General features: G+C 67.8%; 100 protein-coding genes, 2 tRNA genes, 2 pseudogenes and 1 riboswitch (1 of these 105 only partly in view). Of the genes and pseudogenes, 63 read left to right on the top strand and 41 right to left on the bottom strand.

The window, feature by feature from the left end; genetic code table 11:
* Positions 1-332, top strand: partial view of a protein-L-isoaspartate(D-aspartate) O-methyltransferase gene (locus VHS75_RS05755; protein ID WP_329637651.1) — the 3' portion only. Its footprint begins 328 nt before the window's first position; only the last 332 of its 660 coding nucleotides appear in the window; its start codon lies off the left edge, out of view; it ends in the stop codon at positions 330-332.
* 112 nt (positions 333-444) lie between these two features.
* Positions 445-1,959 (top strand): LysM peptidoglycan-binding domain-containing protein, encoded by a 1,515-nt coding sequence (locus VHS75_RS05750; protein ID WP_329637650.1) that lies wholly within the window; start codon positions 445-447, stop codon positions 1,957-1,959.
* Here VHS75_RS05750 and VHS75_RS05745 read toward each other — a convergent pair.
* Entirely contained in the window at positions 1,956-2,795 is an 840-nt protein-coding gene (locus VHS75_RS05745; protein WP_329637649.1) for an ATP-binding protein, read from the bottom strand. The two genes, VHS75_RS05750 and VHS75_RS05745, sit on opposite strands and share 4 nt — an antisense overlap.
* A gap of 126 nt (positions 2,796-2,921) precedes the next feature.
* Here VHS75_RS05745 and yajC point away from each other — a divergent pair, with 126 nt between their 5' ends.
* The 7 genes from yajC (at position 2,922) to VHS75_RS05710 (ending at position 9,434) form a co-directional block, all read left to right on the top strand.
* Positions 2,922-3,278, top strand: a complete 357-nt coding sequence (gene yajC / locus VHS75_RS05740; protein WP_329637648.1) for a preprotein translocase subunit YajC — start codon at positions 2,922-2,924, stop codon at positions 3,276-3,278.
* A gap of 16 nt (positions 3,279-3,294) precedes the next feature.
* Entirely contained in the window at positions 3,295-4,902 is a 1,608-nt protein-coding gene (gene secD / locus VHS75_RS05735; RefSeq protein WP_329637647.1) for a protein translocase subunit SecD, read from the top strand.
* Between the two features lie 12 nt (positions 4,903-4,914).
* Entirely contained in the window at positions 4,915-5,886 is a 972-nt protein-coding gene (secF, locus tag VHS75_RS05730) for a protein translocase subunit SecF (RefSeq protein WP_329637646.1), read from the top strand.
* 13 nt (positions 5,887-5,899) lie between these two features.
* On the top strand, positions 5,900-6,259 hold the full coding sequence (locus VHS75_RS05725) for an Mth938-like domain-containing protein (RefSeq protein ID WP_329637645.1): 360 nt from the start codon (positions 5,900-5,902) through the stop codon (positions 6,257-6,259).
* 68 nt (positions 6,260-6,327) lie between these two features.
* Positions 6,328-6,942, top strand: coding sequence for a urate hydroxylase PuuD (locus tag VHS75_RS05720; RefSeq protein WP_329637644.1), 615 nt, complete (start codon positions 6,328-6,330; stop codon positions 6,940-6,942).
* Between the two features lie 68 nt (positions 6,943-7,010).
* Positions 7,011-7,712: a squalene/phytoene synthase family protein gene (locus tag VHS75_RS05715; RefSeq protein ID WP_329637643.1), complete on the top strand. Its 702-nt coding sequence runs from the start codon at positions 7,011-7,013 to the stop codon at positions 7,710-7,712.
* A 111-nt stretch (positions 7,713-7,823) separates the two neighbouring features.
* Complete coding sequence (locus VHS75_RS05710; RefSeq protein ID WP_329637642.1) at positions 7,824-9,434, top strand: L-lactate permease; 1,611 nt, start codon at positions 7,824-7,826, stop codon at positions 9,432-9,434.
* Between the two features lie 13 nt (positions 9,435-9,447).
* Here VHS75_RS05710 and trmFO read toward each other — a convergent pair whose 3' ends face one another.
* The gene (gene trmFO / locus VHS75_RS05705; protein ID WP_329637641.1) at positions 9,448-10,860 is read right to left on the bottom strand and encodes a methylenetetrahydrofolate--tRNA-(uracil(54)-C(5))-methyltransferase (FADH(2)-oxidizing) TrmFO; all 1,413 of its coding nucleotides are present in this window, start codon (positions 10,858-10,860) and stop codon (positions 9,448-9,450) included.
* A gap of 216 nt (positions 10,861-11,076) precedes the next feature.
* On the opposite strand from trmFO, the gene VHS75_RS05700 reads away from it, so the two are divergent.
* On the top strand, positions 11,077-11,922 hold the full coding sequence (locus VHS75_RS05700) for a hypothetical protein (protein WP_329637640.1): 846 nt from the start codon (positions 11,077-11,079) through the stop codon (positions 11,920-11,922).
* 11 nt (positions 11,923-11,933) lie between these two features.
* On the top strand, positions 11,934-12,761 hold the full coding sequence (locus VHS75_RS05695) for a hypothetical protein (protein WP_329637639.1): 828 nt from the start codon (positions 11,934-11,936) through the stop codon (positions 12,759-12,761).
* Here the strand turns inward: VHS75_RS05695 and VHS75_RS05690 are convergent.
* The 14 genes from VHS75_RS05690 to VHS75_RS05625 all read right to left on the bottom strand — a co-directional run bounded on the left by VHS75_RS05690 (position 12,758) and on the right by VHS75_RS05625 (position 25,475).
* Positions 12,758-13,369, bottom strand: a complete 612-nt coding sequence (locus VHS75_RS05690) for a glutathione S-transferase family protein (RefSeq protein ID WP_329637638.1) — start codon at positions 13,367-13,369, stop codon at positions 12,758-12,760. The two genes, VHS75_RS05695 and VHS75_RS05690, sit on opposite strands and share 4 nt — an antisense overlap.
* 97 nt (positions 13,370-13,466) lie before the next feature.
* The gene (locus tag VHS75_RS05685; protein WP_329637637.1) at positions 13,467-13,856 is read right to left on the bottom strand and encodes an endonuclease domain-containing protein; all 390 of its coding nucleotides are present in this window, start codon (positions 13,854-13,856) and stop codon (positions 13,467-13,469) included.
* Between the two features lie 41 nt (positions 13,857-13,897).
* Positions 13,898-14,998, bottom strand: coding sequence for an ISAs1 family transposase (locus tag VHS75_RS05680; protein WP_329637636.1), 1,101 nt, complete (start codon positions 14,996-14,998; stop codon positions 13,898-13,900).
* 106 nt (positions 14,999-15,104) lie between these two features.
* Entirely contained in the window at positions 15,105-18,029 is a 2,925-nt protein-coding gene (gene uvrA / locus VHS75_RS05675; protein ID WP_329637635.1) for an excinuclease ABC subunit UvrA, read from the bottom strand.
* Between the two features lie 241 nt (positions 18,030-18,270).
* Complete coding sequence (locus VHS75_RS05670) at positions 18,271-19,485, bottom strand: dipeptidase (protein WP_329637634.1); 1,215 nt, start codon at positions 19,483-19,485, stop codon at positions 18,271-18,273.
* 126 nt (positions 19,486-19,611) lie between these two features.
* Complete coding sequence (locus VHS75_RS05665) at positions 19,612-20,082, bottom strand: DUF1203 domain-containing protein (RefSeq protein WP_329637633.1); 471 nt, start codon at positions 20,080-20,082, stop codon at positions 19,612-19,614.
* An 87-nt stretch (positions 20,083-20,169) separates the two neighbouring features.
* Positions 20,170-21,072: a LysR substrate-binding domain-containing protein gene (locus tag VHS75_RS05660; RefSeq protein ID WP_329637632.1), complete on the bottom strand. Its 903-nt coding sequence runs from the start codon at positions 21,070-21,072 to the stop codon at positions 20,170-20,172.
* A 107-nt stretch (positions 21,073-21,179) separates the two neighbouring features.
* The gene (locus tag VHS75_RS05655; protein ID WP_329637631.1) at positions 21,180-21,581 is read right to left on the bottom strand and encodes a hypothetical protein; all 402 of its coding nucleotides are present in this window, start codon (positions 21,579-21,581) and stop codon (positions 21,180-21,182) included.
* Positions 21,582-21,658: 77 nt separating this feature from the next.
* Positions 21,659-22,099, bottom strand: coding sequence for a PaaI family thioesterase (locus VHS75_RS05650; RefSeq protein WP_329637630.1), 441 nt, complete (start codon positions 22,097-22,099; stop codon positions 21,659-21,661).
* 9 nt (positions 22,100-22,108) lie between these two features.
* Entirely contained in the window at positions 22,109-22,621 is a 513-nt protein-coding gene (locus VHS75_RS05645; protein ID WP_329637629.1) for a 6,7-dimethyl-8-ribityllumazine synthase, read from the bottom strand.
* Positions 22,622-22,708: 87 nt separating this feature from the next.
* A riboswitch (FMN riboswitch) is annotated at positions 22,709-22,869 on the bottom strand.
* 95 nt (positions 22,870-22,964) lie between these two features.
* Positions 22,965-23,495 (bottom strand): YybH family protein, encoded by a 531-nt coding sequence (locus VHS75_RS05640; RefSeq protein ID WP_329637628.1) that lies wholly within the window; start codon positions 23,493-23,495, stop codon positions 22,965-22,967.
* Between the two features lie 92 nt (positions 23,496-23,587).
* On the bottom strand, positions 23,588-24,031 hold the full coding sequence (locus VHS75_RS05635) for a flagellar basal body protein (RefSeq protein WP_329637627.1): 444 nt from the start codon (positions 24,029-24,031) through the stop codon (positions 23,588-23,590).
* Entirely contained in the window at positions 24,031-24,354 is a 324-nt protein-coding gene (locus VHS75_RS05630) for a rod-binding protein (RefSeq protein ID WP_329637626.1), read from the bottom strand. The genes VHS75_RS05635 and VHS75_RS05630 overlap by 1 nt, the downstream gene beginning before the upstream one ends.
* Positions 24,354-25,475 (bottom strand): flagellar basal body P-ring protein FlgI, encoded by a 1,122-nt coding sequence (locus VHS75_RS05625; RefSeq protein ID WP_329637625.1) that lies wholly within the window; start codon positions 25,473-25,475, stop codon positions 24,354-24,356. The genes VHS75_RS05630 and VHS75_RS05625 overlap by 1 nt, the downstream gene beginning before the upstream one ends.
* A gap of 214 nt (positions 25,476-25,689) precedes the next feature.
* Here VHS75_RS05625 and VHS75_RS05620 point away from each other — a divergent pair, with 214 nt between their 5' ends.
* The 3 genes from VHS75_RS05620 to VHS75_RS05610 all read left to right on the top strand — a co-directional run bounded on the left by VHS75_RS05620 (position 25,690) and on the right by VHS75_RS05610 (position 28,815).
* Positions 25,690-26,121, top strand: a complete 432-nt coding sequence (locus VHS75_RS05620; RefSeq protein ID WP_329637624.1) for a flagellar assembly protein FliX — start codon at positions 25,690-25,692, stop codon at positions 26,119-26,121.
* 93 nt (positions 26,122-26,214) lie between these two features.
* Positions 26,215-26,643: an RNA polymerase-binding protein DksA gene (dksA, locus tag VHS75_RS05615; RefSeq protein ID WP_293372079.1), complete on the top strand. Its 429-nt coding sequence runs from the start codon at positions 26,215-26,217 to the stop codon at positions 26,641-26,643.
* Between the two features lie 126 nt (positions 26,644-26,769).
* Positions 26,770-28,815, top strand: coding sequence for an NAD(+) synthase (locus VHS75_RS05610; RefSeq protein ID WP_329637623.1), 2,046 nt, complete (start codon positions 26,770-26,772; stop codon positions 28,813-28,815).
* Here the strand turns inward: VHS75_RS05610 and VHS75_RS05605 are convergent.
* Positions 28,812-29,408: a TIGR00730 family Rossman fold protein gene (locus VHS75_RS05605; RefSeq protein ID WP_329637622.1), complete on the bottom strand. Its 597-nt coding sequence runs from the start codon at positions 29,406-29,408 to the stop codon at positions 28,812-28,814. The genes VHS75_RS05610 and VHS75_RS05605 overlap by 4 nt on opposite strands.
* A gap of 92 nt (positions 29,409-29,500) precedes the next feature.
* Between VHS75_RS05605 and VHS75_RS05600 the strand changes: the two genes are divergently transcribed.
* The 3 genes from VHS75_RS05600 (at position 29,501) to VHS75_RS05590 (ending at position 32,717) form a co-directional block, all read left to right on the top strand.
* A complete protein-coding gene (locus tag VHS75_RS05600; RefSeq protein ID WP_329637621.1) occupies positions 29,501-30,289 on the top strand; it encodes a carboxypeptidase-like regulatory domain-containing protein in 789 nt (262 codons plus the stop codon).
* A gap of 32 nt (positions 30,290-30,321) precedes the next feature.
* Positions 30,322-32,142 carry an ABC transporter ATP-binding protein/permease gene (locus VHS75_RS05595; RefSeq protein WP_329637667.1) on the top strand — a complete coding sequence of 607 codons (1,821 nt, stop codon included), beginning with the start codon at positions 30,322-30,324 and terminating at the stop codon, positions 32,140-32,142.
* 209 nt (positions 32,143-32,351) lie between these two features.
* Positions 32,352-32,717: a UrcA family protein gene (locus tag VHS75_RS05590; RefSeq protein WP_329637620.1), complete on the top strand. Its 366-nt coding sequence runs from the start codon at positions 32,352-32,354 to the stop codon at positions 32,715-32,717.
* 2 nt (positions 32,718-32,719) lie between these two features.
* Here VHS75_RS05590 and VHS75_RS05585 read toward each other — a convergent pair whose 3' ends face one another.
* Genes VHS75_RS05585 through VHS75_RS05575 form a run of 3 tightly spaced genes read right to left on the bottom strand, consistent with a single transcriptional unit; the run spans position 32,720 to position 37,643 of the window.
* The gene (locus tag VHS75_RS05585) at positions 32,720-33,304 is read right to left on the bottom strand and encodes a GNAT family N-acetyltransferase (RefSeq protein ID WP_329637619.1); all 585 of its coding nucleotides are present in this window, start codon (positions 33,302-33,304) and stop codon (positions 32,720-32,722) included.
* Between the two features lie 4 nt (positions 33,305-33,308).
* Positions 33,309-36,539 carry an efflux RND transporter permease subunit gene (locus tag VHS75_RS05580; protein ID WP_329637618.1) on the bottom strand — a complete coding sequence of 1,077 codons (3,231 nt, stop codon included), beginning with the start codon at positions 36,537-36,539 and terminating at the stop codon, positions 33,309-33,311.
* A gap of 24 nt (positions 36,540-36,563) precedes the next feature.
* Positions 36,564-37,643, bottom strand: coding sequence for an efflux RND transporter periplasmic adaptor subunit (locus VHS75_RS05575; protein ID WP_329637617.1), 1,080 nt, complete (start codon positions 37,641-37,643; stop codon positions 36,564-36,566).
* Between the two features lie 245 nt (positions 37,644-37,888).
* On the opposite strand from VHS75_RS05575, the gene VHS75_RS05570 reads away from it, so the two are divergent.
* The 16 genes from VHS75_RS05570 (at position 37,889) to VHS75_RS05495 (ending at position 54,054) form a co-directional block, all read left to right on the top strand.
* Positions 37,889-38,329: a VOC family protein gene (locus VHS75_RS05570; RefSeq protein WP_329637616.1), complete on the top strand. Its 441-nt coding sequence runs from the start codon at positions 37,889-37,891 to the stop codon at positions 38,327-38,329.
* A 94-nt stretch (positions 38,330-38,423) separates the two neighbouring features.
* Entirely contained in the window at positions 38,424-39,527 is a 1,104-nt protein-coding gene (locus VHS75_RS05565) for a redoxin domain-containing protein (RefSeq protein WP_329637615.1), read from the top strand.
* Between the two features lie 32 nt (positions 39,528-39,559).
* A complete protein-coding gene (locus VHS75_RS05560) occupies positions 39,560-40,318 on the top strand; it encodes a hypothetical protein (RefSeq protein ID WP_329637614.1) in 759 nt (252 codons plus the stop codon).
* Between the two features lie 332 nt (positions 40,319-40,650).
* The gene (locus tag VHS75_RS05555) at positions 40,651-40,983 is read left to right on the top strand and encodes a hypothetical protein (protein WP_329637613.1); all 333 of its coding nucleotides are present in this window, start codon (positions 40,651-40,653) and stop codon (positions 40,981-40,983) included.
* Entirely contained in the window at positions 40,976-41,245 is a 270-nt protein-coding gene (locus VHS75_RS05550; RefSeq protein ID WP_329637612.1) for a hypothetical protein, read from the top strand. Before VHS75_RS05555 ends, VHS75_RS05550 begins: the two co-directional genes overlap by 8 nt.
* 182 nt (positions 41,246-41,427) lie before the next feature.
* Positions 41,428-42,669 carry a thiamine pyrophosphate-dependent enzyme gene (locus VHS75_RS05545; protein WP_329637611.1) on the top strand — a complete coding sequence of 414 codons (1,242 nt, stop codon included), beginning with the start codon at positions 41,428-41,430 and terminating at the stop codon, positions 42,667-42,669.
* A gap of 2 nt (positions 42,670-42,671) precedes the next feature.
* Entirely contained in the window at positions 42,672-43,739 is a 1,068-nt protein-coding gene (locus VHS75_RS05540) for an alpha-ketoacid dehydrogenase subunit beta (RefSeq protein WP_329637610.1), read from the top strand.
* Positions 43,740-43,744: 5 nt separating this feature from the next.
* Positions 43,745-45,034: a dihydrolipoamide acetyltransferase family protein gene (locus VHS75_RS05535; protein ID WP_329637609.1), complete on the top strand. Its 1,290-nt coding sequence runs from the start codon at positions 43,745-43,747 to the stop codon at positions 45,032-45,034.
* A 4-nt stretch (positions 45,035-45,038) separates the two neighbouring features.
* Complete coding sequence (gene lpdA / locus VHS75_RS05530; protein WP_329637608.1) at positions 45,039-46,436, top strand: dihydrolipoyl dehydrogenase; 1,398 nt, start codon at positions 45,039-45,041, stop codon at positions 46,434-46,436.
* Positions 46,437-46,475: 39 nt separating this feature from the next.
* Entirely contained in the window at positions 46,476-47,573 is a 1,098-nt protein-coding gene (locus VHS75_RS05525) for a branched-chain amino acid aminotransferase (protein ID WP_329637607.1), read from the top strand.
* 123 nt (positions 47,574-47,696) lie between these two features.
* On the top strand, positions 47,697-48,152 hold the full coding sequence (locus VHS75_RS05520) for a (2Fe-2S)-binding protein (protein WP_329637606.1): 456 nt from the start codon (positions 47,697-47,699) through the stop codon (positions 48,150-48,152).
* Between the two features lie 12 nt (positions 48,153-48,164).
* Positions 48,165-50,351: a xanthine dehydrogenase family protein molybdopterin-binding subunit gene (locus VHS75_RS05515; RefSeq protein WP_329637605.1), complete on the top strand. Its 2,187-nt coding sequence runs from the start codon at positions 48,165-48,167 to the stop codon at positions 50,349-50,351.
* Complete coding sequence (locus tag VHS75_RS05510) at positions 50,348-51,694, top strand: cytochrome c (RefSeq protein WP_329637604.1); 1,347 nt, start codon at positions 50,348-50,350, stop codon at positions 51,692-51,694. The genes VHS75_RS05515 and VHS75_RS05510 overlap by 4 nt, the downstream gene beginning before the upstream one ends.
* Positions 51,695-52,069: 375 nt before the next feature.
* Positions 52,070-52,348 carry a hypothetical protein gene (locus tag VHS75_RS05505; protein ID WP_329637603.1) on the top strand — a complete coding sequence of 93 codons (279 nt, stop codon included), beginning with the start codon at positions 52,070-52,072 and terminating at the stop codon, positions 52,346-52,348.
* Positions 52,349-52,530: 182 nt separating this feature from the next.
* Positions 52,531-53,040: a helix-turn-helix domain-containing protein gene (locus VHS75_RS05500; RefSeq protein WP_329637602.1), complete on the top strand. Its 510-nt coding sequence runs from the start codon at positions 52,531-52,533 to the stop codon at positions 53,038-53,040.
* Between the two features lie 27 nt (positions 53,041-53,067).
* Positions 53,068-54,054 (top strand): ester cyclase, encoded by a 987-nt coding sequence (locus tag VHS75_RS05495; RefSeq protein ID WP_329637601.1) that lies wholly within the window; start codon positions 53,068-53,070, stop codon positions 54,052-54,054.
* Between the two features lie 175 nt (positions 54,055-54,229).
* Here VHS75_RS05495 and VHS75_RS05490 read toward each other — a convergent pair whose 3' ends face one another.
* Positions 54,230-54,970: a MerR family transcriptional regulator gene (locus tag VHS75_RS05490; RefSeq protein WP_329637600.1), complete on the bottom strand. Its 741-nt coding sequence runs from the start codon at positions 54,968-54,970 to the stop codon at positions 54,230-54,232.
* Between the two features lie 111 nt (positions 54,971-55,081).
* Here VHS75_RS05490 and VHS75_RS05485 point away from each other — a divergent pair, with 111 nt between their 5' ends.
* The 3 genes from VHS75_RS05485 to VHS75_RS05475 all read left to right on the top strand — a co-directional run bounded on the left by VHS75_RS05485 (position 55,082) and on the right by VHS75_RS05475 (position 56,978).
* Positions 55,082-55,225: a hypothetical protein gene (locus VHS75_RS05485; protein ID WP_329637599.1), complete on the top strand. Its 144-nt coding sequence runs from the start codon at positions 55,082-55,084 to the stop codon at positions 55,223-55,225.
* Positions 55,226-55,527: 302 nt separating this feature from the next.
* A complete protein-coding gene (locus tag VHS75_RS05480) occupies positions 55,528-56,343 on the top strand; it encodes an aminoglycoside phosphotransferase family protein (protein ID WP_329637598.1) in 816 nt (271 codons plus the stop codon).
* 356 nt (positions 56,344-56,699) lie between these two features.
* Positions 56,700-56,978: a helix-turn-helix transcriptional regulator gene (locus VHS75_RS05475; RefSeq protein ID WP_329637597.1), complete on the top strand. Its 279-nt coding sequence runs from the start codon at positions 56,700-56,702 to the stop codon at positions 56,976-56,978.
* Between the two features lie 473 nt (positions 56,979-57,451).
* Here the strand turns inward: VHS75_RS05475 and VHS75_RS05470 are convergent, their stop codons facing one another.
* The 4 genes from VHS75_RS05470 to poxB all read right to left on the bottom strand — a co-directional run bounded on the left by VHS75_RS05470 (position 57,452) and on the right by poxB (position 64,210).
* Positions 57,452-58,315 (bottom strand): alpha/beta hydrolase, encoded by an 864-nt coding sequence (locus VHS75_RS05470; protein ID WP_329637596.1) that lies wholly within the window; start codon positions 58,313-58,315, stop codon positions 57,452-57,454.
* 186 nt (positions 58,316-58,501) lie between these two features.
* A complete protein-coding gene (locus VHS75_RS05465) occupies positions 58,502-61,453 on the bottom strand; it encodes an FAD-binding and (Fe-S)-binding domain-containing protein (RefSeq protein WP_329637595.1) in 2,952 nt (983 codons plus the stop codon).
* 105 nt (positions 61,454-61,558) lie between these two features.
* Positions 61,559-62,458, bottom strand: coding sequence for a fumarylacetoacetate hydrolase family protein (locus VHS75_RS05460; RefSeq protein WP_329637594.1), 900 nt, complete (start codon positions 62,456-62,458; stop codon positions 61,559-61,561).
* An 18-nt stretch (positions 62,459-62,476) separates the two neighbouring features.
* Positions 62,477-64,210 carry a ubiquinone-dependent pyruvate dehydrogenase gene (poxB, locus tag VHS75_RS05455; protein WP_329637593.1) on the bottom strand — a complete coding sequence of 578 codons (1,734 nt, stop codon included), beginning with the start codon at positions 64,208-64,210 and terminating at the stop codon, positions 62,477-62,479.
* A 477-nt stretch (positions 64,211-64,687) separates the two neighbouring features.
* Between poxB and cyoA the strand changes: the two genes are divergently transcribed.
* The 5 genes from cyoA to VHS75_RS05430 all read left to right on the top strand — a co-directional run bounded on the left by cyoA (position 64,688) and on the right by VHS75_RS05430 (position 69,396).
* The gene (gene cyoA, locus VHS75_RS05450; protein WP_329637592.1) at positions 64,688-65,611 is read left to right on the top strand and encodes a ubiquinol oxidase subunit II; all 924 of its coding nucleotides are present in this window, start codon (positions 64,688-64,690) and stop codon (positions 65,609-65,611) included.
* Positions 65,611-67,617: a cytochrome o ubiquinol oxidase subunit I gene (cyoB, locus tag VHS75_RS05445; RefSeq protein ID WP_414694244.1), complete on the top strand. Its 2,007-nt coding sequence runs from the start codon at positions 65,611-65,613 to the stop codon at positions 67,615-67,617. The genes cyoA and cyoB overlap by 1 nt, the downstream gene beginning before the upstream one ends.
* Complete coding sequence (gene cyoC, locus VHS75_RS05440; RefSeq protein WP_329637591.1) at positions 67,614-68,273, top strand: cytochrome o ubiquinol oxidase subunit III; 660 nt, start codon at positions 67,614-67,616, stop codon at positions 68,271-68,273. The genes cyoB and cyoC overlap by 4 nt, the downstream gene beginning before the upstream one ends.
* Positions 68,270-68,671 (top strand): cytochrome o ubiquinol oxidase subunit IV, encoded by a 402-nt coding sequence (cyoD, locus tag VHS75_RS05435; RefSeq protein ID WP_329637590.1) that lies wholly within the window; start codon positions 68,270-68,272, stop codon positions 68,669-68,671. The genes cyoC and cyoD overlap by 4 nt, the downstream gene beginning before the upstream one ends.
* A gap of 92 nt (positions 68,672-68,763) precedes the next feature.
* Positions 68,764-69,396, top strand: coding sequence for a TetR/AcrR family transcriptional regulator (locus VHS75_RS05430; RefSeq protein ID WP_329637589.1), 633 nt, complete (start codon positions 68,764-68,766; stop codon positions 69,394-69,396).
* Positions 69,397-69,784: 388 nt separating this feature from the next.
* On the opposite strand, the gene VHS75_RS05425 is transcribed toward VHS75_RS05430, so the two are convergent.
* Complete coding sequence (locus VHS75_RS05425) at positions 69,785-70,600, bottom strand: sensor histidine kinase (protein ID WP_329637588.1); 816 nt, start codon at positions 70,598-70,600, stop codon at positions 69,785-69,787.
* A gap of 318 nt (positions 70,601-70,918) precedes the next feature.
* On the opposite strand from VHS75_RS05425, the gene VHS75_RS05420 reads away from it, so the two are divergent.
* From VHS75_RS05420 to VHS75_RS05405, 4 genes are all read left to right on the top strand, one after another.
* Positions 70,919-71,602, top strand: coding sequence for a type 1 glutamine amidotransferase domain-containing protein (locus VHS75_RS05420; RefSeq protein ID WP_329637587.1), 684 nt, complete (start codon positions 70,919-70,921; stop codon positions 71,600-71,602).
* 162 nt (positions 71,603-71,764) lie between these two features.
* Complete coding sequence (locus tag VHS75_RS05415) at positions 71,765-73,411, top strand: MFS transporter (RefSeq protein ID WP_329637586.1); 1,647 nt, start codon at positions 71,765-71,767, stop codon at positions 73,409-73,411.
* Positions 73,412-73,509: 98 nt separating this feature from the next.
* A complete protein-coding gene (locus VHS75_RS05410) occupies positions 73,510-74,493 on the top strand; it encodes an HlyD family secretion protein (protein ID WP_329637585.1) in 984 nt (327 codons plus the stop codon).
* Positions 74,490-75,899 carry an efflux transporter outer membrane subunit gene (locus tag VHS75_RS05405; RefSeq protein WP_329637584.1) on the top strand — a complete coding sequence of 470 codons (1,410 nt, stop codon included), beginning with the start codon at positions 74,490-74,492 and terminating at the stop codon, positions 75,897-75,899. Before VHS75_RS05410 ends, VHS75_RS05405 begins: the two co-directional genes overlap by 4 nt.
* 59 nt (positions 75,900-75,958) lie before the next feature.
* Here VHS75_RS05405 and VHS75_RS05400 read toward each other — a convergent pair whose 3' ends face one another.
* Positions 75,959-76,504, bottom strand: coding sequence for a hypothetical protein (locus VHS75_RS05400; RefSeq protein WP_329637583.1), 546 nt, complete (start codon positions 76,502-76,504; stop codon positions 75,959-75,961).
* A gap of 395 nt (positions 76,505-76,899) precedes the next feature.
* Here VHS75_RS05400 and VHS75_RS05395 point away from each other — a divergent pair, with 395 nt between their 5' ends.
* The gene (locus VHS75_RS05395; RefSeq protein WP_329637582.1) at positions 76,900-77,214 is read left to right on the top strand and encodes a helix-turn-helix transcriptional regulator; all 315 of its coding nucleotides are present in this window, start codon (positions 76,900-76,902) and stop codon (positions 77,212-77,214) included.
* Between the two features lie 203 nt (positions 77,215-77,417).
* Positions 77,418-77,921 (top strand): annotated as a pseudogene (locus tag VHS75_RS23045) (ATP-binding protein); the annotation flags it as partial.
* A gap of 171 nt (positions 77,922-78,092) precedes the next feature.
* On the opposite strand, the gene VHS75_RS05390 reads toward VHS75_RS23045, so the two are convergent.
* The gene (locus tag VHS75_RS05390; protein ID WP_329637581.1) at positions 78,093-83,378 is read right to left on the bottom strand and encodes an ATP-binding protein; all 5,286 of its coding nucleotides are present in this window, start codon (positions 83,376-83,378) and stop codon (positions 78,093-78,095) included.
* Positions 83,379-83,654: 276 nt separating this feature from the next.
* Here VHS75_RS05390 and VHS75_RS05385 point away from each other — a divergent pair, with 276 nt between their 5' ends.
* Positions 83,655-86,192, top strand: a complete 2,538-nt coding sequence (locus tag VHS75_RS05385) for an ATP-binding protein (protein ID WP_329637580.1) — start codon at positions 83,655-83,657, stop codon at positions 86,190-86,192.
* 133 nt (positions 86,193-86,325) lie between these two features.
* Here the strand turns inward: VHS75_RS05385 and katG are convergent.
* Both katG and VHS75_RS05375 read right to left on the bottom strand, forming a co-directional pair.
* Positions 86,326-88,493: pseudogene (katG, locus tag VHS75_RS05380) on the bottom strand (catalase/peroxidase HPI).
* A gap of 141 nt (positions 88,494-88,634) precedes the next feature.
* Complete coding sequence (locus VHS75_RS05375; RefSeq protein ID WP_329637579.1) at positions 88,635-88,898, bottom strand: catalase; 264 nt, start codon at positions 88,896-88,898, stop codon at positions 88,635-88,637.
* A 386-nt stretch (positions 88,899-89,284) separates the two neighbouring features.
* On the opposite strand from VHS75_RS05375, the gene VHS75_RS05370 reads away from it, so the two are divergent.
* Entirely contained in the window at positions 89,285-90,118 is an 834-nt protein-coding gene (locus VHS75_RS05370; RefSeq protein WP_414694246.1) for an alpha/beta fold hydrolase, read from the top strand.
* A 69-nt stretch (positions 90,119-90,187) separates the two neighbouring features.
* Here the strand turns inward: VHS75_RS05370 and VHS75_RS05365 are convergent, their stop codons facing one another.
* The 3 genes from VHS75_RS05365 to VHS75_RS05355 form a co-directional block, all read right to left on the bottom strand.
* Entirely contained in the window at positions 90,188-91,237 is a 1,050-nt protein-coding gene (locus VHS75_RS05365; protein WP_329637577.1) for an AraC family transcriptional regulator, read from the bottom strand.
* Between the two features lie 156 nt (positions 91,238-91,393).
* The gene (locus VHS75_RS05360) at positions 91,394-92,083 is read right to left on the bottom strand and encodes a response regulator (RefSeq protein ID WP_329637576.1); all 690 of its coding nucleotides are present in this window, start codon (positions 92,081-92,083) and stop codon (positions 91,394-91,396) included.
* Positions 92,084-92,215: 132 nt separating this feature from the next.
* Positions 92,216-92,291: transfer RNA gene (locus tag VHS75_RS05355), tRNA-Asn, on the bottom strand.
* A gap of 313 nt (positions 92,292-92,604) precedes the next feature.
* Between VHS75_RS05355 and VHS75_RS05350 the strand changes: the two genes are divergently transcribed.
* Positions 92,605-94,032: a Mur ligase family protein gene (locus tag VHS75_RS05350; protein WP_329637575.1), complete on the top strand. Its 1,428-nt coding sequence runs from the start codon at positions 92,605-92,607 to the stop codon at positions 94,030-94,032.
* On the opposite strand, the gene VHS75_RS05345 is transcribed toward VHS75_RS05350, so the two are convergent.
* Complete coding sequence (locus tag VHS75_RS05345; protein WP_329637574.1) at positions 94,029-94,364, bottom strand: gamma-glutamylcyclotransferase family protein; 336 nt, start codon at positions 94,362-94,364, stop codon at positions 94,029-94,031. The genes VHS75_RS05350 and VHS75_RS05345 overlap by 4 nt on opposite strands.
* A gap of 5 nt (positions 94,365-94,369) precedes the next feature.
* Entirely contained in the window at positions 94,370-95,674 is a 1,305-nt protein-coding gene (locus tag VHS75_RS05340; protein ID WP_329637573.1) for an acyl-CoA dehydrogenase family protein, read from the bottom strand.
* Between the two features lie 117 nt (positions 95,675-95,791).
* Between VHS75_RS05340 and VHS75_RS05335 the strand changes: the two genes are divergently transcribed.
* Positions 95,792-96,790 (top strand): phosphotransferase family protein, encoded by a 999-nt coding sequence (locus VHS75_RS05335; RefSeq protein WP_329637572.1) that lies wholly within the window; start codon positions 95,792-95,794, stop codon positions 96,788-96,790.
* Complete coding sequence (locus tag VHS75_RS05330; RefSeq protein ID WP_329637571.1) at positions 96,787-97,158, top strand: DUF6285 domain-containing protein; 372 nt, start codon at positions 96,787-96,789, stop codon at positions 97,156-97,158. Before VHS75_RS05335 ends, VHS75_RS05330 begins: the two co-directional genes overlap by 4 nt.
* Positions 97,159-97,295: 137 nt before the next feature.
* On the opposite strand, the gene VHS75_RS05325 is transcribed toward VHS75_RS05330, so the two are convergent.
* The gene (locus VHS75_RS05325; RefSeq protein ID WP_329637570.1) at positions 97,296-97,580 is read right to left on the bottom strand and encodes a hypothetical protein; all 285 of its coding nucleotides are present in this window, start codon (positions 97,578-97,580) and stop codon (positions 97,296-97,298) included.
* Between the two features lie 75 nt (positions 97,581-97,655).
* On the opposite strand from VHS75_RS05325, the gene VHS75_RS05320 reads away from it, so the two are divergent.
* The 4 genes from VHS75_RS05320 to VHS75_RS05305 all read left to right on the top strand — a co-directional run bounded on the left by VHS75_RS05320 (position 97,656) and on the right by VHS75_RS05305 (position 100,153).
* A complete protein-coding gene (locus tag VHS75_RS05320) occupies positions 97,656-98,651 on the top strand; it encodes a helix-turn-helix transcriptional regulator (protein WP_329637569.1) in 996 nt (331 codons plus the stop codon).
* Between the two features lie 29 nt (positions 98,652-98,680).
* Entirely contained in the window at positions 98,681-98,833 is a 153-nt protein-coding gene (locus tag VHS75_RS05315) for a hypothetical protein (RefSeq protein WP_329637568.1), read from the top strand.
* 172 nt (positions 98,834-99,005) lie between these two features.
* The gene (locus VHS75_RS05310) at positions 99,006-99,440 is read left to right on the top strand and encodes a response regulator (RefSeq protein WP_329637567.1); all 435 of its coding nucleotides are present in this window, start codon (positions 99,006-99,008) and stop codon (positions 99,438-99,440) included.
* 11 nt (positions 99,441-99,451) lie between these two features.
* Positions 99,452-100,153, top strand: a complete 702-nt coding sequence (locus VHS75_RS05305; protein WP_329637566.1) for a response regulator transcription factor — start codon at positions 99,452-99,454, stop codon at positions 100,151-100,153.
* 211 nt (positions 100,154-100,364) lie between these two features.
* Here VHS75_RS05305 and VHS75_RS05300 read toward each other — a convergent pair whose 3' ends face one another.
* The 3 genes from VHS75_RS05300 to VHS75_RS05290 form a co-directional block, all read right to left on the bottom strand.
* Positions 100,365-101,156 (bottom strand): ATP-binding protein, encoded by a 792-nt coding sequence (locus tag VHS75_RS05300; RefSeq protein WP_329637565.1) that lies wholly within the window; start codon positions 101,154-101,156, stop codon positions 100,365-100,367.
* A gap of 87 nt (positions 101,157-101,243) precedes the next feature.
* The gene (locus VHS75_RS05295) at positions 101,244-101,792 is read right to left on the bottom strand and encodes a response regulator transcription factor (protein ID WP_329637564.1); all 549 of its coding nucleotides are present in this window, start codon (positions 101,790-101,792) and stop codon (positions 101,244-101,246) included.
* A gap of 28 nt (positions 101,793-101,820) precedes the next feature.
* On the bottom strand, positions 101,821-102,636 hold the full coding sequence (locus VHS75_RS05290) for a sensor histidine kinase (RefSeq protein ID WP_329637563.1): 816 nt from the start codon (positions 102,634-102,636) through the stop codon (positions 101,821-101,823).
* A gap of 193 nt (positions 102,637-102,829) precedes the next feature.
* Between VHS75_RS05290 and VHS75_RS05285 the strand changes: the two genes are divergently transcribed.
* Entirely contained in the window at positions 102,830-104,899 is a 2,070-nt protein-coding gene (locus tag VHS75_RS05285) for a prolyl oligopeptidase family serine peptidase (protein ID WP_414694245.1), read from the top strand.
* 18 nt (positions 104,900-104,917) lie between these two features.
* On the opposite strand, the gene VHS75_RS05280 is transcribed toward VHS75_RS05285, so the two are convergent.
* Positions 104,918-104,991: transfer RNA gene (locus tag VHS75_RS05280), tRNA-Cys, on the bottom strand.
* 123 nt (positions 104,992-105,114) lie between these two features.
* Here VHS75_RS05280 and VHS75_RS05275 point away from each other — a divergent pair.
* The 4 genes from VHS75_RS05275 (at position 105,115) to VHS75_RS05260 (ending at position 110,946) form a co-directional block, all read left to right on the top strand.
* Positions 105,115-105,687 carry a protein-L-isoaspartate O-methyltransferase gene (locus VHS75_RS05275; RefSeq protein ID WP_329637561.1) on the top strand — a complete coding sequence of 191 codons (573 nt, stop codon included), beginning with the start codon at positions 105,115-105,117 and terminating at the stop codon, positions 105,685-105,687.
* 144 nt (positions 105,688-105,831) lie between these two features.
* Positions 105,832-107,391, top strand: a complete 1,560-nt coding sequence (locus VHS75_RS05270) for a TolC family outer membrane protein (RefSeq protein WP_329637560.1) — start codon at positions 105,832-105,834, stop codon at positions 107,389-107,391.
* An 86-nt stretch (positions 107,392-107,477) separates the two neighbouring features.
* Positions 107,478-108,020 (top strand): DUF2497 domain-containing protein, encoded by a 543-nt coding sequence (locus VHS75_RS05265; RefSeq protein ID WP_329637559.1) that lies wholly within the window; start codon positions 107,478-107,480, stop codon positions 108,018-108,020.
* 244 nt (positions 108,021-108,264) lie between these two features.
* Positions 108,265-110,946: a valine--tRNA ligase gene (locus VHS75_RS05260; RefSeq protein ID WP_329637558.1), complete on the top strand. Its 2,682-nt coding sequence runs from the start codon at positions 108,265-108,267 to the stop codon at positions 110,944-110,946.
* Between the two features lie 23 nt (positions 110,947-110,969).
* Here VHS75_RS05260 and VHS75_RS05255 read toward each other — a convergent pair whose 3' ends face one another.
* Positions 110,970-111,407: a DUF2141 domain-containing protein gene (locus tag VHS75_RS05255; protein WP_329637557.1), complete on the bottom strand. Its 438-nt coding sequence runs from the start codon at positions 111,405-111,407 to the stop codon at positions 110,970-110,972.
* 257 nt (positions 111,408-111,664) lie between these two features.
* On the opposite strand from VHS75_RS05255, the gene VHS75_RS05250 reads away from it, so the two are divergent.
* Together VHS75_RS05250 and VHS75_RS05245 are read left to right on the top strand one after the other, a co-directional pair.
* On the top strand, positions 111,665-113,197 hold the full coding sequence (locus tag VHS75_RS05250) for a S10 family peptidase (protein ID WP_329637556.1): 1,533 nt from the start codon (positions 111,665-111,667) through the stop codon (positions 113,195-113,197).
* A 799-nt stretch (positions 113,198-113,996) separates the two neighbouring features.
* On the top strand, positions 113,997-114,440 hold the full coding sequence (locus VHS75_RS05245) for a hypothetical protein (protein ID WP_329637555.1): 444 nt from the start codon (positions 113,997-113,999) through the stop codon (positions 114,438-114,440).
* Positions 114,441-114,594: the final 154 nt, after the last annotated feature.

Genomic DNA, 114,594 nt, shown 5'->3' with positions numbered 1-114,594 from the left:
TGGAGCGCTATCGGACGCTGATGCGCGAGGCGGAGGCGCGGTTCAAGGCGCTGGGCCTGACCAACGTGATCACCCGCTTCGGCGATGGCGGCGAGGGCTGGCCCGAGCAGGCGCCGTTCGACCGCATTATGGTCACAGCCGCCGCGTCTGATGAGCCGACGGCCTTGCTGGCCCAATTGAAACCCAATGGCATATTGGTAGCGCCGATCGGCAAGGGGCCGGTGCAGAGCCTCAAGCGCTATACAGGCGACGGAAAAGGGGGGTTCACCATCGAGGCGCTGACCGACGTACGGTTCGTGCCCCTGCTCGACGGGGTGGCGAAAGAACTTTGACCAAGACAAGCAAGAGGCTTGCGGCGGCTTTGCGGGTTGGCGCGGTGGGGCCGGTTAACCCATCATCAACCGTGACGCCCCGACTCATGCCCAAATACAATCCGGAGCGGCGATGACGCATTTCCTGCAGCGATCGACCCTGATCCTTCTGGCCACGACCGTGCTTTGCACGGGGCCGGCGCTTGCCAAGACGGCGCATAAGGCCGCGGCGGACGCCGCGCCGACGGCGGCCAACGGCAAGATCGTGACGCTCAAGGGCGAACGAGGCGCCTATGTGGTCAAGAAGGGCGATACGCTCGAGAAGATCGCCGACAAGCTCGACACCACCGTCGCCGAGCTGATGAGCGCCAATGGCCTGAAGAAGACCTCGGTCCTGCAACCGGGCGACGTCGTCAAGGGCCCGCCCGTCACCAAGAAGGCCTATGTGGTGGCCAAGGGCGACACGGTCTTCTCGATCGCCAAGCGCTTCCACGTCAGCGTCGACGAGCTGCGTCAGGAAAACGACCTCACGGCCAAGACCTCGATCCGGCCGGGCCAGCAGATCCGCCTCCCGGCGGACTACAAGGCGCCCGCCGTCGAGGCCGCCGACGACCAGCCGGACGACAAGGCCGCCGACGCTACGGCCTCCAAGGGCGCCAAGGGCCGTAAGGGCAAAGGCGCCGCCGAGCCGGCGGAGAGCAGCGGCGCCGCGCCGGACCGCTCCGCCCAGGGCACGGTAGTCACTCGCGAAGCCAAGGGTGAGAGCTACAAGGTCAAGAAGGGCGACACGATCGCCAAGGCCGCCGACAAGCTCGACACCGATGTCGGGACGCTGAAGCGCCTGAACCATCTGAAAGGCAATGCGGTGCACGCCGGACAGGTGCTGCGCGGCCCGAGCTTCGCCGAGCATTTCTACACCGCCCAGCCCGGCGATACGCTCGCCAGTATCGCCCAGCGGTTCGGGGTCAGCGTCGCCAGCCTGCGCGCCGAGAACGAGCTCTCCAAGCGAGTGCTGTCGGTGAAGTCGGGTCAGAAGGTCTTCCTGCCGGACGGCTATCACGATCGGAACGCCCCGGCCGAATTGCGCCCGTCGATCCGCTATCCGCAGCCCTATGTCCCTGGCGGCCGCGAAGAGCCGACCCTGCCGGCCCATCCGATTCCCTACGCGCCGCCCGGCGGCCAGGCTCCGCCCTCGGTGACGCCCTCAACGCCCGGGCCGACGGACGCGCAGATCTCGCAGATGGGCAAGGGGCGCTTTACCTGGCCGATCACCGGGGCGATCCTCTCGGACTTCGGCCCCAAGACCGGCGGCCAGCGCAACGACGGCATCAACATCCAGGCCGAGGCCGGCGCGCCGGTGCGCGCCTCCGCCGACGGCGACGTGGTCTATGCCGGCGATCAGGTCCCGGGCTTCGGCAACCTGGTGCTGATCAAGCACGCCGACGGCTGGGCCACGGTCTATGCGCACCTCTCGCGCATCGACGTGAAGAACCAGCAGAAGGTCACTCAGGGCCAGCAGGTCGGCCAAGCCGGCAATACGGGCGGCGTGCCGGAGCCGCAGGTCCACTTCGAAGTGCGCTACACTCCAAGCCCGACGGACCGCGCCCGCTCGATCGACCCGAAGCTGGTCCTGCCGCCGAAGAACTAGAGCGGCAGGGGTTTCCCGAGCTCGCCCGCCAGGTCGCGGATGAACTGCCAGGCGACGCGGCCTGACCGCGCGCCGCGCAGCTGCGCCCACTGGAGCGCGCGGCGGTCCAGATCGGCCGCCTTCAGGCCATAGCGCTTTGCATAGCCCTGCACGGCGGCCAGGTAGGTCGCCTGGTCCATGGGCGGGAAGCCGATCCACAGGCCGAAGCGGTCGGAGACGCTGACCTCCTCCTCGGCGTCCTCGGCGGCGGCGACCAGGCCGCGGTCCTCTTGGTGACCGCGCGGCATCAGGTGGCGGCGGTTGGAGGTGGCGGCGAACAGCACATTGGCCGGCGGCCCGCTGACGCCGCCTTCCAGCGCTGACTTCAAGGCCTTGGCGGCGTCCGCGCCCTCCTCGAAGGATAGGTCGTCACAGAGCACCACGAACCGTTCGGACCGCGCGCGCAGGACGTCGAACAGGGCGGGGAGCTGCGTGACCTGATCGCGGTCCACCTCGACCAGCTTCAGATCGGCGGACTTGGTCGACACATCCATGAAGGCCGCCTTGGCGAGTGAGCTCTTGCCCGTACCGCGTACGCCCCAGAGCAGGGCGTGGTTGTAGGGCAGCCCTGCGGCGAAGCGCTGCAGGTTCTCGACGAACCGTTCCTTCTGCCGGTCGACGCCCACCAGGGCGGCCAAGGGCAGGGGATAGTCCGGCGCGGCGTGGAAGCCGCCGGTCACAGGGTCGTGGCGGAAGAGGCGCGCGGTCGCGAACGCCGGCTCAGCCGCCTTTGTGGGCGCCAGGCGGTCCAGGGCGTCGGCGATCCGCGCCAGCACGGGGTCCAACTCATGTGTCATCGTTGCGACGCTTAACCCGGCCTCCGGCGGCGTTCCATTGCAAATCGGAGGCGCAGCGCATAGCTTCCGCCGACTTCGAGCGGGGGTCTCCAAAAGACCGCCGCCGCACTGTTTTCCGGAGAGTCCATGTTCGCGACCCCAGCCTATGCTCAAGCCCTCGGCGGCGGCGCCCTTGGTGGCGGCGGTCCTATGGACATGCTGGTCCAGTTCCTGCCGCTCGTCGGCCTGGTTGTCCTCTTCTACTTCCTGATGATCCGTCCGCAGCAGCAGCGCATGAAGAAGCACCAGGAGATGCTGGGCGGCCTGAAGCGCGGCGACAATGTGATCCTGTCGTCGGGCGTGCATGGCAAGATCGTGCGCGTCGAAGACGCCGACGTGGGCGTCGAGATCGCGACCGGCGTCACCGTCAAGGTGCGCAAGGGGATGATCTCCGAGGTGCAGGCGCGCGGAACGCCGGCCCCGGCTAACGACGCCAAGACCTGAAGAGCGTCTTCCCCTCATGATGAACCTTGCCCGCTGGAAGGTGATCGTCGTCGTCCTGGCGACGGTGTTCGGCCTCCTGTTCACCCTGCCGAACCTGCTGCCCGCCAAGGTCCGCGACAGTCTGCCGGCCTTCATGCCGCACTCGACGCTGCACCTGGGCCTGGACCTGCAGGGCGGTTCGGACCTGCTCTATTCGGTGGATAGCGCCGCGCTGCGGACCGAGCGCCTCACGAACATGGCCGAGGACATCCGCACCACTTTCCGCGACAAGAATATCGCCTTCACCGACTTGGCGGTCACCAATGGCGAGATCGGGGTTCGCGTCACCGATCCGGCCCAGGTCACCGCCGCGGCCAACGCCTTGCGCGGCACCATCGGCGCGCCTCTCGCCGGCACCACGGGCGGACGAGACGTCACCGTCTCCACCCTGGCCGACCAGCGCATCCGGGTCGCCTTCGTGCCGGAGGCCTTCGATGCGGAGGTCTCCCGCGCCGTGGAGCAGAACATCGAGGTGATCCGTCGCCGGATCGACCAGATGGGCACCAAGGAGCCGGACATCTCCCGTCGCGGCAAGGACCGCATCGACATCCAGGCGGCCGGCGAGAACGACCCCGAGCGGCTGAAGAACGTGATCGGCCAGACTGCGAAGCTCACCTTCCAGATGGTCGATGAGCAGGCCTCGCCGGAAGACCTCGCCGCCGGCCGCATCCCGCCGGGCGACGAAGTGATCCCGTCCACCGATGGCATCCAGCCGCAGTACCTGGTCAAGAAGCGCGCCCCGATCACCGGCGAGATGCTGACCAACGCGCAGCCCGGCTTCGATCAGCAGGGCGGGCTCGGCGCCCTGGTTCAATTCCGGATGAACTCGGTGGGCTCGACCCGCTTCGCCGACATCACCCGCAACAACATCGGCAAGCGCTTCGCCATCGTCCTCGACAAGAAGGTGATCTCGGCCCCGGTCATCAATGGGGTGATCCCGAGCGGATCGGGCCAGATCACCGGCCACTTCACCACCGAAAGCGCCAACGACCTGTCCGTCCTGCTGCGCGCCGGCGCGCTGCCGGCGCCGATGAAGGTCGAGGAGCAGCGGACGGTGGGCGCTGAACTGGGGGCCGACGCCGTCAAGGCCGGCACCACCTCCGCTGTCGTCGGCCTGGTCGCCACCATGGTCTTCATGTTGCTGATCTACGGCGGCCTGTTCGGCGGCATCTCGCTGATCGCGCTGGCGGTCAACGCCCTGATGATCATCGGGGTGATGAGTTTCACCCAAGCGACCCTGACGCTGCCCGGCATCGCAGGCCTGATCCTGACGCTGGCCGTGGCCGTCGACGCCAATGTGCTGATCTATGAGCGGATGCGCGACGAACTGCGCGCCGGGCGCAGCCTGATCGCCTCGATGGAGGCGGGCTTCGCCCGCGCCTGGGGCACCATCTTCGACGCCAACATGACCCACATGTTCTCGGCGGCGATCATGTTCAACATCGGCTCGGGCCCGGTGAAGGGCTTTGCCTGGACACTCTCCATCGGCGTGCTCACCACGGTGTTCTCCGCCGTACTCGTCACCCAAGTTCTTCTGGCCTGGTGGTTCAAAGCCACCCGTCCGAAGACCCTGCCGATCGCTTAGGAGGCCTGGAAAATGAGCTTCTGGCCCCTGATCAAGGTCCTTCCCGTCCGCACCCACTTCCGGTTTGTGCGGTTGGCCCGCGTGTTCGCCACCCTCTCGGTGCTGGCGATCATCGGCTCGCTGTTCCTGACCCTCTATCCGTTCAAGCCGCCGTGCGGCGGCCTCGCCTGCGGCATCGACTTCAAGGGCGGCACGGTGATGGAGATCTCCTCCGCGCCGACCGCCATCGATCCCGCCAAGGTCCACGCGGCCCTGGAGGGGATGGGCGTCACCGACATCAGCGTCCAGACCCTGGGCGCGCCGTCCTCGGCCATGGTCCGTTTCCAGGCCGCGCCGGGCGCGGACATCAGCGCCACGGTCACCCAGGTTCAGAACAAGCTCACCGCCACGCTCGGCAAGGTGAAGTTCGTCTCCACCGATGTGGTCGGCCCGAAGGTCTCCGGCGAGCTGCTCTCGTCGGGCCTGCTGGGTCTTGGCCTCGCGATCCTGGCGATGCTGCTCTACATCTGGTTCCGGTTCGAACTGCAGTTCGGCCTGGGCGCGGTCGCGGCGCTGTTCCACGACGTCTTCCTGACCTTCGGGATGATCGCGGTCCTGCGGATCGAGTTCGACCTGCGCTCGGTGGCCGCCATCCTGACGATCATCGGCTATTCGATGAACGACACGGTCGTGGTGTTCGACCGGTTCCGCGAGAACCTGCGCAAGTACAAGTCCATGCCGCTGGGCGAGGTGATCGACATGTCGATCAACGAGATGCTGACCCGGACAATCATCACCAGCATGACCGCGGTCCTGGCCCTGGTGGCGCTGGCCCTGTTCGGCGGGCCGACGCTCTATGGGCTTTCGGTGATCATGTTGTTCGGCATCGCCATCGGCACCTATTCGTCGATCTACATCGCCGCCCCCGTGATCATGCTCTGGGGCGTCAAGCGCGGCGGCGCCGACGAGCCGGCCGAGCCGCTGAAGCCGCAGACCGTCCGCTAGGGGCGCAGCGCCCGTGGCCCGCGACGCGCCCTCCATCGACGCCTATGGCGACGGCGGCTTCCGCCTGTCCGGCGAGCGGCACGAGGGATCGCTGCTGATCGTCGGTGACAAGGCGCAGGCCTGGCCGGTGAGGAGCCTCGCCGAGCTCACCCTGGAGTCGCTCGCGCCGGTGTTCGAGGCCGGCCGCGCCGAGGTGGAATTCCTGCTGCTCGGCGTGGGCGCGCGCAACGCCCAGCCGCCGCGGGCGATCCGCGAGGCGCTGCTGGCCGCCGGCATGGGCCTGGAGTTCATGGACACGCCCGCCGCCGCCAAACTCTACAATGTGCTGACCTCGGAAGGCCGGCGACTGGCGCTCGCGCTGATCGCCGTCTGATCCGGTTTCCGCCTGCGTCAAAACGCCCTATACCTGACCGTCAGGGTAGGAATCGCGAGGGCTCACCAATGGCTGGACTACTTTCCAACTTCCGCAACACCTTCATTGTCGGCTTCCTGCTGGCGGTGGTGATGATCGTCGCCTACGCCACGGGGCCTCAAGGCGCCGGGCCGGCCTTCATCCAAGCCGTCATGCGCTGGATGCACGTGTTCTTCGGCATCCTTTGGATCGGGCTCTTGTACTATTTCAACTTCGTCCAGATCCGCGTGATGCCGCAGGTCCCCGCCGAGCTGAAGCCCGGCGTCTCCAAATACATCGCGCCTGAGGCGCTGTTCTGGTTCCGCTGGTCGGCGCTGGCGACGGTGATCATGGGCCTGGCGATCGCCGGGAGCCGCGGCTACATCGTCCAGACGCTGAGCTTTGGCCTGGTCGGGACCAGCGATCCCTCTAGCCACAAGCAGTACGCCCTGCTGGGCCTGGGCATGTGGCTGGGCATCATCATGATGCTGAACGTGTGGGGCATCATCTGGCCGAACCAGAAGCGCGCCCTGGGCCTCGTCGAGGCGGACGCCGACACCAAGGCCAAGGCGGCGCGGATGGCCATGCTGGGCTCGCGCACCAACCTAATGCTGTCGCTGCCGATGCTGGTGGCCATGACTATGTCGCAGACCGTCTTCGGCTGACGGCGGCGATTTCTGACGTCGGGAAGGCCCGCCTTAACCGGCGGGCCTTTTCAATAGGGGCCATGTCGATGACCCAGATGAGCGAACCGGAAGCTCCGAGCGCCGAGGCCGGCGATCTCGACGCCATGATCCGCCGCGTCGATCCCGACCGCTGGCTGTCCAGCCGGTTCATCGGCGGCGTCGAGGTCCGCGCGGACGTGGTGGCCATCTACGCCTTCGACAACGAACTGGCCCGCGCGCCGAAGGTGGCGTCCAACGCCCTGCTGGGCGAGATGCGCCTGACCTGGTGGCGCGAGGCGCTGGAGGAGATCTTCGAGGGCCGCCCGGTGCGGCATCACCCCGCCGTCCAGGCGCTGGCGCGGGCGGTGGAGCGCCGCGGCCTGGTGCGGGCGGACCTTGAGACCCTGATCGACGCGCGCTACCGCGAACTCGACCCCGAGCCGATGAACGAGGCCGACGTCCTCGACTGGGCCCGCGACACCGGAGGCATGACGGCCCAGTTGGCCGCCCAGGTCCTGGACCCGAAGACCGAGGCCAAGATGGCGCTGGCCGGCGGCTCGGCCTGGGCGCTGGGCAAGCGGCTCGCCGTGAGTCCGGAACTGCGTCCCACGTTCCTGAAGGTGATCCACGCCGCGCGCAGCGCCTCTCGCGCGCTCAGCGTCGCGGCCTTCCCGGCGATCGCCCACGCCGCCCTGGCCGGTCGGCCCTCGACCAACGACTTCGCCCGCAGGCTGCGCCTGACCATCGCCGTGGCTCGGGGGCGGATCTAGCCAGCCGTCACGCGGCCGGCGAGATGCCGCTTGCCAATCGGCGACCGTCCGCCAAGCTTCGCCGACGAGGCAGCCCGTCGAGAGGCCGCCCTCAGGGATGGGAGGCTTCGCGTGTTCAAGCAGCTTCTGACGCCGGTCGGCGACAGCTTGCCGTTGTCGTTCCTGGTCGCGGCCCTGCCGATCCTCACGGTCCTGTTGCTGCTGGGCGTCCTTCGCCGACCCGCCTGGCAGGCGTCACTGGGCGGGCTCGCCGTGGGACTGGTGACCGCGATCATGGTCTGGAAGTTGCCCGCGACCCTGGCGCTGAGCGCGGTCGCCAACGGGGCGGTGTTCGCCCTCTGGCCGGTGATGTGGATCGTTCTGGCCGCCCTACTGGTCTACAACATCGCAGTGGTCTCGGGGCGCTTTGACGCCTTCCGATCCTGGCTGCTGACCAACGTGCCGAACGACCGGCGGATCGTGCTGATCGTGATCGGCTTCTGCTTCGGCGCGCTGCTGGAGGGCGTGGCCGGCTTCGGGACGCCGGTGGCGATCACCGGGTCGCTGCTGATCCTTGTTGGATTTCCGGCGATGGATGCTCTGGTCCTGGTGCTGATCTTCGACACCGCTCCGGTCGCCTTCGGCGCCTTGGGAGCGCCCGTGACCGTGCTGGGCTCGGTGACCGGCCTGCCGGTCCACGCGCTCGCCGCGATGATCGGCCGGCAGTTGCCCGTGATGGCGGCGATCCTGCCGTTCTACGTCATGGGGCTCTATGGCGGCTGGCGCTCAATCCGGGCGCTATGGCCTGTGCTGCTGGTGGCGGGCTTAAGCTTCGCGGCAGGCCAGTTCGCGGCCTCCAACTACATCGACTACACGCTCACCGACGTGCTTGCGTCACTGTTTTCGCTGCTGGTGACCCTGGCCTTCCTGCGGGTCTGGCGCCCGGCGCCCGACCCAGCCTTTGCGATCCAGGACGAGGCGGCGCTGGAAGCTCGGCCGGCCGGTGCGCCGCCGGCCTGGCAGGGCTGGCTGCCCTGGGCGATCATCTCGGCGACGGTGGTGCTGTGGACCATCTTCAAGGTCGCCAATTTCGGCCAGCAGAACATCCACTGGCCTGCGCTGGACAAGGCGATTTCGATCACCCTCTACCATGATAAGCCCTACGCCGCCGTCTGGACGTTCCAACCCCTGGCCACGGGCACCGCGATCCTGCTGGCGGCGATCCTCACCGCCGCGGCGGTTAGGCTTTCGCCGGCCGCCTTCTTCGGCTGCGCCGTGCAAACGGTGCGGCAGGCGTGGAAAGCGGTGGTGACGGTGATGCTGATCGTGGGCCTGGCCTATCTGATGAACTACTCGGGCCTGGCCTACACGCTCGGCCTGGGCGCGGCGTCCACGGGACATGCCTTCGTGCTGCTGTCGCCGTTCCTCGGTTGGGTGGCGGTGATGCTCTCGGGCAGCGACACGTCAGGCAACGCGCTCTTCGGCAATCTGCAGGTCGTCGCCGCCAATCAGCTGCACCTGAGCCCGGTGCTGTTCGCCGCTACCAATTCTTCAGGCGGGGTAATGGGCAAGATGATTTCGCCGCAGAATATCGCCACTGGCGTCTCGGTGACCGGCCTGACCGGGCAAGAGGGCCGGATCTTCGCACGCACCTTCCCGCACAGCATCGTGCTGACGGTGATCCTGGGCGCCTTGGTGGCCGCCCAGCAGTTCCTGATCCCCTGGATCATCCCGGCGCACTAGGGCGCGGTTGCGGCTACTCCGCCGCCAGGGCCGGCGCGCCAGCGATCCAGCCGTCCAGGTCCACCAGCGCCCGCTCACCCACCAGCCGCTTCTTGGCCCGGCCACGTTCCTTGTGCGGCAGGCGTTTGCCGTCGGCGCCGTGCTTGGGGCCCTCCAGGGGCGGCAGCAGGCCATAGTTGATATTCATCGGCTGGAACGAGCCCGCGCGCCCATTCTGCGGACCTTCCAGGTGCCCGCCGGTGATGTGGCCGATCAGCGCCCCCAGAGCCGTCGTGGCCGGCGGCGGCGTGACGGCGTGGCCCAGGCGCTCGGCGGCGGCGAAACGGCCGGCCAGCAGGCCCACCGCGGCGCTTTCCACATAGCCCTCGACGCCGGTCACCTGGCCGGCGAAGCGCAGGCGCGGGGCGGCCTTGAGGCGCAGGCTCCCATCGAGCAGCCGCGGCGAGTTCAGGAACGTGTTGCGGTGCAGGCCGCCCAGGCGCGCGAACACCGCCTTCTCGAGGCCCGGGATCGTCCGGAAGACCTCGGTCTGGGCGCTGTGCTTCAGCTTGGTCTGGAAACCCACCATGTTCCACAGCGTGCCCAGCGCATTGTCCTGCCGCAGCTGGACGATGGCCCAGGCCTTCTCGGTGGGCTTGTGGGCGTTGGTCAGGCCCACCGGCTTCATCGGCCCGTGGCGCAGGGTCTCGCGGCCGCGCTCGGCCATCACCTCAATGGGCAGGCAGCCGTCGAAGTAAGGGACGTGCTCCCAGTCCTTGAACTCCGACTTCGGCCCGGCCAGCAGGGCGTCGATGAAGGCCTCGTACTGGTCGCGATCCATCGGGCAGTTGATATAGGCGGCCGCGTCGCCGCCGGGGCCTTCCTTGTCGTAGCGCGACTGGCGCCAGACCACGTCGAAGTCGATGCTCTCCAAGTATACGATGGGCGCGATGGCGTCGAAGAACGACAGTTCACCCTCGCCGGTCAGGTCGAGGATGGCCGCCGACAGGGCGGGCGAGGTGAGGGGCCCGGTCGCCACGATCACGCTGTCCCAGTCGGCGGGCGGCAGGCCGGCGACCTCCTCGCGGGCGATGGTCACCAGCGGATGAGCCTCCAGACGCGCCGTCACCGCCTCGGCGAAGCCGTCGCGGTCGACGGCGAGCGCGCCGCCGGCCGGCACCTGGTGGGCGTCGCCACAGCTGAGGATAATTGAGCCCAGCCGGCGCATCTCGGCGTGCAGCAGCCCGACCGCATTTCCGGTCCAGTCATCGGCGCGGAAGGAGTTGGAGCAGACCAGCTCCGCGAGCCGGTCGGTCTGGTGCGCGTCGGTGCCGCGCACCGGGCGCATCTCGTGCAGCACCACGGGCACGCCCGCCTCAGCGATCTGCCAGGCGGCCTCCGAGCCCGCCAGGCCGCCGCCCACCACATGTACAGGCTCTGGTTTCATGCGTGGCTAACTAGCAACGATCCGCGCGGATCGCGAGCGGGGCCTTGCAGGTGGGGGTCGTCAGCCCCAACCTTGCATCTAAAGGGGGGCCGACTCGTTTTCCTACGTTGTGGGGTCGGGCCTGTAGGGACGAGGATGGCGGGCTTTTCAGCCTCAGACGCTGCGCTAGAGGGATTTCGGGTCACGCGGGAGAATCCACGGGCGTTCGGCGCGTGGGTGATCGTTTCGTTCGTGGTGAGCGTGATCGCGTCGATCAGCACGGTGTTCATGCCGGCCAACGTCCGGCATGGCCTCGAGACCATGAGCGCCAGCGACACACCCACGGCGGGGCAGTTTCTCGACGCCCTGATCGTCGTGGCTCCGATCCTGTTCCTGGGGCTCGCGGTGCAGTGCATCATGGCCGCGGCGGTCTATCGGCTGATCTTCCGCCATGATGACACCCGCTTCGGCTACATTCGGCTGGGCGCCGACGAACTGCGGCTCATGGGGCTGACGCTGATCTATGTCGGCCTGACGATCTGCCTGGTGGTCGGTCTGACCATCGCCTCGGCCATCATCACGGCCCTGGCCTCCGTCGCCGGGGCCACGGTCGCGGACTTCGTGGGCGCGGCGACCTCGCTGTTCTCCTTCGGCCTGGTGATCTTCGTGCTGGTTCGGCTGTCGCTGGCGCCGGTGGCGACCTTCGCCGAGCGACGCCTGGCGATCTTCGAGTCCTGGCGACTCACCCACGGGCAGTTCTGGCGTCTGCTGGGCGCCTATGTCCTGGCGATCGCCTGCATCGCGGTGATCGGCCTGCTGTTGATCGTGGTCTTCACCGGCGTGGCCGGCGTGGTCGTCCTGCTGACCGGCGGCCAGCTCTCGGACATCCGCGGCATCTTCAACGCGGATGAGACCTCGCTGCGCAGCTATCTGAGCATCGGCGTGATCGCCTACACCGTGGTCTCCAGCGTGTTCAGCGCGCTCTACAACGCCGTGATCGCCGCGCCGGGCGCGGTGGCCTATCAGCACCTGCACGGTTGGCCCCCGGCCCAACCGCTGACCGCCCAGCCCGAGGCGGGCTGAGCGTCCCGACCGTGACCCGCTTTTCCGCCAGCGACGCGGCCCTGGAGGGGTTCCAGGTGATCCGCAACCACTGGCGCGTGGTCCTGGGCTGGGCCGGCTTCAACCTGCTGGCCATCTTCGCCGTGGTGATCGTCTTCATCCTGGTGGGCGTGACCGCGGTGACGGTGGTCGGCGGCGACCCCGGGCAGATCGGCCAGACCGTCGGCGGACCGATCGTCGGGATCGCGACCCTCGTCGTCCAGCTGATGATCGGCACGGCGCTGTTCCGCGCGATCTTCCGGCCGGAGGAGCGGGGCTTCCTCTATCTGCGGTTCGGCCCGGATGAACTGCGCGCCGTCGGCGCGAGCCTGGTCCTGGGACTGGGCGTCGGCGCCCTGGCGCTGGCGGCCGTGGCTCTGGCGCGGGCCGTTCGACCGGTCGGCAGCGCCGGGCCGGTCGTCGTCGGCCTGGCGGCGATCTGCGTAGGGGTCTGGCTCGGCCTGCGCCTGGGCTTCGTCCTGCCGATCTGCGTCGCCGAGCGTCGGATCGACTTTGCGCGATCTTGGCGGCTGACGCGCGGGCAGGGCTGGGCCCTGCTCGGCATGACGGCGCTGTGCGGGTGCCTGGGGCTGCTGGTGAGCGTCCTGGTCTGGGGCCTGTTCTTCCTGCTGACCCTGGCCGTGGTCGGTTTCCGGGAACTCGGCGATCTGGCCGGACCGGAGGGTTTCCGCAACCATCCCGGCCTCTTCCTACTGCAGGCGATCGCGCCCTTCGTGTTCGGCCCCTTCGCGATCGCCATCGGCTGGACGCCCTGGGCCGCGGCCTACAAGGCCCTGACCGCCGAGGCTCCCGCGGCTTAAGCGGTGGCGCTGGGCCGGGCCGAGGCGCGGCCGTGCCAGGCCTTCAGGTGCTCGTACTCGTCCTCCAGCGGCAGGCCGATCCAGCCGGCGAAATCGACGGTGGTCAGCAGGCAGATGTCGGCCATCGAGAAACGCTCGCCCGTGAGCCAGGTCTTCCCCTCCAGCTCGCGGTTGAGATAGCGCTGGGCGCCCTTGTAGGTCTCCTTGTTGCTTTCCCCGAAGTCCTTGAACTGGGTCAGCAGGGCGGCCGTGCGCGGGTGGGCGTGGCGCCAGAAATTGCCCACCGGCATCATCACCGTGAACTCGGTGCGGCGCACCCACATGTCGACCAGGGCCATCTCCACAGGCGTTGTCCCGAACATCGGCGGGTCCGGCTGGGTCTCGTCGAAGTAGCGGCAGATGGCGACGGTCTCGGCGATGCAGGTCCCGTCGTCCAGCTCCAGCGCCGGCAGCTGGCCCATGGAGTTCTTGGCCCGGAACTCCGGCGACTTGTGCTCGCGCTTCATCATGTCAACGCGGGTTTCGGGCAGTTCGATGCCCTTTTCCGCCAGGAAGATGCGCACCCGGCGCGGATTGGGGGCCGGATTCGGCGCGCCGTAGAGGATCATGAATTGGTGCTCCCTAGGATTGAATCCCTCCTCTTTAGGGGAGGGTGGATGGCGCGCAGCGCCGGACGGGTGGGGGTCTCGCGTTCAAGCGCGACGTTCAGTCACTAGGCTTTCCTCTTACCGAAGGCCGAGCTTCCAACGCCAGCACGATCGCGTCCATCACGCTGTCGATGTCCGTCCGAACAGCCGAGTTCGAGAATCGCATCACCAGATAGCCGGCGCGCTTCAGCACCACATCGCGGACGCCATCGTGCTCTGCTTGCAGGGGATCGTTGTGCTGCCCGCCGTCCACCTCGACCACAAGCAAGTGATCGATACAGACGAAGTCGAGATAGTAGCCGTGGAAGGGGCGCTGCCGGCGGAAGTGGAATCCTTGCGCGTGCAGGCGCTTGAGCCGGGCCCGCAGCCAGACTTCGGGTTCGGTCATGTTGTTGCGAAGGCGGCGCGCTCTCGCGGTTGGCGTTGTGACCAGTCGTGATTCCCCCACCCTGGCCGCTTCGCGGCCTATCCCTCCCCTAAAGAGCAGGGCTATCGCATGTGAGTCATGAGCCGCATGAGTTCTTGATCGTCCCACCTGGCTTTGAGTCGTTTGTGGGAGAGGGGGATCTTGGCGGGGTCGGCTCTGAGGACATTGAGGGCCATTCGTCTGAGGGCGGCGAGGGTGGCGGGGGCGTTGTCCTTGCGGCTGCGGGTTTGGTCTTCAGCCATCAGGACGTCGAGCTGCCAGTGCAGGCTGTTCTCGATCTGCCAGTGGGTCCTGGCCGCGCGCAGGGCCTCGGCCGGGGTGATGCGCCGGGAGAGGGCGTAGGCGCACACCTCATGGGTGGTGTTGGCGCCGACGGTGCGCCAGCGCTCGATGCGGGCGACGGCGACGAGGTCCACCAGGGCGTTCTTGCCGGGGCTCTGGCGGAACGGGATGACGAAGCAGCGTCGCACCTCGTCGCGGTCGTGATCCTCGTCGTGGGTCTCGGCGATGGCGGTCCTGGGGTTGGCGGCGGCCTTGTCGAGGGCGGCGCGGGCCTCGGCGGCCAGCTTGGACTGGTTGCCCTTGATGGCCAGGAGGTAATGGCCGCCCCGCTCGCGTACGGTCTGGGTCAGCCTGCGATGGCAGTGCAAGGCGTCGCCGCTGACCAGCCGGCCATCGAGGGACAGCAGTTGCAGCGCCGCGATCGCCGCCTCGGCCTCGCCGCCGGCGCCGGCCACCGCCTGGGCGAGGCTCAGGAAGCTCTCGCAGTCGAACACCGTGACCACCAGCGGGGGCATGTGGGCGCGGCCCTTCTCATAGGCCCGCCGCAGGCTCTTGCCGTCGATAGCCAGCTGGCCGGCGCTATCCTGGCGCGCTTGCAGCCCGAAGGCCGCCATCAGGCGCTGGAACGCGGTGTTGAACGCCGCCGGGTCCAAGGCGCGGAACACCCGGCTGAAGGTGTCATGGCTGGGCGCGCCCTCCTTCAGCGGAACGAACTGACGCAAAAGCTCAAGCCGCGCCTCGGCGAAGATCGCCATCTCCGTGCAATGCGTCGCTCCGCACAGCATCGCCGCAAAGGCGACGAACAAAATGTCCGTCAGATCATGCTGGGCGTTGTAACGGCGCGGGTCGGGTATCTCACCCAGGATCTCAACAACCGGCATCCGGGCTCCACATCTCTGCAAAGCCCACAAAGAATCCAACACGATCCCAGCCGCAACACCTTCAGCTACTCACATGCGATTCCCCTGCCCTAAAGAGGAGGGATGTTTACGCGCTGACCGCCGTCTTCGCCGGCTTCGACTTCGCCGCCTGGGCGCGCCGGCGTCCGGCCTGGCGTTCCAGCAGTTCGGCCAGGTAGCGGCCGGTCCAGCTCTTGGTGTTTCCGGCCACCTGCTCGGGCGTGCCGGTGGCGACGATCTCGCCGCCGCCGTCGCCGCCTTCGGGGCCGAAGTCGACGATCCAGTCGGCGGTCTTCACGACGTCGAGGTTGTGCTCGATGACGACCACCGTATTGCCCTGGTCGACCAGCTCATGGAGCACCTCCAGGAGCTTCTTGGTGTCCTCGAAGTGCAGGCCGGTGGTCGGTTCGTCGAGGATGTAGAGGGTCTTGCCGGTGGCCCGGCGCGATAGTTCCTTCGAGAGCTTCACCCGCTGCGCCTCGCCGCCGGATAGCGTGGTCGAGGACTGGCCGACCTTGACGTAGCCGAGACCCACACGTTTCAGCGTCTGCATCTTCTCGCGCAGCACCGGCACGGCCTTGAAGAACTCCGCCGCCTCATCGACCGTCATATCAAGAACATCGGATATGCTCTTGCCCTTGAAGAGGATTTCCAGAGTCTCGCGGTTGTAGCGCCGGCCGTGGCAGACGTCGCAAGTGACATAGACGTCGGGCAGGAAGTGCATCTCGATCTTGATCAGGCCATCGCCCTGGCAGGCCTCGCAGCGGCCGCCCTTGACGTTGAAGCTGAACCGGCCGGGGCCGTAGCCGCGGGCCTTGGCCTCCGGCAGGCCCGCGAACCAGTCGCGGATCGGCTGGAAGGCGCCGGTATAGGTCGCCGGGTTCGACCGCGGGGTGCGCCCGATCGGCGACTGGTCGATGTCGATGACCTTGTCGAACAGCTCCAGCCCCTCGATCCGCTCATAGGGCGCGGGCGCGTCGGAGGCGTTGTGCAGTCTTCGCGCGGCGGCCTTGTAGAGGGTCTCGACGGTGAAGGTCGATTTGCCGCCGCCGGAGACGCCGGTGATGCAGGTGAAGGTGCCTTGCGGGATCTCGGCGGTGACTTTCTTCAGATTGTTGCCGGTGGCGCCGATGACACGCAGGACGTTCTTCTTGGAGATCGGCCGCCGTTCCGCCGGCACCTCGATCTCGCGCGCGCCGGAAAGATACTGACCGGTAATGCTCCTGGGCTCGGCCATGATGTCTTCGGCCGTGCCCTCGGCGATGATCTCGCCGCCGTGGACGCCGGCGGCCGGCCCCATGTCGATCACGTGGTCGGCGGTGAGGATCGCCTCCTCGTCGTGCTCCACCACCAGCACCGAATTGCCGAGATCGCGCAGGCCCTTGAGGCTGACCAGCAGGCGCGCGTTGTCGCGCTGGTGCAGGCCGATGGAGGGCTCGTCCAGCACGTAGAGCACGCCGGTCAGGCCTGAACCGATCTGGCTGGCCAGCCGGATGCGCTGGCTCTCGCCACCGCTCAGCGTGCCCGAGGCTCGCGACAGGTCGAGGTAGTCCAGCCCGACATTGACCAGGAACCGCAGCCGGTCGGTGATCTCCTTCAGGATCCGCCGGGCGATCTCCATCTGCTTGTCGGTGAGTTGGGTTTCGAGACCCTCGAACCACTCGTGAGCGTGCTTGATGGAAAGCTGGCTGACCTCGCCCACGTGCTTGCCGGCGATCTTCACCGCCAGGGCTTCGGGCTTCAGTCGATAGCCGTGGCAGGCTTCGCAGGGCGTCTCCGCCTGATAGCGGCCCAGTTCCTCTCGCACCCACGACGAGTCGGTCTCGCGCCAGCGGCGCTCCAGGTTCGGCAGCACGCCTTCGAAGGTCTTGTTGACCTCGTATTTGCGGGCGTTGTCGTCGTAGATGAAGCGGATCTTCTCCGCGCCGGAGCCGTGCAGGATCACCTGCTTGGCCTGGTCCGGCAGCTTCCAGAACGGGACGTCCATCGAGAAGTCGTAGTGCCGCGCCAGCGCCTGCAGCGTCTGGGTGTAGAGCGGCGAGGGGCCCTTGGCCCAGGGCGAGATCGCGCCCTTGTGCAGGGTCTTGTCCTTGTCCGGAACCACCAGGTCGGCGTCGAAGGCCAGCTTCATGCCCAGGCCGTCGCAGACCGGGCAGGCGCCGTAGGGGTTGTTGAACGAGAACAGTCGGGGCTCGATCTCGCTGATCGTGAAACCGGAAACCGGGCAGGCGAACTTCTCGGAGAAGATCAGGCGACGCGGCGGGTCGTCTTCCGAGCCCGGCGGCTGGTCGGCCCATTCGACGATGGCGATACCGTCGGCCAGGCGCAGCGCCTGCTCGATCGAGTCGGCATAGCGGGTTTCCTGGCCGCCCTTGGCGACCAGCCGGTCCACCACCACGTCGATGTCGTGCTTGAACTTCTTGTCGAGGGCGGGCGCGTCCTCGATCGGGTAGAATTCCCCGTCGATCTTCAGGCGCTGGAAGCCGGCGCGCTGCCACTCGGAGATCTCCTTGCGGTACTCGCCCTTGCGGCCGCGGACCACGGGGGCCAGCAGGTAGATGCGGGTCCCCTCGTCGAGCGCCGTCAGCTTGTCGACCATCTGGCTGACCGTCTGGCTCTCGATGGGCAGGCCGGTGGCCGGGGAATAGGGCACGCCGACGCGGGCCCATAAGAGGCGCATGTAGTCGTGGATCTCGGTCACCGTGCCCACGGTGGAGCGCGGATTGCGGCTGGTGGTCTTCTGCTCGATGGAGATCGCGGGCGACAGGCCCTCGATCAGGTCCACATCCGGCTTGCTCATCAGCTCCAGGAACTGGCGGGCATAGGACGACAGGCTCTCGACGTAGCGGCGCTGGCCCTCGGCGTAGATGGTGTCGAAAGCGAGTGAGCTCTTGCCGGAACCCGACAGCCCGGTCAGCACGACGAGCTCGCCGCGTGGAATGTCCAGGCTGACGTTCTTCAGGTTGTGCTCACGCGCCCCGCGAACGCGTATGAAATTCAGCTGTTCGGCCATGCTGTCCCGGAAACACGAAAACGCCCGCGGAAGGTCCTGTCGAGCGCCGATCCAATGTAGGTCCGCGAGTCACAGATATCATGTGAACAGAAGCGGAACAAATGCCCAGCGACGAGGCGCCGCGCCCCGTCTGCTGACACCACGCTGTCAGCAGGGTTCGCGCGCTTGGTCTATTGTCGTGCCATGAGCCGCGCCGCCATCCGCCGGCCTCACCCCCATTCGCCGCAGAATTCGCCGGGTGTCAGGGCTTCTCCGCCAGCGCCAGCGCCTGCGCCTCGCGCATGACCCGCAGCGCGTTGCCGCTCCACACCTTGGCGATGTCGTCCTTGGAATAGCCGGCCTTCAGCAGGGCCGCGGTGATCTTCGGATAGGCGGTGACGTCGTCCAGGCCCTCCAGCCCGCCGCCGCCGTCGAAGTCGCCGCTGACGCCCACATGGTCGATGCCGGCCACCTGGATCGCGTGCAGCATGTGCTTCATGTAGTCGTCGAAGTTGGCCCGCTTCACCGGCCACTTCCTGTCGATCTCGGCCCGCGCGGCGATCAGGGCCACAGTCTGAGCCTCGGTCCTTTTTCCAGGTGAGGTGAGCTTTTGCATCAAGGCGCCCATGGCCGCGTCCCGCTCGGGGATGTGCGGCTGGTCGATCATGTAGCTGGAGAAGGCGTTGATCTGGATCACCCCGCCGTGGGCGGCCAGCGCCTTCAGGTGGGCGTCATCGACGTTGCGCGGGTGGTTGTAGATCGCCCGCACGCCGGAATGCGACAGGATGATCGGCGCCTTGGAGAGCGCCAGCATATCGTCCAGCACGGTGTCGGAGGAATGGGAGGCGTCGAGCAGGATGCCCATCCGGTTGGCCCGGGCGACAAACTCCTTGCCGAGCGGCGAGAGGCCGCCCCATTCCTTCTTGTCGGTCGCGCTGTCGCCCAGCTGGTTGTCCAGGAAGTGCACCGGCCCCATCACCCGGACGCCGAAGTCGTAGAAGGTCTTCATCAGGCTGAGGTCTTGGCCGAACGGGTTGCCGTTCTCCATGCTGATGAACACGAAGCGCTTGTGGCGTCTGGCGATGTCCAGCGCCTGATCAGGGGTCAGTGCGATCTCGAACTGCTTGGGGTTGGCCGCCACCATCTCGTGGATCTCGAGGCCGCGGACCAGGGCCGCGTCGCGCGCCTTCAGGTCGCCCTCGGGCGTGCGCGCGCCCTGTGGGGTGTAGATCGCGAAGAAGCCGCCATCGACCCCGCCGGCCACCATCCGCGGATAGTCCACCTGCGAGCCGTCCACCTTCACGTCGTGGCGGTCCATAATGTTCCAGCCGTCGCGGCTGAAGTTGGCCGGGGTGTCGAAGTGGGTGTCCAGCACGACCAGGCTCTCGTGCAGGGCCCGCTCGGCGGCGGTCTGGGCGAGGGCCGGCGCGGCGGTGGAGACCAGGAGAGCGGCGATCAGGCAGATGCGACGGGACAAGGCGAAACTCCGGTGGCGGACGACCATCTAGCGTGGGCGCGGACGCGCCGTCGCGTGCCAATACCGGCTACGGCGGCGCTTGCCTCAGGTTGAACGGTTTGCCGGCGCCGAATCCGCCATCCGTGGCTAGGCCCGGTCGATCCGCGCCGCGTAGCAGCCGCGCCCGGCGTTGTGGGCGTGGATGTAGGCGACCTGATCCTGCGCGAACATCCGGGCGATGACCGGCTCCAGCGCATCGCCCGAGACGATCTCGGCGTCGACCATCATGCCGCGCTCGTCGAAGGCGCGCAGCGACAGCGCCTTGCGCACCTTTAGGGCATTGGGAATCTCATCCACGGCGCGGTGGGTTTCCCGCGCCTGCTCGCTGACGAAGATGGCGTGCCGTGAGCGGTAGGGCGTATCGGCGCTCTGATGCTCGTAGTTCAACAGCAGGACCGTCTCGCCGACCCGCGCGTCCTCCAGGGTGACGCGGCAGGGAAAGCCGACGTCGGCGTCGACCGCGCAGCGGATCGCGCCATGCTCGGCCAAGGCCTCGTCCGAAAGGCCGAAGAGGGGACGGAAGGGCTCCAGCGGAAGCCCGGAAACGATGTAGGACATGAAGGTCTCCTTTGCGGGCCGGAACATCGGGGCGGGAGGCCTCGCAGCCAATCTGGCGAAATCAACACATGTCCGAAAGCCGCCAGTCTAGATGCCGACGACTGCGAAGACCGGCGGCGCAGGGGCCGTCGCGGCCTCCTCGATCAGCCACTCGCGGAAGGCCTTCAGGCCGCGCTTGGGCGGCTGGCCCGGCAGGACCAGGTGGAACTTCGCCGGCGTCGGGGTGAAGCCGAAGGGCGCGGCCAGCCGTCCGGCGGCGATGTCGTTGGCGACGTAGATCCAGGGCGACAGGCCCACGCCCAGGCCCGCCACCGCGGCCTCCAGCATGTAGAACAGATGCTCGTACTCGCGGTTCTCCGGCGCTTCGGGGACCGGCACACCGGCGTGCTCCGACCACTCGCTCCAGGCCTGGCGGTGTGGCCGCGTGTGCAGCCTGGGCGTACGCGCCAGGTCGAGGCCGCCGCGGGTCAGCTCCGGGGCCACCACGGGTCCGTGGAAATTGTCCAGGAAGGGGGTCGCCGTCAGGCCCTCGCCGGTGACGCTCTCGGTCAGGCGGATCGCGGCGTCGAAGGGCTCGCGGGTGAAATCCACCGGCCCGTAGGCCTCGGTGACCCGGATCGACAGCTCCGGATGGCGTGCGTGGAAGCCGGACAGCCGCGGGATCAGCCACTTCATGGCCAGGGTGCCGACGCAGGAGACGTGCAGCTCGCGGTCGGCGGCGGCCTTCACCTCACGGAACGAGGCCTCCAGCTCGTCGAAGGTGCGGCCGAGCGATCGGGCCATCCGCTCGCCCGCGTCGGTCAGCTTGAGCGCATTGCGTGGCCCTTGGGTCAGCTTCACACCGCACAGGGCTTCAAGGCTGCGGACCTGGCGGCTGACCGCGCCGTGGGTGACGCAGAGCTCATCGGCGGCCAGGCTCATCTTGCCTAGTCGGGCAAAGGCCTCGAACGCTCGAAGGGCCGTCAGTGGGAGTTGGCTGCGCTTGGCCATGTGACCTCAGCTCACAAGCTTCAGCCTGGATATAACGGCAGTCGACGAAGCGCCCAAACGACATCTCGGCGATGGGTTCGTGATCTCAGATCACAGAGCGCCGCGCCTTAGAAGGGCGTCGTAAGCTCCAACCCCTTGCCGCCGAAGTGGATGCCATCCTCCGTCAGCCATTCGGCCTTGGGTGCGGCGGGGGCGATGGGCGGCGCGTAGGCCGCCGCGGCCTTATCGGCGGCGCGCTGGGCGGCGGCGGGCTTGGCGAAGACGGCGGTCGCCAGGGTGCGGGTCTCACGCTGCTGCGTCAGGGTCGCCGCCGTCGTTGTCGTCGCGTCGAGGCTGGAGGTGGCGTGCGGCGGTATCGGATCCTGAGCCGGCGCGTGCCAGGGCTCGACGTTGTCGGAGGCCCGCCGCTGCTCCTGCGCGTGGGCGATGGGCCCCGCGCTCAGGAACACCGCTGTGGCCGCGAAAGCGACTTGGCGGAACCGCACGGACATCGACTGGGTCATGATCACGAAACACCCCCTTACTGGGTTGGTTTCAGTCTCCAGAAGGTAGTCACGTCAGCCCGGCTCCGCCAGGGCTTCACGGCTCAGCTGTCAGGTTTTCTGCGATTTGTCTCCACCACCCGGAAGACGGCGTTGGCGCGTGCGCAGGGCTGGCCGTCAGCGGTGACGAAGGCCTGGGCGAAGCAGAGCGTGCGCCCGGGCTTCACATATTCCGTACGGAACTCCAGCCACTGGCCCTGCTGGGCCATCCCCAGGAAATCGACGTTGAGGTTGACCGTCACCAGCCCGCCCGCCTGGTCCAGGGCGGCGGCGCAGGAGAGCCCCATGGCGTTGTCGGCCAGGGCCCCGATCAGGCCGCCGTGGACAAAGCCGCGGCTGTTGGTGTGGGCCGGCCCGGCATGCAGGCCGAGCACTACGGCCGAACCGGTCCGGCGGCTATAGAGCGGCTCCCAGGGCTCGGTCAGCGGGCTCTTGCGGTCATGCCGCGCGAACCCCGCCGGCGGGATATCGAGAAGGGCTTCCATGGCCGCGCCTCACGCCGCCGCCGAGAGGCGTGCGAAGCTCTGCAGCGTGCCGACGCAGGCTCGCGCCGCCTCGCGCCCCTTCACCCGGAAGTGCTCGTGGAAGAACCGCCGATGGACCTCGTGCTCATGGAAGTTGTGCGGGGTCAGCACCACCGAGAAGACGGGCGTCTCGGTGGCCAGCTGCACCTGCATCAGGGCCTGGACCACGGTCTGGGCGACGAAGTCGTGGCGATAGACGCCGCCATCGACCACCAGGGCCGCGCCGACGATGGCGGCGTAGCGGCCGGTGCGGGCCAGGGTCTGGGCGTGCAGCGGGATCTCGAAGGCGCCGGGCGTCTCGAACCGCTCGACGGTCTCGGCGGGGAAGCCGAGCACGGCCGTCTCCTCCAGGAAGCCGGCGTAGGCTTCCTCGACGATCTCGCGATGCCATAGCGAGTGGACGAAGGCGATCCGCGCGGCGCGGAAGGCGCCGTTGGCGGTGGGGAACTCGGCCGCCGGCTGGGCGGCTGTGGCTTGGGTCATGGTCTTCTCCCTGACGGGTTCGAGGAACCACGACTCAGGGAGACGCCGGCCACGCACGAACGGTCCGAAGGCCGCTCACACGCGTTCAGCGGTTCTCATAACCGGACTCTAACCGTCGGCCCCGGGATCCCACCGGTGTCTGCTTGTCCCCGCAGCCTTGGAGGGCCACGGGCGCCCGCGGGCTCGTCCCCCTCTTGCGAAGGGACATTACCGCCGGTGGGGACTTTCACCCCGCCCTGAGAACGTAGATCGCCGGAAACGCTCCGACGACGCGCTGAGGCTAACGCCGCCCGCCTGCGTGCGTCAAACGTTTGTTTGAATCGCGCAGGGGCCGGCGCAGGAGCTACTTCTTCTCGGCGGCCGGCGCCGCGGTCGCCGAGGCGGCGGGCGTGTCGGCGACGACGCTCAAGGCCATTTTCCAGGACCCGTCCGCCTGCGGCTTGTACTGGACCACCCAGTTGCCGAGTTCGGTCATCGGCTTCTTGGTCTTCGGGTCGGTCAGGGTGGCGGTGTAGCTTGCACGGTAGATGGCCATGTCGCCGCCTGAGGCGACGTCGACGTTCTCGTTGCTGATCGTGAGGTGGAAAGCCGGATCGGCGAGTTGCTGTTTGGTGCTGGCCAGGTCCTCGGCAGGGCCGCTGAGGTTTGGAGCGCCGTGGAACATGCCGATGATACTTGGCGCGTCATGGCTGACCGCCTTATCGGCGTCGTGGGCGTTAAGCGCCGCGACCGCGGCTTGCGCGTCGGCCTTCACGGCGTCGGCGATCTTGGAGGTGTCTGCGGCGGGCTTGGCGGGCTCCATCTTGGCGCAGGCGGTCAAGGATGCGGCCATCAGGATCGGCGCCGCCCAGGACATAGTCTTGGATTTGATCATTGGAATTCCCCCGTTCGCCGAACGTGGCGACGCGAGACGAAGCGCCCGAAAGCCGAGCCTGTCCACCTATCCCAAATTGTGGGCCGTGAGCTCTAAGCGCGCTTGTTCAGGGTGATGGCGGTCGCCGCGGCCGTGGGGCTCTGGGTTCCGTCGGCGCCGTAGCTGACGCCCCTGTGCCGCTGGGTGGCGACTTCCTCGGCGATGGCGCGGACCAGGCCCTCGGTGACGGTCTTGGCGGCGTTCACGGCGCGGCTCTGGCGGGCCAGCACGGCGTCGAAGGCTTCGGTGGCGCGGATCAGGCGCATCCGTTGCTCGCGGGGCGCGCTGTCGACCAAGGCCGGGTTGGCGCGGATGCGGGCCGACTCGTGGCGGTAGATGTTGGCGAGGCGCTGGGTCTCTTCGACATAGGTCGCGGCCTCGTGCGGGCGGCGGGCCTCGAAGGCCTTGGCCTGGCCGGCCACCAGGGACGTCAGCCGGTCGGTGAGCAGGATCAGCTGTTCGACGCGTTCGAGAGCGTCTTCGGCGGACACGATCATCAGTGCAATCCCTGCATCTTGAGCATCTCGCGCTGGACCGAGGCGGCCAGGCCGACGCCGCCGTTGGCGACCATCTTCTTGGCGATCCCGTCGGCCAGGAACGACTTGAACATCTCGGCGCCCTGGCCGCCGCTGAAGGCCTTGTCGACGCTTTCGTCCTCCTGCCCGAGCATCTGGCCGATCATCACCGACATGAACGCGGCCTCGAACTTCTGAGAGGTGTCCTTGATCTGGCCGCGCTTGGCCATTTCCGCGGCGCTGGGCGCGGCGGCGGCCGGGGTGAGCAGGTTGGCGGTCAGGGAAGAGGCGGTCAGGTCGGTCATTATTGCACCTGGATCTCGGCTTGCAGAGCGCCGGCGGTCTTGATGCTCTGCAGAATGGAAATCATGTCCCGCGGCGTGACGCCGAGCGCGTTCAGCCCGGACACCATGGAGGAGAGCGAGGCGCCGTTCTTGAGCGTGATGAACTTCTTGCCCTTCTCCTCGTCCACCGAGATGTCGCTCTGCGGCACGATGGCGGTGGTCCCGCCCTTGGAGAAGGCGGTGGGCTGGCTGACCTGCGAGCTCTCGCGCACCGTGATGGTCAGGTTGCCCTGCTGGATGGCGACGGTGGAGACCCGCACGTTCTCGCCCATGACGATGACGCCAGCGACCTCGTCGATCACCACCTTGGCCGGCGAATCCGGCTCGACGGACAGGTTCTCCACCTGGCTGACGAAGCTGACCATGTTCTCGCCGGCGGGCGGGCGGATGGCGACGATGGTCGGGTTCTGCATCTGGGCGCAGCCCGGGAAGCGCGCGTTGATCACCTCGGCGATCCGCTGGGCGGTGGTGAAGTCGGGATTGCGCAGGGTCAGCCGCAGGACGCTCATGCTGACGAGCTGGAAGGTGGTGTCCAGTTCCACGCTGGCCCCGCCGGCGATGCGGCCCGCGGTGGGGACGCCCTTGGAGACCGTTGAACCGGAGGCGCCGGAGGCGCTGACCGAACCGGTCTGCACCGTGCCTTGGGCCACGGCGTAGACCTGGCCGTCAGGGCCGGAGAGCGGGGCCATCACCAATGTGCCGCCCAGCAGGCTCTTGGCGTCGCCGATCGCCGAGACCGTCACGTCGATCTTCGAGCCGGGCGCCGAGAACGGCGGCAGCTCGGCGGTGACCATCACCGCAGCCACGTCCTTGGTGTTGGGGGTCGCGGCGCGGGTGTTGACGCCCAGCCGCTCGAGCGCCGACTGCAGGCTCTGCTGGGTGAAGGGGGCGTTGCGCAGGGCGTCGCCGGTGCCGGCAAGGCCCACGACGAGGCTGTAGCCGACCAGGTGGTTGCCGCGCACGCCCTCGAACTCGACGATGTCCTTGATGCGGGACTTGGCCGCCGCCGGCCCGGCGCAAAGCCCTACGGCCAGGCTCACGGCGAGAAGGAGGGCGGGGACGGCGCGGAGGGAAAGACGCATGTTTAACCGGTTGAAGCTGCTTCGCGCCTCCCTATGCGATCTGCATGCCAATCCGGGGTGTTTAGAAAACCTAATGAAATCAGCTCGGCGCGGCGCGCTGACATGGCGCGATCGGCGCCGGCGGCAGATTTTGCCCGGCATTAACCATGCTGCAAGCTTGGCGGCCGACAACAGGGCCTAGAGTTGGGGTCACCAGGGATTTGAAGCGCGTAGCATGAAGGTCACCGGCCCAAGCGGGATCGGATCGTCCTCCGGCGCTCGCCCGGCGCGTGGCGCCGACGGCGAAGGCTTCCGCATCATCACCCCCGACGCCGCCGGCGGCGCCGGCCAGGCCTCATCGGTCTCAGGCCCGCGCGGTGTCATGGGCGTCGAATCGCTGCTGGCCCTGCAGGACGTGGGCGGGCCGCTGGAGCGCAAACGCCGCGCCGTGCGCCGCGCCGGCCGCATCCTCGACGTGTTGGACGACATCAAGGTGGGCTTGCTCGAAGGCGGGCTCTCGGCGGGCGACCTGGACCGCCTGCGCCGCGCCATCCGTGACGAGCGCGAGCGTACCGAAGATCCGAATTTGGAAGCGGTGCTGGACGATATCGAACTGCGTGCGGCGGTCGAGATGGCGAAGCTTGAACAAGCCTCTCGTGCGGCGTAAACGCCCCTCCACACTCGTTCAGATTGAAACCACTGTTTTGTTTGCTATAAGCCCCCCGCGTGTCTCGGGCGGCTTAGGGGGCTCGGAGTGTCCATGAAGGCATCTGCCGTGTTGGCTGATCGTCCTGGTTATCGTCCTTCCGAGGACGAGGAGTTCATGAATGAGCGTCAGCTTGAGTATTTCAGGCAGAAGCTGATTGATTGGAAAGAGGATATCCTCCGCGAATCTGGAGAGACCCTCAAACATCTGCAGAGCGAGACTGAAAATCATCCTGACCTGGCCGATCGCGCCTCGTCGGAGACCGATCGATCTCTTGAGCTCCGCACCCGCGACCGGCAACGCAAGCTGATCTCCAAGATCGACGAAGCGCTGCGCCGAATCGAGGATGGCAGCTACGGCTACTGCGAAGAGACCGGCGAGCCGATCGGCGTCGCCCGACTCGACGCCCGGCCGATCGCCACGCTCAGCCTGGAAGCCCAGGAACGCCACGAGCGCCGCGAACGGGTTCATCGGGACGACTGATCCGCCTTTTCGAGGGATGGCGTCTTTGCCATTCCTGAACGCTCCGCCTATATATGCTCAAAATGAGCATTTCTCCTGGGCGTCAAATCAGGCGCTAGTTGCGGGAGGATGAGAGGCGGCCCGCCCGTGACGAAACCGTTCCACGCGATCCACAGCCACGGCTTCGTGCGCGTGGCCTCGTGCACGCCGGCGCTGGCGGTCGGCGACCCGGGGTTCAACGCCGCCCAGACCCTGGAGCTGGCCAAGGCCGGCCACGCCCGCGGCTGCGACCTGATGCTGTTCCCGGAGCTGGGGCTGTCGGCCTACGCCATCGACGACCTCTTCCTGCAGGACGCCCTGCTGCGTCGCGTGGAGGCGGAGATCGAGAGCCTGGCCGCGGCCAGCAAGGACCTCACGCCGGTGCTGATCGTCGGCGCGCCGGTCGAGCATTCGGGCGCGCTCTACAACTGCGCGGTGGTGCTTTCGCGCGGCAAAATCCTCGGAGTCGTGCCCAAAAGTTTCCTGCCCAACTATCGGGAATTCTATGAGAATCGCTGGTTCGCGCCGGGCGCGGGGGTCACCGGCCTGACGACCCGGCTGGCCGGCCAGAGCGTCCCCTTCGGGACCGACCTGGTGTTCCAGGCCGCCGACCTGGCCGACTTCAGCTTCGCCGCGGAGATCTGCGAGGACTTCTGGTCGCCGACGCCGCCTTCGACGCAAGCCGCGTTGGCCGGCGCGCTGATCCTCTGCAACCTCTCGGCCTCCAACATCGTGGTTGGCAAGGCTGACGAGCGCGAGCTGCTGTGCGCCTCGCAGTCGATGCGCTGCATGGCCGCCTACCTCTATTCGGCGGCCGGGCCGGGCGAGAGCACCACCGACCTGGCCTGGGACGGTCAGGCCACGGTCCACGAGCTGGGCAAGCTGATGGCCCAGACCGACCGGTTCCCGACCCACGCCCAGATGGCGGTGGCCGACATCGACGTCGAGCGCCTGCGCCTGGAGCGGCTGCGCACGCCCACCTTCAACAACGCCGCGGTCGCCGCCGGCCGGCCGGAAAAAGCCTTCCGCAGGATCGCCTTCGACCACCAGCCGACCTTCGACGACATCGGCCTGGAGCGCCGTCTCGATCGTTTCCCCTTCGTGCCGCACGACCCGGCGCGGCTGGACCAGGACTGCTACGAGGCGTTCAACATCCAGGTGCAGGGCCTGACGCAGCGCCTGCGCGCCACCAAGTCCAAGCACCTGATCATCGGCATTTCCGGCGGGCTGGATTCGACGCACGCCCTGCTGGTGGCGTGCCGGGCCTTCGACCTGCTGGGTAAGCCCCGCGCCGACATCCTGGGCTTCACCATGCCGGGGTTCGCCACCAGCGAGGGGACCAAGGCGAACGCCTGGGCCCTGATGACGGCGCTCGGCGTCACCGGCCAGGAGATCGATATCAAACCGGCGGCCCGCCAGATGCTGGCCGACATGGACCACCCCTTCGCCAAGGGCGACCCAGTCTATGACATCACCTTCGAGAACGTGCAGGCGGGCCTGCGCACCGACTACCTGTTCCGCCTGGCCAACCGCCATTCCGGTTTCGTGCTGGGGACCGGCGACCTGTCGGAGATCGCGCTGGGTTGGAACACCTACGGCGTCGGCGACCAGATGAGCCACTACAACGTCAACGGGTCACTGGCGAAGACCCTGATCCAGCACCTGATCCGCTGGGTGGTGAAGACGGGGCAGCTGGAGGCCGCGGCGTCCAAAACTCTGATGGCGGTCCTCGACACCGAGATCTCGCCGGAACTGGTGCCGGCCGACGCCTCTGGGGCGATCCAGTCGACCCAGGCCAAGGTGGGGCCCTACGAGCTGCAGGATTTCAGCCTCTATCACATCACCCGTTTCGGCCTGCGGCCCTCGAAGGTGGCGTTCCTGGCCTGGCACGCCTGGCGCGATGCGAGCGCGGGCGACTGGCCGCCCAACTTCCCCGAAGGGACGCGCAACGCCTACGACCTGGCGACGATCAAGACGTGGCTCAGCGTCTTCCTGTTCCGCTTCTTCGAGATCAGCCAATTCAAGCGCTCGGCCATGCCCAACGGGCCCAAGGTGATCTCCGGCGGCGCGCTCTCGCCCCGCGGCGACTGGCGCGCGCCGTCGGACGGCACGGCCAGGGTCTGGCTGGACGAGCTGGAGGCGAACGTCCCTTAGGTCACGCTGCTCAGCATCGACGACGATCCCGCCTTCGGGCCCGCGAGCAGGGCCGGCACGATGTCCTCGATCTTATCGACCACGGTCCAGGCGCCCATGAAGGCCGGCGGCGTCAGCTTGGCGTCGACGGTGTGCTGGAAGAGAGCGAACAGCGGCCCCCAGAAATTGTCGGGATTGTAGAAGACCACCGGCATGGTGTGCAGGTCGAGCCGGCGCCACGACAGGAGCTCGATCACCTCTTCCAAGGTGCCGATGCCGCCGGGCAGGATGACGAAGCCGTCCGACTCCTCGAAGAACATCTGCTTGCGCTGATGCATCGACTTGACGACCACGTGCTCGACCGTCTCCAGGGCGCGCTCCTTGCCGACCAGGAAGTCCGGGATGATCCCCAGCACCTTGCCGCCGGCGTCGTGCGCCGCGCGCGCGGTCGCGCCCATCAGGCCCACGCCGCCGCCGCCGTAAACCAGCCGCAGGTCCGCCTGCGCCAGGGCCCTGCCCAGATCGCCCGCCGCGCGCAGATAGGCCGGGTCGGCCCCGTCGGACGAGCCGCAGAACACGCACACGGACTTCAGGCTGTGGGGCTTGGCGCCCATCGATCGATACTCCGGGGAAATTCGCAGGCCTTGTCGGCGCGCGATCTAAGCCTGATTAGCTAGGCTCAGGGTTAAGGAGTTTCAACCAAGCCGTGGCGCCCGCAAAATCCATCGTTGTCGTAGCGTTCGCGCTCGCCGCGGGCCTGGGCCTGAGCGGCTGCGGCGCGCGCCCACCCGCCGCGGGCGCCGAGGGCGACGCTGCCGCCCAGGAGGTCAGCAACCTGGCGCCGCCGCGGGTGGACTCGGTGCGTCTGCAGAACGGAGGGGTGGTCCTCGCCGGGGCCGCGCCGGCCGGTGGTTTGATACGGTTGGCGACGCCGGCGGGCGAGGCCACGGGTGCGACCGCGGACGCCCATGGCCGCTGGACGATCTACCTGCCGGCGTCGGTCGAACCCCGCATCTTCGGTCTCTCCGTCAGCGAGCATGGCCGCCAAGTGCAGGCGGAGGGCTATGTGCTGGTGACGCCGCAAGGCCAGGCGGCCCTGCTGCGGGCCGGGACCGGCGCGCTGCGTATCGACCCGTCCATGACGCCAGCCCTTCGGGCCATCGACTTCGACCGCGGCGGCGGCATGGAGGTTTCCGCCCAGGTCGCGCCGGGGGCGACGGTCATCGTCCACCTGGACGGCCGCCAGGCCGCGGAGGGGCGGGCGGACGCGGCGGGACGCTACGTGGCGAGCCTGGGCTCCCAGACCGCGATCCGACCCGGCGCGCATCAGGTGCAGGTCTCGGGCGACGGCTTCAGCGACCGGGTAACCGCCCAGGTCTCGCCGGCGGCGCCCCTTGCGCAGGGCCCCGCGCGTAGCCAGCTCACCCCTGCTGGCCTGCGGGTCGACTGGATGACGCCGGGCGGTGGCGTGCAATCCACCCTTCTTGTGCACTGACGGAGCAACGGTTGGCCTTCGCCCACCCTGGAATGACCCGCCGCTTTGGCGGTGAGATCGCGCCGACCGAGGCGAAGTTCAGCTTCTGGGGCTCGCTGGGCGACCTGGGCGCGCTGGTGATGCGTTCGGGCGCGCCGCAGTTGCGCCTGCGGATCGGTGTCGCGCTGGCGCTGGTCTTCGTCGGCAAGGGCGCGGGCGTCATCGCGCCGGTGATGCTGGGCGATGCGATCAACACGCTTCGCCCCGTCGTCGAAGGGGGCGAGCTCATCGGGCCGGCCTTCGTCCTCCTGGCCGTGGCGTTCGCCGCCTTGCGGACCGCGGCGGCGTGCGCGCCCTTCGCCCGCGACGCCATCTTCACCCGGGTTTCCCAGTCGACCATGGCCAAGGCGGCGGTGGAGACCTTCGCCCATGCGCTGGGCCTGTCGCTCGATTTCCACCAGAGCAAACAGACCGGGACCCTGACCCGCATCATCGACCGCGGATCGCGTTCCACCGACTTCCTGATCCGCAGCCTGATCTTCAACCTCGGCCCGACGATGGTCGAGCTGGTCATGGCCATGGTGGTGATGGTCGTGCGGCTGAACTGGGAGTTCGCCGCCACGGCGCTGGCGACCATGGCGCTCTATGTCGTCGTGACGTTCCGGATCACCAACTGGCGGCTGTCGCACCGGCGCGAGCTGAACGAGACGGACAACCGCGTGGCGGGCCTCTCCGGCGACGCCCTGATCAACTACGAGACGCTGAAGACCTTCGGGGCCGAGAATCGCATCGTCGAGACCTACGAGAAGGCGATGGGCGACTATGTGAACGCCAGCGCCCGGGCGAACGCCTCGCTCAATCTGCTGAACGCGGCGCAGTCGGTGATCCTGAACGTCGGCCTGGGCGCGATGACCGTCATGGCCGGCTACCTTGTCGCCGGCGGCGCCCTGAAGATCGGCGACATCACCATGGCGATCCTGCTGCTGAGCGGGCTCTACGCGCCCTTGGGAATGCTGGGCTTCCAGTACCGCGAGATCCGCCAGGCGTTCATCGACATGGAGCAGATGATCTCGTTGCGCGACGTTGCGCCGGAGATCGTTGACGCGCCCGACGCCGTCGACCTGCCGCCGGCCAGCGGGCAGGGGGCCTCGATCGCCTTCGACCGCGTGAACTTCCAGCACGACGCCCGCTCGGTCGGCCTGCGTGATGTCAGCTTTTCCGCGCCGCCCGGAACCACTACGGCGCTGGTGGGGCCGTCCGGGGCGGGCAAAACTACCGCCGTACGCTTGGCCATGCGCCTGCTCGATCCCAATTCCGGGCGGGTGATGATCGACGGCCTGGACATGCGCCAGGTGAAGCAGGCCTCGCTGCGCCAAGCGGTCGCCCTGGTGCCGCAGGACGTGGCCCTGTTCAACGAGAGCCTCTACGCCAACATCGCCTTCGCCCGACCTGGCGCGGGCAATGACGAGGTCCGCGCGGCCGCGGAGGCCGCCGAGCTCGGCCCGTTCATCGACAGCCTGCCCAACGGCATGTCGACGATGGTCGGCGAGCGGGGCCTGAAGCTTTCCGGCGGCGAGCGCCAGCGGGTGGGCATCGCCCGCGCCCTGCTGGCCAACCCGCGCGTCTTGATCCTCGATGAGGCCACCAGCGCCCTGGACGGCCCCACCGAGGCGGCGATCCAGGAGACCCTGCGCAAGGTGAAGGCCGGGCGCACCACGCTGGTGATCGCCCATCGCCTGTCGACCATCGTCGACGCCGACCAGATCCTGGTCCTGCGGCGCGGCAAGATCGTCGAGCGCGGGACCCACACCGAGCTCCTGGCCAAGACTGGAGAGTACGCCGCGCTCTGGCGCCGGCAGACGCGTGAAGCCTAGGACGCCGCCGCGATCCTACGAATTGAACGTCAAGTTGTTCGCAGAAATTCGCGCTTGGATTTTTATACTTCGCTGACTCTTTACGCAGACCTCCTCCAATTTCGCTCGATATCGCCCATATTGCCAGCATCGCGCCGACTTCAGCCCGCGATGGAGAGACCCGACTCATCAGAAGTCGGGTCCATGGAAACGCTTTTGGGAGTGAGAGCATGAACAACAGAATCCTCGTCGCCCTCGGTTGCGCCTTCGCCCTGGCGGGCGCGGTTTCGGCCCGGGCCGCTGTCGTGAGCGAAGCCGATGCGGCGCGTGAGATCGAGAACCTGCCGACGCAGGTCGCAATCAAGTTCGGCGATCTCGATCTCGCCAGCCAGCAGGGGTCGGCGGCAATGTTGCAGCGGATCAGCCACGCGGCCCTGGAGGCCTGCGGCGCGTCCGGCTTCAGCGTGCCGGACTACCGCTGGGCGACGAAGCACTCGAGTTGTTACCGCAGCAGCATGGATCGGGCCGTGGCCGACCTGGCGGCGCCGACCGTGACGCGCCTCTATGAGCAGCGCCGGGAGTACGCGTCGAACTGACGTCAATCGGGACCTGATGACCCCGCGGCTCGCGCGCGTGATGCCGAGGATCGGGAGGGAATGACCTTTCCCATCCGCGCCAGCGGCACCGGCTCGCCGCCGCGGTCGTCGAGGATCTCTTCGATCACTGTGTAGCCGGCGCTGAGGTAGAGCGGTTGGCCGGACAGGGTGCCCATCAGCTCCAGTCGGGTGAAGCCCTCGGCGCGGGCGGCGTCCTCGCAGAGCGCCAGGATCAGCCGCCCGACGCCGCGGCGGGCGAAGGACGGATGCGTATACATCGCCCGGACCCGGGCGGCGTCCCTGGCGGGGTCGAGGAGGGCGGCGTCGCGGCCCGGGGAATGGTCGCCGCCGTAGAGGGTCGCGCGCCGGCTCCAGCCGCCGCACCCGGCGATGCGGCCGCCGTCTTCGACGATGAAATAGGTGCGATCGGCGACCAGTTGCCGGTCGAGGCCCATGATGGTGCGGCTGGCGGCGATCTGGGCAGGGCTGAGGAAGCCTTTCTGCAGCTCGGCGATCGAGGCCGCCATCACCGCCTCCAGCGCCGGCAGGTCGGCTTCCCCCGCGATGCGGGACGTCAGGCCGGCCATCGGCCTATTCGGCCGCGCGCGGGATGTCGTAGGGCTTCACCGGCGCAGGCTTGGGGGTGAATCCAAGCTGCCGCTGGCCCCACCGCCAGTAGCCGGCGAAGCGGGCCGAGGCGATCTTCGGCGCGGCCAGCAGCACCGGAGTCAGCACCAGGGTCAGCAGGGTCGCGAAGGAGAGCCCCCAGACCACCGCTCCGGACAGCTGGACCCACCATTCGGAGCCGGGGGCCTTCAGCTCGATGTGGCCGGTGTCGAAGTTCGGGTGGATCTGGAACATCATCGGCAGCAGGCCCACGACCGTCACGACGGTGGTTAGCATCACCGGCCGGAAGCGCTGGGCGGCGGCGCGCACGGCGGCCTCGTCGGCGGGGAAGCCCTGGCGGCGGAGCTGATAGAAGGTGTCCACCAGCACGATGTTGTGGCCCACCACGACGCCCGCCAGCGAAACCACGCCGGTGCCCACCAGGATCACCGAGATGTAATCGAAGGTGTGCAGGAGGTTGATCTCGATGCCCAGGAGCACGCCGATGGTCGAAAGGGCCACCGCCGACAGCGTCACCAGCACGCCGTAGAAGCTGTTGAACTGCCAGAGCAGGATCACGCTCATCAGGAACAGCGACACCCCCATGGCCACGATGAAGAAGGTCGCGGCGTTCGCGCCTTCTTCGTCGGCGCCGGTGAACTTGACGTGCACCTCCGGATCGATGGCGGCCTTGGCGAGCCAGGGTTTGAGCTGGGCGATCTTCTGGTTGGCGGCGATGCCCTTGACGGTGTTGGCCTGGATCAAGACCAGCCGCTGTCCTTCACGCCGCTGGATCAGGCTCACCTGCTGGGTCGGCAGGCGCTTGACGAAGTAGCTGGCCGGCACCGGGCCTGAGGGCGTGGTGATCTTCAGCTGATCGAAGGCCGCGACGGTCCGCGCGTCGGTCGGGAAGCGCATGCGGATGTCGAGCTCGTCCTGCACGTCGTCAGGACGGAACCGGCCCACCAGGACCCCATCGGTGAGGAACTGGATCGCCTGGCCGACCGCCAGCACGTCGACGCCATAGCGGCCGGCGGCCACGCGGTCGACGGTCATGTTGTACTGGATGCCGGGCGAGGTTCGATTGTCCTCCAGATCGACGAGCTGGGGGTCGGCGGCGAGCTTGGCCTTCACCAGGTCGGCGGCCTGGCCGAGGACGACGGGGTCGTGGCTGCTGAGCTGCACCTGCACCGACTTGCCGATCGGCGGGCCGCTTTCGGGCTCGCGCACCTCGACGGACATTCCGGGCAGGTCGGTGACGCGCTTGCGGATCTCGCTGGCGACGTCCTCGCCGCGGATGCCGAGCGCCTTGCGCTGTTCGTACTTCAAGAACTGCACCTGGATACGGCCGATGGTGTCGTTGGGCGGCGAGTTGGGGCCGCCGAAGGAGACCACGCTGCCGGCGCGGACGTACATGGAGTCCACGCCCTTGATGTCCAGCAGGCGGTTTTCGACCTGGCGGGTCAGGGCATCCTGCGCGTCGGGCGACAGGTTGCCGCGCGCCTTCAGATAGACGGTCACCGACTCCGGGTCCTGGTTGAGGAAGAACTCCGTGCGGTGCGGCGTCACGCCGAACCAGACGATGATGGCCAACACCACCGCCAGGGTCCCGGCGACGGTGCGCCCCGGGTGATCGCCCAGATAGGACAGGGTGCGCGCGTACCAGCCCATGAAGCCGGACATCTCGCGCGGATCGCCATGCTCCGACTTCTCGATCTCGGCCAGATGCTCGGCGTCGACGGCCGTCGCGCGGCCGAAGATCGAGCCCACGGCCGGCGTGAAGATCAGGGCCACGAAGATCGAGGCGCCGAGGACGAAGAACAGGGTGAGCGGCAGGAAGCTCATGAACTTGCCGCTGATCGAGTTCCAGAACATGAACGGCAGGAAGGCGCAGAGCGTCGTCAGGGTGCCGTTGACCACCGGCCAGAACATGCGCTTGGCCGCCGCGGCGAAGGCCTGCTCCTTGGGCATGCCTTCGGCCATCTTCCGGTCGGCGTATTCCACCACCACGATGCCGCCGTCGACCAGGATGCCGACCGCTAGCAGCAGGCCGAACATGACCATCTGGTTGAGGGTTACGCCCATGCCGTGGATCATCATGAAGGTGATCAGGAAACAGACGGGGATCGCCAGGCCCACGATGAGGCCCTGGCGGATTCCCAGGCTCGCCACCACGATCAGCATGACCAGCAGACTGGCCATCAGGATGCCGCCGACCAGTATGGTCAGTGTGCGGCCGATCAGGTCGGAGGTGTCGTAGGTGTAGTCGACCTTGACGGTCGCCGGCCAATGTTTGGACTCGTCCTCGACCACCTTGCGGACGGTCTTGACGGTGTCGAGCACGTTGGCGCCGCTGCGCTTGGAGACGTCCAGCGCCACCGCCGGCTGACCGTTGAACCGGGTGACGAAGTCGGCTTCCTTGAAGGTGCGGCGCACGCTGCCGATGTCGCCGATGGTGACGATCCGGTCGCCGCTCTTCTTGACCGGCAGGGCCAGGATGTCGGCGGGATTCTGCACGACGCCCGGAATCTTCATGGCGAAGAGGCCGGCGCCTGAGCGCAGGTTGCCGGCGGGCACGAGCTGGTTGTTGCGCGCGATCACCGCCGACAGGTCAGACGCGGTGACGTTGTAGGCCTCCATGCGCAGGGGATCGATGTCGACCTCCAGCACCTGGTCGCGGGCGCCGCTCTCAAAGGCCTGCTGCACGCCGGGCGCGCTTTCCAGGCGTTCCTTCAGGTCGCGGGAGATGCGCGCCAGCTCCCGCTCCGGCGCCTGGCCGTGCAGGATGATGCCGATGATTGGCTGGTCGGCGAAATTCTGCTCCTCGATGTCCGGCGGCTCGGCGTCGGGCGGGAAACGGCCGCGCGCCAGGTCGACCTTGGACCGCACGTCGTCCAGCGCCTTCTGCTTGGAGAAGTCGGGCTCGAACTCGAGGGTCACCACCGCCGCGCTTTCCTCGGCGACGGCGTTCATGTGCTTGACGCCCTGGATGGTCTGGAGCTGAACCTCCAGCGGCTTGACCAGTAGGCGCTCGGCGTCCTCCGGGCTGACGCCCGGGAACGGCACCACCACGGTGATGTAGGGCAGGTCGATGTCGGGATTGGCCTCCCGCGGCATCGAATTGTAGGCGAAGATACCGAACAGGCAGGCGACGACGGTGACGCCCAGCACCACCTTCTTGCGCTTGATGGCTCCGTCGATCAGGGCGCCGATCATGATCTTCCTCCTATCGCTTTGGCGCTATTGCGCCGCGGCGACACGAACCTTCTGGCCGTCGGCGACATAGGACTGGCCGACGGTGATCAACTGCACGGGGCCGGAGAGGCCGGTCACCCAGACGCCGTCATGCGTCTCCTCCAGGACCCCGATCGGGGCGAAGGCCACGCGGCCGTCGCCGACGACGTAGCGCACGCCTTGCCGGCCGGCTGAGTCCAGCACGAGGGCCGAGACCGGCACCAGGTGTGCGGGGCCCGCGCCGGCGCCGATGTGCATCTCCGCCGAGAGGCCCGAGCGGACGTCGAGCCTGGGGTTCGGGAGCGTCATCTCCAGATGGTAGGTGCGGGTCTGCGGATCGGCGTCGTGGCTGACGTAGCGGATGCGGCCGGTCAGCGTCTGGCCGGAGACAAGCCTGGCGGTGGCCGCGGCGCCGACCTTCATCCTGGCGGCCTCGGTTTCCGGCACGTCGCCGACCACCAGCAGGGGATCGATCTCGATCACCGTGCCGCAGGGCTGGCCGGGGCTGAGATAGGTCCCGACCTCCGCGACACGCTGATCGAAGACGCCGGTGAAGGGCGCCTTGATGTCCACCTGCCCGATGGCGATCTCTGCGGCCCGCACGGCGGCCCTGGCGGCGTCGAGGTTGGCCTGGCCCTGCAGCACCTGGGTCGGCGAGCGGAAGCCCTTCTTGGCCAGCTCGGCGTTCTGCTGCTGGGAGAGTTCCATGGATTTCTCCGCCGCATGCGCCTGATCCAGCGCCGCCTGCCGTGCGTCGACGGCAAGGCGGCAGAGAACCTGGCCCCGCTTCACAAAGGTGCCCTGCAGCACGGGAGCCTGCGCCACCACGCCTGCGGTCTCCGACCGCACGATCACCGAGCGGGTGGCCTGGGTGCGGCCGCGCACCACCACCTCGTAAGGCCGTACGACCTCTGGGATCAGTTTGGCCTGTACGCTGGCCGGCCCGGCGGCCGGCCCCGCGGACGTCGCGGCCTTGGCGTGGGCCGTAGCCGGCGCGCCGAGGCTCAGCAGGCTGCGCGCGATGAAATAGAACGCGACCGCGCCGACGATGGCGACAACGAAAAGGTACTGTGGCTTCAACCGCATCAAGCTGCCCCTGAGCCCCCTACAGCTCTCCGCGAATCAGCGACGCCTCGATCCGCGGGTCCGCATCTTAGGCGGTTCCCTGGCTTGTGATGCCACCGTTACGCGAGCGCAAATGAAATCGCGGACAGGATGGCGCCACGGCGTTTATGACTGGTGCGCGGCTTTCCCCATTGCACCACGCGGGCGCGGCGGATGCCGCGTGACCTCGTGTCGCAGAATCTTACTTTGTAAAAGGACAATCGCCTGTGAAGTACCTGCACACAATGGTCCGGGTCACGGACCTGGACGCTTCGCTGGAATTCTATTGCGACAAGCTGGGCCTGGTGGAGGCCTCGCGAACGGAGAATCCCGGCGGCCGCTTCACCCTGGTCTTCCTCTGCGCACCGGGCGACGAGGCCGCCGCCAAGGCCAACAAGGCCCCGATGGTCGAACTCACCTACAACTGGGATCCCGAGGCCTATGAGGGCGGCCGCAACTTCGGCCACCTGGCCTACGCCGTGGACGACATCTATGCGACCTGCCAGCGGTTGAAGGACAAGGGCGTGGTCATCAACCGCCCGCCGCGCGACGGGCGTATGGCCTTCGTGCGGTCTCCCGACAACATCTCTATCGAACTCCTGCAGGCGGGTCCGGCGCTGGCGCCGGCCGAGCCCTGGGCGTCCATGCCCAATGTGGGCGCCTGGTAGGTTTCGGGCCTGAGACGCGCGCGACATCGCCCTAACCGCGCGCTAAGCGATGCTCGCTAAGGCGGCTCCCTTGAGTCGCCAATGGAGGCCCGCCATGGGCAAGATCCCGCAGGTCGGCGAACCCGCGCCGTTCTTCGCCGCCGCCACAGACGGCGTCGAGCGCTACAGCCTGGACGTCGTGGCCGGCCGCTGGATCGTGCTGATGTTCTTCGGGACCATGGGCCAGGCCGCGCCGGCGGAGGGCCTGGCGCTGGCCCTGGAGCGCCGCCAGCTGTTCAACGGCGCGGACGCGGCTTTCTTCGGCGTCAGCATCGACCCGGCCGACCGCGAGCAGCGCGGTCTGGCCAATTCCGATCCCGGCGTGCGATTCTTCTGGGATTTCGACCTGGCGGTGAGCCGCCTCTACGGCGCCGTCGACGAGGTGAACCTGCGGCCCTGCCTGTTCCTCATCGACCCGGCTTTCCGTATCGCCATGAGCGCGCCCATCGAGGCGACGGGCCTGGTGCTGGACCGGCTGGCGCAGGAACTGGCCGATGCGCCGGCGCAGGCCCAGGCGCAATACGCCCCGGTGCTGACCCTGCCGCGCATCCTGGAGCCGGAGATCTGCGAGGCCCTGATCGCCTACTATCGCGTCGGCGGCGCCACGGCGTCCGGCTTCGCCCAGGACGTCGGCGGCCAGACCGTACAGCACATCGATACCTTCATGAAGCGCCGTAGCGACGTGACGATCGAGGACGAAACGGTGCTGGAGGCGATCACGACGCGCCTGAAGGACCGGCTGTTCCCGTTGGTGCGGCGGGCCCTCGGCTGGCAGGCGCAGCACATCGAGCGCTATCTGATCTGCCGCTATGGCGAGGAGGAATTGGGCTTCTTCTCCCGCCACCGCGATGACGCCACCGCCGGCACGGCGCACCGCAAGTTCGCGGTCTCCCTGAACCTCAACGACGGCTACGAGGGCGGCGAGCTGTGCTTCCCGGAGTTCGGCCCGCGCACCTATCGGCCGCCGGTTGGCGGGGCGACGGTGTTCGCCTGTGGCCTGCTGCACGAGGCGACGCCGGTGACCAAGGGTGAGCGGTTCGTCTTCGTGCCGTTCCTCTACGACGAGGAGGGCGCGCGCATCCGCCGGCAGAACATGTCCAAGGTCTCGGTGGACCTGCGTGAGAGCCGGAGAGACCGTCGGGCGAAGGGCAAGCGTTAGACGGGAACGACCGAACACCAGCGGAGGGATGCATGGCGTCACGAGGCAGAAGCGCGGGCTACGCGCTGTGGGCGATGATCGCCATGGCGGCGGGTCTGTGCGGCCTGGGCGCGCTGTCGCTGATCTACCAGGACACCACGCTGCAGTGGGAGCCGGTCCCGGCGTCGTGGCCACGGCACGCCGCCTTGGGCGCGGGCTCGGGCCTCATCCTGCTGGCCAGCGGCGTGATGATGGCCATGCGCCGCACGCGCGCGCTCGGCGCCGGGATCGCCGGCGCCTTCATCGGCCTGTGGGTCCTGGGCCTGCATCTGCCGCATGCCTTCGCCAAGCCGACCGACGTGGCGGTCTGGCAGGCCGTGGCCGAGTCCACGGCTATGGCGCTGGGCGGTTTCCTCGCGCGGCGCGAGCTCCTGGCGGGGCCTGGCCGGTTGACGGATATCGAGGTGCGCCTGTTCGGCCTCTGCTGTCTGGTCTTCGGGGTCTCGCACCTCGTCTATGCGAAGTTCACCGCCTCCATGGTCCCGGCCTGGCTGCCCATGCGCCTGGACCTCGCCTACCTGACCGGCGCGATCCACGCCCTGACCGGCCTGGCGATGCTCGCAGGCTTCCGCCGGCGGTGGGCCGCCATGATCGAGGCCCTGATGATGACGTCGTTCGTCGCCCTGGTGCACCTGCCGCGCGTGGCCGCCAAGCCGGGCGACCGGTTGGAGCTGACCCTGCTGTTCGTGGCGATCACCCTCAGCGCCGCTGCCTGGATCGTGGCGACCTCGCGCACGGCCGCCCGGCGCTAGACCCGACACGCGGCGATCGCGGCGTTCGGCGCCAAACGCCGCAGGTGGTTGCCTGGCGACGGCGCAAGGGCTAGACCGTCCCGTCAACAGGATCTCTCATCGTCCATGCGCAGCTGCGCCAAACGTTTCGCCATCGCCGCCGCCGGTTCGTCCGCGGTTGCGGGCGCGCGCGCGATGATGATGGCCATGATTATTACCCCCACCTCTGAAGCGGGACGAACGCGCGCGAGTTAAAACCTCCGGCGGATCGCAAGATCAGAACCCCGCTTCCGAAAGGCAGCGGGGTTTTTTGATGTGCGCTTCGCCGGTCCATTCCACCCAAGGACCGACCGATGACCACTCCGATTTCCGACCTCAACACCGCGCAGATCCGCCGCGCAGCCCGGCAGTTCGCCGGGGCGCTCGCGGCCGAAGCCCTGCTCCACGCCACCGCTCGGGTGGAGGCGCGGCTGAACGCCGATGATGCGGGTTCGCTGTTTGCGGTCGACGAAGCCCTCTCGTCAGCCTGGCCGCCGGATGGGGCCTCGCCGCCGCGCCATGAGGTGATCTGGGCGGCGGGTGGCGCGCAGGACCTGCGGCTCAGCGCCTTCGACGCGGCCGGCCGGGTGCTGCTGCGCCGCAGCTACGCCGCCGGGACCCGGCGAAAAGGCGACGGCGATGTCTGACGCCGGCCGCCGCTACGCCTTCGTGATCGAGGCGGCCGACGCCCCCGATGCGCTGGTCCGCGTCCTGACGCTATTCGCCGTGCAGCCCGTGGCGCTGGCGAGCGTGAGCATGTCTCAGGCCGGCGGCCGCGCGTCCATCCGCATCGAGGCTCATGGGCTTGACGCTCAGCGGGCCGAGACCTTGCTGCGACGCCTCGACGGCCTGCCGATCGTCCGCAGCGTCGGCCTGGGGTGGCGCGATGCGTTGCGGGCCGTCGCCTAGGGTCCAGAAAGATGGCGGCCGTCCCCGCGGAACAGAGCCAGGCCATCACCTCGGCCATCCAGACCCCGTTCTGACGGACGTTTCAGGGGGATATGTCAAAGCAACGCTCTTGCCGGTCGAGGCATTATTCCGGGTGATGGCGTCTCGCCAGGGGCGCAATAGCGCACTAGGGTTGCCTGGATATGGCCTCGTTGAAGAACAGTCGCCCCCTCAGTCTGCGCATTCCGGAGCCTCGCTTCCGGCCAGGCGAGCATGCTGATTTTTCCGGCCTGAAGATCCCGGAGCCCGGCGAAACCCCTCGCCCCGACGTCGATACGGCTCCAAAGGACATGCGCGAGCTGGCCTATGGCCTGGTGCGGGTGCTGACCAACGACGGTCACGCCGTGGGGCCGTGGAACCCCAAGCTCGACGTCGACACCCTGAAGCGCGGTCTTCGGACCATGATGCTGACCCGTGTCTATGACGACCGGATGTATCGCGCCCAGCGGCAGGGCAAGACCAGCTTCTACATGAAGTGCACCGGCGAGGAGGCGGTCTCGATCGCCCAGGCCATGGTCCTGAACCACGACGACATGTGCTTCCCGACCTATCGCCAGCAGGGGATCCTGCTGGCCCGCGGCTACCCGATCGTCGAGATGATGAACCAGGTCTATTCCAACGGCCTCGACCCGATGAAGGGCCGCCAGCTGCCGGTGATGTATTCCTCCAAGGCGCATGGCTTCTTCACGATATCGGGCAATCTCGGCACGCAGTTCACCCAAGGCGTCGGCTGGGCCATGGCCTCGGCCTACAAAGGCGACGACCGGATCGCCTCGGCCTACATCGGCGACGGATCCACGGCCGAGGGCGACTTCCACCACGCGCTGACCTTCGCCTCGGTCTACCGCGCGCCGGTGATCCTCAACATCGTCAACAACCAGTGGGCCATCTCGTCCTTCCAGGGGATCGCCGGCGGCGAGGACGCGCCCTTCGCGTCGCGCGCCATCGGCTACAACCTTCCCTCGCTTCGGGTCGACGGGAACGACTTCCTGGCGGTCTATGCGGCGACCCAGTGGGCGGCCGAGCGCGCGCGCTCCAACCTGGGCGCGACGGTGATCGAGCACTTCACCTACCGCGCGGAAGGCCACTCCACCTCGGACGACCCGACCCGTTACCGGCCCTCCGACGAGGCCCGGCTCTGGCCGCTGGGCGATCCTATCGAGCGGCTGAAGGAACACCTGATCCAACTCGGGGAATGGTCCGACGAGGCGCAGCAGGCGCTGCATGAAGAATTGGTCGAAGTGGTGCGCGCCGCCGGCAAAGAGTCCGAGGCCCACGGCACCCTGCACGCCGGCGACCGCCCGAGCGTCAAGACCATGTTCGAGGACGTCTACAAGGAGATGGACTGGCGCCTGATCCGGCAGCGGCAGGAACTGGGGATCTGACGATGAACAAGCCGGTCACCGCGCCCGCGGCCGCCGAACACGCTGCCTCGCCGCAGACGACGAAGATGAACATGATCCAGGCCATCAACTCGGCCATGGATGTGATGCTGGGCCGCGATCCCGACGTGCTGATCTTCGGGGAGGACGTCGGCTATTTCGGCGGGGTGTTCCGCGCCACGGAGGGCCTGCAGAAGAAGTACGGCCTGAACCGCTGCTTCGACACGCCGATCACCGAGGCCGGCCTGATCGGCACGGCGGTCGGGATGGCGGCCTATGGCTTAAGGCCCTGCGTCGAGATTCAGTTCGCCGACTACATCTACCCCGGCTACGATCAGATCGTCTCGGAGGCGGCGCGCCTGCGCTATCGCTCAGCCGGCGACTTCTGGTGCCCCCTGACCATCCGCAGTCCCTATGGCGGTGGCATCTTCGGCGGCCAGACCCACAGCCAGAGCCCCGAGGCGCTGTTCACCCATATCGCGGGCATGAAGACGGTGATCCCGGCCACGCCCTATGACGCCAAGGGCCTGCTGATCGCGGCCATCGAGGACGACGATCCCGTGGTGATCTTCGAGCCGAAGCGGCTCTACAACGGGCCCTTCGACGGCAACCCGGACGCTCCTGTGACGCCGTGGCAGAAGATCGCTGACAACAATGTTCCGGTCGGCCACTACACGGTCCCCCTGGGCCAGGCCCGCATGGCCCGCGCGGGCGCCGAGGTCACGGTGCTCGCCTACGGCACCATGGTGCACGTGGCGGTGGCCGCCGCCGAACAGGCGGGGATCGACGCCGAGGTCCTGGACCTGCGCACTCTGGTTCCGGTGGACATCGAGGCGATCACCGCCTCGGTCAGGAAGACCGGCCGCTGCGTGATCGCGCACGAAGCGACCCGCACGTCCGGGTTCGGGGCCGAGCTCTCGGCCCTCGTCCAGGAGGCCTGCTTCTACCACCTGGAAGCGCCCATCGAGCGGGTCACCGGCTGGGACACGCCCTATCCGCACGCCTTTGAATGGGAATATTTCCCGGGTCAGAAACGGGTCGGCGCGGCTCTCAAGCGCGTCATGGAGGCGTAAGGTCTGTGGGACGCTTCGTCTTCAAGCTGCCCGACCTCGGCGAAGGCACCGCCGAGGCTGAGATCGTCGCCTGGCACGTCAAGGTGGGCGACGTCGTCGACGAGGACGCGCCGCTCGTGGACATGCTGACCGACAAGGCCACGGTGGAAATGACCTCGCCGGTGGCCGGTAAGCTGATCGAGGTCAATGGCGCGCCCGGCGACATGGCCGCGGTGGGCGGGCCGATCGCCGTGTTCGAGGTCGAAGGCGCCGGCAACGCCAAGGCGCAGGACAAGGCGCCGCCGACGGCCCCAGCGACACCTGCGCCAGAGCCACAGGTCGCGGAAGCGCCTGTGGCGGCGCCCCAGCCGGCGCCCGTGGCCGAAGCCGCGCCGCGTGCGCCGGTCGCGGCCGCGCCCCGCGCCATCCCCGGCCGCGTCGAGGGCGAGAAGCCGCTGGCCTCGCCGGCCGTGCGCCGCCGCGCCGAAGACCTGGGGATCAAGCTGGGACACGTCCCGGCGACGGGCCCGGCCGGCCGCATCACCCACGAGGATCTCGACGCCTTCATCGCCTCGGAGGGCGCCGGCGTGGCGCCGGCCTCGACGCTGGCCAAACGCACCGCCGTCGAGGAGATGAAGGTCATCGGCATGCGCCGCGCCATCGCGCGGCAGATGCAGGAGTCCAAGCGCCGCATTCCCCACTTCGCCTATGTCGAGGAAGTCGACGTGACGGAACTGGAGGAACTGCGCGTCCACCTCAACGCGACCAGGCGCGCCGATCAGCCGAAGCTGACCCTGCTGCCCTTCCTGATGCGCGCCCTGGTGCGGGTGCTGCCGGCCTATCCGCAGATCAACGCCCGCTTCGACGACGAGGCAGGCGTGGTCCACCGCTATGGCGGCGTCCACATCGGCATCGCCACCCAGACCGCCAACGGCCTCGTGGTTCCGGTGGTGCAGCACGCCGAGGCGCTGGACGTCTGGGCCGCCGCCGCCGAGGTGGCGCGCGTCGCCGAGCTCGCCCGCTCCGGCAAGGGCTCGAAGGACGACCTCTCCGGCTCGACGATCACGATCACCTCGCTGGGCCCGCTGGGCGGCATCGCCACCACGCCGGTGATCAACCATCCGGAAGTCGCCATCATCGGGCCCAACAAGATCGTCGACCGGCCGGTGGTGCGCCACGGCCAGATCGCCGTGCGCAAGATGATGAACCTGTCGTCGTCCTTCGATCACCGGGTCGTGGACGGCTACGACGCCGCGGCGTTCATCCAGCAGATCAAAGCCATGCTGGAACACCCCGCCACCCTGTTCATGGACTGATCCTGTGGCCGAGACGATCACCACCCGTCTCCTGATCCTCGGCGGCGGCCCCGGCGGCTATGTGGCGGCGATCCGCGCCGGCCAGCTCGGGATCGAGACCGTGCTGGTGGAGGGCGACCGGCTGGGCGGGACCTGCCTGATCCGCGGCTGCATCCCGTCCAAGGCCCTGATCCACGTGGCTTCGAAGTTCGAAGGCATGATCGAGGCGGTCGGTGGCGCGAGGGACGGCATCTCACTGGGCGCCGCGCCGGTTCTCGACATGGCCAAGACCGTGGCCTGGAAGGAGACGGTGGTCGACAAGCTGAACGGCGGCGTCACGGCGCTCCTGAAGCGCGCCAAGACCCGGGTCATCGCCGGAAGGGGGACCTTCAGCGACGCCAAGACCTGCCACGTGGAGACGAAGGACGGCCCTGTCATCATCAAGGCCGAGACTGTGATTCTGGCGGCCGGCTCGATCGCCACCGCCCTGCCGCACATTCCGTTCGGCGGCGACGTGATCTCGTCGACCGAGGCGCTGGCTCTGGACGCGCTGCCCAAGCGTCTGGTGGTGATCGGCGCGGGTTACATCGGGCTTGAGCTTGGCTCGGCGTTCCGCAAGTTCGGCTGCGAGGTGACCGTGGTGGAGACGCAGGACCGCATCCTGCCGCTCTATGACGACGCGCTCACCAAGCCGGTGAAGGCCTGGCTGGAGAAGGCCGGCGTCACCCTGCACCTTTCGGCCAAGGCGACCGGCTGGAAAAAGGGCGAACTCATCGTCGACAAGGGCGGCGAGACCCTGCGGCTCCCCGCCGACAAACTGCTGGTCACCGTCGGGCGGCGTTCCAACACCGAGGGCTGGGGCCTGGAGCAGATGGGCGTCGACATGGCCGGGGCCTTCGTGCGGGTCAACGACCGGATGCAGACCTCCATGAGCGGCGTCTACGCCGTCGGCGACCTGGTGGGCGAGCCCATGCTGGAGCACAAGGCCGTCGCCCAGGCGCACGTCGCGGTCGAGGTGATCGCCGGCCAGAACCGCAGGTTCGACCCTGCGACGATCGCCGCGGTCTGCTTCACCGAGCCGGAGATCGTCTCGGCGGGCCTCTCGCCGAAGGAGGCCGACGCCGCCGGCCACGACCCGGTCAGCGCCGTCTTCCCCTTCCAGGCCAATGGCCGTGCGCTCTCCATGGAGGCCGGCGACACCGGCGGCTTCGTCCGCGTTGTGGCGCGCAAGGCCGACCACCGGGTGGTGGGCCTGCAGGCGGTCGGCGCCCATGTGTCGGAGCTGTCCGGCGAGTTCGCCATGTCCATCGAGATGGGCGCGCGGCTGGAGGACCTGGGTGGGACCATCCACGTCCACCCGACCTTGTCGGAAGCCGTCCACGAGGCGGCGCTGCGGGCGCTGGGCCATGCCATTCACATCTGAGACCGGCCCGTTACAAGGGAAGCTTTCGGAGGCACCATATTGAACGACGCCACGCCCATCGCGCTGAAACCCCACGCTTCGCCGACGCCCGCCGCGGCCCGCGCCGCGCAGCTTGAGGACCCCGGCTTCGGCAAGGTCTTCACCGACCACATGGTCACCGTGCGCTGGACCGCGGCGCAGGGGTGGCATGACGCCCAACTCCGCGCGAGAGCCGCGCTGTCCCTCGATCCGGCGGCGGCGGTGCTGCACTATGCGCAGGAGATCTTCGAGGGGATGAAGGCCTACAAGCTCGCCGACGGCGGGATCGGCCTCTTCCGCCCGAACGAGAACGCCGCCCGCTTTGCGCGCTCGGCGCAGCGGATGGCGATGCCGCCGGTTCCGGAGGATCTTTTTCTCCAGTCGATCGAGGCGCTGGTGCGCGTTGACGCGGATTGGATCCCGTCCGGCGAGGGGAGCCTCTATCTGCGTCCCTTCATGTTCGCCACAGAGGCGTTCCTCGGCGTCCGGCCGGCGGCGGAATACACCTTCTGCGTCATAGCCTGCGCGGTGGGCGCCTACTTCAAGGGCGGCGCCAAGCCGGTCACCGTCTGGGTCTCGGACGACTACAGCCGGGCCGCCGACGGCGGGACCGGCGCGGCCAAATGCGGCGGCAACTACGCGGCCAGCCTGCTGGCCCAGGCCGAAGCTATCGCGCAGGGGTGCGACCAGGTGGTGTTCCTCGACGCCGCCGAGCATCGGTGGGTCGAGGAACTCGGCGGCATGAACATCTTCTTCGTGCTTGATGACGGGGTGCTGATCACACCGCCGCTCGGCGGGACGATCCTGCCCGGCATCACCCGCGACTCGGTGATCGCCCTGGCGCGCGACATGGAGGTGGAGGTGCAGGAGCGCCCCTATTCCTTCGACGAATGGCGCGCGGACACCGCAAGCGGTCGGGTGCGCGAGACCTTCGCGTGCGGCACGGCGGCGGTCATCGCGGCGATTGGGGAGGTGCGCCACCGCAAGGGGGCCTTCAAGGTCGGCGACGGATCCGAAGGTCCTGTCACCCGCCGCCTTCGAGATCATCTGGTGGCGGTCCAGCGTGGCGTCGCGGCGGACGCCCGATCCTGGATCCACAGGATTTCGCGCGGCGACTGACCTGATCCTCTTGCGGCTCACCGCCTCGAACTTGGCGCTGAGGCTCCGAATACAGTTTCCGCGATAGCGTGAGGGAACCCTTTTGGGGCGCGCGTGTTCCCGACTCCGGGAGGCCATGGGCGGATGTCGCAACTGACGGTCAACGGCGTGGTCCACGAAGTGGACGCTCCGCCGGACATGCCCTTGCTCTGGGTGCTGCGAGACCTTCTGAAACTCACCGGGACGAAGTTCGGTTGCGGCATCGCCCAGTGCGGCGCCTGCACAGTGCATGTGGACGGCACGCCGCTGCGGTCCTGCATGCTGCCGATCGGCGCGCTCGGAAGCCGCGCCGTCACCACCATCGAGGCGGTCGGCAAGATGCCGGCTGGGCGCAAGGTCCAGCAGGCGTGGCTGGATCTGGAGGTGATCCAGTGCGGCTACTGCCAGTCGGGCCAGATCATGTCCGCCGCCGCCCTGCTCGCGGCGACGCCGGACCCGGACGACGCCGACATCAACGCCGCCATGGCCGGCAACATCTGCCGCTGCGGCACCTATGTGCGCATCCGCGAGGCCATCAAGCGCGCGGCGAAGGCCGTCTGAGGAGGATCGCTCTTGGCCCTCTTCGACAGGCCGCCCGCCGACGCCCAAACCCGCCCGTCCCGCCGCGCCCTTCTGCAAGTGGCCGCGGCCGCCGGCGGCGGCCTGCTGGTCGGCTTCCTCGCGCCCATGGGCGCGGCGGCGGGAAAGAGCGGGGATGCGCCCGCCCGCGGCTTCGCCCCCAACGCCTTCATCCGCATCGATCCGGCGGGAAACGTCACCCTGGTCATGCCCCAGGTGGAGATGGGCCAGGGCGTCTACACCTCGATCTCGATGATCCTGGCCGAGGAACTCGACGCGCCCTGGGATAAGGTGACGTTCGAGCACGCCCCGCCCAGCGACGCCCTCTACGGCAACCCGGCATTCGGCCTGCAGGCGACGGGCAACTCCAATTCCATCCGCGCCTGGTGGAAGCCATTGCGCAAGGCCGGCGCCGGCACACGGGCGATCCTAGTGCAAGCCGCCGCCTCCGGCTGGGGCGTCGATCCGGCGTCGTGCCGCACCGAAGCCGGGGAGGTGATCCACGACGCCGGCGGCCGCCGGATCGGCTATGGCGGCCTGACCGGCCGCGCCGCCGGGCTGAAGCCGCCGACCGATCCGCCGCTCAAGGACCCCAAGACCTTCCGCCTGATCGGCAAGCCGCTGAAGCGGCTGGATACGCCAGAGAAGGTCAACGGCCAGGCCCAGTACGGTATCGACGCCATGCCGCCGGGCGTGAAGTTCGCCACCCTGGCCCACTCGCCGGTGTTCGGCGGCAAGGTCGCCCATGTGGACGACAGCCAGGCCAAGCTCCTGCCCGGCGTCCGCCAGGTCGTGGTGCTGGACGACCTGGTGGCCGTGGTCGGCGATCATATGTGGGCCGCCAAGCAGGGGCTGGCGGCGCTCAACATCACCTGGGACGAGGGCCCCAACGCCAACGTCAACACCGCCATGGTCCGCGAGCGGCTCGTGGCCGCCAGCTCCCGGCCGGGCGTGGTGGCCAAGTCCGTGGGCGACGTGGCCAAGTCGCTGAGCCAGGACGCCGTCGAAGTGACCTACGACGTGCCGTTCCTGGCGCACGCTCCGATGGAGCCGATGAACTGCACGGCGCATGTGACGCCGGCGAGCTGTGAGGTCTGGGTGGGCATCCAGGTGATGAGCCGCGCCCAGGCCGCGGCCGCCCAGGTCACCGGCCTGCCGCCCGACAAGGTCACCGTCCACAACCACCTGCTGGGCGGCGGGTTCGGCCGGCGGCTGGAGGTCGACATGGTCGCCAAGGCCGTGCGCATCGCCCAGCACGTGGACGGGCCGGTGAAGGTCGTCTGGACCCGCGAGGAAGACATCCAGCACGACGTCTATCGCCCCGCCTGGCACGACCGCCTCTCGGCCCGGCTGGACAGCGGCAAGATCGTCGGCTGGAAGCACGTCATCACCGGTTCGTCGGTGCTGGCGCGCTGGCTTCCGCCCGCCTTCGTCGACGGCAAGGATTTCGACGCCGTCGATAGCGCCGCCGACATGCCCTACGACATCCCGAACTTCCACGTGGAGCACGTCCGCGAGGAGCCGCCGGGGGTGCCGACCGGCTTCTGGCGCGGTGTGGGGCCGGCGCACAACGTCTTCGTCATCGAGAGCTTCATCGACGAGCTGGCGCATAAGGCCGGCAAGGACCCCGTCCAGTTCCGGCTCGACAATCTGGACAAGCAGCCGCGCCTGCAGGCCGCGCTGAAGCTGGCCGCCGACAAGGCCGGCTGGGGCTCGCCCCTGCCGCCCCGCTGCGGCCGCGGGGTCTCCGTCCAACCCTCGTTCACCAGCTGGATCGCCACTGTGGTCGAGGCCGGGGTGGACGCCGACGGCGCCGTGACCCTGCGCCGCGTGGTCTGCGCCGTGGACACCGGCATCGCCGTCAACCCGGACACCATCGCCGCCCAGCTTCAGGGCGGGATCATCTTCGGCCTGACCGCCGCCCTCTATGGCGAGATCACGGTGGCGCAGGGCCGCGTCCTGCAGAGCAACTTCCACGACTACCGCATGCTGCGCATCGACGAGACGCCGCCGATCGAGGTCCACGTGATCGCGAGCGGCGAGGCGCCCGGCGGCATCGGCGAGACGGGCGTGGTGGCCGCCATGCCGGCGCTGGCCAACGCGATCTTCGCCGCGACCGGCAAACGGCTTCGCCGCCTGCCCATCGACCGGGACGTCCTGGCGGGGAGGAAGGAGGCATGAGACTCCTGCGCCTTCTGCTGATCGTCGTCGGCGTGGTCGCCGTCATCGGCCTGGGGGTGCTGGGCTGGTTCGTCAGCGGGTCGCGGCCGTTGGCCTTCGCCGGCGGGCAGGGGGTGAGCCTCGCCGACTACAAGGGGCCGTCTCCGACCGGCGTTCCGGCCGATTTCGCCTCGACAGACCCCCTCGCCCGCGGCCAGTACCTGGTCCGCGCCGCCGATTGCCAAGCTTGCCATACCGCCAGGGGCGGCGCGCCGTTCGCGGGCGGCCTGGCGTTCAACCTGCCCTTTGGCTCAATCTGGTCGCCGAATATCACGCCTGACAAGGACACCGGCATCGGCGGGTGGACCGACGCCCAGTTCCTGGGCGCGCTGCATAGGGGCGTCGACGACGCGGGACAGCCGCTCTATCCGGCCATGCCCTACGCGGCCTTCGCCCAGATGACCGACGCCGACGCGCTGGCGATCAAGGCCTATCTGTTCAGCCTGACGCCCGTCCATCGGCCGAACAGGGACAACACCTTCCCCTTCCCCTTCAACCAGCGCTGGCTGATGGCGGTCTGGAGCCGGCTGTTCAATCCCGACCAGCGCTTCCAGCCGCACGCCGAGCGCAGCCCGCAGTGGAACCGGGGCGCCTATCTCGCCGAGGCCATGGCCCACTGCGGCGACTGCCACACGCCGCGAAACCTGGCCCAGGCCTTGGACAACCGCCGCAAATACGCCGGCGCGGTGGCCGCCGGCTGGAAGGCCTACAACATCACCGGCCACCGGCTCTATGGCATCGGCGCCTGGAGCGACGCCGAACTCGCCCAGTACCTTTCCACCGGCCACGCCGCCGGCCGCGGCGCCGCAGCCGGGCCGATGGCGGAGGCGGTGGACCTGAGCCTCAGCCACCTGACGCCGTCGGACATCGCGGCGCTTGTGGTCTATCTGCGCAGCATCCCGCCGGTCGCCACCCCGGACCAGCCGCCGCCCGCGTTGCGCTCCGCGCCCGCCGTCGCCAAGCAGGGCCTGGCTATCGACTACGACCCCAAGGGCAAGCGCATCTTCGAGGGCGCCTGTGTGAGCTGCCACAGCTGGAATGGGCAGGGCTCGCTCAACGAATGGGCCACGCTCACCGGCGGGCGGGCGGTCAACGACCCCACGGCCACCAACGTCGCCCAGGTGGTTATTTCTGGCGCGAACCGGCGCACGGCGGGTGGCCTGACCTTCATGCCCGCCTTTGGCCACGCCTACACCGACGACGAGATCGCCGCCGTCGCTAACTACGTCACGGCCCGCTTCGGCGCCAAACCCTCGAACGTCACGCCAAGCCAAGTGGCGGCGCTGCGCAAGGCGGCCAGTTAGCGGCTATCCGCGGTAGCCCGAGAGAAACTTCGAACGCCGGCGCCGCACGTCGCGCTCTGGCGTGGAAAAGACGGTGGCTCGCCGGGGTCGGCAATCTGCCGAACTATGTCCACGCGATCCCGCTACCCGCAAGGCCGCCAACGCGGCGAAAAGCTCGCGCGGATGCGAAAGCGCGCGATAGGGCACTGCGCCCGGCGGCACCATCGCTTCGGGACAGGGCGGTTTTGTTGGCGCGTCAAAAGGGAGTTGTGACCACTTTGGAGCTTCAAAAAGCGGGCGTTCACCGATGCTACCTCTCTCCTATGTCCGCTCTGTGGTGCCGCGCCGGAGTATCATCAGAAGACCTCCGATTGCGAAGGCAATGTAGATGCAGTCGTGGCGGCAGCCCGGGCGGAAATTGGCAAGATCGAACTGCGCCACGCGGAACTCGACAACACGCTGGCGACCCTGCGGGCCGAGGCAGTCCACTTCGAGCGGCGATTGCCGCGCCTGGAAGCCCAGGCCGGCGATCTCTCGGGGCAGATCGAGCAGATCGTCGCGCCCAATCTCAATCTTACGCGCTCGAACCGCATCGAGCGCGGCAATGATTTAGCCGGGTCTGTATCTGTGCCATACACAAGCTTCATGCGTCCGTCGCGCCGTGCAAGCCTGTGATCGCAAACGGCCCTCACGCCTGGGCGCCGAGCGCGGTGATGTTCGCGCGTTTCCGGCCTGCGCCAGGGCGGGTGACCATGCCGGACGTTTGCTGCGACCTAGTCTGGGTTCGGGAATGTCTGTTCCTCGCAGGGCCACAGTCGCGCGCGCAAGTCTCGGCTCATCCCGGCGAGGAGATCCAGTTGCTCAATCTGGATCCGCTGGTGGCGCGCGCCTGGCTGGGCGTGCCGATCGCGCACCTCACCGACCGCAAGATCCTTTTGGAAGACATAGACCGCGAGCGCGCCGGTCGGCTTTCGGAGCTGTTCGCCGAGGGACGGGCGATTGAGCTTCTGCGCCCGCCCGGCGGGGGCGGGTGCGCTGCAAAGGCGGCGACCACGATAAAGGTGACCGGAAGCGTCAAGGGCGCCGCTCTTGCGGCGGAGCTATCCGTCCGCCAGTTGGAGCGTCTGTTTGGCGACCGTTTCGGCCTCTCGCCGCGGCGCTACGGGCGCATCCTGCGCCTTCGCCGGGCGATCGGTCTGATCGCGCATGAAGGCGACAGCCTGGCGGGCGCCGCCGCTATGGCCGGCTACGCCGACCAGCCTCATTTCACCCGAGAGGTGCGCGAGCTGACGGGGCGCAGCCCCCGGTTCCTTCTGCCTCATGTCGCGAACCTTCAAGACGTCCAGGCCCATACGCGCGACGACTGACGACGTGTCGCGACGAGGACGGGAAACATGGATCAGCAGGACAGCAACTTGGCTGCGATCAAGGCGTTCAACGCCGCCTTGAACCAACACGACATGGCCGCGGCGCTCGCCTTCATCGCGCCGGACGCCGCAAACCGCGGCCGGCCTGTGGGGCGCGAGGGCTATGCCCGGGTCCACGAGGACATCAGCACGCGGTTCCCGGACAGGCAGATGGACATTGCCGAGATGCTGGCCGCGGACGACCAGGTGATCGTCCGTCTCATCTATTCCGGCACGCACCTTGGGGTCGGACGACTTCCCGTCGATGGCGTCCAGATGATCGGTGTGGCGCCCACCGGCCGGCATTTCGTCGTCCAGCATATCCATTGGTACACGATGAAGGCGGGTCTCATCGTCGATCATCAGGCCGCTCGCGACGACGTCAGCATGCTGATGCAGCTCGGCCTGTTGCCGGACATACCGCTTGTCTCCAGGCCCGCGAGGATTCCTGACGCCGCGTCGATCGGTCCGAATATCAGCGGAACGGCGGAGCAGGCGCGCAACCTCGAGGTGATGAGGAACTGGTTCGAAGCCTTCACCCAGGGCGATGTGGACCGCGTCCTGGCCCTTTCCGCGCCGGACGCGCGCAACCACGGCCGAAGCGGCGGCCGCGAAGAATTCCAATTGATCGTCAACGATGGCCAGCGCACCTACACGCGGCTCACGAGCGGCCTGGGCATCGAGGCCATCGTCGCCGTCGACGACTCCGTCGTGGCCCGATTTTCGGGGACAATGCGACACACGGGCGTGAGCCAGACCCCGATGGACGGCGGTGTGCTGATGGGCAAGCCGGCCACGGGCAAGACCTTCCAGATGCACCATATCCACTGGCTCAAGTTCAAGGACGGTCTGATCACGGGACACCGCGCTTGCCGGGACGACATCGGCATGGCGGTTCAACTCGGCGTTCTGCCAGCCCTTCAGGCCTTTTCACCTTCCTCAGTGGCGGCAGGCAGGTCGAAAGCCATGCCATGACAAGCGTGGACCGGGCATTGAAGGGACACCAACCGTACCGGCGACAGCGGTTAATGCTCCCGAGGGATCATCCGAGCCGGCCGAACTCGCCAAGTAGCCTTTGTTAGGCCCGCAACAGGTCGAACTCGGCCGGTGGCTCACGCCCTGAAGTCGACGTCCAGGGATTGCGTCGCCTTCAATCCGCCCAGGCCTCGGGGGGCATATTCATCGGCCCCTTGAAAGTCGTCGGATCGATCGAGAAGCCGACCAGGGCTCGGTAGCCCTGGTGACGTTCATGGTGGAGGATCCCGCGCGGGAAATCGATGCGGCTGCCGGGTCCGCAGGCGAGCGTCTCGCCGCTTTCGGCCTCGATAACCACCAGTTCTCCCTCGAGAATGAAGATGATCGAGTCGAAGTCGTGCCAGTGGTTCTCGTTGGTTTCTGGCGGGATTTCCACCACCAGTGGGTGGAAGCCGGCGGCCTCGATCACCGCCATCGCTTCGCCTTCAATTGCGAAGGCGTCGTGTGTTTTGCTGATGCCCATTACGGTATCCCTCGTCAGGTGGATCAGGTCGTCGACCGACAGGGTCTCGCCGTCAGCCAGCCGCCGCCGCACAGACGCCAACAGCTCGAGCCGCCGCCTGTCGCCGGCGATCCGCGAGCGGAACGCGGCCTCCTGGAGACGCAGGATGGCGTCCAGGTCGGCGAGACGATCGTCCAGCAGTTCGGCGATACGCTTCAGCGGCACGCCCAGCGACTTCAAGGCGAGCATCTGATGCAGGCGCGCCATCTGGCCGGGCCCATAGGTCCGCCAGCCGGTGTGCGTGCGCAACGGCTCGACCAGCCCCAGCGTCTCGTAGAGTCGCAGGGCCTTGGTGCTTACGTTGAGCCGCCGGGCGGTCTCGGCCGGGCTGAAGAAGCGGGGGTGGTCGTTCACGAGCAGTACCTGTCTTCGACGACGGCCAAATGCAGGTCTGCCCCAGGGACAAGGTCAAGCACGATTTGCGGATTATTGTAGGGCCGGGGCCACAAGGGAGATCGGGTCGCCGTGCGCATTCCCGTCATCGACAAGTCCGGCCGGAACGACGGAGCTTTCGCCTGCAGTGACTTCAGCTGCGATCCCGCCGCCACCGCCCAGAACCTGCGCAAACTCGCCAAGCTGATCCCGCTACCGAGCCCAGCAACGGACTGAGGAGGCGATGGGGGCCAGCGCGCGGTGCGCATCGAGCGGGCTACGGACCGACGTCTTCGACGGCATTGGTGGGAAGCAGCCATAGCGCCGATGCCCGAGACCGGACCTTCGCCCCACCCGCCACGCCGGGACTGAGCGCTCGGCGCCGGGGATGGCTGTCGCCTTGAATGGCGCCTGTCTCGGATGAAGTCGTAGGGCGCGAGCGCGCCAGCGCGACAAGGCCACTACAAACCAACTTAACTTGCGTTGCAAGCATCCAGGGGCCTGGCGAGTTTCCGCGATCGACAGTTGCGGAGGGAGCGATGCTGGGAATTCTGGGGGAGAAGATCGGCGAGGGTGCCTTTTCGGACGTCCACGCATGGGCGCCCGGCCAGGTCGTGAAACTGTTCAAACCGGCAGTGCGGCGACGCACCGCCAGGTATGAGGCGCACATGACCCGCGCCGTCTTCGCCGCCGGCGGCCCGGCGCAGGAGGTGCTGGACGAGGTGACGGTCGATGGGCGCTTGGGCATCGTCCTGCCGCGGCTCGAGGGGCCCACCCTGCTTCAGCTCCTGAAGACAGATGCGATCACGCTCGAAGCCGCTGCCGAAGTTCTCGCAAGCCTTGCCCTGTGTGTCCACCAGACGCCAACACCGACAGACGCACTGCCCGTCCGCGCCTACATGGAGGCTTTGCTGCAGCAGTCGGACGGGAGCATTCCGGATCACATCTCAGCGGGTGTGATCGCGCTGATCGATCGCCTCCCGACCGACGACCGGCTCAGCCATTGCGACCTTCACCCCGGCAACGTGATCATGACGGCGGGCGGTCCGAGGCTCATCGACTGGACCGGGGTGAAGCGTGGGGGCGCCCCACTCGACCTTGCGTGCTGTCACTTCCTGCGAACCGAACTGGTCGTGGAAAGCTTGGGCTCGCCGGCGCGACAGCGCGCTCTCGATGTCGCCGTGCAGTCCGAATACGCGCGCCTCGCCGGTATCTCCGCTCCGGCGTTAAGGTCGGCCGTCGAAGCTCACCTGCCCATCGTCCGCCTCTTCTTCCTCCTCGGTGCGGTGGCGCGGCCCGCTAGCTGGGCGCAGCTGCTGCAGCGCCTTGACGCGGACGTAGAGGAGGCGAATTGACCGCCCGCAACGGGTCGGATCTCACCATTGGTTTCCAGCCGACAACCCGCCGCTGTTGCGTCCCCGGGGCCGGCACGCTTGAACGGCGAGTTTCTGGCATTGCCCCGACTTCCGCTCGTGGCACCTCGCCGACATTGAACGCCTGCGACGAAATGGCTGAGGTCGCGCTGGAGTCGTGGCATAGGCTTTGCGCAACCGGAGGGAACCTATCCCGTTTCAGATCGGCGCTAGACCATGACCCAGACCCTCGCCCGCACCGGCCCGGACACACTCGACATCGCCATCGGCGCGGCCATCCGCCTTGCGCCGCAAGCAGCTGAAAATCTCCCAAGACATGCTGGCGGAGCGCTGCGGGGGTGACCTTCCAACAGGTGCAGAAGTACGAGAACGGCGCCAACCGGGTCTCCTTCTCGCGCCTCGTGCAGATCGCCCATGCGCTGGGCCTGCGTGTGTCGGATCTCGTGGGTGACATCGATCAGGCCGCCGGCTTTTCACGTGCGGAGACGGCCTTGCTGACAAACCTGGGGGTCTCGGGCGCGACCGAGCTTGTCGAGGACTTCGCGCGGCTCAGCCCCCAGCTTCGCCACCGCGTCCGTGACCTCGTGCGCGACATGGCCAACAGCTGCGGCGGATAGGCCTGCCAAAGCCGACGATCGCCCAGGGTACTCGAAGAAAGGCGCCCTTGCTGGTCGCGGTCGCGCCTGTTCGACTTCGAAGATGACGCTGGCGATTCCCGAGACTTGAAGTCATGCGCGTGCGGTTCGCCGAGGCGGTAAGGCAGGCGTGGCCGGCGCGCGGCTGGATCGTGAAGCCCGCCGCCGCGCCGCCGGGATACACCCCCAACACCGTCCTCACCGAGTGGCTGACCTTGAGTTGTACTGGCGCGTGGGCCAGCCAGGGGCAGGGTGACCGTCTGGAGGTCCTGCTTTGCGCGGGACGAAGATGCGGAACGCGCGCGTTCCCATTTCCGTGCGCTGAACCTCTGGCTGGCCACGCTCAGGTAGGGCGCGCGAGGATTGTGGGCGGTGTCATACAGTCATCGGCGCTGGGTCCGTCGGGTCTGGCGCTGCGGCCGCTCTCAGGTCCGCCGCCAATGCCTCCGGCCTATTCAGCCCCGCCAGGGCTCAAGAAACGCCTGAAGGGCTGCGTTGACGTCTGTGGGCCGTTCTTCGTGCGGCAGATGCCCCGCTAACGCGATCGGCGCGGTCGTGAGATCGTCGGCAAGGCTTCGCCAGATGGCGGCCATGTCCACCATCTTTGCCGCCTCGAATTCGGCGCCCCACAGCGCGAGCGTCGGGCAACTGAGCTTGACCTCCTTGTCGACCTCATCCTGCGCCAGGTCCTCGCGCCAGGCGCCGTAGTCCGAAAACGGCCCCCGCAAGCCGCCCGGCTGCGCATAGGCCTGGACGTAGGCTGCGATGTCGGCGTCGCTCAGCGCCCCCGGATCATAGGTCCAACTCGACAGCAGGTAGCGCAGCCAGAGTTCCTCGCGGCCCTGAATCAGCGCCTCGGGCAGGTCGCGGACGGCCTGGAACATGAAGAACCAGCTGGCGTTGGCCACACTGGCGTTCATGGTGCCGAACAGCAGTCGTGTCGGGATGTTGTCCAAGGCGGCGAACCGCGCCACCGCGTCAGGGTGGTCCTTGCAGAACCGCAAGCCCACGCGCGCGCCGCGATCATGGCCGACAATCGCGGCCTTCTCGATGCCGAGGTTGGTCATCAGACCGCGAATGTCGTTCGCCATTGAGCGCTTGTCGTAGCCGGCCGCGGGCTTCTCGGTCGCGCCATAACCCCTCAAGTCCGGGACGATCAGCCGATACTGCTTGGCGAGGACGGGGATCTGGTGGCGCCAAGCGTACCAGCTCTCCGGAAAGCCGTGGATCAACACGACCGGAGGGCCCTCGCCAGCCTCCGCGTAGTGCATCTTGATGCCATTCGCCACGGTGCGGTGGTGAGCTACGCTGTGGGTCATCTTGAGCCCTTCGTGACGCTTGGCGAAAACCGCAGGGCGGAATGCCGGCCGCAGTGTCGCGGCGATGAAATCCTGACAGGGCCGACGCCATCGCCGTATCCCCTGAATGGGGGACGATGCAGCGGAAAGGCCTATACGCAGCGCCTCGGGGCGCTTTGGATTTACCCGGCCTGGAGGTGGCGGGGGCTATCTTGTCGGGGAGCTCGCCTCGGGACGACTCAGTTCCTCAAGCAGGAAGATGAACGACTCATACGGCCGTCCGGTCGCGTGCCGCAGGCCCATTTCGCAGGTTCGGTTGGCGGAGACATAGGCGTCGGCCGGCCAGGCGTCGAGGCCGGCCTTTTCCTCTCGCGTAGCCGACCGCACGAGCTCCGGATGCAGCAGGCCCCGGTCTCCGGCCGTGCCGCAGCAGGTCGTGCCGATCGGAGTATGGACCTCGGTCGCCAGGTATTCGGCGATCTCATGGAGCTCTTGGTTGACGCCGAGATGGGTCATCGAACAGGTGGGATGTACCGCTATCCGGCCGACCTTCCGCGGCGGCGGCAAGTCCGCCAACAACTGGCGGCACCATTGGATGGAGTCGAGGATGGTCAGCTTCTCGTGGCGGGCCTTCCGGTCCGGATCGAGATAGCGAGCCACGTCCTCGGCGATCCCGAGCGTGCAGGAGGCCGCGTCGATCACCAGCGGCAGCCGGCCCTCGTCGCTCCAACGCCAGAAGGCGTCGGCGATGGCGTCGGCCATGTGCTGGTGCGCCGCCTTGAATCCCTTGGAGCTGAACGGGGTCGAGCAGCAGAATCCGGCCACGTCATCCGGGATCCACAACGGCCGGCCGGCGCGGGCGGATAGCGCGACCAAAGCCTCCTGCAGGGACGGGCCCTCCGGCGCGTCCGGGTCGCGGCCGAACATCCGGTTGATGCACGCCGGGAAATAGACCGCCGCGGCCGTCTCCTCGTCGGTCGCGGGCATCCTCTTGCGGGCCGGCTTCGGCATCGCGCCAGGGACGGCCGGCATCAGGTCCTCGCTGATCATGGCGCGCGCCGCCGAGGTCAGGCCCTTCAGGGCGCCCACGCCTACCGTCTTGGAGACCAGCTCCGCGCCGCCCAGGCTGAAACGGGCCATCGCCTCCACATTGGCCCAGCGCTTGGCGATCGAGAGCGCCACCGCCTCGGCCTGCGGCCCGTGCTCGGCCTTGCGGAACTCGCGCATCAGGGCCCCAGTGTTGATCCCGATCGGGCAGGGGATCGCGCAGGTGCCGTCGCCGGCGCAGGTCTCGATGCCGTCGTATTCGAATTCCGCGCGCAACTGCCGCAGCACCGGAGACTCCTCCGGTTGCCGCGCCATCTCCCGCCGCAGCACGATCCGCTGGCGCGGTGTGGTGGTGACATTGCGGCTGGGGCACATCGGCTCGCAGAAACCGCACTCGATGCAGTGGGTCGAGCCGGTCACATCCTCGATGGTCGGCACCGATTTCAGCGCCTTCAGGTGCACCTGGTCGTCCCGCGTCAGGATGACGTTGGGCGCGAGCACCCGGAAGGGATCGCAGAGCGCCTTGATCTCCCACATGATCTCGGCGGCGCGGTCGCCCCACTCGGCGCGGACGAAGGGCGCCATGTTGATGCCGGTGCCGTGCTCGGCCTTCAACGACCCGTCGTGGGTGTTGACCACCAGGTCGACGAGCTCCTCCATGAAAGCCGAGTAGCGGGCGCGGCTCTCCGGCTCGTCCAGCTTGGCGACCAGGGTGAAGTGCAGGTTGCCGTGAGCAGCGTGTCCAGCAACGCCCGGGATGAAGCCGTGCTTGGCCAGCAGCGCCTGCAGGTCGTGGGCGCCCTGGGCCAGCCGCTCACGCGGGAAGCAGACGTCCTCCGTGATCAGCATCGCGCCCGCGGGACGTTGCTTGCCCACCAGGCCCAGAAGGCCCTCTCGGACGTGCCAGGCGAGTTCCACCGCTTCGGTCACACTCGTGAAGCTGAGCGGGCTGAGCAAGGGCAAGGGCGCGACCAGGTCGGCGACCTTGGCCTGCAGGGCGTCGAGCGCGGCCGGGGACTCGGCCCCGAACTCCACGAGCAGTGCCGCCGCCTTCGGGTCGAGGGACCGCCAATAGGCCGGCGTCCCGGGGAAGGCTTCGCCGGCGGCGCTCAGGGCGGGCGCCACCATCAGCTCGACGGCCGCCGCCCCGAGGCCGACCAGGGCCGGGACCAGCTCGACTGCGGCGTCGATCGACGGGAGCGGAATCCAGGCCACGGAGGTGACCGCCGGGAGCGGCACGGTCTCGATCACCGCCTCCGCGATGAACCCGAGGATGCCTTCCGATCCCACGAGCAGCCTCCGGAAGATCTGCAACGGGGTCTCGCCGTCGAGGAACGCCAGCAGGCGCAGCCCGTGGGTGTTGCGGATCGAATACTTGCGTCGGATCCGAGCGGCGAGCGCCTCGTCGGCGAGGATCTCCTCCCGTATCGCCATCAGACCGCTCGCCAGCTCGGGTTCGGCGGCCGCGAAAGCGGCCTCGGCGCCGGGCGCGGCGGTGTCGACGACGGTGCCCGACGGCAGCACCACGGTGAGGGCCGAGACCGTGTGGTAGGCATCCTGGGGGATGGTGCAGCGCATGCCGCCTGAGTTGTTGGCGATGACCCCGCCCAGGGCGCAGGCGTGCCCGCTCGCCGGGTCGGGTCCAAGCTTGCGGCCATAGCGCTGCAGCATGGCATTGGCGTGCGCCAGGATCAGGCCCGGGCGAACGCGCAGCCGCTGGCCGTCGGCCTCGACCTTGCCGCCGGACCAGTTGCGGCGGACGTCGATCAGGATGTCGTCGGACTGCGACTGTCCGTTCAGGCTGGTGCCGGCCGCTCGGAAGGTCGCGTGCCTGCCGTTTCGCCGGCAGTAGGCCAGCACCTTGGCGACATCCTCGACGGTGCGGGGCAGGACCACCACCTGCGGCGTCAGGCGGTAGGGGCTGGCGTCGGAGGCGTAGCGGACCAGGTCGAGGAGCCGGGTCTTCACCTGAGCCGGTCCAAGCAGGCCGACCATGTCCCGCTTCAGCGCTTCAGGCGTGCCGTGCAGCAGGCTGTCGGGCACGGCGTCAGCATAGGCGGGGCCGGGCGGACGGCCGATTTTCTGGGGGTCTGGCGCCAGGAGCTTGGGCATTGGACATCCTGCTTGTGCGGGGTTGACGCGCCGATCTTGGAACGCCCGGCGCCAGGCGGCTTTGAGACGCGGAGGTCCCCGCACCGGCCCAGATCAAGTTGCCGCTCATTCACCGTTTCCGCGGGCGTCGGCGGGAGCGGAGTTGGTCACGTCTGTGTCGTCCACGATCGGGTTCGAGAGCGTGCCGATCTGTTCGATTTCCACTTCAAAGACGTCGCCGGGCTTCATGAAGAGCTTGGGGTTGCGCGCCCAGCCGATGCCGCCAGGCGTGCCGGTGATGATGACGTCGCCCGGCTCGAGTGTGAGGGTTGTGCTCAGCGACGCGATGAGGGTTGCGACGTCGAAGATCAGCAGGTCGGTGTTGGAGTCCTGCAGCGTCTGCCCGTTCAGCCGCCCCTGGATGCGTAGACCCTTGGCGCCCGGGGGCAGTTCGTCGGGGGTGACCAGCCAGGGCCCGAAGGCGCCAGTTCGGTCGAAGTTCTTGCCCATCGTCCATTGCGGCGTCCGGCCCTGAAAATCCCGCAGCGTGGCGTCGTTGAAGATCGAGTAGCCGGCGACGTGCTCAAGCGCCCGATCCTTGGCGATCCGCCGCCCGCCCCGACCGATCACCACCGCCAATTCCGCCTCGTAGTCGAGCATATTGGATTCCGGCGGGCGCAGGATGGCCGCGCCGTGGCCAAGCAAGCTGGTTGCGAAGCGGGCGAACACCTCCGGGTATTCGGGCTTCTTCAGTCCGGACTCGGCGAGATGGTCGTCGTAGTTGAGCCCAAGGCAAAGGATCTTCGAGGGCCGCGGGATGGGCGGGCGCAGCGTCACGGCGCGTTCGTCCACCCGAGGACCCCGGCTCAGCCATCTGCCGACCTCCGCAAGGTCCGCATTCGACCTGATGAGGTCCGACAGGGTGCCTGGGTATCCCGGCTCATCCCGCGTCAGACCGTGGAAGCCCTGGCCGGTATCGGCCGCAACGCCGACCCGTTCGTCCGCTTCGAAATTGATGAACCGCAAAGGCCGGTCTCCTGTGACTCAGCGAATGAGATTGGTGCGGGCGAGGTCGAGGATCTCAGCGCCGCGGCCGTCGAGGACCGCCTTGGCGGTCCACAGGCCGAAGCCCTTCACCTGCGCCGCTTCGATGTGGGGCGGCATCGAAAGCTCCTGCCGCGCACACACGGCGTCGAGCAGCGCGGGACCGTCATGCTCCAGCACCGCAATCAGGGCCTCGACGAGGTCCGCGGGATCCTCGACGCGTTGGGCGAAGAGCCCGGCGGCTTGCGCGAGCGCCGCGAAGTCTGGGTTGGTCAGGTCGACCCCGGTGTCGAGAATCCCCGACGCCTTCATCTCCATCTCGACGAAGCCCAGGGTCCCGTTGTTCAGCACGACGATCTTCACCGGCAGCCGCTCCTGGACGAGCGTCAGGAGGTCGCCCATCAGCATGGCGAAGCCGCCGTCGCCGGAGAAGGAGATCACCTGGCGGTCGGGAAACGCCGACTGTGCGCCGATCGCCTGCGCCAGGGCATTGGCCATTGAGCCATGGTTCAGCGAACTGACCAGCCGGCGGCGGCCATTCATCTTCACATAGCGGGCGGTCCAGATCGCCGGGGTTCCCACGTCATAGGTGATGACGGCGTCGTCGGCCGCCAGGTCGCTCATGGTCTTGGCGAGGAACTGCGGGTGGAGCGGTCCCCGACCGGCGCGCCCGGTAGCCAGCGCGTCGAGGTCCTTCCGGGCCTTCTGGTAGTGCGCGAGACTGTCGTCGAGGAAGTCGCGACGCGCCTTCGTCTGCAGCCGCGGCAACAGCGCGTCGATCGTTGCGCCGACATCGCCGACGACGCCGAGGTCGAGCAGGCAGCGGCGGCCGAGGTTGGCGCCCCGAAGGTCGATCTGGAGGATCGGGACCTCCGTGGGATAGAACTGGCGATAGGGAAAGTCCGTGCCAAGCATCAGCAGGGCGTCGCAGTCCATCATGGCGTGATAGCCGGAGGGGAATCCGATGAACCCCGTCATCCCGACATCAAAGGGATTGTCGTACTCGATGAATTCCTTGCCCCCGAGCGCGTGCACGATGGGCGCTTTGAGGACCTCCGCCAGCGCGAGAACTTGCTCGCGCGAATACTGGCATCCGCGTCCGCAGAGCAGAGTCACCCGCTCGGCTCCGTTCAGGCGGTCGGCAAGTGTGTCGAGTTCCGAGTCCGGCGGCCGCACGATCGGCGCGGCGGGGATCAGGGACGTCGAGGGCTCGACATGGGACGGCATGGCGGCGAACGCCACGTCGCCGGGCAGCACCACCACGGACACGCCGCGCTCGGCGACCGCGGCGCGGATTGCGCTCTCGAACACGCCCGGCAACTGCCCCGGATTAGAGACGAGTTCGCAGTAGTGACTGCACTCCCGGAATAGGTCCTGCGGATGAGTCTCCTGGAAATATCCACGACCGACCTCCGTGCTCGGGATGTGGGCCGCAATCGCCAGCACCGGCACCCGCGAGCGATGGCAGTCGAAGAGTCCGTTGATGAGGTGAAGATTGCCCGGTCCGCAGCTGCCGGCGCACACCGCGAGGCGTCCGGTCAGGTGCGCTTCCGCACCGGCGGCGAAGGCGGCGGCTTCTTCATTCCGCGTATGCACCCAACCAATGCCGCCGTGGGCATGCAGCGCTTCCGTGGCGGCGTTCAGGCTGTCGCCGACGATGCCGTAGATCCGTTGGACGCCGGCGGACGCGAGGGTGGCGACGAGGAGTTCGGCGACGTTTCTCTTGGGCGTCATGGCTGCTCCGCTCACCGGCTCGCACTCCAAAAAACGCAGCCCGTCCGCGCCCGCCGGGAGGCGGATCGTGCCGCGTCGTGCTGCGTGGCTTGAGTGTCCGAGGCGGACGCGCCGAGGCAGACGGCCGCCATCTATAGGTTTTCGTTAGGGGGCCGCGGCATCCCCTAAATGGGGGGCTCGACCCTCCATGACCGCCGAGTTCAGGGCGCCCATTCCCGTCCGCCCAAGGCGCGGGCGAGAGGACTTCGCGCGAACCGGCGCGGTCAGCGTCCCCTTTCTGGGGGATGCCGATCACGATCATCCGGCGGGTACAGTTTTCGAATGTTGGCTCGTTGTATCAACTGCCCGCGGGATCGGCTTGCTGTCGTCCGCAGGCTCGCAAGGAGCCAATCGCCGGTCCGCGAGACCGTCCCGTCCCGCCTGAGGGTTTCGGGCTCATCTGTTCAACGCGGCGCCCGGCGGCTGGAGGCCAACCTGGTGGCCACGGGCTCGCCTCGACCTGCCGTGCTGCGCGAGCGCGTCGCCGGCCTCATGGCCGGAACCCTGACGCTTCCCTTGGGCGGATGCCGTGCGGCTCTGTTGGATCCCCAAGGACCGGTCGGCGCGGCCGAAAAGACCATCCTGCTCAACGCGCTGGCCATCATGCTGGCGATCGTCGTTCCGACCATCCTGGCGACCCTCGGGTTTGCCTGGTGGTTCCGTGCGTCGAACACGCGCGCGCGATACCGGCCGCAGTGGGTCTATTCGGGCCGGGTCGAGCTGGTGACCTGGTCAATCCCCATCCTGGTCATCCTCTTTCTGGGCGGGCTCACCTGGGTCGGCTCGCACGACCTCGACCCAGCCAGGCCGCTGAAATCCACCCAGCCCGCGGTGACCGTCGAGGTGGTCTCGTTGGATTGGAAATGGCTCTTCATCTACCCCGATCAGGGCGTCGCCAGCGTGAACCAGCTCGTTGTGCCGGCCGGTGCTCCGCTGCGCCTGAAGTTGACCTCGGCCAGCGTGATGAACACCTTCTTCGTCCCCCAGCTGGGCAGCATGATCTACACGATGAACGGCATGTCCGGGCAGCTCTACCTGCAGGCGGACAAGCCGGGCGTCTACGCGGGCCAGTCATCCCATTTCAGTGGAGACGGTTTCTCGGGGATGCAGTTCGACGTCAGAGCTGTGCCGGCGACGGACTTCAAGACCTGGATCGATCGGACGAAAGCGGCGGGCCCGGCGCTCGATGAGCAGGCGTACGGCGCGCTCTCCAAGCAGAGCACAGACGTCGCGCCGTACACCTACCGCGCCGTCAGCCCCGGCCTTTACGAGGACATCGTCCAGCAGCATCTGCCCCCGGCGCCCGGCCCCGTGGCAGCCCAACCGGCTTCGCAGGTCGCCCCAGTGAAAAAGGCATCGTGATGCTCGGTAAGCTCAGTTGGGCGGCGATCCCATTTGATCAGCCGATCCCCATGGCGGCCTCGGCGATGATGATCGCCGTGATCGCCGGCGTGGTCCTGCTCATCGTGCTCAAGGGCTGGCTGCCCTACCTGTGGCGCGAGTGGATCACATCCGTCGACCACAAGCGCATCGGCGTCATGTACTGCCTGCTCGCCCTGGTCATGCTGCTCCGCGGTTTCGCCGACGCCATCATGATGCGCTCGCAGCAGGCGCTGGCCTTCCATTCCGCAGGCTACCTGCCGCCGGAGCACTACAACCAGGTCTTCTCGGCGCACGGCACGATTATGATCTTCTTCGTCGGCATGACCTTCATGGTCGGGCTGATGAACTTCGCCGTGCCGCTCCAGCTCGGCATCCGCGACGTCGCCTTCCCGACGCTCAACTCGGTGAGCTTCTGGCTGACCGCGACCGGCGTCCTGCTCACCAACGTCTCGCTGGTGGTCGGCGAATTCGCGCGTACCGGCTGGATCCCCTATCCGCCCTTGTCGGAGCTCGCCTACTCGCCCGGGGTGGGCGTCGACTACTGGCTATGGGCGCTGACCATCTCCGGGATCGGCACACTGCTGTCCGGCATCAATCTGGTCGTGACGATCCTGAAGATGCGCGCGCCGGGCATGACCTATCTGCGCATGCCGATGTTCTGCTGGACGGCCCTGGCGTCCAATCTGCTGATCGTCGCGGCCTTCCCGATCCTGACGGCGACCTCGGCCATGCTGCTCCTGGATCGCTACCTCGGCTTCCACTTCTTCACCAACGAGGCCGGCGGCAACGTGATGATGTTCATGAACCTCATCTGGGCCTGGGGACATCCGGAGGTCTACATCCTGATCCTGCCGGCCTTCGGCGTCTTCTCCGAAGTGATCTCAACCTTCTCCGGCAAGCCGCTGTTCGGCTACCGCTCGATGGTCATGGCCACTATGGCGATCTGCATCCTGGCCTTCATGGTCTGGCTGCATCACTTCTTCACCATGGGGGCCGGCGGCAACGTCAACGCGGTCTTCGGCATCATGACGATGATCATCGCGGTGCCGACCGGGGTGAAGGTGTTCAACTGGCTGTTCACGCTCTTCGGCGGGCGGATCCGCTACAGCACGCCTGTCCTCTGGTCGATCGGCTTCATGGTCACCTTCGTGATCGGCGGGATGACCGGCGTGCTGATGGCCATCCCGCCGGCCGACTTCGTCCTGCACAATAGTCTCTTCCTGGTCGCCCACTTCCACAATGTGGTCATCGGCGGCGTGCTGTTCGGAGCCTTTGCCGGCTACACCTACTGGTTCCCCAAGGCCTTCGGCTTTCGTCTGGACGAGCGCTGGGGGACAGCGGCCTTCTGGTTCTGGCTGGTCGGCTTCTACGTCGCCTTCATGCCGCTCTACTATCTCGGCCTCCTGGGGATGACCCGGCGGCTGCAGCACTACGACGTGGCGGCCTGGCGGCCCTGGCTGCTTGTCGCGGCGGCCGGCGCGGGGCTGATCGCGATCGGCATCCTGTGCCAGGTCATGCAACTCATCGTGTCGATCCGACATCGCCGACCCCTGCGCGACCGGACGGGCGATCCTTGGAACGGGCGCTCGCTGGAATGGGCGACGGCCTCGCCGCCGCCAGCGTTCAACTTCGCTCTGTTGCCTGACGTGACGGGCGAGGAGCCCTACTGGTCGATGAAGCAGACCGCGATCGAACGGCAGCAGCTGCGTCCCGAACCCGCCTACGAAGCCATCGAGGCGCCGCGCAACACCCCGACCGGCTTCGTCTGCGCCTTCTTCGCCACGGCCACCGGGTTTGCGCTCATCTGGTACATCTGGTGGATGGTCGCCCTGGGCCTGCTCGGGGCCTTCGCCACCTTCGTGGCTTTCGCCTGGCGGGACCGCGCAGACTACGTGATTTCCTCCGCCGAGGTCGCTGAGCTGGACCGCGCCAACCGCGCCGCGCGCCGCGTCGCCCTTGTCGACCTTCCGGAGGGGTTCCAGTGACCACGACCGAGATCGGCGCCGTCCCCTACGATCCCTACAATCTGGGCCGTGGCCAGCCGGACCTGTCCCCCGGACACGGCGCTGGCGGGCCGGCGTCCAAGCGGGTGATCGTGGCCTATGGGTTCTGGATTTTCTTGCTCAGCGACATCATCCTCTTCTCGGCCTTTTTCGCCAGCTACGCGGTGCTGTCTGGCCAGACCGCCGGCGGCCCCTCCGGCCGCGAGATTTTCGACCTGAGGAACGTCGGCGTCGAGACCGCCTGCCTGCTGCTCTCCAGCTTCACCTGCGGAATGTCCGCCCTGGCGGCGGGGGCGCGAAACAAGCCGGCGTTCCATGCGGCGCTGCTTGTCACCTTCGCGCTGGGCGCTGTCTTCCTCACCTTAGAACTGCGCGAGTTCGCGGGCCTCGTCGCGGCGGGGAACGGCCCGCAACGGAGCGCCTTCCTTAGCGCCTTCTTCGCCCTGGTCGGCTGCCACGGCCTGCACGTCACCGCGGGGATGCTTTGGCTGCTCACCATGATCGCCCAGGTGTTCGCCAAGGGCTTCCGCGCCGACATGCTGCGCCGGGTCCTGTGCTTCAACCTGTTCTGGCACGCCCTCGACATCATCTGGGTGGCCGTCTTCACAGTGGTCTATCTGTTAGGGGCCGGGCCATGACCGAAACCTTCACCGACGATCATGCGGGCCGCGGCGACAGCGCGCCGGGCGACGAGCGCCTGGATGGGAGCGGCGTGGCCCAGGGCGTCCTGGGTTATCTGCTGGGCCTGATCCTGGCCGCCGGACTGACCGCCGCGTCGTTCTATGTCGCCGCCAGCCATCTCATCTGGCATCCCGGTATTCCGGCGGCGCTCGTGGCGCTGGCGGTCGCCCAGATGGGCGTCCACCTGGTGTTCTTCCTGCACATCACCACCGGGCCGGAAAGCACCAACAATGTGCTCGCCCTGGCGTTCGGCGTGCTGATCGTCTTCCTGCTTCTCGCAGGGACAATGTTCATCATGTCGTCCCTGACCCACACCACGATGCCGCTCGACCAAGTCATGTCGATGCAGCGGTGAGCTTACGCTCGTCAGGGCCCTTCGCCGTGCGTGACGATCTGCAAGGTACGCGCAGGAATCAGGCGCAATCCAAGCGCCCGGGGAAGTCAAACATGGGCCCTCGTGAGGTCGATCCTTCCCCAACAGGGCCGTACCACCACGGGGATCTGAAGATCGCCCTGATCCAGGCAGCCCGTCGGATCATCGCCGGCGGCGGCGTCGCGCGGCTGTCCCTGCGCGAAACGGCCCGCGACGTCGGCGTCAGCGCCGGTGCGCCCTATCACCACTTCAAATCCAAGGCGGCCCTTGTCGACGCGGTCGCCACCTCCGGCTGGATGGAGCTGCTGGCCACGGTGGCCGCATCGCGGCGGGCCGCCGCGACCCCGTCGGACGGCCTGCTTGAAGCCGGCGCGGCCTACGTGCGCTACGCCCAGAGCCACCCGCAGATCTATCGCGTGATGGTCGCCCAGATGGAGAGCGCAGTCGGGACGAGTGGGGCGGCGACCACGTTCCCTGTCACAGTGCTGGAGACGATCGAGGCGGCGGGGATGTTCGAGGCCGAGTCCGACCGGCTGTCGCTGATTGCGCTCTGGTGCGTCGCGCATGGTTTCATGAGCGTGGGTAGCTACCCAGCTGTTCGGCAGTTTGCAGAGGCGGGGAAGGGGACCGAGGACTTGGCGCATAGACTATTCGAGATCGTGCTCGCGGGCCTCACCGCATCCGGCGCAGCGCTTCGGCCCGAATGAGCCAGCTCTGCTGGCTGGCGTGCAAGGCGGCGGCTCCCAGGAACTTGCGAACCCTTTCGGCGGCGAAGGGGCAGGGCGCAACACGGGTCGTGCGGGTGGTGGTCAACGTGGCCTCACACTCGGCCCGTCTGATGGTGGCCGGCGCTTGGCCCAGCACTCCCGCCTATACCCTTGAAGACTTCAGGACACCGCAAGGCGCGCGGGTCTGGCTCGCTTGTGTCGCGCTCGATCGCGACAGCGTATGCGACGTGTATCGACGCCCGAATGGCGTTGCCAACGGCGTCCCCGGCTGTTGCAAGCAGCGGCTGAGCCGTCTTTGTCCGGGGGACTGAGCTGGAGCCACCCTGGCTTGGCGACCGGTGCGCGGGCCGCGGTCGCGGTCGCGGTCTCAGTCATTGGCGGGGCCCCGCGTGTTCGCGAAGGCGCTCTCGTCGCCGGCGAGAGGCAAAATCATCGTAAACACCGCACCGCGCCGGTCCTTCCGGTTGCCGGCTGCAATGGTGCCGCCCATGGCCTCGACAAGGCCCTGGCAGACCGCCAGGCCGAGGCCCGTGCCGGCACGCTGGCGGTCGCTGGGTCGCGCCCGATAAAACCTGTCGAAGACACGATCGAGGTCGGCCGGCGCGATTCCGCAACCCTCATCGGATATGGCGAGGCGAACTCGGTCTTCGTCGCGCCAGGCCCGAATCCGAATTTCCGAACCGGCGGGCGCGTACATCGCGGCGTTGTCGAGGATGTTGAACAGCAACTGTTCGAACAGGACGGGATCGAGGCCGACCCGCACGAGCCTCGGGGGCACCTGCAGGACGACGTGGTGGTCGACGAGCGTCCTGGACGCACGGTCCACCGTGTCGGCGACCAGGCAAGCAAGGTCGACCGGGCGCAGCCGGGGTTCGATCACGCCCGCGTCCAGGCGCGTCATGTCCAGCAGATTGCCGAGGAACCGGTTGAGGCGCTCAGCCTCTTCCCGAATGACCCGCACGAGGTCGCTGTGCGCCTCCCGGTCGAGAACCTCGCCGAAGTCGTCGAGGGTGGTGGCGGACCCCAAAATGCAGGCCAAAGGCGTACGCAGGTCATGAGAGAGCGAAATCAACAACGCCGACTGCAACCCGGTGGGGCTGGCAATGACAAACGCCGCCTTAGGCGCCTTGCCCAGCCCGATCCGCGCGATCGTCTCAGCGGCGTGATCGCGCGCTCTCGCCATCCAGGTTCGGGCGAGGGTGGCTAGGGTCGCAGGGCGCACGAGTCCCTATCCGTCGGCTGTTCGGAAATGGTCATGCGCCACGTCGCCGTCGATCTGGCTGAAGCCGGACATCCGAACCTAGGCTGTGGCGGTGGGGACGCGACATCCCCTGAACGGGTGAGGCCGGTCAATGCGGCGCCGATCGCATCGATAGACCACCCCCGTTTGGGGGACGCGACACAGTCAAAGGAGCAGCCGAACATGCCGACCGGTCGTCGTCGCGCCGTCCGTTGACGGGGCGCGGAGCCGGCCGCTGAGGGCGCTGCAGTGGGGCGGTCCGTGTACAGGATCCTGATGATCTTCAGTTCGCACGAAGCGCTCGGGGGGCCCGGGCGCACCTCCGAGGTGCAGCTTGAAGGGTTCACGACCGCCTACTATGCCTTCGAGGACGGGGGGGCCGGGCTCACCCTTGCGTCCCCCCGGGGCGGAGAACCACCGCTTGGGCGCGCCCGCAGATCGGCGGCCGACTCCCTCGCAGGCGTTGCGCGCTTCAAGAACGACCCCGTCGCGCGAACGCTGTTCGCCGACACCATCCGCCTCGACCAGGTCTACGCCGACGATTTCGACGCAATCTACGTGGCGGGGGGCTGCGGCGCATGGTGGGACCTGGCGGCAGATGACTGTGCCGCAGCTTTGGCTTCCGCATTCTGGTGTGCGGAGAAACCCATGGCTTTCGTGGGCAGCGGACCGGTGGTTCTGCTTCAAGCGATGGACTCGGCCGCCCGCCCGATAATGGCTGGAAAGGCGGTCACGGGACTGTCCGACGCTGAGGTCCGGGCGTCGAGCCTCGCCGGTGCGCCGCCGTTTTCTCTGGAGGCGGCCTTGCGGGCGGGAGGGGGGCTTTACCGGCGGGGCCCCGACGGTGACCCTCTTGTGGTGCAGGACGGACGATTGATCACCGGCCAGAACCCAGCTTCGGCGGCGGCAACCGCCCAAGCCCTGCTCGCCACCCTCGGGCCCTGAGCGCTCTGCCGGCCACGGGCCTTCCGGTCCCCCGTTCGGGGGATGCCGCGGGCGCCGACCGGGACCTAGCATCAGCGATGAAGTTTCGTAGCTCAAGCGCCGGTCAGGGTCGGTCTCAACGCGCCGGCGCGCCCCACCCTTCGGATCGGCATGGGATCGCAGATGTCCGGCAGCCTGCCGCCGAAGGGCGGAGACTATGAGTTCTCGCCCGAGGAACAGCCCTTCGCGCCGGGCTCCCCTTATTCGCCAAGGCATCCGGCCCTACGTCGGGCGACCTATGTGGCCTTGGCGCTGCTCGCTGGGATCGGCTCGACCTTCCCAAGCGCTCTAACGACCGTCAACGTCGGTTCGATTTCCGGGTCCCTTGGCGTCTATGCGGTGGAAGCCAGCTGGCTTCCTGCGATCTACTTCGCCGCCAATGCGAGCGCCAATCTCACACTGGTGAAAGCCCGGGCCCAGTTCGGCATTCCGGCGGTGACCCAGACATTCTTGATCGCATCCGCGGCGAGCGCTCTGCTTGAACTACTGCATCCGACCCTGGCCACGGCCGCCCTGGCGCGAGCCTTTAACGGCATGGCCGCCGCCGGCTTAGTCACGCTCACGGTCTACTATCTGCTGCAGGTCTTTCCCCCAAAGCTCAGACCCCTGGCGCTGGTGATAGGTCTGGGCCTGCCGCAGCTCGGAACGCCCTTGGCGCGGTTGGTTCCAGTGGAGCTGTTGGCCTCTGACCGCTGGTTCGGCATGCACCTCTTGGAACTGGCGGTTCCTTTGGGTCTGCTGGCCGCGACGGTGGCGGCCCCGCTTCCGCCCAGTGATCGCAGTCGGGCGTTCGGGCCCCTCGACTTTGTGACGATCGGCCTTGCAGTTCCGGCCATTTTCCTGATCTGCGGCGTGTTGGGCCTCGGGCGCGTCGTCTGGTGGACAGATGCGCCATGGCTGGGCTGGATGCTCGCCGCGGCGGTCCCGTTGTTCACCCTGGCCTGGCTGGTGGAGACGAACCGCGCGCGTCCCCTCATCCAGTTTGGGTGGCTCGGGACCCGGGACATTCTGCGCTTCGCCGCGGTCGCGCTGCTCGTCCGCCTGGCGCTCGCCGAGCAGACCTTCGGAGCCGTCGGACTCCTCACCGCGGGCGGGCTAACGAACGATCAGCTCCAGACGCTGTTCGCCTGGGTTCTGGTCGCCATGTCGGCGGGCATCGCGGCGGCGGCGCTCACCCTTTCGGAACGGCGGCTGCCCTGGCAGGTGATGACCGCCGCGTTGATCATTGCGCTTGGCGCCTGGCTGGACTCGGGCGCCAACAACCTGACGCGGCCTTCCCAGCTCTATCTGAGTCAGGCCCTTATCGGCTTCGGGACAACGCTGTTCATTGGCCCAGCCCTGCTCTTCGGCGTGATCCGCATGCTGAAGCGCGGCCCGGACTACCTGGTGACCATCGTGGTCCTCTTCAGCCTCACTCAGAATGTCGGCGCCCTGCTGGGATCGGCAATCCTCGGCAGCTATCAGACCATCCAGGCGCGTGCTCATGCCGTCGCCTTGTCGGCGCACCTGTCGGGGGCCGACCCTGCGGTCGCAACCCGACTTGCGGCTGGCGCCGGGTCGCTCGCCGGGACCCTGGCTGATCCTGCGCAACGCGCCGGGCAGGGGGCAGCCTTGCTGGGGCGGGCGATGACACAGGAAGCCAACATACTGGCCTTCGACGATGTCTTCCGGGCTGTCGCCCTCATGGCCCTGGCGACCGCCGTCTACATCGCAAGTCTCATCCTGGTTTCCACCCTCCGAGGTAAGCAGGCCATGGGAAGACCCGCGTGACTGAGACCCCTCCCGCACCGCCGCCGGCCCCGACATGGCGACCAAAGCCACACCGTCCGCTGGCCATCGCCGGCGTGATCGTCCTTGGGCTAGCGGTCGTGTTGGCGATCCTGGCGACCTGGCGACTCCCACCATTTGGGCTGCGTATCGAGACGACCGAAAACGCCTATGTGCATGGCCGCACAACGGTCATCGCCCCACAGGTAAGCGGCTATATCACGCGGGTGCTGGCGAAGGACTACGCGCAGGTCGCCGCAGGCGAGGTGCTGGCGACTGTCGACGATCGCGTCTACCGCGCACGGGTCGAACAGGCGCAGGCTAACCTGGCCGCCGCACAGGCGAGCCTGGCCAACAGCGCCCAGGCCCACGCCTCGCGGACCGCCGGAATTGCCGGACAGCAGGCTAACGTCGCGAACACCCAAGCTCAGCTTCTGCGAGCGAAGTCCGACATGGCGCGAGCCGGCGACCTGGTCGCCGATGGCTCAATCTCGATCCGGGAACGCGACCAAACCTTGGCGGCCCTGCGCCAGGCTGAAGCGCAGGTGCGTCAGGCGAAAGCCGCGCAGGACATCGCCCGCCAGGACTTGCGCACGGTCGACGTCGGCCGGCGTGGCTTGGAGGCGCAGGTCGCGGCCGCGCAAGCGCAGCTCCACGCCGCCAGCGTGGATCTCGAAAATACGGTGATCCGCGCCCCCGAAGCCGGCCAGCTGGGCCAAATCGGCGTCCGTCTTGGCCAGTACGTGACCAACGGTACGCAACTGATGTCGCTTGTGCCCCCGGACAAGTGGGTGATCGCCGACTACAAGGAGGCCCAGACAGCCCGCATCGCGCCGGGACAACGCGCGACCTTCGCCGTTGACGGCCTTGGCGGCGTCCGCCTGACCGGGCGCGTGGAGCAACTGTCCCCAGCAGCTGGCTCCGAGTTCGCCGTCCTAAAGCCCGACAACGCCACCGGCAACTTTGTGAAGGTGCCGCAGCGGATCGGCGTGCGCATCGGCATCGATCCAGGCCAGAGTCTGGCCGCCCGCCTTCGGCCTGGAATGTCCGTGGAGGTGCGGGTGGACACAAGGGGCCGCCCGTGAGGCCGCCCCTCCCTGTCTGCGGACTGGTGTTGCTCGTGGCCTGTGCCGGGCCGCGTCCGCCATCGCCGCCAGGCGCGGCGGTCGCGCCGCCCCAAGCCTGGCGCAACGTTCCGGCCGGATCGTCAGCCGAGATCAGCGCGGACTGGTGGCGGGCGTTCGATGATCCCGTGCTGACGCAGATTGTCCAAGCTGCGCTCGCCAACAACACCGACGTCGCCATCGCCGCAGCGCGGGTGGCCGAAGCGCGCGGGCAGTTCCATCTGGCCCGCGCGCAGGGCCTGCCGAACGTCCAGGGCGTGCTTCAGGGCGAGCGCGAACGCGACGTCAATCCAGGCTTCGGCTTCGCCGAAAACCAGACCGTGGGCGAGGGCGATGTCTCGATCTCCTACGATCTCGACCTGTTTGGCCGCCTGGCGAAGGCCCGCGAGGCGGCGCGGGCCAATCTGCTCGCCAGCCAAGCGGCGCACGACAATGTCCGTCTCGCGGTCACGGCCTCGGCCGCGAGCGGCTACATCACCTTGCGCGCCCTCGATGCGCGTTTGGCCGTTCTGCAGGCCACGCTTGACGACCGCGCGGCGGCGCTGAAGATCGCGCGCCGCCGCGCGTCGGCCGGTTACGCCTCCGCGCTCGACCTGGCGCAGGCCGAAGCGGACTATCAGGCCACCCTCCAGCTCGTCCCGGCGGCCCAACTGGCGATCGCGCGTCAGGAGGACGGGCTTAGCCTGCTCTTGGGCGAAAGCCCGCGCACGTTCGAGCGCGGGGTCGACCTCGCGGCCATGGCGCTCCCGACGATTCCAACCAGCCTACCGTCCGTGCTGCTTCGCCGACGCCCGGACATCGCGGCCGCGGAACAGCAGCTCGTCGCGGCGGATCGTTCGCTGGATTCGGCGCGCGCCGCCTTCATGCCCGACGTGCAGCTTTCCGCCAGCGGCGGACGCGCTGGCTCGAACATCATCCCGCGGTCCGTCTGGGTGTTCGCCCTGGGGGGCGGCCTGTTCGCGCCGATCTTCGACAGCGGCCGCCTGAAGGCGCAGCAGGAGTCCGTCGCAGCCCGGCGCGATCAGGCGGCCTTCGCCTATCGCAAGTCGGCGCTGATCGCGTTCCGCGAGGTCGAGGATGCGCTCGCCAGCGTTCAACGCCTGCAACAGCAGGAAGCCGCCCTGGACGCCCAGCACGCGGTCCTCGTCCACACCGTCACCTTGGCCACCAACCGCTACCGCGCCGGCTATTCGCCCTACCTGGATCAGCTCGACGCCCAGCGGGGCCTCCTGGCCGTGGATCTATCGCGGGTTCAGAGCCGGGCGGAGCGCCTCAACGCGGCCGTCACGCTGTTCGAGGCGTTGGGCGGTGGCTGGCGTAACTGGGAGGTCGCTGGTGCGACGCCAGGGAGCGCAGGCCCAAGGTGAGGGCGCGGGGCCGTGTCCCGCACGGGACAGACACAAGCCTCGCCGCGGCCTTGGATCGGCTAGGTCTCCAACCGGCTGTAGGCCTCAAATCCATATCCCGCCAAGGGTTTGAGGCGCCTGAGGAGGCCGGGAATCTGCAGGGTGCTCTCGTAAACGACCTTGAAGACCTCTTCCATATCGTCGCTGAGTTTCAAGGCCTCGGCGGTCGCCTCGCCGGTCGTCGCATAGATCGCGGAATAGCGTTCGAAGTCGTCGAAGAGCCGGTCGAGCGGGATGGACAGCCGCACCACAAAGCTATGAACGCCTGCCCGTAGGTCTGCGTCCGGAAGATCAAACATATGCTCCCGGTTGCGTTCGTAGACGTCGACCTCGCGACGCGCAGCACGGAGAAGACGCAGGGTGACCGGGCCAAATCTTGCGCGGTCGTGATGGTGGGGCTCGGCCGCGGTGAGGATGCGCTCGATCGCCGCCAGCACCTCGCCACAAAGCAGGGCCGCATTGCGGCGCCGGCGACGCCCGTCAAGGACAGCCTGGACCTGTGTCGACAGGAAACCGCCGACCGTGGCGAGAACCGCCCCGACAATAACGCCGGCGAAGGGATTCAAGGGCGCGATCATGCGACTCCGAAACGGGTTGTCTGGTGGCGACTGACGGTTCGATGACGGCGCATCTCGCGTCGGTGACTGGCCTTGCGCTCACTTCGGTCGCGCCCCTGGTGACCTCCAGGGGAGTCCGATCGGTCCGCACGTCTGCGGGCGGGGCGCACGCCGGAACCCGGCATCTGCTCGGTCCGCGCGGGGGGAGTCTGAGGCGGATCCTGGGCTATCGACTTGGGGGCTGCGATGTCGGCCCGGCGTGCAGGTCGAGAGTGCGACCGCAGCCTTGCTGCGTCTATCACCCGTTCGGGGGGCGCGGGTCTTTCCTACGACGGCGGCGCGGCGCCTCATAGGTTCTTACAACTTCTGTCACTTCGAATGGCGGGCTCCGCGACAAGATGCGGGTGACCGAGCTGGAGGACATGATGCAACACGCAGTGGGACAGGTTGGTGTCACAACCGTCGATACAGCGATGGCGGCGGCTTCATATTGGTCGCCGGACGGCGGAGACGATGGGACCCCGCTCAGCCCGCGGGAGCGGGAAATCCTCGCGCAAATTGGCCAAGGGCGTTCCAACAAGGAGATCGCCCGCGAGCTCGGCAGCTCGCCCGAAACCATCAAGTCCCACGTCAAACACATCTTCATCAAACTCGATGTGAGCCGGCGGGCGCAAGCGGTGCTGCACGGCCAACTCCTGGGGCTGCTGAGGACGGGCTGATGGACATCCCGCGATCCCGACCGGACGACGTCGTCGGCGCGCGGCGGGAAGCGCAGCGCCGCCGCAGGGACGGATATCCTCTGGGGGGAAGGCTCCAGCGCCGTGACCCAGCGCCAGCGCGATGTCCCCTAACGAGGGATCGCACACCGCTTCACGCTGAGCGGTGGTGAAGGCCGGCTCGAAGGCCAGGGAGGGAGCCGCCAATGTCTGTCACCCTCGGCTCGCCGGAGCCCCTCGCCCAGGGCGCCGTGCCGCTCCTCCTGATCGAAGAGATCACGCATCGGGTCATCAACGAATACGCCGTCGCGATCCGGTCGATCGATTCCGAGGGCGCCCGTCTCGTCGATGATGGCGCGCGCGCCGCGCTCGGACGCGCTGCGGCCCGCCTACGGGCGCAAGCCGACGCGCACCGCGCCCTTCAGCCGCCAGCAGCGCGAGGTTCGCTCAATCTGGGGGAGTACCTGGCGCGCCTCTGTGCGGCCCTGTCGGCCGCTTGCCTCGCCGAGCACGGCATGAGGCTGGAGCTGGTCGACGAAGACATTGACCTGGCGCCGGAGCGGTGTTGGCGGGTAGGGCTTATCGTCTCCGAACTCTTCGCCAACGCGATCAGGCACGGCTGCAACACCAGCGGCCGCACGATCACCGTTCAGGTTCGACGGCGCGACCCCGAGGCTCGCTGCAGGGTTTCCGACAACGGCGTTGCGTCGTCAGACCCCGGAATCTCGCGGGGGCGCGGGGTTGTCGTGCGCTTGGCCCAGGAACTGGGCGGCGACGTCAACTGGTGCTTCATGCCCGATGGCGTCACCGCTTTTGCTCTCGTTCCCGACGTTCGATCCTTTGGGGCCAACCTGCGCAGGTCAGGACGCGGCGCGCGGAGCCTAGAGGTCCAGCATCGCCCTGGCCCGGATCAGGTCGCAGGTGTCTCGACCTTCTGTGACCTGCGCATAGATCGGGGCCAGCATATCGTGGGCCTCGGCCGATCGGCCTTGCCGCGCCCAAAGATCGGAGAGGCTGTTGGCGGCGCGCAGCTCCCAACTGCGGGCGCCTTGTCGCTGCGCAGCGCCCAAGGCGCGAGTGTAGCAGAGCTCGGCCTCCCCTTGGTCGGCCGACGGACCTTGGGCCATGATGTCGCCCTTCACGCGCAGGGCATTGGGCCGGTTCCCCAACTGGCCGTTCACCTCTTCCCAGACGATGCACGCCTCGATCTGTTCAAGCGCGTCGCGGTGGTTTCCGTCGAGCGCCATACCTTCGGCCAAGCTCGTCATGAAACCCGCGATGAGGATCTGGTGACGCGCGCGGTGAAGCGCATCGAGGCCCTCGCTCAACAGGACAGTCCCGGACTTGGCGTCGCCTTGTCCGATCAGAAGTTCGCCGCGCATGCAGACCCCCGTCGCGCGGAGCGGATCGAGGGAATGCTCCTCGGCGTGGGCTGTGAAGAGTTCGATGTTTTCTTCGGCGTGCGCCCAGTCGCCACGCCACAGGAAGATGCAAGCCGCCGCGATGCGGGCCATGCACAGGCCAACGGGGTCTCGGCGCGTTTCCGCTATGGCGACGCCTTCGCGCGCGGCCCCCACGGCCTGGTCCGGACAGCCCTGCAGCCAATGACTCCGCGCCAGGGCGACCCGCGCCCGACTGCAGTGATCGAAGCCGAACAGATTGGGGGGTGCGGGCGTTGACTCATGGTCAGACGACAACGCGGCCGTCAGGTGGCGGTGCGCGGCCTTGTGATCCCCTATGAGGTGATAGCCGACCCCCAACAGCGACGCCGCGGCCTTTATTTCTGCTTCGCCGCCCAATCTGTCGGCCAGGACCTTGGCGCGCTGGGCATAGTCCAGGGCGGCGGGAAAGTCGCCGCTGGGCAGGTGGTGGAGATGGAGACCCCCGAGCAAACTTAGCTGTTGAAAGTCGTCCTGATGCGCCTCCGCAAGCGCCAAGCCACGCCGGATGGCGTCGCAGGCGCGATCGGTGTTGCCGCTCGCAAACATCAGGGCTTGGCCCAAGGTCGACTGAAGGATCATCTCATCGCGGGATCCGACACTGGCCCCGTCGAGCGCGTCGAGCGCGCGTTCGGCCCAGCGCAGGCATTCCTGCCGCGATGTCTCGAGCAGGAGCGGCGCCGCCTGCGCCGTCAACGCAACGCCCAACGCGGCGTCGCCGGAGCGATCGAAGCACCACTCAAGGGCGGCGCGCAGGTTGCTGAGCTTCTCGCCCTCCAAGGGCAAGGGGCCCCCTTGGGCCAGGACGTCCCGGTAATACTCGGCATGTCGCCGGGCCGCAGCTCGATGTTCCCCAGCCTCAACCTGCTTTGCCGCGGCGTAAGCTCGGGTCGAGTCGAGCAGGCGATAGGCCACGCCGGCTCCATGGGTCTCCGTCGCGACGAGGGACTTCGCGACGAGACTGGCCACAAGGCCCGGAGCGTCGCTCTTCGATCCGAGGGCCTCGCCCGCAATCACCTGCACCATGTCCAGCTGGAAGCCGCCGACGAAGATCGAAAGCAGGCGCAACATCGACCGCTCGGCGTCGGTCAGTAGCTGATAACTCCAGTCGAGGGTCGCGTTCAGGGTCTGGTGTCGGGGGAGGGCCGTTTGGCGACCCTGCAAGAGGGGCCGAAACCGCTCATCGATGAGCTCGGCCATCTCGTGAATCCCGTAGGCCTGGACGCGACCGGCGGCGAGTTCGATGGCCAGCGGCATTCCGTCGAGCCTGCGGCAGATTTCAGCCAACTTCGGCGCGTCGTCGTCGCTCAACGCGAAGCTCGCGTCGACCAATGAGGCTCGCTCCATGAACAACTGCACGGCGGCGTAAGACTGAGCCGCCGCAGCGGTCAGCCCGGCCGTCTCCTGGGGTGTGTCGAGAGGCTCCAGGCGGTAGATATGCTCTGCGTCCACGCGCAAGGTTTCCCGGCTCGTCGCCAGGATGTGGGTCTCGGGGCTGTTCTCGAAGAGCAGCTCCGCGAGGCTTGCCGCCGAAGCGATGATCGGTTCACATCCATCCAGGATCAGAAGGGTTCTGCGGTCCCGAAGGGACATCAGCAGCGTCGGCGTTGCATCCTCGCCCTGGTCCGGCAGGCCGACAGTCGCGGCGAGCGCGGCGGGCAAGAATGCTGCGTCGTCGATTTGGCCCAGGTCGAGGAAAAAGACGCTGCCTTCAAACGTCGGCAGCAAACTGTTGGCGACCGAGGTTGCGACCGTGGTCTTGCCCATGCCGCCCGGCCCGACCACCGACACGAACCGTTTCGCGAGCAGCAAACGGGCGATCTCCTCCGCCGCCTCCCGGCGTCCGATCATCCGACCGAGCTTCTGAGGCAGATTGTCGATCCGGCAGGCGTCGAGGAGTTCGCGGGCCGCGCGCAAATCGACGGAGTCCAGGCCCTGGGTGAACCGTGCGTAGACCGGGGCCAGCGCGTCGCGGGCAGCGGCGTAGCGCCCTTCGCCCACCCGAACGCGGGCGATCGCCATCGCCGTGCGAAGTTCCAGGCCCAGGGCCCCCTGCCGGCGCGCGAGGGCCAGCGATCGCTCAAAGCATGCTTCGGCGGCGGCTTGGTTCGACGCGCCAGTCCTCGCCAGAAGTGTCCCCTTGAGGCGCAGTATGTCCGGCATATCGTAGGAGGTATCGACATTCAGGATCTCGGTGATCGCCTCCTCGACCGTGGCCAACGCCTCGTCGAGCCGCCCGCTCATGGCTAGCGCTTCGGCGAGGTCGCCGGCGACGACCGAGGTCAGCACGCCGTGCCGCTGGGAGCGCATGATCTGCAGGCATTCCGTCAAGATTGGGATGGCTCTCGCCGCTTCGCCGCGGCGCACCGCAAGCTCGCCGCGCAAACCCATCGCCGCGGCAAGGTATGGGGTCAGCGAGAATCGCTTCGTGTGCGCGGTCAGCCGTTCAATGATCGCCTCGGCTTCTGACAGGTTCCCAATCCAGAGGAACACGAAGGCCGTACACATCAGCGCCACGCTCAGGGAGAGCGGGTTTTCGATGCGCTCCGCCTCACGCGTCGCGTAGCTCACCGTTTGGGCGGCGTCGTCCGCGTCGCCGCACAGCCACTGCGCCCGGGCCAAGGCGCAAAGCGCGCGAATCCGGTGATCCAGTCCGTGGCGCATGTAGTCCGGCGCCATGGTGGCGGTGGGCCGCTGCAGAGCGCTGCGGCAATGTAGGACAGCGCTGGTTTGATCTCCCGCCATGTGGTGGCAGACGCCCAAACTCCATTCCGCCACCGTAAGGCTCCACGGATCGCCCATCTGCCGGGCGACACCCACGGCGCGTTCGGCGAGGCGCACGGCCTCCAGGAAATCACCCGACCGGGACTGGTACTGATTGAGACACCCCAGCAGGCGCATTTGTGAGCTGAGGTCTCCGAGCTGCTCGGCCAGTTCAAGCGCCCGATTGAGCCTGTCGAGGACGGCGGCGCCGTTCCCTTCGGTGAACATCTGCGCCAGACCGAGCGAAGCCTGAAGCTCCATTTCGACGCGTGGGTCGGCCGCGGCCGGGTCGAGCGCGTCCAGCCCCCGCTCGGTCCAACGGCGGCATTCCGGCAGCAGAGACATCTCCAGGAACAGCGGCGCGGCGGCCGCGGCCAGCGCCGTTCCAATTCCCACCTCGCCCCGGTCCGAGAAGCTCCACTCCAGCGCCGCGCGGACATTGCCGAGATGCTCGCTGTAGGCGCCGAACCCACGCGAGGGCGAAAGTGGCTCCGCCGCGGTGCCAATCCGGCCCAGGAAGCCGCGGAAGAACTCGGCATGACGCCGAGCCGCCAACGCGATTTCACCGGCATCGGTCGTTTTTCCGCGCAGATAGGCGCAAGTGGTGTCCAGTAGCCGGTAACGGGGCTTGCCAGGATGGGCGCCGGACATCACCAGCGACTTGCCGACGAGACTTGCGATGACCTCGACGACTTGGTCACCATCAATCTGTTCGTCCTGGGCGACCGCCTGGGCGGCATCCAGCGCGAAGGGGCCCGCAAAGACGACTAGCCGCCGCAAGATCGCCTGCTCAAGGTCGCTGAGCAGGTCGTAGCTCCAGTCGAGGGCCGCGTTCAGCGTCTGATGGCGGGGAGGGGCGGTGCGCCGCCCTTCCCACACCAGGCTCAACCGGCTGTCCAGAAGGGCCTCGACCCCCTCCACGCCGTAGGCGTCGACGCGGCCGGCGGCCAGTTCGATGGCCAAGGCGATTCCATCGAGCTTGCAGCAGATGCGCGCCAGCGCCGGGGCGGCGGCGTCCAGCAGGACGAACCGGTCCGAGGTCGCAGACGCCCGGTCGGCAAACAGCTGCACGGCCGAATATTTGAGGGCCTCGGCCGCCGTCAGCGCATCGCTGGTTGGCGGGCAGTCCAGGGGCGCCAGCTGATGGACCTGTTCGCCCTCGATTCGCAGCGCCTGGCGGCTTGTCGCTAGGATGTGGACTTCACCCGCCTGCTCGAAAATCGTCTCGGCCAGGCGGGACACCGTCTCGATGACATGCTCGCAGCTGTCCAGGATCAGCAGTATCCGTTTGCCGCGCAGGAACGCGATCAGGCTCGGCAGCAGGTCGTCGGAATTGGCGACGACCCCCAGAGCTGCGGCCATCGCGCTCACCGTGAGGTTCGGGTCGGTGAGCGCGCCCAGGTCAACGAAGCAGACGCTGCCATAGTCCGCGGCATGGGCATGGCTGATCGAGATGGCGACGGTCGTCTTGCCGATGCCGCCGGGGCCGACGATGGTCACGAAGCGGTGGAGCGCCAAGAGCGCGGCGATTGCCGCAACTTCGCCGTCGCGGCCCACCACGCGCCTGATCTGCGGCGGGACCGCAGGCGACTGGCGGGCCAAGCCGGCCTGCGGCAGTTCCTGAAGCGGCGGGGGCTGCTCCATGGGGCTGACGAAACAATAGCCGCGCCCCGGCACATTCGTGACGTACCGCGCGCCGTCGACACCGTCGCCTAGAGCCTTGCGCAGCGCGGCGACGTGGAACCGAAGGCGTGCGTAATCGACGAACATCTGCGGCCAGATCTGCTCGACGAGCTCCTCATTGCTGATGACCTCGCCCGGGCGAGCGGTCAGGGCGACGAGCAAGTCGAGAGGCCGTCCGCCGAGCCGTACGATGACGCCGTCCCGCTCCAACAGGCGTTCACCCAGCCGAAGCCGAAACGGCCCGAATTCCCTGACTTCGTCGCCGGCCGAGTGACTCGTCATCTGATACTCGTGTTCACGCGGACCCTCGTTCCGCCAATGCTAACGCCGGGCCTTGTTGAATGTCATGTCGAAAGCCTGTGGCCTACCGGGTTTGTCGTCGGGGGCGATCCTGCTGCGAGACCTACCAACCTCGCCACCGGGTGCGTCTGTTCGCGAAACCTTCGACGACGTCGGCGCGACCCGGCGCCGCGCCGGTTGCCGCAGCGTCAGTTTGCTCTGACACGGCTCGAAAGAGCGGCTAAATAGAGCGAACCGCAGCCGACTGGAGCAGGAGTGATGGTCGGGCCTACCGCCGCGAGCTCTTGGCCAACGCCGACCGGCGTGCTGAGCGACTGGGCACCGTCGCGTATGCCGGGACGCCTTGGCAAGGTGATTGGCCGCGAGCCCGTGGTGACCGCAATTGCGGTCGCCCTTCGTACGAAACGTCTCGTCTCGCTCGTTGGTCCGGGCGGGATCGGCAAGACCACAGTCGCACAGGCGGTCGCGAGCCGCGTCGCCCCGTTGTTTGCCGACGGCGCCGTCTTTGTCGACCTCAGTTCCGCCGCGCTTCCGGACCTCGCCGCTGGGGTGATCGCCAGCGCGCTCGGCGCCCGCGTGAAGCCGGACAATTGCATTCCGGCCATCCTGCAGCACCTGGCCGGCCGCGACCTGCTTCTCGTGCTCGACACCTGCGAGCATGTTCTGGAGCCGGTGGCGGATCTGGCCGAGCGCCTTCTCCAGTCCGTTCCAAAGCTCTGCATGCTCGTAACCAGCCGCGAAGCTCTCCAAGCACGCGACGAATGGGTTGAGCATCTGCCACCCCTGGCGCTTCCGCCGGTGGAGGGGCGACTTAGCGTCGACGAGGCTTTCGCCTTTGCCTCGGTTCAGCTGTTCGTCGAGCGGGCGTCCGCCGCCAGTGAGCACTTTCAGTTCGACGAGGCGAGCCTGGGCCCGATCGTCGACATCTGCCGCAAACTGGACGGGATTCCCCTGGCCATCGATATCGCCGCAGCCCGCGTCGATGGAATCGGCCTGCGTGAACTGTCGGACCGGTTGGCCGGCAGCTTCGCCCTCTCGGCGCGCGGCCGCAGGACGGCGCTCGCCCGACAACAGACCCTGCGGGCGACCCTCGATTGGAGCCACGCCCTGCTGTCGCCCGACGAGCAATGCATGCTGCATCGTCTTTCCGTCTTCGCCGGCGGGTTCTCGCTCGGGGCCGCGCACGACGTCGGCGCGGAGGAGGGCTGGCCGTTCCACAGATCCGAGCTCCTCGTCACGGATCTGGTGGCGAAGTGCCTGGTCACTGTCGACGTCAGCTCTGAGCCCGTCCTCTATCGCCTGTTGGACACCACCCGGGCCTACGCGCTGGAACACCTGCAATCTGGGGCCGGGGCGCGGGAGGCGCGCCGTCGTCATGCGTTGCGCTGCTGCCGCGAACTTGCAACAGCCGAGGAGGACTGGGAGAGGGTTTCCGCCGGAGAATGGCTGCAGCGCTACTCCCCCTTGATCGTCGACATCCGCAGCGCCCTGGCCTGGTGCTTTGGACCGGAGGGCGATCCGGCCATCGGCGTCGAACTGGCGGTGTTGTCCACGCCTGTCTGGTTCCAGGTGCGCGCCGACGGCGAATATCTTCGCCACGCACGCGAAGCGCTGCGCGCCATCGACGAGCAGCGGGTCGGCGACGATTTGTTGGCCATGCGGCTCCACCTGGGCTGCGGCCACGCGCTCGTACAGCAGCAGGGCCCCTCGGCGAAAGGCAACCCGGACTTTTTCGCGGCCTTGGCCCTCGCCGAGCGCGTCGGCGTTCCCGAATTCCAGCTGCGCGCCGCCTGGGCGCTGGCAGGCGAGTTCATGCTCGGCGCGGACTACAACTCCGCGAAGATCTACGCCGAGAAGATGGAGGGGGCCCTGGGATCGGACCGCGACGGCGCGGCGGCACAGATCTATCGACGGAACATGGCCCAGGTCCTGCACTATCTGGGCGAACAGACCCGCGCGCGGAGCTTCGCCGAGGCGATCGAGGAGATGCCGGTCGCGCGCAGCCGGTTCGCGATCAGCACCACCGTCCAGCTTGACCATCGGGCCGTGGTGGACGTGGTGCTCGCCCGGATCCTCTGGCTGCAAGGCCATGCGGACCAAGCCATGGCGCGCGTCCGCCGGGCGCTTGCGCGCGCTGAAGTCGTCAGGCTGCCCTTCACGATGGCCTATGTGCTCGCGGGCGGCGCGTGCCCGCTTGCGATGTGGACCGGCGACATCGCTTCGGCGACCCGCTGGACGGCGGATCTGGCGCGTCATGCTCATGAGCACGGTCATCACTACTACGCCACCTGGGCCGCCGCCTTCGAGCTCGCCCTGGAGACCCTGGAAGATGCGCCAGGGTCCGCTGAGGCCCGTCTGCGCCTGACGACGCGCGAGCCCCGGCAGCTGGACGAGCTGGCGGTCATCTCGCCGTCCCTGCTCAATGGCGTCTCGATTGAGCGCGCCAATGCCGGGCTGGCCGGCTGGTGCCTCGCGGAGAACATCCGCGCGCGCGCCGAACGCGAGCGGATCCTTGGCAGCGAGTGCGCCGCGGAGGCGCTGCTGCATCGCGCGCTTCGCATCGCCGAGCGCCAAGGCGCACACGCGTGGCGGCTGCGGGCGGCGACGAGCCTGGCTGAGCTCTGGATCAGCCAGGACCGCGAAGAGGAAAGCCTGGCGCTGCTTTCAGGGGCGCTCAACTTGTTCACAGAAGGCTTCGCGAGCCGCGACGTGAAACGTGCCGGCGCGCTCGTGCGGGGATTGAGGGCCAGCAGGGGCCACGCGGTTGCAGACGTAACGGCCGTCGGCGCGCCATAGAGACGGTAGGCGTGCCGCACGGAGGATCGCTCCTAGAGCGGGACTCGTTTAGACGGAAGCGCCGTTGGGCGGCATTAGCTCGAATGCTCCCCCGGCCTTCAGTCTTTGGCCTCCAGTGACCTATCGGCCTGGGTCACGCCAAGTCGGAGCGGTCGGCGTTCATGACCTTGGTCCAGGCGGCCACGAAGTCCTTTACGAGCTTCTCCTGAGAGTCCGCACAGGCGTAGACTTCCGCGAGCGCGCGCAGTCCGGAGTGGGAGCCGAAGATCAGATCGACACGCGTGCCGGTCCATTTCGCCGCCTTGGTCTTGCGGTCCCGCCCCTCGAACAGATCAGAGTCAGTCGGCTGCCATTCGGTGCGCATGTCGAGCAGGTTGACGAAGAAGTCGTTGCTCAACGTCCCGGACCGCGTGGTGAAAACCCCGTGCTTGGATCCTCCGGCGTTGGCGCCCAGAACCCGCAGGCCGCCGATCAGCGCCGTCATCTCCGGTCCGCTCAGCCTCAGCAGCTGGGCCCGATCCACCAGGGCTTCTTCAGGCGCCATGAACTGCTCGCCGCTGCGGTAGTTGCGGAAACCGTCGGAGACCGGCTCAAGCGGGGCGAAGGAGTCCGCGTCGGTCTGCTCCTGCGAGGCGTCCATGCGCCCGGGCGTGAAGGGGACCTCGGCGTGGGTTCCCGCGTCGTTCGCGGCCTTCTCGATCGCCGCACCACCGCCAAGGACGATCAGGTCAGCCAGCGACACCTTCTTTCCGCCCGTCGCGGCGCTGTTGAACTCGGACCGGATGGCCTCGAGCGTCTGCAGCACCTTGGCAAGATCGGCCGGATCGTTGACCTCCCAGTCCTTCTGCGGGGCCAGGCGGATGCGTGCGCCATTGGCGCCGCCGCGCTTGTCGGACCCACGGAACGTCGAAGCCGACCCCCAGGCGGTGGAGACCAGCTGCGACACGGAAAGGCCGGACGCGAGGATCTTGGCCTTAAGGGCGGCGATGCCTTGCGCGTCCACCAGCGGATGGTCCACGGCCGGGACCGGGTCCTGCCAGATCAGCGTCTCCTTCGGGACCAGTGGACCCAGGTAGCGCTGGATCGGGCCCATGTCGCGGTGGGTAAGCTTGAACCAGGCGCGAGCGAAGGCGTCGGCGAACTGGTCAGGATGCTCGTAGAAGCGCCGCGATATCTTCTCATAGGCCGGGTCGAACCGCAGCGCGAGGTCCGTGGTGAGCATGGTTGGCACATGCGTCTTGGCGCCGTCGTGCGCGTCCGGAATATCGGCTGCCGCGGCCTTCGCCCGCCACTGCTGGGCGCCGGCCGGGCTCTTGGTCAGCTCCCACTCGAACTTGAAGAGGTTGTCGAAAAAGTGGTTGCTCCACTTGGTCGGCGTCTGGCTCCAGGTCACTTCCGGGCCGCCGGTGATGGCGTCCGCGCCGATGCCCGTCCCATGCTTGCTGCGCCAGCCGAGGCCTTGGTCCTCGATGACGGCCCCTTCAGGTTCGGGACCGACGAACGACGGGTCGCCCGCGCCGTGGGCCTTGCCGAAGGTATGGCCGCCGGCGATCAGCGCGACGGTCTCTTCATCATCCATCGCCATGCGGGCGAAGGTTTCGCGAATGTCGCGCGCCGCGGCGACGGGGTCGGGATTGCCGTTTGGGCCTTCCGGGTTGACGTAGATCAGCCCCATCTGCACCGCACCCAGCGTCTTGTGCAACTGGCGCTCGCCGCTATAGCGCTCGTCACCCAGCCAGCTGCCCTCGGGGCCCCAATAGAGCTCGTCCGGCTCCCAGGTGTCCGCCCGGCCGCCGGCGAAGCCGAAGGCTTGAAGCCCATCGACTCCAGGGCGACGTTGCCGACCAGGACATAGAGGTCCGCCCAGGAGATCTTGCGGCCGTACTTCTGCTTGATCGGCCAGAGCAGCCGGCGCGCCTTGTCCAGGTTGGCGTTGTCCGGCCAGCTATTCAGCGGAGCGAAGCGCTGCTGCCCGCCGCCGGCGCCGCCGCGCCCGTCGCTGATCCGATAGGTGCCGGCGCTATGCCAGGCCAAGCGGATGAACAGGCCGCCATAGTGGCCAAAGTCCGCCGGCCACCAGTCCTGAGAATCGGTCATCAGGACCCGCAGGTCGGCGATCACCGCGTCCAGGTCGAGGGTCTTAAACTCGGCGGCGTAGTCGAACGCCTCGCCCATTGGGTTGGAGCGCGGCGAATGCTGGTTGAGGCCATCGAGGCGCAAGGTTTCCGGCCACCAGTCACGGTTCGTTCGGCCAGCGCTTCCGTGCGCTGCAGGGCACTTGGCTGCGATATCGTCCGCCATCTCTCACTCCCATCCACTTTGCTTGTGTGGCGCCGATAAGGGCGTCCAGGCTCCCGCTGCACCGCCCGTCGCGCCTGATACACAAGGCGCACCTTGCGCAGTTGTAAAATCGATTGTCGGTATGCTGGCGATCGAGCAAATCTATGAACTATGACAATCAGGGACCTGCACCTCGGCCTGGGTGTAGCGGGTGATGTCGCCGGTGACCGTCAGGGTCACGTCGGCGCCCCAGCCCTTTGCGTGCACGGTCCGCTTCGGAACCCGCTCGCGGTTCTGAGGCGCCAGCTTCTCGGGCGGTCGGTAGTCCTGCAGCAGCACCGGCCCACGCGGCCCAGCGGTAAGCGTGTTCGGGTTGTCGGCGACCGGCGCTCCGGCGGTGGTCGCGAGGGTGGGCTTCTCAGTCATCTGGGACCCCTGATCGCGGCGCCGCAAGCACATCAGCGGCTCGCATCCGCAATCCTGCCGCCACCGGCAAACTCCGGCTTGAAGATTTTCAGCCCTCAGGAAGGCGCCAAAGCTTCAAGCGGCGCCGCACCGTAGTCCGCATGATGGGCTGCCACGACAGGAACAGGACGACCCGCTCATGGAGGCGTGCCGCGCTGGGTTCGGCTGAAACCGTCCGCGCTACCGCCCCCTCCTTAGGAGAACCGATGACCCGCTCGATCAATCAGGCGTCTCGCCGGAGCGTGATGGCCGCCGGGCTGGGTCTGGCCGCCGCCGCGGCCCTGCCCGTCGCCTCCTCCGCGCAGGCCGCGCCTGCCGCTTCACAATCCCCGTCAGGAGCCAAGACCATGAGCAGCAGCACGATCACCACCAAGGACGGCACGCAGATCTTCTACAAGGATTGGGGGACGGGTCAGCCGATCGTCTTCCACCACGGCTGGCCGCTGAGCGCCGACGACTGGGACGCCCAGATGCTGTTCTTTCTGAGACACGGCTACCGGGTCATCGCGCACGACCGGCGCGGCCACGGGCGCTCGTCGCAGACCGACCTGGGCAACGACATGGACACCTACGCCGCCGATGTCGCCGCACTCGCCGCTCACCTGAACCTGAAGAACGCCATCCACGTCGGCCACTCAACCGGCGGCGGCGAGGTAGCGCGCTATGTCGCCCAGTACGGCGGCAACGGCCGCGTCGCCAAGGCCGTGCTGATCGGCTCGGTGACGCCGATCATGCTCAAGACCGCGGCCAATCCTGGCGGTCTGCCGATGGAGGTGTTCGATGGCTTCCGCACCGCGCTCTCCGCCAACCGCGCCCAGTTCTTCCGTGACGTTCCGGCCGGCCCGTTCTACGGCTTCAACCGTCCCGGCGCGAAGGTGTCGCCCGGCGTCATCGACAATTGGTGGCGCCAGGGCATGACGGGTGGCGCCAAGGCCCACTACGACTGCATCAAGGCTTTCTCGGAAACCGACTTCACAGCCGACTTGAAGAAAATCGATGTGCCGGTCCTGGTGATGCACGGCGACGACGACCAGATCGTGCCGATCGCAGACGCTGGCCTGCTTGCGGCCAAGCTGCTCAAACATGCCGAGCTGAAGGTCTACAAGGGCTATCCCCACGGCATGGCCACCACCCATGCGGACGTGATCAACGCCGACCTACTGGCCTTCTTCAAAGCCTAGGGATTGCCCGCCGAGGGCGCGCCCGCCGTCAGGCGCCGCATCCTCGGCGCCCACGCTCACGGTGCGCGCCTATAGGTCCCAGGGCGCGGCGTCGCGCGCCGGCCCGGTCGAGGTCGGCGAAGACGGATCTTGTTCAGGGCCCTGGCACAGCCCCGAGGGTCCTGCTGGCAGCTCGAGATTCGCAGCCCCATGGACGCGGCGCCACGCGCTGGGGGCGATGCCCATCGCGCGGCGGAAGATGCGGGCCAGATGGGCCTGGTCGGCGAAGCCGCAGGACAGGGCGATGTGCGCCAGGGGCTCGTGACCAGCGAGCATTTCCCGGCGGGCGCGATCGACCCGCCGGCCCAGGATGAACGCATGCGGCGCCTGTCCGAACGTTCCCTTGAAGGCCCGCGTGAAGTAGCCATTGCTCAGGCTGGCCGCCGCCGCCAGTTCGCCGATCGGCAGGGCTCGATCGAGATTGTCCTCGATGTGCCGCGCAATACGCTTGGCCAGCCAGGGCGCGAGCACCGCCTGGGCCGGGGGCCGCGACGTCAGGGCGTACCGAGCCGCGCCCGAATGCAGCAAGACGCGGGCCTGCCCCAGGAGGGCGCGCGACCGTTCCTGGTCGACGTCGAAAGCGTCCGCCGCTGCGTCGAGAAGTTGGGTCAGGACCATCGACAGCGGCGACGGTCCGGCGGCGGGCGAGGGGAGCTCAGCCAACGTGTGCTCCGCAAGGACCACACCGGTCTCCCATTGGTTTCGCATGTCCATAGTCGGGTCCTCGCTTTCGCCAGCCGGCATGGGACGCCGGTTGCGGTCGCCGCCTCGCCGCAGCTTCGCGCAGGCCGCGGCCGTGACGACGTCAAAGCATGGCCCGAACCCGGCGCTCCGGCGCATGAGGCGTTGGAAGAAGTTGTGAGGTTTGCCGCGAGACGCGGACAGGGCCTCGCGGCGACGCCCGAGACAACGGCGCGCCAGGCGTCTGCCGGTACGGCCGTCTGCAGAATGAACGGTTAGCCGCGGCGGCCGGCTGCCTTCAGGGATCAGATCGGCGACCTCGCCCGCGTAGGAGACGATCTGGGCCTCGAGCGTTGTCGTCGTGGCCTGGACCCGCTTGTTGATGGCGCTGTGCGGCAAGAGGATGGGCTGATCTGCACCCGCTTGCCGAGTTGCAGCACCTTGGCCGCCGAGGTCAGGGTCTGGGCCGCTGCGAGGGTGACGGGCAGGGTCATCGCCCGCCAGCAGGATTCCCCCAAGAACCGCAGCTGGACGGCGCCTAGGGCAGCATTCCCTTTAGGCCGCGGCGGCGAAGGCCTGCTTCAGCGCCGCGCGCTGGGCCGAGGCTGTCCGCCAGGCGATCGCGCGCGCTATGGCGTCCTGAGCGGCGGCGGCTGTGACGGGTTTCGAGAGGACGCCGTTGAACCTGCGAGGCAGGTTCAACGGGTCTGTAGACCACGCGAGCACAAACTGATCGCGCGGCAGGCCGGACACCACATCATCACCGGAGAGGCCCGACATATGCCGGTCGAGGCAGATCAGATCGAATGCATCGACGCTCGCTGCGGCGAGCGCTTGAATCCCGTCGTCCGCGGTTGAAACGTCGCAGCCGAGATGCATGAAGATCCACAATGAATCCCCGAGCTGCTCGGCGGCTTGATCGATCGTCGGCAGGCCCAGGCCGCAAAGCAAGACGCTCGCCTCGCAGAGCTGAAGAAGGTAGCGGCCGAGGCCGACGCCAAGCTCACCAGGCTCTACGGAGCCATTGAAGCCGGGGTCATGGACCTCTCGGACGACAACCTGAAAGGCCGGATCAGCGAGCTGAAGCAAGTCCGTGACTCGGCACGAGCCGACGTGGAGCGTGCGGAAGGCCGTCGTTCGGCGCAGCCCGATGTCATGACGCCGGAACTTGTGGCGCAGTTTGCCCGAGAGGCGCGGAAGCGTTTGCGAGACGAGCGGGGCGGTTTTCGCCGGCACTACGTGCAAGCGCTCGTCCAGCGCGTGGAGGTCTCTGACGAGGAAATCCGTATCTGCGGGACGCCGGAGCGTCTCCTTCGGTCGCTATCGCCGCCGATCGTAGGTTCGGCGGCGCCCGAAGTTCGCAGTATCGTTCCTCGATGGCTCCCGGAGCAGGACTCGAACCTGCGACAAGTCGGTTAACAGCCGACTGCTCTACCAGCTGAGCTATCCGGGATCAGGCCGTCGAGGGGCGGGGGTATACGTTGGCAACCGATCCGGCGCAAGCCGGGTGGAAAGCCTCTGAACGCCGCACCTGAAAAAAGAGCCCGGCGCGAGCGCCGGGCTATGAAAGTCGGTGTTGGTGGGGTGTCTTCAAGGAAGACGCTCAAAGGGTGGACTGACGTGGTTAAACCAAGATTAACAGCCTTGAGGGCTCGCAAGACGTCGGAAAGGCGATGCGGCGCCGCGCCCGGATTGGATGCGGCGCGCCAGTAGGCTAGTCGTGGACGGGCAGGGGCCGAACGAACACGAAAGGGCGCGCCGTCAGCATGCGCATCCACTTCACCGGCGTCGCCGGGGCCGGCATGAGCGCGGCGGCCCTGATGATGCGCGAGGCCGGCCATCAGGTGACCGGGTCGGACGAGGAGGTCTTCCCGCCCATGTCGACCTATGTCGAGGGGCTGGGCTTTCCGTTCTATCGGCGATTCGACGCCGCCAACCTGCCGGCCGGCCTCGACGTGCTGGTGCTGGGCGCCAGCGCCAAGCTGGGCGGCGAGGCCAATCCGGAGGTCGTCGCGGCCCGGGCCCGCGGCGTGCGGATCACCACCTTCCCCGAGCTGGTGGGGCAGGCGACGGAGGGGCGGCTCAACACGGTGGTGGCCGGCTCGTTCGGCAAGTCGACCTGCACAGCGCTGATGGCCCATGTGCTCAGCGAATCGGGCTGTGATGCGGGTTGGATGGTGGGGGCGATCTCGCCCTCCCTGCCGGACACCGGCCATTGGGGCAGCGCGCCGCAGGTGGTTCTGGAGGGCGATGAGTACATCGTGGGCCCCGCCGACCTCCGCTCGAAGTTCCTGCTCTACCATCCGCGCGACGTGCTGCTGACCTCGCTGGTCCACGACCACGTCAACGTCTTCCCGACCTTCGCCGACTACGAGGCGCCGTTCGGCCAGCTTCTGGAGCTCCTGCCGCCGGACGGCCTGCTGGTCTGCCGCGAGCATCCGGCGATCCGGGCCGTCGCCGACCGGGCCCGCTGCCGGACCGTCTGGTACGACACCGGTCGCCCCTCCACGAATTTGGGCGAGGGCTGGTGGGCCGATGAGGTGGCGTTCGGCGACACCACCCACTTCGCCCTGGTCCGGCCGGATGGCGAGCGCCTGGCGCTGACCACCAGCTTGTTGGGCGCGCACAACATCGAAAACGTCGTCGGGGTCAGCGCCTATCTGCTGGAGCGTGGCCTGGTGAGCGAAACCGCCCTGCAGGCCGCCGTCGCCAGTTTCGCCGGCATCCGCCGCCGGCTGGACCGGCTGACCACCCGCTCGGCCGTGCCGGTGATCGAGGGCTTCGGCTCGTCCTATGAGAAGGCGCGCTCGGCGATCGAAGCCCTGCGGCTGCACTATCCGAACCGGCCGCTGACGGTGGTGTTCGAGCCCCATACCTTCTCCTGGCGCAGCGCCGATGCGCTCGCCTGGTACGACACGGTGTTCGAGGGCGCCGCCCGCGTCCTGATCGTCCCGCCGCCGACCCACGGCGCGGCCAGCCACCATCAGTCGAGCTTCGAGGACATCCTAGCCCGCACCGCCGCCACCGGCATCCCGGTCGAAGGCGCGCGCACGGCCGAGGAGGCCACGCGCGCGCTCTCAAGCTTCAAGGGCGACGAGGTCGTGTTGCTACTGTCGTCCGGGCCGTTGCTCGGCCTGCCGGACAGCCTTCCGCCCGTCTTCGACCGCCTCTACGGCGATCAGGCCGCGGCCTAGCCGCCGACGGCGTAGATGAAGGCCTCGATCTCCGTGCCGTCCGGCCCGGTGACCGTCACCGCGACGCGCCGGTAGTCCGCGCCCTCGAAGGCGTCGAGCCGCGCCCAATGCTTCGGCAAATCCGGCGAGGTGAAGACCTGCACGGCGACTTTCGCGCCCTCGGGGTCGAGCGTGAGACCCGGATAGCCTTCACCGGCGCCCCAGCCGGCTTGGTGCAATGTCCCGCACACCGTCCCGTGGCTCCAGTCGCCGGCCAGCTCCGCGAGCTGGCCGTGATTCGAGCGGCCAGGGGCCAGCGTGCCGTAGACGGCGAGCCTGTGTTCCGCACCCATGCCGCTCAGGCCTCCAAGCCTTGTTCCGCGAAGGCGCGGCGCTTCGGCCCCGCGTAGCCGAACAGATAGGCGGCGACCTTGCGGATCTGGATTTCCTCCGAGCCCTCGGTGATCCGGTAGCGGCGGTGGTGGCGGTAGATGTGCTCGAAGGGCTTGTGCCGCGAATAGCCGATGCCGCCATGCACCTGCATCGCGCGGTCCGCGGCCTCGCAGACCAGGCGGTTCGCCCAATAGTTACACATGGAGACCTTGTCGGAGATCTGCCGCTCGATCTCTTTGTGCTCCATCCGGTCCATCTGCCAGGCGGTCTTGCGGATCAGGAGGCGCAGCATCTCGGCCTGGGTGGAAAGCTCCACCAGCGGCCACTGGATCGCCTGGTTCTCCGCCAGCGCTTTGCCGAAGGGTTTGCGGGCGCGGGCGTACTTCACACTCTCCTCGATGCAGTAGACCGCCGCGCCCAAGGACGAGGCCGCCTGGCGGATGCGGTTCTGGTGCACGAAGCTCTGGCCGAGCCGCAGGCCCTGGTCGATCTGGCCCCAGTAGCTGTCCTCCGGGATCCAGACGTCGGTGAAGCTGACCCGCGGGTGGTCGGTCGGCATGTTGAAGGTCCAGAGGTACTCCTCGATCTTCACCCCGGGCGTGTCGGCCGGGACGATGAAGCAGGTGATGCCGTTGGCGTCGCCGTCCTTGCCGCTGGTGCGGGCGAAGACCATGACGTGGGTCGCCACGTGCATGCCGGTGGTCCACATCTTTTCGCCGCGGATCAGCCAGCCGGGCTGGCCGTCCTTGTCTTGCCGGACCGCCGTGGTGTCCATGAAGGTGGCGTCCGAGCCATGCTCCGGCTCGGTCAGGCCAAAGCCGGTGCGCAGCTTGCCGGCCAGCAGCTTCTCGGAATCGCGATCGTACTGGGCGTTGGTGGCGAACTCCTTGAACATCAGGATGAAGGGGTTGTTGCCGACGATCGAGTGCTCGTTCTGCAGGTCGTTGTGCAGGCCGAGCCCCTTGGCGGCGAGATGCTCGCGGATCACCGCCAGCTCCAGCTGGGTGCCGCCCTTGCCGCCCAGCTCCTTGGGCCAGCCGAAGCGCAGGTGGCCGGCGGCGTCGGCGCGCCGCCGCGCCTCGCCCAGCAGGGCTTCCCATTCCTTCTTCGGCAGGCCGCCGGCCTCCCAGTCGGTGCGCTCGTATTCCCGCCGGTGGTCGAAGAAGCGCATGTTGTCGTCTTGCTGCTCCAGCGGCTTGATCTCGGCTTCGATGAAGGCGTCGAGTTCGGCCAGGTAAGCGACAAGGTCGGGGGGCAGATCGAAGTCCATGGCGCGTTCCCTGAAGCGGTCTTTGACGAGACCTTAGCCCAACTGGGCCATTTACAAGCCGCCGGAACGCCCGCCTCATCGGGCGAAATCGCGTGGGTTCGAGGATAACGTAGGGTCATGAGCGTGGACGTGCTGGCCGCCCTGCCGCGGTTGGCTCAACGGCTGGGCGGCGAGGGCGCGGTGCTGGCTGCCGCCGAACGCCTGTCGGGCGGCGCAAGCATGGAGACCTGGGCCTTCTCGGTCGAGGCGCCCGGCGCGGCGCGTCGCGACCTGATCCTGCGCCGCCGCGCCGCGCCCTTCGACCCGGACACGGCGCGCTCCATCAGTCTGTCGGGGGAAGCCGCGCTGATCACCGCGGTGCGGGACACCGGCGCGCCGGCCCCGCCGCTGGTGCATCTGTGCGACGACCAGGACGGCCTGGGCGAGTGCCACGTCACCCAGCGGATCGCGGGCGAGACGCTTGGCCGGCGCATCGTCTCCGACCCGCGCTTCGACGCGGTTCGGCCGCAGCTCGCGCGCCAATGCGGGGAGATCATGGCGCAGATCCACGCCACGCCGCCCCCAGCGCAGGCGGGGCTGAAGTCCGCCGACTTCCTAGGCGAGCTCGCCCGCTACGAGGAGGTCTATCGCTCGTCCGGCGCCGAGCGGCCGGTGTTGGAGCTGGCCTTCCAGCACCTGAAGACCCACGCGCCGGAGCCCGCGTCCCTGGTGCTGCTGCACGGCGATTTCCGGAACGGCAATCTGATGATCTCGCCGACGACCGGGGTGGCCGCGGTGCTCGACTGGGAGCTGTCGCACATCGGCGACCCGGCCGAGGACCTGGGCTGGATCTGCGTCAATTCCTGGCGGTTCGGCCGCCCGGACCGTCCGGTGGGCGGCTTTGGCGACTATGCCGACCTGTTGGCGGGCTACGAGGCGGCGGGCGGCGCGCCGGTCTCGCTGAAGCGCTTGCGCACCTGGCAGGCGCTTGGCTCGCTCAAGTGGGGGGTGATGTGCCTGATGATGTACCAGAGCTGGGCCAGCGGCCTTGAGGCCTCGGTGGAGCGTCCGATGGTCGGCCGCCGCGTCTCGGAGACCGAGATCGACCTCGTGAACCTCCTGGAGGCCGGCCTGTGATCACCCATCCCAAGGCCCTGGAGCTGACCACGGCCGTGGCCCGCTGGATCGACGAGATGCGGCCGAGCCTCGATCCGCGCAACGCCTTCCTGGCGCGGGTGTCGGCCAATGCGCTGGGCGTGATCGGGCGCGAGCTGACGCTGGGTCCCGCCGCGGAAGCGGCGGCGACGGAGCGGCTGACCGTCCTGCTCGACTACCGGGGGAGCTTCGAGGACCTCAACGCCGACCTCTGCCGCCGCCTGCGGGCCGGCGAGATGACCGCGGAGACCCCCGGCCTGCTCGCCGCCCTGAAGGCCAACGTCCTCGACCAGCTGGCCATCGACCAGCCGAACTACCGGCACGAGGGAAGCTCTTCCTTTCCCGCGTAGCGGGAGAGGGGGACCGTTCCCCGAAGAGGGAACGGTGGAGAGGGAGAGCGGGCGCGCCGAGCCTGGGGCTTACCCTTCCCACCATCCGCCCTTCGGCCGATGGTCCCCCCTTCCCGCGACGCGGGAAGGGAAGACGCTCAAGCCGCCTCCAGCACGCGGATGATCTGGTCCTCGTCGTCGTTCCACAGGATGGCGACGTTGGCGGCGCGGCGGGCGAGCTTGCCCAGGGCCTTCTTCACTTCCGGCGCGCGCAGGCGCTTTTCGCTGAGGCGCAGCAGGGTGCGGCCGGCCCCTTGATCCTGTTCTTCGTCGTGGAAGCGCAGCACGGCGTCGACCACCGAGCCGGGCAGGGCGGGGCGTTCGAAGGTCGGCGCCTCGATCGGGCGGGCGGCGAGGCGGGGGCGGAAGGTGCGGTAGGCCATGTCCTGAACTCCGTTGCGGGTTTCAACGCGTTCAGGTCTGATCGGTCGCAACGACAGAATCGGACGTAGCTCCAGATGCGCCACGAAAAGGCTGGCCGGTTGCTCGAACTGGCGCGGATGCTGGCCGCGACCTCGGAGGGGCTGACCCTCGACGAGATGGCCGAGCGCTTGGGTGTCGGCCGGCGCACCGCCGAGCGGATGCGCGACGCGGTGCGCGACGTCTTCCCGCAACTGGAAGAGGTCGACGATCCGCCGGCCCGGCGTTTTCGCATCCCCGCGGGCCTGGACGGGCTCTTCCAGGCGCCGACCGCGGAGGAGTTGGCCGCGCTCTCCGCCGCCGCCGAGGTCTTCAGCCAGCAGGGCGCGGGCGCGCGGGCCGGGGCGTTGAAGTCCCTGGAGCGCAAGGTGCTGTCGGCCACCCGCGCGGCGGCCCGGCGCAAGCTGGCGCCCGACCTTGAGGCCCTTCTGCAGGCCGAGACCATCGCCGTGCAGGCCGGCCCACGGCCGTTCGAGGACGAGACCGTGCTGGGCGCGGTGCGCGAGGCGCTGCTCTCCATGCGCCGCCTGCGGTTCCGCTACGCCGGCGGCGCTACGCCCGGGCGGGTGCGCGAGGTGACGCCCTTTGGCCTGCTGTTCGGGCGCTCCAATTATCTGGTGGCCGATGAAGGGCAGGGACCGCGCAACTGGCGGCTCGACCGGATCGCCGACGTCGCGGTGGCCGAGGGCGCCGCCGTCCGGCCCCACGGCTTCTCCCTGCAGGACTACGCCGACCGGAGCTTCGGCATCTTCCACGACGACACCGAGGACGTGGTGCTGCGGGTGACGCCGGCCGGTGCGGAGGACGCGCTGCGCTGGCGCTTCCACGCCAACCAGAGCGTGGAGCCGCAGGCCGACGGCTCGGTGGTGGTGCGGTTCCGGGCCAGCGGCATGCTGGAACTGGCCTGGCACCTCTTCACCTGGGGCGACAAGGTGCAGGTGTTGGCCCCGCCCGTGCTGCGATCGACCCTGGTCGAACAGATCGATATCGCCCGCCGAACTCATACGTCCGGACCTGTCGTAGCGGCCTCCTAAAGCTCTCCTCATCGCAAGTGGAGGCTGAAATGACCGTCATCGCCGACTACGCTCAGTTGTATGAAACCCAGATCCGCCCGCGCCGCGGGGGCCTGAAGCGTCTCGCCGTGCTCGCGGTGTGGGCTGGTCTGTTCCTGATCCGCCCGCGCCTGGCGCTGGCCATCTGGCGGGAAAGAGCCTGAATTCATTGTGAGTTATGGCGGAGTGGGCGCGTCGGAGGCCGCCACTTGGCCTAGGGGATTCTACTTACTCTACCCATACGGGAAACCCCGTAGGTAGTCGCCTCAGGGTGATTCGTTCGAATCAGCATGGTTAAAAGCATTAACCATAAGTCAACCGCTGAGACCGAACGCGATGCCCGCCCTTCGCCTCGTCCCGCAAGACCCCGACCGCCGCCCCGGCGGCAGGGTCCTGTTGATCGATGACGACGCGGCCCTGCTGGGCCTGATGGCCCAGGCGTTCACCGCCGCCGGCTACGTGACGCGCACCGCCGAGAACGGCCGCAAGGGCCTGCTCGCGCTGGACAGCTACAAGCCCGATCTGGTGGTCACCGATATCGTCATGCCCGAGATGGAGGGCATCGGCGCCATCCTGCAGATCAAGCGCCGGCCCCGGCCCCCGAAGATCATCGCCATCTCCGGCGCGGGTCCGGGCGGGCGGCGCGACTACCTGAGTTGGGCCAAGCATCTGGGGGCCGACGAGGTCCTCGCCAAGCCCTTCCGCACGTCGCAGCTGCTGGCGCTCGCGGGCCGACTTCTTGTCAACAATTCCAATCATGTAGCTGGGTAAGGGGACTGAAAATGCATATCCTTCTTGTGGAAGACAATCCGGTGGCGGCCAAGAGCATCGAGCTGAAGCTCGTGGCCGAGGGGCACAATGTGTTCACCACTGATCTGGGCGAAGACGCCATCGAACTGACCAGCGTCTACGACTACGACCTGGTGCTGCTCGACCTTGATCTTGCGGACATGGAGGGCCTGGACGTGCTGCGCGCCGTCCGCGCCAAGAAGATCCGCACCCCGGTCATCATCCTGACCGCCACCGGCGACATCGAGACCAAGGTGAAGGCGCTGGGCGCCGGCGCCGACGACTTCATCACCAAGCCGTTCCACAAGGCCGAGCTGGCCGCGCGGATCAATGCGGTGGTGCGCCGTTCCCGGGGCCACTCGGAATCGATCATCCGCACCGGCAACATCGCGCTCAACATCGACACCCGCACCGCGGAGGTCTGTGGGACGCCGGTCCACCTGACGCCCAGCGAGTACAAGGTGCTGGAGCTGCTCTCCCTGCGGAAGAACTCCGTTCTGACCAAGGAGATGTGCCTGAACCATCTCTACAACGGCCTTCGGGAGCCGGAGGTGAAGATCATCGACGTGTTCATCTGCAAGCTGCGCAAGAAGCTGGCCGCGGTCGCCGAGGGCGACAATCAGATCGAGACGGTCTGGGGCGGCGGCTACATGCTGCGCGACGCGCCAGAGGAACGCCAGGCGCTCGCCGCCTGATCCGAGGGGCTGTCCCCGAGCCAGGAGGGCCGGACGCCACGCGGCGCCCGGCTCTTTTGCTGTGTGCACGTTCTAGCCGCTCATTCCCGCGAAAGCGGGGACCCAGGTGTTTTGTGCTCGTCGGGAATGGCCATCAAGGTCGCCGTTTCGTCGCGGCGCCGCATCCGAAAAAGCCTGGGTCCCCGCTTTCGCAGGGATGAGCGGATCGTGCTTAAGCCGCCGCGGCGCTCTGGGCGGCCTCGGCGACGGGCAGGTAGAGGGTCGCCGTCGTGCCGTGGCCCTCGCGGGACCACAGCGAGAGCGCGCCGCCGGCGGCGGCGGCGAAGTCGCGGACTGAGCTCAGGCCCAGGCCCGTGCCGGTCGCCTTGGTGGTGAACAACGGGTCGGCGGCGCGGGCCAGGATCTCCGGCGACATCCCGGACCCGGTATCGCGGACCGTGAGCGCGATGTAGTCGCCCGCGGTCAGGCCCAGCCGGTCGGACCGGTCGAGGCGCACCTGGCGGGCGTCCACATTGATGCTGCCGCCGGCCGGCGTGGCGTGCCCGGCGTTCAGGCAAAGGTTCAGGAGCGCCATCTCCAGTCCGGTCCGGTCGCCCCTGCAGTGCAGCGGCTGGGGCGGAAGGCAGACCTTCACCCTCACGTCCGCCGCGATCGCCTGGCGCGCCATGCGGCGCACGGCCTGCATCGCCTGGGCGCAGTCGATCGGATCGGGCTGCGGCGCGGGTTCGTGGCCGAGCGCCAGGGTGCGGCGCAGCAGCTCAGCGCCGCGCTCGGCGGCTTCCAGGGCCAGCAGCGCCAGTCGTTGGGCCTCGCTGCCCTCTTCGAGTTCGGCGGCCAGGCGCTCGTTGGCGCTGACGATCACGCCGAGCAGATTGTTGAAGTCATGGGTGAGCGCGCCGGACATCCGGCGAAGCGCATCCAGCCGCTCGGCCGCCGAGGCCTGGCCTTCGTTGGCCGGGGCGGCGGTCTGCGACTGCGGCTGCATTGAAACGAGGCTACGCATTTCGAGGCCGAATCAAACACAATCCCGCCACGATTTCACCCGCGCGCCTTTACCTAGGTACAATCCCGTAAGACGCGGATATCGGTTTCAGGCCGCCCCGCTGGCCAGCGTCATCCGGATCAGCTCCGACAGGCTTTCGGCGCGCATCTTGGACATCACATTGGCGCGGTAGATCTCCACCGTGCGCGGGCTGATGGTCAGGCCCGAAGCGATCGCCTTGTTGCTGGCGCCCTCCATGATCATGTCGAGGACCTGGCGCTCCCGGGCCGTCAGGCTCTCGATGCGGCGCAGGACGCGCATGCGCCGCGAGCTGGCGTCCATCGCCTCGTCGTTCTCTTCCAGGGCCGTGCGCACCAGACCCAGGAGCAGATTGCTCTCGTAGGGCTTCTGGACGAATTCCGAGGCGCCGGCCTTCATCGCCTGGACCGCCACGGTGACGTCGGCGTGGCCGGTGATCAGGATCACCGGCAGCGGGCAGTGGCGCCGCTTCAGGGTCTTGAGCAGTTCGACGCCGTCCATGCCCGGCATGCGCACGTCGCTGACGATGCAGCCGCGGGCGTCCGGCGTCAGGACATCGAGGAAATCCAGAGCCGAAGAAAACCCGCTAGGGTTGAGTCCATCCGACCGGAGCAACATGACGAGCGAGTCCAATGCGGCGGCGTCGTCATCTATGACGAACACGCTCCGATGGGGCGCTTGTGTCATCACCGTTCACCGTCCGCGCCAGTACGAAACTAAAAGCAGCGCCTCCCAGCGGGCTGGGTTCGACCCAAATTCGCCCGCCATGGTGCTCGACTATAGCGCGGCAAATTGAAAGGCCTAGTCCCATTCCAAGGGGCTTGGTGCTTACCAACGGCTGAAAGAGATGGCTCATAATCGCAGCGTCAACACCGGGGCCGCTGTCCTCGACTGTGGTTAACATCCGTCCGTCTACATCGAGGCGTGTCGAGATTTTGATATCGCGGTTCGGGGACTTGGAAACTGCATCGAGCGCGTTGCGCACCAAGTTAAGAACAAGCTGTTGAATCTGAATTCTGTCGGCCAGGACTGCATCCATACCCTGGTAGAATCCGTATAATACCCTCCCATCGACGTCACCGACCATTGACCCGATGATGAATTCGATTTCCCGCAAGATGGCGGACAGGCTTTCGGGCTTCTGTTCAGCCGCGCCGCGGGCGGCCAGGTCACGCATGGTTCGCACGATTTCACCGGCCCGCATGGCCTGGTCGCCGGCCCGTTGCACTGCGTCGATCAGGCCGTCGTCGGCGAGCTCCAACTCGGCGATCAGGGTGCGCGCGACGCTCAGATAGTTCGTTACGGCGGACAATGGCTGGTTGAGTTCGTGCGCCAGGACCGAGGCCATCTCGCCCATGGCGCTGAGGCTCCAGGCCTGACCCAGCTGGGCCCTCAGACGCGCCTCGTGGGCCCCGCCCTCGTCTGGGGGCGTGGTCGTGATGACCGACCAGACCCTATCCATGGGCGCGTCTCCGGGGCCCCGTCGCAAGCATCGCCCATTCTCCCCTTCGTCAGCGCCCGATCAATTCAGGGCAAACACCTAAGGGCCGGCCTCGGCGCCGCCGAGACGGCGAAAGGTGTCTTGAGCTTCGCGCCCGGATCGCCCTCTATCGACGGTAGGTCAGGGGAGTTTCGACATCATGATCGTGCGCGCGATGGCCGCCCTGTTGGCAGGAGCACTCCTCATGGGCGCAGCCCCGACCCCCGATCCCTACGTCTATATGGAGGAAGCGGAAGGCGCGAAGGCGCTGGATTTCGCCCGCGCCGAGAACGCACGCTCCCTGCCGCAATTGCAGAACGACCCACGCTACGCCGGTCTCTATGCCGATGCATTGAAGATCGCCACGGCCAAGGACCGTATCCCCGGCGTTGCGCTGGCCAACGATGGGACGCTGCGTGACTTCTGGCAGGACGCCGACCATGTGCGTGGGGTCTGGCGCACCACCACGCTCGCCAGCTACCGCACCGCCGCGCCGGAATGGAAGACGATCCTCGACGTCGACGCGCTGGCCAAGGCCGAGGGCAAGAACTGGGTGTTCAAGGGCGCTCAATGCCTGAAGCCCGCCGAGCGGTTCTGCCTGGTCTCGCTCTCCAACGGCGGCAAGGACGCCGTCGAAATCCGCGAGTTCGACGCCCAGGCCGGCCAGTTCGTCGAGGGCGGCTTCCGGATCCCGGAGGCCAAGGCCAACGTCAGCTGGCTCGACAAGGACACCCTGGCCATCGCCACCGAGTGGACGCCCGGCGACCTGACGGAGTCCAGCTATCCCTACATCCTGAAGACCCTGAAGCGCGGCCAGCCGCTCGCCGCCGCCCACGAGGTGTTCCGCGGCCTGAAGACCGACGTCTCGACCGCGCCGGTGATCCTGCGCGAGCCAGATGGCGCCGTGGCCGCGTTCCTGGCCACCCGCGGCCTCGATTTCTTCAACAGCGAAGTCCAGCTGATCACCCCGCAGGGTCCGAAGAAGGTCGATCTGCCGAAGAAGTCGACCATCCAGGCCTATGTTGAGGGCCAACTGGTCGTCACCCTGGAGCAGGACTGGCCGCAGAAGGGTTTCAAGGAAGGCGACCTGATCGCCTTCGACCTGGCGGCGGTGAAGGCCGATCCCGCCGACCTGAAGGGGACGCTGATCCTGCGGCCCAGCCTCAGCCAGTCCGTCGAGGAAGTCACCGCAACGCGCCATCGCCTGGCGGTCGTGCTCTACGACAACGTCAAGGCCAAGCTGCTGACCTTCCGCCATGAGGGCGGCGCCTGGACATCGGCGGCGGCCGATTTGCCCAAGGATTCCACCATCTCGGTCTCCTCGGCCTCCGACGTCGACGACCGGATGATCGTGGCGGTGACCAGCTTCCTGACGCCGTCGAGCCAATGGCTGGCCGACGGCGCCACGGGCAAGGCCCAGACGCTGAAGACCACGCCGGCGCGGTTCGACGCCTCCAGGGATAAGGTCGAGCAGCTGTGGGCGGTCTCCAAGGACGGGACCAGGATCCCTTACTGGGTGGTGCGGCCCAAGGCGCTGAAGCTCGACGGCTCCGCGCCGACCCTGCTGACGGCCTACGGCGGCTTCCAGGTCAGCCAGACCCCGACCTACGCCGCCATGGCCGGGAAGCTCTGGCTGGAGAAGGGCGGAGTCTATGTGCTGGCCAATATCCGCGGCGGCGGCGAGTTCGGGCCGCGCTGGCACAACGCGGGCCTGAAGCTCAACCGCATGCGGGTCTACGAGGACTTCTTCGCGGTGAGCCAGGACCTGATCGCGCGCAAGATCACCAGCCCGAAGAAGCTGGGCATCGAGGGCGGCTCCAACGGCGGCCTCCTGATGGGCGTGGCGCTGACCCAGCATCCGGAACTCTACAACGCCATCGTCATCCAGGTGCCGCTGTTCGACATGATCGGCTACACCCACATCGGCGCCGGCGCGTCCTGGGTCGGCGAGTACGGCGATCCGGCGGTCCCCGCCGAGCGGGCTGTTTTGGACAGTTATTCGCCCTACCAGAAGCTGGCGCCGGGCCAGCCCTATCCGAAGGTGTTCCTGGAAACCTCGACCAAGGACGACCGGGTGCATCCGGCGCACGCACGCAAGGCCGCCGCACGGCTCAAGGAATACGGCTACGACTACCTCTACTACGAGAACGTCGACGGCGGGCACGCCGCCTCGGCCAACCTCAACGAGCGGGCCATGCGGGTGGCGCTGGAATATGCCTACCTGGCCCAGCGGCTGATGGACTGAGCGTTCGGTGAGGGGTCTTGGAGGCCTGACCGGGAATCGAACCCGGGTTCACGGATTTGCAGTCCGGTGCGTCACCACTCCGCCATCAGGCCGCCGAGAGTAGAGCGGGCGGTGCTAACAGAACCCCCGCCGTGGGGCAACGGGCGCGATTGCCTTGCCGGGCGGCGGAGACCTATAAGCCGGGCAAGATTCCTCGCGCGCTCAAGGACGACCGAATGGCCGATTTCGCCGCCGCCCGGCTGAACATGGTGGAAAGCCAGGTGCGGCCCGCCGATGTCACCGACGTGCGCCTGCACGACGCCATGCGCGCCCTGCCGCGCGAGACCTTCGTGGCGCCGGGCAAGGCCTACCTCGCCTATGCCGACATTGAAGTGGAGTACGCGCCGGGCCGCTACCTGCTGAAGCCGCGCGATGTGGCCAAGCTGCTACAGGCGGTGCGCCCCATGCCGGGCGAGCGCGCCCTGGCGATCGCTGCGCCCTACGCCGCGGCCATACTCGAACACCTGGGCCTCTCGGTCGTCCGGCTGGACGAGGGTGATCTGTCGCAGCCGCCGGCGGGGTCCTATGACCTGATCGTCTGCGAAGGCGCCGTCGGCCGCGCGCCGGCCGCCTGGACGGCGGCGCTGGCGCTGCGCGGGCGCCTCGGCGTCGTGGAGCGCGACGGGCCGGTCGGCAAGGCCTGTGTCTACGTCCGCGCCGAGGACGGGATCGGCCGCCGCGAGGTGTTCGACGCCACGCCGTCGGTCATGGCGGGCTTCGCCTTGGAACACGGTTTCGCCTTCGAATAGTCTTCAAAACTCACCACGAGTGATTTCAGAAGGCAAACGGATGCAAAGTCCGGGGTGAAAAAAGCTTAAGGTGACGCGGCGCAGCCGTTGGCTACACAAGTCCGCCCAACGAGAACAAGTCGCTCGCCACTACGGGGATAACTGATGTCGAAGACCCTTCGCGGACGGCTGCTCGCCGCGATTTTCACGGTGGGTGTTGCAGGCGCGTTCGCCGCGCCGGCCTGCTCGGAAACCCTGGCCGACGCCATCGCGCTCGCCTACGACACCAATCCGAACCTGCTGGGGCAACGCGCGACTCAGCGGGCGCTGGACGAGACCTATGTGCAGGCCCGCGCCGGTTTCCGCCCCCAGCTCAGCTTCGGCTCCGACGCCGCCTATCTGCAAACCCGCACTCCGCACGCGGCGGGCGGCGGATTGATCGACACCAACGGCGACGGCATTCCCGACGCCCTGGGCCGCGGCATCAGCGCGGTCAACTCCGGCAGCATCGCGCTGAATCTCTCGCAGCCGCTCTGGAACGGCGGGCGCACGGCCGCGGCGGTCTCGGCCACAGAGGCCGATATCCTGTCCGGCCGGGAGACCCTGCGCCGCGTCGAATCGCAGGTGATGCTGATCGTCGTGCAGTCCTACGCTGACGTGCGCCGCGATCAGGAGGGCGTTCGCATCCGCGAGGAGAACGTCAACGTCCTGAAGCGGCAGCTTGAGGAATCCAGGGCCCGCGCGGAAGTCGGCGAGATCACCCGCACCGACGTGGCACAGTCCCAGGCCCGCCTGGCCGCCTCGCAGGCCCTGCTGTCGAGCGCGATCGCCCAGCTGGGCATCAGCCGCGCCAACTACGCCAACGCCGTCGGCCAGAACCCGGCGGACCTGCAGCCCGAGCCGTCGCTGGCCTTCCTGTTGCCAACCAATCCCGACGAGGCCTTCGCCGTCGCCGAGAAGTACAGCCCGTTGCTGCGCGGCCAGCAATTCGCGGAGCAGGCCAGCCGCGCGCGCGTGGCCGCCGCCCGCGCCGAACGCATGCCCTCCCTCTCGGTGCGGGGGCAATACGGTTTCACCGGCGTCCTGGCGCCCTTCAATCAGGGCCTCTATTCACGCGAGATCACCGCCCAGGCGGTGCTGCAGGTGCCGCTGTTCACCGGCGGCCTCAACAACTCGCGCATCCGCCAGCAGGTGGAACGCAACAACGTCGACCGGATCACCATCGAGACCCAGCGCCGCTCGGTGCTGCAGACCGTGACCCAGGCCTGGAATCAGCTGATCGCCGCGCGCGCCAACATCGATTCCACCGAGGAATCGGTCCGCGCCGCCGAGATCGCGGCCGAAGGGACGCGCGAGGAGCAGAAGCTGGGCCTTCTGACCACGCTCGACGTGCTGAACGCCGAGCAGGAGCTGCGCAACGATGAGCTGAGCGCGGTCGCCGCGCGACACGACGAATATGTCGCCGCCGCCACCGTGCTCTCCGCCATGGGCCGCCTGGAAGCCAAGGACCTGATCCCGGCGGTCACGCCCTACGATCCGAAGAAGAATTTCCGCAAACTGCGCTTCGCGCCCGGCTATGTGCCGTGGGAAGAGCCGGTCGCGGTGGTCGACCGGGCGCTGGCGTTCCCGCAGATCCCGAAGATCCAAGATATGGCCCCTGAGCCGGCGATCGGGCCGGGGCTTTCACCGCCCCCGACGACGCCTGCGATCGCGGCAAAGAAGTAGGCGCATTTGAAGCGGCTCCCCTTCGGCTGAAAATGGGCTAGGCTGAAGGTTCACGGATTCATCCATCGCTTGAGCGGCCCGGTCCTATGTCCGAACAGACGTCCCAAGAACCGACCATGGAGGAAATTCTCGCCTCCATCCGGCGCATTATCTCCGAAGACGACGCCCCAGCCGAGGAGGGCGTGGAGGCTGCGCCGGAGGCCGAAGCGCCTGTCGCTGTCGCGGAGCCCGCGCCGGAGCCTGAACCCGAGCCCGTGGCGGTCGAGCCCGAACCCGTCGCAGCCGCGGAGCCCGAGCCTCCGGTTGAAGAGGAGGCCTTGGAGTTGACGGAAAAGGTAGAGACCCACGGTGATCTCGACGTGTTCACCGCGCCGGCGGCCGAGCCAGCGGCAGCCGCGCCTTCGGTCGAAAGCCTGGTGAGCGAGCGCGCCGCCACCGCCGCCGCCTCGTCGTTCGGCCAGCTGTCCGCGGCGATCGGCATGCCGCGCAGCGACCGCACGCTGGAGGACGTGGTGCGCGAAATGCTGCGTCCGCTCCTGCAGCAGTGGCTGGACGACAACCTGCCGAACATCGTCCAGCAGGCCGTCGAGACCGAAGTCGAACGCATCGCCCGCGGGCGAGTACGCTAGACAAAACTTCGCTCATCCCCGCGAAAGCGGGGACCGAGGTGTTTTTCGTTCCGCCGAAAGATGGGACCACGGAAAACACGGAAAGAGCACGGAAGGCGCGAAGCGCGCCAAGCGTGACTGCGGTCCGCCAGCAAGCTTCCTCGTTTCCGTGCTCTTTCCGTGTTTTCCGTGGTCAAAAAACGGGGCCCCGCTTTCGCGGGGACGAGCGGACCTCTAATTGAACCCGCGCAGTCAGAATTCCGAGATGCTTGAAAAGACCTTCGATCCCAAATCCGCCGAACCGCGCCTCTATGCCGCCTGGGAGGCCTCGGGCGGATTCAGCCCCATCGACGACCCGGCCGCCGAGCCGTTCTCCATCGTCATCCCGCCGCCGAACGTCACCGGTTCGCTGCACATCGGCCATGCGCTGAACAACACCCTGCAGGACGTGCTGATCCGCTTCGAACGGATGCGTGGCAAGGCGGCGCTGTGGCTGCCCGGCACCGATCACGCCGGCATCGCCACCCAGATGGTGGTCGAGCGTCAGCTCGCCGAAGCTGGCAACCAGAGCCGCCGCGACCTGGGCCGCGAGGCCTTCGTCGAGAAGATCTGGGAGTGGAAGGCCAAGTCCGGCGGGACGATCACCAACCAGCTGAAGCGCCTGGGCGCGAGCTGCGACTGGAGCCGCGAACGGTTCACCCTGGACGAGGGTTTTTCGGCGGCCGTTCGCAAGGTCTTTGTGACCCTTTACAAGGAAAAGCTCATCTACCGCGACAAGCGGCTGGTGAACTGGGACCCGCACTTCCAGACCGCCATCTCCGACCTGGAGGTCGAGCAGCGCGAGGTCGACGGCCACTACTGGCACTTCGCCTATCCGCTGGAGGACGGCTCCGGCGAGATCGTCGTCGCCACCACCCGGCCGGAGACCATGTTGGGCGACACCGCCGTCGCCGTGCACCCGAAGGACGAACGCTATCAGCCCCTGATCGGCCGCGCCGTGCGCCTGCCGATCGTCAACCGTCCCGTCCCGATCATCGCCGACGAGTACGCAGACCCGGAAAAGGGCTCCGGCGCGGTGAAGATCACCCCGGCCCACGACTTCAACGACTTCATGGTCGGCAAGCGCAACAACCTGCCGATGATCAACGTCTTCGATGACTTCGCGAAGATCAACGACAACGCCCCGCCCGAGTACCGCGGCCTCGACCGCTTCGCCGCCCGCAAGAAGGTGGTCGAGGAATTCGAGCGCCTGGGCCTGCTGCGCGAGGTCGAGAAGACCCGCCACATGGTCCCGCACGGCGACCGTTCCGGCGTCGTGGTCGAGCCCTATTTGACCGACCAGTGGTACGTGAACGCCGAGGTGCTGGCCAAGCCGGCGATCGAGGCCATCGAGAGCGGCGACACCGTCTTCGTGCCCAAGGCGTGGGAGAAGACCTATTTCGAGTGGATGCGGAACATCCAGCCCTGGTGCATCTCGCGCCAGCTCTGGTGGGGCCACCGCATCCCGGCCTGGTTCGGACCCGGCGGAAAGATCTTCGTCGCTGAGACCGAGGCGCAGGCCAAGGCGCAGGCGCTGGAGTACTACGGCCGCGAGGAGCCGCTGCGCCAGGACGAGGACGTGCTCGACACCTGGTTCTCCTCGGCGCTCTGGCCCTTCTCGACGCTCGGCTGGCCGGAGAAGACCGAGGACCTCGCCCGGTTCTATCCGACCCACACCCTGATCACCGGCTTCGACATCATCTTCTTCTGGGTCGCCCGGATGATGATGCAGGGCCTGCACTTCATGGATGAGGTCCCCTTCAAGCGCATCTTCATCAACGCCCTGGTCCGCGACGCCGAGGGCAAGAAGATGAGCAAGTCCAAGGGCAACGTCATGGACCCCTTGGAGCTGGTGGACGATTACGGCGCGGACGCGCTGCGCTTCACGCTCACCGCCATGTCGGGGCAGGCGAGGGACATCAAGCTCTCCCGCGAGCGGATCGAGGGCTACCGCAACTTCGGCACCAAGCTGTGGAACGCCACGCGCTTCACCCAGATGAACGGCGCGGCCCGCACCGAGGGCTTCGACCCGGCGAAGGTGAAGCTGCCGCTGAACCGCTGGATCGTCGGCGAGACCACGCGCACGGCCAAGGCGGTGACCGCGGCGCTGGACACCTGCGGCTTCGACGCCGCCGCCGACGGCCTCTACCGTTTCGTCTGGCGCCAGTACTGCGACTGGTACGTGGAGCTCTCCAAGCCCGTGCTGGGCAAGCCGGACGAGCCGTCTTCCGACGAGGCCGCGCGTGACGAAACCCGCGCCACCGCGGCCTGGGTTCTCGACGTGATCCTCAAGCTGCTGCACCCGGTCATGCCGTTCCTGACGGAGGAACTGTGGGCTCAGACCCAAGGGCTCGGCGCCGCGCGCGACCACAAGGGCTTCCTGATGACCGCGCCCTGGCCCGATCTGCCCGACAGCCTGATCGACCCGGCCGCCGACGCTGTCATCGGCCTGATCGTGGAGACCATCGCCGAGGGCCGCTCGGTCCGCTCCGAGCTGAACGTGCCCAATTCGGCCCGCCCGCCGCTGCTGGTGATCGACGCGACACCGGCGCAGCGCAGCGTGCTGCAGGACGCCGCCCCGCTGATCCAGCAGATGTTGCGGGTCTCGCAGGTGCAGATCGTCGATGCGCCGCCCGCCGGCGCGATCCCCTACGTGGTCGAAGGCGCGACGCTCGCCCTGCCGGTCGCCGAGTTCATCGACGTGGCCGCCGAGCGCGCGCGGCTCGGCAAGGAGGTCGGCGCCCTGGGCGCCGACATCGACCGCACGGCCAAGAAGCTCGCCAACGCCGACTTCGTCGCCCGCGCGCCGGAGGAGGTGGTCGAGGAGAACCGCGAACGCCTGGCCGACGCCGAAGCCGCGAAAGCCAAGTTGGAGGCGGCCCTGGCGCGGCTGGGCGCGGTGGTCTGACCGCGCGCCGGCGCCCCGCTGATCTAGAAGTGGCGCAGATGCAGGGTGACGACCTGTTCGTCAGCGGCGTGATTGAAGGCCGCATTGATGAACCGCGGGCCGTGCAGCCCCAGCGGCGCCTCCCGCGAAAATCCGACGTCCTCGGTGGGGATACCGAACAGGCCGCGGTTCACCTTGTGGTCGTCGTTGGCGTCATGGAACACCTGAATGGCGTAGACGCCCGGGGGCACGTCTACGAGCGTGACCACAGTCTCCCCGCGCTGGGCGGGCGCCGATCCGGCGACCACACAGGTGTCGGTCAGGAACTGGTCGGAGGTGCACAGGTCGACGCGCACGTGCCCCTCGGAGGACCGGACGTTCTCGACGTGGACGACCACGTCGCCGGTTGGCTGGGCGAGGGCCGGCGCAGCCGACCCGAGGAGGGCGGCTCCGATGGCGAGAGAGGCAAGGTGGCGTCGCATTCGGCAATTTCCATCAGGATCGCCAACCCATGTAATGGCCCTCACGGCCTCAAAAAGAGGTCGAAATGGAAAGACTATGATGCGTGTGGCGCACGAATTCCAAATTCGCCGCGCCTGAAGGTCTTGAAGCCGGAGCCTTCGCGGTTCAGGCCATTCCATCAGGATCACGAGGATTCTAACCGCGAAACCTGTCCCGGTTTCACTTGCAGTGACCTCGATCTTGGCCAATTTGGCGCGACCGGTGAGGGATGTTGCATATGCGCAGGCTGATGATCGCGGCGGCGGCCGCAATGACGTTTTCGTTCGGCCTGTCGACGTCTGCGGGCGCCCGGGCGGCGGACGATCCGCCTAAGTCCGAGACCGCAAAGGCCGACGCCAAGGGCGGCGACAAGGACAAGATCGACCTGCCGCCGTTCCCGGCCGACGCCAGCGTCAAGCAGGTGACCCACGTCGCGGGCAAGACGCTGAACTACACCGCCACCGTGGGCTCGCTTCCGGTGCGCGACGAGAAGGGCAAGAAGATCGGCGAGGTGGTGTTCACCGCCTATATCCTGGACGGACCGAAGGACCCCAGCCGCCCTGTCACCTTCGCCTTCAACGGCGGCCCGGGCGCGGCCTCGGTCTATCTGAACCTGGGCGCCATCGGGCCCAAGCGCGTGCAGTTCGGCGCGCAGGGCGACAGCCCGTCGGATCCCGCGGTGCTGGTGGACAATCCCGGCACCTGGCTCGACGCCACCGACATGGTGTTCATCGATCCCATCGGCACCGGTTTCTCCCGCTCCCTGGTCGACAAGGACGAGAGCAAGAAGCACTTCTATTCGATCAAGCCGGACATCGAGTACCTCTCCCGCATCGTCTACGACTGGCTCCTGAAGAACGGCCGCATGGCCTCGCCCAAGTACATCACCGGTGAGAGCTACGGCGGCTATCGCGTGCCGCGGATCACCTACTTCCTGCAGACCCGCCTCGGCGTCGGGATCAGCGGCATGGTGATGGTCTCGCCCTATCTCGAGCCGCCGATGGACCAGGCGCCGGACTTTTCGCCCATGACCTGGGTGACCACCCTGCCGCCGATGGCCGCCGCCAACTATGAGCGCCAGGGCAAGACCCTGTCGCCGGCCTTGATGAAGGAGGTCGAGGACTATGCCCGCGGCGACTTCGTCACCGACCTGATGAAGGGCCGCCGCGATCCGGCCGCCGTCGACCGGCTGGTGGCCAAGGTCACCGCCTACACCGGTCTCGATCCGGCCTTCGTGAAGCGCTCCGGCGGCCGCATCGAGATCGGCGCCTTCCTGCGCGAGCTCTATCGCGACAAGGGCAAGATCGGCAGCGTCTACGACTCCAACGTCACCCAGGACGATCCCTTCCCGTGGTCGCCGCAGGGCAAGCGGGGCGATCCGATCCTCGATGCGATCATCGCGCCGACCACCAGCGCCATGGTCGACTTCGACACCCGCATCGTCGGCTGGAAGGTCGAAGGCCGCTTCAATGCGCTGAGCTACGAGGTCGGCAGCGACTGGGAGCCGGGCGTCGAGCTGACCGAGGCCACCACCGACCTGCGCCAGGCCATCGCCGCCGACCCGAAGATGAAGGTGCTGATCGCCCACGGCTACGACGACTTGAGCTGCCCCTATTTCGTCTCGCGCCTGGTCATCGACCAGATGCCGATCACCGGCGACCAGGGCCGCGTGAAGCTGTCCCTCTATCCCGGCGGCCACATGTTCTACTCCCGCCCCGCCAGCCAGGCGGCGTTCCGCAGCGACGTGATGGCGGTCTTCGGCGCGAGGTAGCCCTACCTCCCCCGTTTACGGGGGAGGGGGACCGCCCGCCGAAGAGCGGGTGGTGGAGGGGGCAAGCGACTGCGCCGAGCCTGCGGCTTGTCCAAGCAGTGGCGTGTGCACGGCAACGCATCGGCGAACACGAGCCGCGTCTATCGGCGCGCGTAAGCTTCGATGAGCTCATGAGCGGCAACCCGAAACCAGACCTCTTCGGTTTCGCGAAGTTCTAACTCCCACCCCCGCTTCATTTTACTGAACTTAGGCGGCGATCTCAGCGTCGTTCCGACCGATTTCAGGAATGCAAGGGCGTCTTCCACCTGCGGCGGCCCACCCATCTGCGGCATATCGACGGTCGCACCCTCGGAGAGATCGAAGATTAGTCTACACGGTGGCTTTCTATTATTGTTCATAACTTCTATCACGGTCATGACGTCAGTATATGATGAGAAGTCTCAGGTTTCAATTTTCACGGACACGCCCTGGCGAGCACGCGAGGCCGCATAGTGGTCCGCTTCGCGCTAACCGGACTCTCCCAAGGTCCGAGAAGAGGCACGAACCGACCTCCGCGCCGTGATCGGCACATTGATTTTCCGCCGCGCCATGCCGCGCCGCTTCTTGGCGGTGGCGCTTCCTCGTTCTACATTTGTTCTCACATGACCGCCGCCGATCCACGCTCCGACATGCTCTCCGAGTTGAGCCAGTGCGCCTATCGGCTGGGCCTGGCCTTTGGCCATGAGGCGGAGCGGCGGAGGATACGGCGCGGAAGCTCGAGTATTTCCGGCTGTTCGACCGCTGCTTCTTCGCGGTGCGGGTGGCCATTGGGCTGGAGCTGCGCCTGCGGCGCACGCCGGCCGTGGCGCCGGGTGACGCGCTCGCGGCGGACGAAGACCTGACCGGGCGCGCCGATCCGCTGGAGGGCGAACGGTCCGAGCGCGGCCGGGAAGCGGACCGGGATCGGGAGCGCGAGGCGGAGCCCGCGAGCCTGCCGGTGCTGCTGCGCACCCTGACCGGGGTCGTCGCCGACGCCGCGGCGCTGCCCGGGCCGGAGCCGGCGGCCCTGCCGACCCTGCGCGAACTCCTCGCGCACGTGGCCCCCGGACCGCTTCCGACAGCGCCCCCGACGCCGCCAAGGGCGGACCTGCGCGCCCGGCTCGCCGGCTCGGCCACCGCCTTGACCCTTCAGCGCGCCACGCGGCCCGCAGGGGTTCCCAGCGGCCTTGCTGTGCGCCGCGCGACGGGACCGCCGCGCCGCTGAGCGCCGCGCACCTGGGCTTCCCATTTTCATCGCGGAACAATCCGCCGTTCCTGACGGACTCGTCCCCCGGCAGCGCGCCCGCGCGCCTGTCACGCCCTTCCTTTCCCGCGCAGCGGGAGAGGGGGACCGTTCCCCGAAGAGGGAATGGTGGAGA

It is taken from the genome of Phenylobacterium sp., assembly GCF_036264965.1.
Classification (GTDB): domain Bacteria; phylum Pseudomonadota; class Alphaproteobacteria; order Caulobacterales; family Caulobacteraceae; genus Phenylobacterium.
This window is presented reverse-complemented; position numbering and strand designations above follow the sequence as displayed.

What these genes read in the sequence shown, in the direction of transcription:
- VHS75_RS05750 (WP_329637650.1), top strand. Translation starts at nt 445, where the DNA reads ATGACGCATTTCCTGCAGCGATCGACCCTGATCCTTCTGGCCACGACC.
- VHS75_RS05745 (WP_329637649.1), bottom strand. Translation starts at nt 2,795, where the DNA reads ATGACACATGAGTTGGACCCCGTGCTGGCGCGGATCGCCGACGCCCTG.
- yajC (WP_329637648.1), top strand. Translation starts at nt 2,922, where the DNA reads ATGTTCGCGACCCCAGCCTATGCTCAAGCCCTCGGCGGCGGCGCCCTT.
- secD (WP_329637647.1), top strand. Translation starts at nt 3,295, where the DNA reads ATGATGAACCTTGCCCGCTGGAAGGTGATCGTCGTCGTCCTGGCGACG.
- secF (WP_329637646.1), top strand. Translation starts at nt 4,915, where the DNA reads ATGAGCTTCTGGCCCCTGATCAAGGTCCTTCCCGTCCGCACCCACTTC.
- VHS75_RS05720 (WP_329637644.1), top strand. Translation starts at nt 6,328, where the DNA reads ATGGCTGGACTACTTTCCAACTTCCGCAACACCTTCATTGTCGGCTTC.
- VHS75_RS05715 (WP_329637643.1), top strand. Translation starts at nt 7,011, where the DNA reads ATGACCCAGATGAGCGAACCGGAAGCTCCGAGCGCCGAGGCCGGCGAT.
- trmFO (WP_329637641.1), bottom strand. Translation starts at nt 10,860, where the DNA reads ATGAAACCAGAGCCTGTACATGTGGTGGGCGGCGGCCTGGCGGGCTCG.
- VHS75_RS05690 (WP_329637638.1), bottom strand. Translation starts at nt 13,369, where the DNA reads ATGATCCTCTACGGCGCGCCGAATCCGGCCCCCAATCCGCGCCGGGTG.
- VHS75_RS05680 (WP_329637636.1), bottom strand. Translation starts at nt 14,998, where the DNA reads ATGCCGGTTGTTGAGATCCTGGGTGAGATACCCGACCCGCGCCGTTAC.
- uvrA (WP_329637635.1), bottom strand. Translation starts at nt 18,029, where the DNA reads ATGGCCGAACAGCTGAATTTCATACGCGTTCGCGGGGCGCGTGAGCAC.
- VHS75_RS05665 (WP_329637633.1), bottom strand. Translation starts at nt 20,082, where the DNA reads ATGTCCTACATCGTTTCCGGGCTTCCGCTGGAGCCCTTCCGTCCCCTC.
- VHS75_RS05660 (WP_329637632.1), bottom strand. Translation starts at nt 21,072, where the DNA reads ATGGCCAAGCGCAGCCAACTCCCACTGACGGCCCTTCGAGCGTTCGAG.
- VHS75_RS05650 (WP_329637630.1), bottom strand. Translation starts at nt 22,099, where the DNA reads ATGGAAGCCCTTCTCGATATCCCGCCGGCGGGGTTCGCGCGGCATGAC.
- VHS75_RS05645 (WP_329637629.1), bottom strand. Translation starts at nt 22,621, where the DNA reads ATGACCCAAGCCACAGCCGCCCAGCCGGCGGCCGAGTTCCCCACCGCC.
- VHS75_RS05640 (WP_329637628.1), bottom strand. Translation starts at nt 23,495, where the DNA reads ATGATCAAATCCAAGACTATGTCCTGGGCGGCGCCGATCCTGATGGCC.
- VHS75_RS05635 (WP_329637627.1), bottom strand. Translation starts at nt 24,031, where the DNA reads ATGATCGTGTCCGCCGAAGACGCTCTCGAACGCGTCGAACAGCTGATC.
- VHS75_RS05630 (WP_329637626.1), bottom strand. Translation starts at nt 24,354, where the DNA reads ATGACCGACCTGACCGCCTCTTCCCTGACCGCCAACCTGCTCACCCCG.
- VHS75_RS05625 (WP_329637625.1), bottom strand. Translation starts at nt 25,475, where the DNA reads ATGCGTCTTTCCCTCCGCGCCGTCCCCGCCCTCCTTCTCGCCGTGAGC.
- VHS75_RS05620 (WP_329637624.1), top strand. Translation starts at nt 25,690, where the DNA reads ATGAAGGTCACCGGCCCAAGCGGGATCGGATCGTCCTCCGGCGCTCGC.
- dksA (WP_293372079.1), top strand. Translation starts at nt 26,215, where the DNA reads ATGAAGGCATCTGCCGTGTTGGCTGATCGTCCTGGTTATCGTCCTTCC.
- VHS75_RS05605 (WP_329637622.1), bottom strand. Translation starts at nt 29,408, where the DNA reads ATGGGCGCCAAGCCCCACAGCCTGAAGTCCGTGTGCGTGTTCTGCGGC.
- VHS75_RS05595 (WP_329637667.1), top strand. Translation starts at nt 30,322, where the DNA reads ATGACCCGCCGCTTTGGCGGTGAGATCGCGCCGACCGAGGCGAAGTTC.
- VHS75_RS05590 (WP_329637620.1), top strand. Translation starts at nt 32,352, where the DNA reads ATGAACAACAGAATCCTCGTCGCCCTCGGTTGCGCCTTCGCCCTGGCG.
- VHS75_RS05585 (WP_329637619.1), bottom strand. Translation starts at nt 33,304, where the DNA reads ATGGCCGGCCTGACGTCCCGCATCGCGGGGGAAGCCGACCTGCCGGCG.
- VHS75_RS05580 (WP_329637618.1), bottom strand. Translation starts at nt 36,539, where the DNA reads ATGATCGGCGCCCTGATCGACGGAGCCATCAAGCGCAAGAAGGTGGTG.
- VHS75_RS05575 (WP_329637617.1), bottom strand. Translation starts at nt 37,643, where the DNA reads ATGCGGTTGAAGCCACAGTACCTTTTCGTTGTCGCCATCGTCGGCGCG.
- VHS75_RS05565 (WP_329637615.1), top strand. Translation starts at nt 38,424, where the DNA reads ATGGGCAAGATCCCGCAGGTCGGCGAACCCGCGCCGTTCTTCGCCGCC.
- VHS75_RS05560 (WP_329637614.1), top strand. Translation starts at nt 39,560, where the DNA reads ATGGCGTCACGAGGCAGAAGCGCGGGCTACGCGCTGTGGGCGATGATC.
- VHS75_RS05555 (WP_329637613.1), top strand. Translation starts at nt 40,651, where the DNA reads ATGACCACTCCGATTTCCGACCTCAACACCGCGCAGATCCGCCGCGCA.
- VHS75_RS05550 (WP_329637612.1), top strand. Translation starts at nt 40,976, where the DNA reads ATGTCTGACGCCGGCCGCCGCTACGCCTTCGTGATCGAGGCGGCCGAC.
- VHS75_RS05545 (WP_329637611.1), top strand. Translation starts at nt 41,428, where the DNA reads ATGGCCTCGTTGAAGAACAGTCGCCCCCTCAGTCTGCGCATTCCGGAG.
- VHS75_RS05540 (WP_329637610.1), top strand. Translation starts at nt 42,672, where the DNA reads ATGAACAAGCCGGTCACCGCGCCCGCGGCCGCCGAACACGCTGCCTCG.
- VHS75_RS05520 (WP_329637606.1), top strand. Translation starts at nt 47,697, where the DNA reads ATGTCGCAACTGACGGTCAACGGCGTGGTCCACGAAGTGGACGCTCCG.
- VHS75_RS05510 (WP_329637604.1), top strand. Translation starts at nt 50,348, where the DNA reads ATGAGACTCCTGCGCCTTCTGCTGATCGTCGTCGGCGTGGTCGCCGTC.
- VHS75_RS05495 (WP_329637601.1), top strand. Translation starts at nt 53,068, where the DNA reads ATGGATCAGCAGGACAGCAACTTGGCTGCGATCAAGGCGTTCAACGCC.
- VHS75_RS05480 (WP_329637598.1), top strand. Translation starts at nt 55,528, where the DNA reads ATGCTGGGAATTCTGGGGGAGAAGATCGGCGAGGGTGCCTTTTCGGAC.
- VHS75_RS05470 (WP_329637596.1), bottom strand. Translation starts at nt 58,315, where the DNA reads ATGACCCACAGCGTAGCTCACCACCGCACCGTGGCGAATGGCATCAAG.
- VHS75_RS05465 (WP_329637595.1), bottom strand. Translation starts at nt 61,453, where the DNA reads ATGCCCAAGCTCCTGGCGCCAGACCCCCAGAAAATCGGCCGTCCGCCC.
- poxB (WP_329637593.1), bottom strand. Translation starts at nt 64,210, where the DNA reads ATGACGCCCAAGAGAAACGTCGCCGAACTCCTCGTCGCCACCCTCGCG.
- cyoB (WP_414694244.1), top strand. Translation starts at nt 65,611, where the DNA reads ATGCTCGGTAAGCTCAGTTGGGCGGCGATCCCATTTGATCAGCCGATC.
- cyoD (WP_329637590.1), top strand. Translation starts at nt 68,270, where the DNA reads ATGACCGAAACCTTCACCGACGATCATGCGGGCCGCGGCGACAGCGCG.
- VHS75_RS05430 (WP_329637589.1), top strand. Translation starts at nt 68,764, where the DNA reads ATGGGCCCTCGTGAGGTCGATCCTTCCCCAACAGGGCCGTACCACCAC.
- VHS75_RS05425 (WP_329637588.1), bottom strand. Translation starts at nt 70,600, where the DNA reads ATGGCGAGAGCGCGCGATCACGCCGCTGAGACGATCGCGCGGATCGGG.
- VHS75_RS05415 (WP_329637586.1), top strand. Translation starts at nt 71,765, where the DNA reads ATGTCCGGCAGCCTGCCGCCGAAGGGCGGAGACTATGAGTTCTCGCCC.
- VHS75_RS05390 (WP_329637581.1), bottom strand. Translation starts at nt 83,378, where the DNA reads ATGACGAGTCACTCGGCCGGCGACGAAGTCAGGGAATTCGGGCCGTTT.
- VHS75_RS05385 (WP_329637580.1), top strand. Translation starts at nt 83,655, where the DNA reads ATGGTCGGGCCTACCGCCGCGAGCTCTTGGCCAACGCCGACCGGCGTG.
- VHS75_RS05375 (WP_329637579.1), bottom strand. Translation starts at nt 88,898, where the DNA reads ATGACTGAGAAGCCCACCCTCGCGACCACCGCCGGAGCGCCGGTCGCC.
- VHS75_RS05370 (WP_414694246.1), top strand. Translation starts at nt 89,285, where the DNA reads ATGAGCAGCAGCACGATCACCACCAAGGACGGCACGCAGATCTTCTAC.
- VHS75_RS05350 (WP_329637575.1), top strand. Translation starts at nt 92,605, where the DNA reads ATGCGCATCCACTTCACCGGCGTCGCCGGGGCCGGCATGAGCGCGGCG.
- VHS75_RS05345 (WP_329637574.1), bottom strand. Translation starts at nt 94,364, where the DNA reads ATGGGTGCGGAACACAGGCTCGCCGTCTACGGCACGCTGGCCCCTGGC.
- VHS75_RS05340 (WP_329637573.1), bottom strand. Translation starts at nt 95,674, where the DNA reads ATGGACTTCGATCTGCCCCCCGACCTTGTCGCTTACCTGGCCGAACTC.
- VHS75_RS05335 (WP_329637572.1), top strand. Translation starts at nt 95,792, where the DNA reads ATGAGCGTGGACGTGCTGGCCGCCCTGCCGCGGTTGGCTCAACGGCTG.
- VHS75_RS05325 (WP_329637570.1), bottom strand. Translation starts at nt 97,580, where the DNA reads ATGGCCTACCGCACCTTCCGCCCCCGCCTCGCCGCCCGCCCGATCGAG.
- VHS75_RS05320 (WP_329637569.1), top strand. Translation starts at nt 97,656, where the DNA reads ATGCGCCACGAAAAGGCTGGCCGGTTGCTCGAACTGGCGCGGATGCTG.
- VHS75_RS05315 (WP_329637568.1), top strand. Translation starts at nt 98,681, where the DNA reads ATGACCGTCATCGCCGACTACGCTCAGTTGTATGAAACCCAGATCCGC.
- VHS75_RS05310 (WP_329637567.1), top strand. Translation starts at nt 99,006, where the DNA reads ATGCCCGCCCTTCGCCTCGTCCCGCAAGACCCCGACCGCCGCCCCGGC.
- VHS75_RS05305 (WP_329637566.1), top strand. Translation starts at nt 99,452, where the DNA reads ATGCATATCCTTCTTGTGGAAGACAATCCGGTGGCGGCCAAGAGCATC.
- VHS75_RS05300 (WP_329637565.1), bottom strand. Translation starts at nt 101,156, where the DNA reads ATGCGTAGCCTCGTTTCAATGCAGCCGCAGTCGCAGACCGCCGCCCCG.
- VHS75_RS05295 (WP_329637564.1), bottom strand. Translation starts at nt 101,792, where the DNA reads ATGTTGCTCCGGTCGGATGGACTCAACCCTAGCGGGTTTTCTTCGGCT.
- VHS75_RS05290 (WP_329637563.1), bottom strand. Translation starts at nt 102,636, where the DNA reads ATGGATAGGGTCTGGTCGGTCATCACGACCACGCCCCCAGACGAGGGC.
- VHS75_RS05285 (WP_414694245.1), top strand. Translation starts at nt 102,830, where the DNA reads ATGGCCGCCCTGTTGGCAGGAGCACTCCTCATGGGCGCAGCCCCGACC.
- VHS75_RS05275 (WP_329637561.1), top strand. Translation starts at nt 105,115, where the DNA reads ATGGCCGATTTCGCCGCCGCCCGGCTGAACATGGTGGAAAGCCAGGTG.
- VHS75_RS05270 (WP_329637560.1), top strand. Translation starts at nt 105,832, where the DNA reads ATGTCGAAGACCCTTCGCGGACGGCTGCTCGCCGCGATTTTCACGGTG.
- VHS75_RS05265 (WP_329637559.1), top strand. Translation starts at nt 107,478, where the DNA reads ATGTCCGAACAGACGTCCCAAGAACCGACCATGGAGGAAATTCTCGCC.
- VHS75_RS05260 (WP_329637558.1), top strand. Translation starts at nt 108,265, where the DNA reads ATGCTTGAAAAGACCTTCGATCCCAAATCCGCCGAACCGCGCCTCTAT.
- VHS75_RS05255 (WP_329637557.1), bottom strand. Translation starts at nt 111,407, where the DNA reads ATGCGACGCCACCTTGCCTCTCTCGCCATCGGAGCCGCCCTCCTCGGG.
- VHS75_RS05250 (WP_329637556.1), top strand. Translation starts at nt 111,665, where the DNA reads ATGCGCAGGCTGATGATCGCGGCGGCGGCCGCAATGACGTTTTCGTTC.